This window comes from Alkalihalobacterium chitinilyticum (assembly GCF_029028005.1).
GTDB lineage: Bacteria > Bacillota > Bacilli > Bacillales > Bacillaceae_F > Alkalihalobacterium > Alkalihalobacterium chitinilyticum.
Map to the genome: position 1 here is coordinate 1 of NZ_JAOTPO010000011.1, position 115,343 is coordinate 115,343.

The window sequence follows — 115,343 nt, forward strand, 5'->3', positions numbered from 1 at the left end:
AGATGAGATTTCCCATTACGTTAAGTAAGTAAGACCCCTTAGAGATGATGAGGTTGATAGGTCTCGGGTGGAAGCGTGGCGACACGTGGAGCTGAGAGATACTAATCGGTCGAGGACTTATCCAAATGAATAAAGCGTTGAATTCATCTAGCTATTATCCAGTTTTGAGAGAACCACTCTCAATATAATAAGGATTTTTAGAAGCAAGAAGTTCAAGGAAGTGAAGTCCTGAGGAACGGATCGTATCTTAATACGTGAGTACCAGAAGGGCAAAACTGACGAAGAAATTCGTAGCTTATCAAAATCCATAAAGTCTAGTGGCGATAGCGAAGAGGTCACACCCGTTCCCATGCCGAACACGGAAGTTAAGCTCTTCAGCGCCGATGGTAGTTGGGGGCTTCCCCCTGTGAGAGTAGGACGTCGCTAGGCTTATAATATTTATATTTTAATGGGGCCTTAGCTCAGCTGGGAGAGCGCCTGCCTTGCACGCAGGAGGTCAGCGGTTCGATCCCGCTAGGCTCCACCAGTAACATTAGTTATGCGGAGGAATACCCAAGTCCGGCTGAAGGGATCGGTCTTGAAAACCGACAGGCGGGTTAAACCGCGCGGGGGTTCGAATCCCTCTTCCTCCGCCATATTTTATCATATTTTCATATTGCCGCGGGGTGGAGCAGTCTGGTAGCTCGTCGGGCTCATAACCCGAAGGTCATAGGTTCAAATCCTATCCCCGCAACCAAAAAAAATTATCGCATTTACTTTGAATTACTACTAGGAAGATAATATAAGTAGTGCTTAAAGAGAGCAACTAAAAGTGGTCCCGTGGTGTAGCGGTTAACATGCCTGCCTGTCACGCAGGAGATCGCGGGTTCGATTCCCGTCGGGACCGCCATTATAATTTACTAAAAGTTTTAGAGAAGCTGTAATTTAACAGCTTTTTATAAACCAATTAAGGCTCGGTAGCTCAGTCGGTAGAGCAATGGACTGAAAATCCATGTGTCGGCGGTTCGATTCCGTCCCGAGCCACCATTTATGTTGGAGGGGTAGCGAAGTGGCTAAACGCGGCGGACTGTAAATCCGCTCCCTGAGGGTTCGGCGGTTCGAATCCGTCCCCCTCCACCATTTCCTAGTTATAGGGGCATAGTTTAAAGGTAGAACTACGGTCTCCAAAACCGTCAGTGTGGGTTCGATTCCTACTGCCCCTGCCAGAGAGATATTTTAATATGGCGGTTGTGGCGAAGTGGTTAACGCACCGGATTGTGGTTCCGGCATTCGTGGGTTCGATTCCCATCAGCCGCCCCATTTTAAACTTATAAAGAATTTATTGGGCTATAGCCAAGCGGTAAGGCAACGGACTTTGACTCCGTCATGCGTAGGTTCGAATCCTGCTAGCCCAGCCATTTTGCGGAAGTAGTTCAGTGGTAGAACATCACCTTGCCAAGGTGAGGGTCGCGGGTTCGAGTCCCGTCTTCCGCTCCAATAAATTGTCTGCTTTGCCGGGGTGGTGGAATTGGCAGACACACAGGACTTAAAATCCTGCGGTAGGTGACTACCGTGCCGGTTCAAGTCCGGCCCTCGGCACCATAATGCGCCCTTAGCTCAGCTGGATAGAGTGTTTGACTACGAATCAAAAGGTCGGGAGTTCGAATCTCTCAGGGCGCGCCATTTTAATACGGGAAGTGGCTCAGCTTGGTAGAGCACCTGGTTTGGGACCAGGGGGTCGCAGGTTCAAATCCTGTCTTCCCGACCATGAAGTCTAATCTTCATTAGGGCCTATAGCTCAGCTGGTTAGAGCGCACGCCTGATAAGCGTGAGGTCGGTGGTTCGAGTCCACTTAGGCCCACCATATATTATTCCACAGTAGCTCAGTTGGTAGAGCAATCGGCTGTTAACCGATCGGTCGCAGGTTCGAGTCCTGCCTGTGGAGCCAAGTATTGGCCCGTTGGTCAAGCGGTTAAGACACCGCCCTTTCACGGCGGTAACACGGGTTCGAATCCCGTACGGGTCACCAATTTCAAAAGATTTTTCGAAGCAAGAAGAAATTCGCAGCTTATCAAAATCTTAATGGAGGATTAGCTCAGCTGGGAGAGCACCTGCCTTACAAGCAGGGGGTCGGCGGTTCGAGCCCGTCATCCTCCACCATTATGCCGGTGTAGCTCAATTGGTAGAGCAACTGACTTGTAATCAGTAGGTTGGGGGTTCAAGTCCTCTCGCCGGCACCACTTTAAACATTAAGATATGCTAGGCACTTTATTGCTTAGACCGTTTAATTGGGTAATTTATAAATACCCATTTTTTTATTTGGGAGCCATTAGCTCAGTTGGTAGAGCATCTGACTTTTAATCAGAGGGTCGAAGGTTCGAGTCCTTCATGGCTCACCATTTTTAGTTTTTGCGGGTGTGGCGGAATTGGCAGACGCGCTAGACTTAGGATCTAGTGTCTTTGACGTGGGGGTTCGAGTCCCTTCACCCGCACCATTTAAAATTAAAGGTTTGACCTACATATAAAAAGGAATTATCTCTATTGAGATAGTTCCTTTTTTTGTCTCAAGTACTTTAGTCGATTAAAGGTACCTGGTACCTTTAACCGACTAAAGTACCATTGATTTTGTAATGGCACCTTTAATCTAATGGTCGGGATGGGGGTCCGGTTGGGTGTTTACGTAGTTTTGATTCGGTAAATAGGGTAGGATAATTATTTCCTTGTGTAATATTCGGTGGAGGTTGGCCTGCCGGATGCATGGCATGAATATAATCTAATACAGCTTGAATATCCTTTTTAGTAGCCACTTGACTCTGTTCGTCCAAGATGAGTCCTAGCTGCCCGCTGACTTCAACAGTTGCCCATTTGACTTGACTAATATGTTGGACATTAGATTGACGCAAGCGCATTTCTAATTGATCGATCGTTAGTCGAAGTTTCTTTAAATTTTTTGTGTTGATTACACCGTCTTCAATAACAACAATTGATTTACCAGTAAAAAAACTCTCTATTTTATCGGACTTCACTTGTAGAAATTCAATAAAGATTAACGTAAGAACGAGTAAAAGTGCAATTAAAAAAGTAATCCAAATGTTTCGCTCACTTACAGGCTGAATCATTAAATTCCCAATCGAAATCATGATAACTGTCTGGGAGACTGTTAGCTGAGAAATTGATTTTCTACCGCCGAGGCGTAAGATCATAATACCGACAAAAACAATAATAATTGCTTTCCATACCCAATGAAAATCCAATATGATCCCTCCCAACCTTTCGTAGGGTATTGAGGATAGCTTATGCAATAATTGCAAAATATACACAATGAGAGGTGAGAACAAGGTGTCAGTAAAATTCCGAAGAGCATTCTGTTATCTAATTGGACTGTTTATATTAGCGGTGGGAATTACGTTTACGATTATCTCAAATCTTGGTGCAGGAGCATGGGATGCGTTAAGTGTTGGTTTGTCCGTTCGTTTTGGGTTGACTGTTGGTACTTGGGTCATATTAATTGGAGTCATCCTCATAATAGTGAATGCCCTCATAGCTTGGTCACGTCCTGAAATTCATTCATTACTAACCGTCATTATCCTAGGATACTTTATAGACTTTTGGCTAGTAATTGTTTTTCAAGATATCCGTTTAAACGAGTTGCCCGTTCAAGCGGCAGTATTATTATCCGGGGTTACTTTAATGGGGCTGGGAATATCCACCTATCTACAAGCAGATTTTGCTATCATCCCGATTGATCGTTTAATGTTAAATTTAAAGCAATTGTTGCGACTGCCCTTAATGGGGGCTAAGACCGTTGCAGAAATTATTGCCTTAGTTGCTGCACTACTTGTAGGAGGACCTATAGGAGTAGGAACGATCATCGTTACATTAAGCATCGGTCCACTTATTCAAGTTTTTTATAAAAGGGTAAAGAGAATAGTCAGTGTTTAACAAAAAAGGCTTCGTGACGAAGTCTTTTTTAGATGGATAAATTTTTATAGATTGAAAAAACTAAGATCAAATCGCACAGCTATAGAAAGAAGGAGGAAAAAGTCGATGCGAAAGGTATCGCTATGTATTTTAGCTTTAATTTTATTAATATTGTTCCCGTTACATGGATTAGCAGAAGAAAATAAAGGGGAAGAAACGAAAACCCAAATCCCTGATTACGTATTAGATATTTCCAAAGATAATACGTACCCAAACCCTACACAAGACCTTCCTTATTTACAACCGAGTGAATTGACTCAGGAGCTTTTGGATTCTTCAGAGGTCGAAATTACAAATCCTGAACTCATTCGATTATTAAATGAATCATCAATTAATAACTCTAAGACAGCCTTGTTATTTAAAGCTTCGATCTATTTAGGACAATGGCCGCTTAATTATGAGTCCGGTGAGACGAACGTGAACTGGGAATATAACAGGGTAAATACGAATTATGTGGATAATCGCGGTGGCCGCTCACCACAAAAGCTGACTTATACACAAGAACAACAGAAGAAAATTTCAGGCGGGTTAACAGCTGAAGTTCCAAACAGTGAAGAAGTGAAAAAAATGATGATGATTAAGGCGGCAGAAAAAACCGGCTTACCACTAGCATTTGACACGATCATCGGTTACGGAACCAAAAAAGGACAAGTATATAAAATTGCCCCTAAAAATGTCGGCTATTTATATGCATATGTACCTGCAGCTAACGAAAAAGGGAAGGTAACCTATGGGGAAGTTTACTTAACAATTAAGAACGGGAAAAGAAAGCTTGAAGTTAAAAATGTGACTCAACAAGGAATTGGTGCGTGGATCCCTGTTCAAGATCATTTAGGCTTTAAATTTTACACTGCAAACCAACCACGTTAGTTACAATTAAATCTATAAGCATCAATCAGAGAAAAGGAGTGCTCCTAAGCACTCCTTTCTTCGCTTCTAAGGCTCGCTAATCGGCGAGTTTTCTTGATTAAATATTAGATGTCTTATCTTTGAAGGAAACATTTTTATAGTAAGTATCCTTCACTAGAATGTTAGGTCCTAAGCATTTAACAGCAGGACAATGACAATTTAATTCATCAGCTATGGCAGATGAATTCCACGTTTCGTATGCTTGTTCTAATGAAGTCGTTTGAATGTTTCCTAGTGGTGGAGCGTCACCAAAATCAGTCACAATAATACTGCCATCAAAGATATTCACATTTAATCGAGAGCGGCCATCGGGGTCATTTCGAACCGTTACATTTTTAGTGGCATATAAACGTTTTAAGAGCTCGAGATCCTCTTTATTTGTACTGCACGAATAAAAAGGAAGGGTACCGAATAACATCCATATATCGTCTTTCCGGTAATCGAGCAGTCGATGGACAGCAGACCGTATATCTTCTAAAGTGGCTACTTGCAGACTGCTTGCAAAATCACTTGGGTACATCGGATGAACTTCATGTCGTTGACAACCCATATCGACAATTTGCTGATGGATCGCTTCTAGATGTGGCAGTGTTCGCTTATTAATCATCGTTTCAGCTGAAACCATGACTCCAGCCTTCGTTAATGCCTTGGCATTCTCGACCATCCGTTCAAAATAATTGGCACGCTGTTGATAACTAGGTTTTTTCTCCATGACAGCAAAGCCGATATCCACAAAATCATCCACACTACCATAGTTATGAGAAATATGGAGAACATCTAAGTATGGAACAATTTTTTCGTATCTTGCTAAATCAAGGGTGAGGTTAGAGTTAATTTGCGTTCGTACACCTCGCTCATGTGCATATTTTAAAAGTGGAACGACATAGTCATTAACTGATTTTAATGACAGCATCGGTTCGCCGCCAGTTATACTTAAAGCTCGAAGATGAGGAACTTCCTCTAACCGGCGAATGAAAACGTCTAAAGGCAAGGGGTTAGGATCTTTTGATGTTAGTGTGTAACCGACTGCACAATGTTCACAACGCATGTTACAAAGTGTTGTTGTCGTAAACTCTACGTTCGTTAGAAGCAGTTTACCAAATTCCTCTATATCTAAATAAGCTTCCCAGGGATCATAAGATGGTTTAATTTGTAAATTTTTTTGCTCAATCAAGTTAAGTAACTCCTTTAATTGATGATTCATATCTTTTAATCATAACTGAATATGAGAAATAGCAAAAGAACTATATTGAAAATAGATTGAATTGCCAATACTACTACTGTATGAACAAGTCTTAAGAGTATCACAACTGATTTTCTTGAGTGTGTTTCATATTTTTGTTAAAGTTACGATGACATGAACTAAAGGAGAGAGTAAACATGGGTGGAGCACTAAACGATAAAAATGAACAGTTAAATTATTTAAATCAAAAAATACAAATGATTGGTGATCTACTAGATAATATTGATCCTGAAGATACGACTGTAGAAGACATTGATCGTATTCTAGACATGCTTGATCAATTAGAGGGTAAATGTAAAGTATTCCGCCATTCTTGGGAATCAAAAGGAGCGGAGTAAGTTGTTTTTATATTTTATCCGCCACGGTGAATCAGAGGGAAATAAATTAGGAATTATCCAAGGAACAAAAGACTTTTCTTTATCTGAACTAGGTCAGAGACAAGCAGAGTTAGTAGCTCGTTATTTTGAAAAACAACAGTTGGATTATATCTATAGCAGTGATCTTACTAGGGCCTACGAAACAGCCACTGCAATTGCTCAGCGAAAAGAGCTAACTGCACATAAATGGGAAAAGTTAAGAGAAATAAATTTAGGTCCTTTAGAAGGGAAAACACGCCAAGAAATCTACTCTCAATTTCCAGAAGTGAAAGAGCATTCGATCCTTACTTCTGGAGTTGAGGGAACTGAAACTATTGAGGAAATTACGGCTAGGTGTCAGTATCTGCTCGAACAGATGAAACGTGCGCATGAAGGTAAGCACGTAGCTTTAGTCGCTCATGGCGGTTTAATCAGTATAGCCCTTATGTACATACTTTTAGGCGAACAATGGCATGTGCACCACAGGCCATTCCAAATTGAAAATACGAGCATTACATTGGTAGAATTTAAGAGTGATAGAAAGCCGCTCATTCATTATATTAATAGGACGACACATTTAGAGTTTGAAACTATTCAACAAGATCATTCATTACTGGATAAAGAGGCCTAACATCTAGAAAGGGGAATGATTTGAAAGCCTATTTATTGATCATCATTGCCATCTTATTTTTTTCGGGTAATTTTATTGTTGGGAAGCTAATGGTTGGCAACATTCCTTCGTTTACGTTATCGTTTCTTCGTTGCAGTCTAGCTTTCTTGATTATGGTTTTTATTGCTCGAACAGATTGGAAGATTCGTAGAGAAGTATTAATACGAAATTGGAAGCCGATATATGCGCTGTCACTGACGGGAATTGTTATTTTTATCGGCTTAGTCTATTATTCATTAAACTTTACGACGACCATCAATGCTTCAATTGTAGAAGCTTCTACACCAATATTTGCAGCTATTTTAGGCTTGTTTTTATTAAAAGAACGTCTTTTAGCCGTGCAATATGCAGGGATCATCATTTCTTCTGTTGGTGTTCTATGGATCGTTACCAACGGCTCGATCGAACAATTACTAGGCTTACAATTAAATGTGGGTGACTTACTGATGGTAGTTGCCGTATTAGCTTGGTGCATCTATTCTATTCTCGTCACAAAATATATGGGGGGATTACCGACGAGAGGAACGCTCATGGTTATGCTTGGGATGGCATGTCTCACACTGCTTCCTTTTGTTATTATGGAGTGGATTTTATTAGATATTATGATTGTATGGAATGCTCCAACGATCCTATCGGTTTTATACCTCGGTATTTTTCCTTCAATCATCGCAATTATTTGTTGGAATAAAGGGGTTGAACAAATCGGTGCTTCTAAGGCGGCGGTGTTTTTAAACTTGATCCCGGTATTTACGACCATTCAAGCGGTTTTGATCTTAGATGAGAGAATTTATATAGAGCAACTATTTGGCGGGCTGCTAGTGATTGTCGGTGTTCTTCTAACAACCAAACTAAGGTCAGTAGTAAAAGTAAATGAGCCGTTAAAATTAGGAAATTGAATAATGCGCTTTCATAACCCCTTTCGAAATTTTTTGACAAGGCGTATAATAGTAGATGTGTTAAAATTCGTATCTGTAATTCCGAGGGGAGAGAACAGGATGGAGAAATTTAAAGATAGTATGTACGAGTTAATTGTAGAGACATCTACGAATCTACCATACGATGTACGCCATGCAGTTAAGGCGGCAAAAGCGAAAGAAAATGCAGGAACACGTGCTGCATTATCACTATCAACGATTACTGAAAACATTCAAATGGCAGACGATAAGATCTCACCGATTTGCCAAGATACAGGTATGCCGACTTTTGAGATTAAAGTTCCGGTTGGTGTAAACCAAATTAAAATGAAAAAAGCAATAAAAGAAGCGATCGAGCAAGCAACGAAAGACGGAAAGTTACGTCCTAACTCGGTTGATTCACTAACGGGTGCCAACAGTGGTAACAACATTGGTGAAGGAACACCTGTATTCCACTTTGAGCAGTGGGAAGAGGACTATATTGATGTTCGCTTAATCTTAAAAGGTGGCGGCTGTGAGAATAAAAATATTCAATACAGCTTACCATGTGAACTTGACGGACTTGGCCGTGCCGGTCGTGACCTTGATGGCATTCGTAAGTGTATCATGCACTCCGTATATCAAGCACAAGGACAAGGCTGTAGTGCTGGATTTATCGGTGTAGGAATCGGTGGCGACCGCTCGGCTAGTTACTTATTAGCAAAAGAGCAGCTTTTCCGTACAGTTGATGATGTGAACCCGAATGAAGATCTTCGTAAACTAGAAGACTATGTAATGGAAAATGCGAATACATTAGGTATCGGTACAATGGGCTTTGGTGGAGAAGCAACATTACTAGGCTGTAAAGTAGGTGTTATGCACCGTCTTCCTGCAAGTTTCTTCGTATCTGTGGCTTATAACTGCTGGGCGTTCCGTCGCTTAGGTGTAAAAGTTAATGCAGAAACAGGAGAAATTAACGAGTGGTTATATAAAGATGGTGAAAAAGTCGACTTTGGTGCACTTGCTGAAGAAGAAGCGGCAGCAACAGCTGAAGTGACTTCTGATGTTCGTGAAGTTGTACTTCAAGCTCCAATTACTGAAGAGCAAATTCGTGAGTTAAAAGTCGGTGACGTTGTTATCATTAACGGAATGATGCATACAGGCCGTGACGCGATCCACCACCACTTAATGGACCACGATGCACCAATTGATTTAAATGGTCAGGTTATTTACCACTGTGGACCCGTTATGTTAAAAGACGATCAAGGCGAGTGGCACGTTAAAGCTGCTGGACCAACGACAAGTATTCGTGAGGAGCCTTACCAAGGGGACATCATGAAAAAATTCGGCATTCGTGCTGTAATCGGTAAAGGCGGAATGGGACCGAAAACGTTAAAAGCGTTACAAGAGCATGGTGGTGTCTACCTAAATGCGATTGGCGGAGCTGCTCAATACTACGCTGACTGTATTAAAAAAGTTCAAGGTGTTGACTTAATGGAGTTCGGTATTCCAGAAGCGATGTGGCACCTTGAAGTAGAAGGCTTTGCAGCAATCGTAACGATGGACTCACACGGAAACAGCTTACATGCTGATGTCGATAAGTCTTCTTTAGAAAAGCTCTCTCAATTTGCTGAGCGTGTATTTTAATAAAGAATGGAAGAAAGATGGGTAAACATTTGTTTACCTGTCTTTTTTTCTTGAGACGGTTTGTGCCTAAGCAGAGTATGAAGTAGTTAAACTAGAAGCTGGTCGAAATTCGTCTGATGCTGTCGAGAAATCGATAAAGCATGAGAAGTTGAAAATAAATGAAGTGAAGTTAAAAATAACAGCACGTAAGTTGAAAATAAATCAAGCAGAGTTGAAAATAACAAATTGAAAAGCAGACTCGAAGACGGATAGATGGACCAAACTAGCTCAATAATATGATGAAAAATTTAAAAAGCATGTTATTTACTAAAATGGAAGTACTTTTACCGCTAGTTTTTCCGTAAGTGTTAACTAAAGGAGAAACTATTAACTGGAATAAAACGTAGATGTACTTACAAGGATCATTCCAGAAGCACGGTCGCTTTGTGAAAGGAGCATTAGAATGGCACTTCAAAAGCATCATCAGCAAATGGCAATTTTTCTGTTTTGGGTTGCAATCATATTATATTTTTTAGGATTAATTGCTTTATTCTATAATCTAGGCAGAGGTACGCAAGGTGTTACGACAGAGAGAATACTCATTTATTTTTTAACATTTGGACTGGGTACTGCTTCATTGTTTATTGCGTACTGGCGGATGAAACAAATCAAAGAAGTCCAGTCCAAGCAACCAAAAACCAATGAAATAGAGCTTACTGATGATCTTTTTACAGCGCGGCGCTTGATGTTTGTTTCCTCGGTAGATATTAAACGTGAACATGTATCCGAAGACGAGTTTTTACAAATTGTTTCCATACCGCTTCTAATCAAATACACAACAGCACGTTAACCCTGCATAGTTTTTTATTTGTGTGAAAAGCTAATAAAAAACTTAGGGGAGTCAGGTGTTGAAAATGAAAAAACTACTTACGATTATAGCTATCATTGCGTTCATTTTTACTGGTCTAGGCTCAACGGCCGCGGCCTACGACACTAAAGTATACCACTGGAGCTACAAGCCGGAAAAAGACAATAAACCAGTAACGACAGAACCCCATTACTTAGAGCTGCTCGAAAAGTATGGCGGTTATTTTATCGGGAATACAGATAAAAAAGAATTGTACCTAACATTTGATAACGGGTATGAAAATGGCTACACGGCAAAAGTTCTTGATGTGTTAAAAGAAAAGAAAGTACCTGCGACCTTCTTTGTAACAGGACATTACTTAAAAACAGAACAAGATCTCATTAAGCGGATGGTAAACGAAGGTCATATCGTCGGTAATCATTCGTACCATCACCCAAGCTTGCCAGAAGTAAGTGAAGATAGATTAAAGCGAGAATTAGAAAAGGTAAAAGAAGAATATACAAATATTACGGGTCAAAAAGATATGAATTATTTAAGGCCGCCAAGAGGTACGTTCAGCGAAAAATCGTTGGCATTATCTAATGATTTGGGCTATACGAATGTGTTTTGGTCGATGGCTTATAAAGATTGGGAAGTCGACAAGCAGAAAGGCGCAGATTATGCCTATAATCAAATCATGAAAAGAATTCATCCGGGTGCGATTATGCTTCTTCATTCGGTTTCAAAAGACAATGCTGAGGCATTGGGACGTGTCATTGAGGATTGCCGTAAACAAGGATACGCATTTAAAAGTTTAGACGAGCTTCTCTTAGATCGCATGATGTTAGAGGAGACAAGAAATCAATAGAACGAGGCAACATTAGGAATCTAACCAAGTGATAAAAAAGCGAGAGCCAATATACTTTTGAGACACTTATCCGTTTGAAGGCTTAGAAGGTAATCCTTCTAAACAAGAGGTCTGTCGGTCAAAAAGTAACACCAAAAGGGCTGACACACAACATGTCAGCCTCTTATCTGTACATACAATCTCTAGTTGGCAAAGCTTTCTTGACCAATCGCTTCTGCAATCGTTTCTAATGTACTTACATCGGTAACGTCAAAGGCAATCGCCTGCATGCTACGAACAATCATAACTCCAATTTTTTGACCCATTGAATTGGTAATTGGAAACTTTAACTCAGCATTACTTTCCCACTGGAGATCATCTTCGTCTGATGCAGCAACTAAGTTGCTTGAACCCTCTTCAAAAATTAAGATACCGACCCAATCTATGTATGGGACTTCACTTACTAAACTCTCACAAGTTTTTTCAAAAACAGATTGAAGGCTCATTTTTTTGTATACATGGGCCATTATTTGCAGGGAAGCTACATCTGTTGCAATCGACATGAAATATCTCTCCTTCGTAGAACATTTTACTTCTCCTATTGTAGCAAATTATATACGTTTACGAACTAGTAAGTTTAGGCAGTGGGGGGAGGGGTTGGCATAGAATTCAATAACTGTTCTTACCACTCTTTTATGGTAATATTCAAAAACATAGTAGAAATATTTAATAAAGACGACGTCAACATCATGACGTCGTCTTTTTACTCATTAAGTTCGAACCCGTAAGCGTGATTTGATTTGAGTCGCTAAGATTTCTAGGAGAATGGCTACTATTAAGATAAAGTAGGTGATCGCTCCAATTTCCCGGATATCATAATAGAAGGCACTTGCCATAAACATATCAAAACCGATACCGCCAGCACCTGCTGCAGCACCCATAGCGACAGCCACCCCAAAATTAATTTCAAACCGCAAGAATGTCCATGAAATTAAATAGGTCATAGACGCTGGAATGACCGCTTGGAAAATGATTTGCCACCAGTTTGCCCCGCTTCCTTTTAGGGCTTCAATGACTCCTTGGTCGAGTTCCTCAAACGATTCAGAATAGGCTTTAACAAGGTAACTTACCGAGTGGAACGTCATCCCAATAACTGCAGCAACACTGCCTAATCCTGCTGCAATCGCAAAAATCAATACCCATAGGACAGTAGGAACTGCTCGAATAACAGCCACGAATCCTTTTATACTATTCGAAATGTACTTATTCGATAAGTTTTGAGCAGCTAATAAAGCTAAAAATAATGCAATAATAGCTCCGAATATTGTAGTTAGTACAGCGAGACTAAGTGTAATAAGTACGGCCTTCACTGCATCTAAAAACGTAAAATGGTTTAGCTGCGGTTCTGTAAACATGGTTTTAAAGTTAACGAGGGTCGAAATAATGGCTTCAAAAACATTAAGATTTTTATAATCAAACGTAAAGAAGCTATAAATTGATAAAAATAATAAAGCATAAAGTGTTCCTTGAATAACTAAGGAAGTTTTATTAATTGGTTTGACTTTAATGGGTTTGTCTAAATATTCTTGAATAATTTTACTGTTTTTATTATGGTCTGGATTTAATTTTTCAAGGCCCATTACAAGATTACCCTCCTTACATAGTTAGAAATATACTCAATCGTAAGGATGGTAAAGACGATTACGATTACAACTAAACTTGCCGCGTTATAATTCATACTTTTGTAGTAAAGGTCAAAAGCAAAACCAATTCCAGTCCCTGTCAAAATCCCGATTAACGTAGCACTACGAATATTGGTTTCAACAACGAATAGCACCCAGCTAATCATTTGCGCAATACTTGAAGGAACAACCGATTGGAAAACAATCGTAAAATAAGTAGCACCTGTTGCCTGAAGAGCTTCTACAGAACTATTACTGGCTTCATCAATAACTTCAATAAATGCACGTGTAAGAAACCCAAATGACACAAAGAATAGTGCGAAAAAACCTGTTAATGAACTTTGCCCGAAAGAAAATAGTAAGATCATCGACCAAGCGGCAATATCGATGTTACGAAATAATGTAGCGAAACCTCTTGCGACCGTACTAAAGAAATTGTTTACTTTGGTTGTATTGGAACCGGCAATCGCAAACATTAACGCACACATCGCAGCAAAAGTTGTAGCTGCAATGGATACGAGTACGGTTTCTAAGAGCTTATCTAATATATTCGGAAGACGATCTAGAGAACTAGCATTGGGAAGAAAGTTAGTAAAGGCCCATTCAATCGCTTTAGGAATAGAAGCTAATCCTTTTGCCATACTAAATTCCGTTAAGATGATAGCTCCATAGGTGACTGCTATTATGATAAAAAGAATAAGGGAAGACTTTATTCTTTTCTTCGCGAAGTATTTATCCTGCATTTCTTCCTCCCATATCCATAATGAGGTCACCAGCCTCCGAACCGTAGATCTCATGTATTTGTTCTGTTGTTATATCTTTTGGTGAACCATTGTATACAATGCTTCCTTTACTTACACCGATGATACGATCAGAATAACTAAGAGCAACATCCACCTGATGTAAATTAACAATTACAGTAATGCCCATTGTTGTAGAAACATCTTTTAAGTAGTCCATAATTACTTTCGAAGCATTTGGATCAAGAGAAGCGATCGGTTCATCACATAATAACATTTTAGGATCTTGAATAAGTGCTCTAGCGATACCAACACGTTGCTTCTGGCCGCCGCTTAGTTGATCACATCTTTTGTATACCTGTTCTTCTAACCCGAGCAGTCCAAGCATTTGAATTGCTTGTCTTTTTTCCTCCTCATTATATAATCCTAAAATTCCAGCAAAAGTAGACTTATAACCAAGACGGCCGTGCAAAACATTCTCAATGACACTTAGTCGGTTGACTAGATTGTAGTGTTGGAAAATCATCCCTATCTGAGTTCTTAATCTACGCAGTTCTCTTTTGTTGAAATTCATAATGTCAACGTTATCAAAGATGATTTCTCCGCTACTTGCATCAATCATTCGATTAATACAACGAAGGAGAGTTGATTTTCCAGCCCCCGATGGTCCGATGACAGAAACAAACTCTCCTTCTTTGACAGAGAAGTTAACATCTGATAACGCTAGAGTGTCGTTTCCATATTGCTTAGAGACGCCTTTTAATTCTAGTAACGTTGTCATCTTGTTAACTCCTTTTTATGTGATTAAATATTTTTAAGTCAATTATTTAGATAATTCACGAATTGGATCGAACCAAGCATCTTCTACTTTTACAAAACGCTCATCAGCGCTCTTTGAGAATAATCCTTTTAGTTCAGAATCTTTTGGTACGAATACTTTCTCGTTGTTTGCCATGTCATCAGATGTGAAAGCAGATACGAGTTGCTCAATTAATTCTGCACTCACATTGTCTTGGTTAACTACAAATGGCGCATTTAATACTGGAGTTACGGAAATTAATACAAATTCCTCACCAGGCATTGTGTTGAATGGTTCAGTAGCATCATCAAGTACACGATATACAGAACCTGCTCGGTTTTCTTCACCACTCACTAGTTCAATATAGTTATTGACACAAGAGTCACAAATAGAAACAATGTCAGCTCTGTCAGCTAAAAGGTTTACAAGTGTACCTTGGTGAGACCCGCCATAAAGTACTTCGCTAAAAAAGTTGTTAGTTCCACCTTCAAGTAAATCATCTGGAGTCAAATCTTTATGTTCTTCCATTTGACTAAAGTGAGAAACGATCCCTGCTGAAGGAACACGGAAACCTGAAGTAGAGCTATTAGAAACGAATGAAAATCTTTTTCCAACAATGTTATCAATTGTGAAGTCTGATCCACTCATATACTCTTCTTCGTTACCTTTTTTCACAGATAACCAAGAATAATAAACCGCATCGTCTAATGTCCCAGAAGCACCACTTGGTACAACTAAAGGTTGAATGTTATTGTTTTTAATATTTGCCTCAATATATCCTTGAGCTCCCATAAATGCTAAGTCAGCATTACCGTTAACAAGTGTTTCAATGGCAATAAGGTAGTCAGTTGTTGTTTGGTGTTTTACTTCTTTACCTGTTGCTTTTTCAATTTCAGCAGCAATTTCATCACGAGCATCTTTTAAATCTGCACCAGACTCATTTGGATACCAAACAATCGTAAGTGTGTCTTTATCTTCAACAGCAGCTTTTGTTTCAGTTTTCGGTTCTTCAGTCGTTGATCCAGAAGATGATTCTGTATTACTCGAAGAATTACAAGCTGCCATAATCGCTATTAAAGTAATAGTAAACAGTAATAAAAATGCTTTTTTCATATAAATACTCCTCTCATTGATAAAACAATGTTTTTAATTTTAAATAGAGAAATCTTGCATAAGTGACTAAAGTACTATTAACTATCGATCTTCAAATAAAGGTAAAAGCAGAAGTTAATCTCTCGTATGTAAAAACCTCCTATGGATATAAAATGACCAACGAGTATTATGTTAGACAATCATTTTTAATGTAGTTTTAAAGAATTTTGATGATTTCGTAAAAGATAGTAAAGAACGCTTAATATAATTTACACGATATAGATCATTCATAATGGATAGTTTGCTCAGAAGGATGAGTCACGGAAATAGATTAAAAGGCGGTAGGAAGCTAGAGTAAGGTCGAACGGCTGGTATTTAATAATAGAGGATTTGCTTAGAGTTACCATTTTCTATTATTGAGTTTTGTAAATTTAGGTTTCAGATGTTAACACGATCAGTTCGAAAATTCACATTATTTACATTGATTTTAAATAGATTTACATTCTCTTAACCACCTAAACTTGTTGATAAGTTAGATTTTTAGTATCACGGTTATGAAGGGGTTGGATATGAAACGAACTCGTGAAGAAACTCTACGTCATTTAGAAATAGCCGATTACTTAATTCGTAAGATTTGTGAAGGTCATTATACCGTTAATCAAAAAATACCTTCTGAAAATGATCTTTGCAGCCAATTCAATGTCAATCGTAATACGGTAAGGCAAGCGGTCGGGAGGCTGACAAATTTAGGATGGATTACTCCTGTTCATGGAAAAGGTTGTTTTGTCAATCAAATACCGGATCCGATTGTTTATGTTCTTTCATCTAAAACGAGATTTTCCGAGAATATGAAGAAACAAGGATTGGAGCATAGCAGCCAACTAATTCACTGGGATAAAGGACGGCCGGATAAAGAGGAACAGAGAAATTTAGGATTAAATGAAACAGATCTTGTGTATCGACTTGAAATTTTAAGAAGTATCGATCAAAAGCCAATATCAATTACAACAACGGTTATGCCAGAACAAGATGTACCTTTATTTGAGAGGCATTTAAATCAGTTTCAAAGTTTATACCAAATTTTAATTGAACACTACCAGTTACAACCGATTCGATCAAAATCATTCTTTCAAGCCAGTCTGCCATCATTAAAAGATGCAGAAATATTAGAACTTCCAGAAAATGTTCCTATTCTTACGATAGAGAGTGTAATGAACCACCCGTCTGGTCTTCCATTAGAATATAGTATTGCTCGGGTGAGAGGGGACATGCATAAGTGTTTAGTGGAATTTTAGATCATCTAATAAATTCTCTTAAAAGTAAAGGAGGTCAAGTATTTCTATGAAAAAATCAAGATTAACCAAAATTCTTGTTGAAGGGGATGAGCAGTTCTTACAACAACTTGTCTCTGAAGTAAAAGAGGTCGCATCTATTCAAATGGAACGAAAGCCAAGTACCGGTTTAGTAATGGTTAAAACGCGAGACTCTGTTTCTATGCAGCCGTTTTTTATGGGCGAAATCCTTGTTACGGAATGCACGGTCTCCATTAATGGAAAGTTTGGAATGGGAGTCATTCAAGGTGAACAGCCCAAACGGTCCTATCAAATCGCTGTGATCGACGCGACCTTTAATGCTAAATTGCCAATTGTTTCAAAGTTACTTCCTAAACTCGAGAACGAAGAACAAAAAATTCGAAACAAACATGTAAAGGAAGCGGTAATAAACGCTGAGTCTCGTGTACATTTCGATACGATGGAGGATTACAATGACAGAAGCTAACTTAGATACATTTGATATGGTCTTTGGAACACAAGCTGTTTATCGGAATTTGCTTGATTGTATGGCGCGTCCAGGTAAAATCCTAAACATTTGTTCATCAACTCAGATGCTTAAAAAACAACATGATTTTCCAACCGTTTTAGAAGGAATTGCACTTACCTTAGTGGACCAAGAAGTTACATTTACTATAATTTCGCATTCCTCAAAAGAGATCATTCCTTATTTAAAATGGAAAACGTTTGGAAATGAGGCCTCGATAGCACAAGCAGATTTTATTTTTATTCAAGAGAAGCTGGAGGAAATAGAAATTATTGAATTGATGAATCAAGTAAAACGAGGAACTTTAGAAGATCCGCATTTAAGTGCAACAATCATTTTACTCGTTCAAAGCATCTCATCTGATCCTGAGGCACCGGGAATCAAAATGACTTTACAAGGACCAGGAATTGCTGAAAAAAAAGTGGTATGTTTAGATGGTTTATCCCAATATTGGATGAATGAACGAAGCAATGTTAATAAGGAATTTCCGCTCGGTATCGATATCATTCTAGCAACAGAGACTGGTGATATCATGGCGATCCCGAGAACAACTTCAATAGAAAGTGAGGAAGATGCATGGGGTATGTAGCGGTTACTGGCGGACAACAAGCAATAGAAAAGGCGGATCAACTTATTCAGTGGTATAGGTTGAAAGGGTGCTCTGAAGTACTAGCTGTTGAACAAATCGAGAGTCAAATGAGGCTGTTAATTGATCGAGTCATGGGAGAAGGCGGTCTTTATTCTCCGGAATATGCAGCCTTAGCTTTAAAACAGTCAGAAGGAGATCCGGCAGAAGCTGCATTTTTACTTCGCGCCTATCGATCAACCTTACCAAGAAATCATTATTCTGTAACGGTTGAACCTAGCCAAATGCGAGTAACTAGAAGAATATCATCTTCCTTTAAAGATATTCCAGATGGACAGATATTAGGAGCGACCTATGATTACACGCATCGTTTATTAAATTTCAATTTACGTGAGGAAGACAATGAAACCATAGAAGATTTTTTAAAAGAATATGAGATTGAATTAGATTTGACGGATCACAAGCTAACTTTACCAAAGGTGGCAGAACTTCTTAGAGAACAAGGACTCTTAGCCAATCCATCACCTAGTAAATCTGAATTAGTTGATATTACAAGAGACAAACTGTTATTCCCTGCCCCTCGTTCTGCTAGACTTCAAGTCCTTACAAGAGGAGAAACAGGTGCAATGACGTCGCTTGCTTATAGTAGTATGCGAGGGTACGGAGCAGTCCATCCAACGGTTGGAGAATTAAGGGTTGGGTACGCAGATGTTCATATTCCGTACCCATTTGCTTCAGATGAAGAAGATTCGATTTATATCGGAGAAATCAAGTTAACTGAGGTCGAAACGATTAATTCATTTACCCAAAATGACGAGGGGGATGTGAAGTTCATGCTTGGCTATGGATTAACATTTGGCCAAAACGAGGTCAAAGCGATATCGATGGCTATTTTAGAAAGAAGCTTAGAAACCGAAGGAAATGCCCCTACTCAAGATGAAGAATTCGTCTTATTACATATCGACAGTGTAGAGGCTCATGGCTTTGTCTCACATCTAAAATTACCACATTACATTACTTTCCAATCGATGTTAGACCGAATTCGTAAAACACAAGACGAAGGTAAGAATGAAAAGCAAACTGGACCGAGAACGGCTAGTACTTTTTCTTACCTCTAATAAATTTTCATAGAAAGGGTTGGTGTGTGTGCAACAGCTCGAACAAACATACAATTATGCCTTCTTAGACGAAGGATCAAAACGAGAAATTAGGCGGGCAACATTAAAAGCTGTTGCAATCCCTGGATATCAAGTTCCTTTTGCATCGAGAGAAATGCCGATTGGAAGAGGGTGGGGGACAGGTGGATTGCAATTAACGTTATCACTCATAGGTGAGACTGACTGCTTAAAGGTAATTGACCAAGGCTACGATGATAGTGTAAACGCGGTTAGTATTAAAAAATTAGTTCGAAATTGTTCAGGAATTGAAACGACGGATGATTCAGAAAAAGCAACTGTGATTCAAACTCGTCATCGAATTCCAGAAATCCCCTTAAGGGACGAGCAAATTTTAGTCCTTCAAGTCCCGTTACCGGAGCCGCTAAGAAGGGTGGAAGCAAAAGAAAAGAATACGAAACGTCTTCACGCAGAGATGGATTATAGCAGTATGTGGTTAAGGCTTTACGAAGATATCATTCATTGGGGAAAAATTACAATTGGTGCTGATTATCCGAGTATGGTGAATGGAAGATACATTTTTAATCCGAGTCCTATTCCACGTTACGATTTGTTGAAACTCAACCAAGCCGACGGTCTGTATCTCTTTGGTGCGGGCAGGGAGAAGAAAATTTATGCAATTCCTCCACATACAGATGTCGTACCATTGCAATTTGAAGATTACCCATTTGAAGTGGAAAGCTTTGAAGGACTGTCTTGTCGTCTGTGTGGAAGCGATGATACCTTCCTTGATGAAATCTACGAGGATGAGACAGCATCGAAATTTTATCAATGCTCGGATACTGGTTGTTGTCAAAAAAGACAGCTAGAAAGGAGAAATGGAGCATGAACGATACACTGTCAGATCAAGAACAAGCTCAACCTATTTTAAATGTAAAAGGACTAAGTAAACGATACGGAAAAGGCTGCTCTCATTGTGAAACACCTGAAATGCTAATGATCGATAATAACCGTTGTCCTCATTGCGGCAGTGTTTGGGCATGCATTGATGTAGATCTTGAATTATATAAAGGAGAAATTATAGGCATCGTTGGGGAAAGCGGATCAGGTAAAAGTTCATTTGTAAAAAGCTTGTATTTTGATGATGAAATTACGTCGGGCTCAGCAACAATATCAGAATATAAAAATGGAGAAACAAACATTTTTAATGAGTCTGCTCAACAAAAACGATACATTCGTAACTACTTACTCGGGATGGTTTATCAAAATCCACTTTTAGGATTAAAAATGTCGTTCTCAAGCGGTGGAAATATTGCGGAAAAGTTAATTGCTTCAGGATCTTTACACGTAGGAAATATTCGAAGCAGGGCGGGGGAACTTCTTCAACATGTTGAAATTCCTTTATCAAGGATGGATGAATTACCAAAGAATTTTAGTGGAGGGATGCAGCAACGAGTTCAGATTTCTAAAGCGTTAGCTAATAACCCGCCGCTATTGCTCCTTGATGAAGTCACAACAGGGTTAGATTTATCTGTACAAGCGAGAGTACTAGATTTAATCCGAAAAATTCAGCGCGAACTTAATGTGGCGATGATTGTAGTCTCTCATGACCTAGGGGTAATTCGGATGTTAGCTGATCGAACGGTCGTCATGAGATACGGGAGAGTTGTTGAACGCGGGTTAACTGACCAAATCTTAGAGGACCCACAACACCCTTATACCCAGCAACTCGTTCACTCTTTACTGTAAGAAATTGAAAAGAAGAGGTGGGAAAAGGACAATGCAAATAACAAGGATACATGGAAATATTGTAATGCCGGATCGAGTTATTATGAATGGAACCGTTTTAATTGAGGGGGAAACGATTGTTGGGATTGAGGAATTTTCACCTAGCAGTGCTGGTTCAGAAGATATTGATGCCACTGGAAAATGGATCATTCCAGGGTTTGTCGACTCGCATAGTGATGCGATTGAAATTGAGTTAGAACCGAGGCCGAGCAGTACATTCCCAATTGAAGTTTCCTTTTATGAGTTAGAAAAAAAGCTGGTTGGGGAAGGTATAACGACGATTTACCACTCGCTTTCCTTAATGGAGGAAAACGCTAAAAAATGGACGAGAAGAAATGATAATGTCTTATCGGTAATAAAGGATATTAAACGATTGGCGAGGGGGCAACATCTGATTCGTCACAAAACTCACCTCCGCTATGAAATTACGAATTTAACAGCAATGCCAGAAGTAAAAACATTAATCAAATTAAAAGATATTGATCAGCTTTCGTTTATGGACCATACCCCAGGTCAAGGACAGTTCCGTGATATCGAAGTGCATAAAAAGCTACTAATGGAACACCGTCACTATTCAGAAGACCAGGCAGATTCTTTTATTGAAGAAAGTAAATCTTTAAAGAAACTAGCAGATGATGACATTCATCAATTAGCTGAGCTCGCGCATGAATACGGTGTTCCAATTGCATCACACGATGATGATTCCGTAGAAAAATTAGAGGTCGTAAAAGACTGGAATGCAACGATTAGTGAATTTCCAATCGAACTTGAGGTAGCCCAAAAAGCCAAAGAAATGGATCTGTTTGTTGTAATGGGAGCACCAAATGCATTGCTTGGTAAGTCTCACAGCAACAATCTTTCAGCTATGGAAGCTGTTCAGCACGGCCTTGTCGATATTTTTTGTTCAGATTACTATCCATCTTCGTTATTGTATACGGTATTTAAGTTATACCATAGTGGAATGCCAATCTATGAAGCTGTGAACATGGTTACTTACAATCCAGCTAAAGCGCTAAAGATCGATCAAGATGTAGGCTCTATTGAAGTTGGTAAGAAAGCTGATTTATTAATTATTAATGAACTTAACAAACGACCGATCCTTGAAGCGGTATTAGTGAACGGAAGAAAGGTTTGTGAAATGAATTATCAAACCAATGCACAAGTTAGTGAAGTCTATTAATGCTTAAGAGGGGTGAAAAATAGATGAATGAACTTCTTGTTGTTAACAACCTGGAAAAGACTTTTATGATGCACCACTTTAATGAAAAGAAAATCGTTGGATGCAAAGGCATCAGCTTTTCTCTAGATAAAGGTGAATTTATCGGAATTACAGGCAAAAGTGGAGCTGGGAAATCAACTGTATTAAAAAGTATTTACCGTACGTATATCCCGACTGGAGGAGAAATGATTTATCACTCAGACCTGTTTGGTCCGATTGATTTAGTTCAAGCAACCGAAAGGGAAATGCTGACAATTCGTAAAGCAGAAATCGGTTATGTTTCCCAATTTCTCAATGTCATGCCTCGAGTCACTGCGATTGAGGTTGTAGCCGAAGCCTTAGTTGAAATGGGGGAAGAGACGAAGAAAGCCACAGAGAAAGCAAAGGAAATTTTACAGCACTTTAAGCTTCCAGAAACACTTTGGACATCGTTTCCTAGAACTTTTAGCGGTGGAGAAAAACTTCGTTTAAACTTGGCGCAAGCGATGATTAAAAAACCGAAGCTATTACTCCTAGATGAACCTACTGCCTCATTAGATAATGCATCGAAAGAAGCGGTAAAAGAAATGATCATAGAATTAAAAGCGAATGGTACAAGTATGATAGGGATCTTCCATGATATTGACTTTATGGAGACCGTCGTGGATCGCCAATACCATTTACAAGACGGGATTTTGAATGAAAAAGTAAATCTTTCTTCCTAAGGAGATAATAATGAAAATTCGTGAGTTAAAAGAAGAAGAAATTGATGTTTTTTTAGAGCTTCTAAAAGAACTAGATCAGTATGCAATTCTTTCATTAAGGGAAGCTAAGCAATTACTTGCCAATATAAACTCTTATCCCTTCTATAAAATTCTCGTCGTAGATTATAACGATCAAATGGCTGGAACCTTCACTTTAATAGTTTGTGATAATTTCGGTCACGGTGGAAGAAAATTTGCTATTGTTGAAAATGTCGTCGTTCATCCTGACTTTATGAGGAGGGGGATCGGTAAATATATGATGGAGCAAGCAGTTGAAATAGCAACGGAAAACAACTGCTACAAACTGATGCTGTCGAGTAATGAAAAAAGAAACGATGCCCATGCTTTTTACGACTCGTTAGGTTTTAAGCGGCATGGAATTAGTTTTATGATGGAGCTGATAACCAATGATTGATTTACATTGTCATACGAAGGTTTCCGATAATTCTTTATCAATAGAAGAAGTTATTTTACTAGCTAAAGAGAAAGGCGTGACTCATTTAGCCATTACTGACCATGATACAACTGCAGGGCTTCAAGAAGCGATAGAACTCGGTGAACGGTACGGTATAGAGATTATTCCTGGAATTGAAATATCAGCTTACGATTTTAAAAGACAGACACGAGCTCATATATTAGGTTTCTACGTGACACCTGGCCATCAAGCTATTTATGATCTTTGTCAGCCCATGATCAACAGGCGACATCAAGCTTCAATAAACATGGTTGCGAAGATTATTGAAGCAGGCTACGAGATTACATGGGAAGAAGTCGAACAATTTACCGCGGGAGGAAAAGGCGTTTATAAGCAGCATATTATGCATGCACTTCTTGAGAAAGGTTACACCGATCATATCTATGGAGAGTTGTATAAGAAGCTGTTTTCAAGAGGTGGAGCTGCGCAAACTCAGGGTATTGCATTTGAGTCGATTGAGTACATTGACGTCTTCGATGCGATCAAGGCAATTCGTGAAGCTGGAGGAGTCCCAGTGTTAGCCCACCCTGGACAATTTAATAATTTTGCAGCTGTTCCAGAATGGGTCCAAATTGGGTTAGAAGGAATTGAAGTCAAGCATCCCTTGCACGCGGAAGAGGAGGAACGAAAGGCAAGTGAATTAGCAGACCAGTTTAATCTAGTTCAAACCGGTGGCACTGACTTTCATGGCTTTTATGGAGAGAAGGAAACAGACCTTGGTTCTAAATGTATGGGATTAAACACCATAGAAAGACTAAAGCAAAGACAACAGAGTATATTTGAAACAAGTGTCTAGTTAAATACCAATGCGAAGTTCTCAAATCCTTTTGAGAGCTTTTTTCTTTTGAATAAACTGAAAGGACAATAAGAGGTTTATTAGAGTTTTTAGAGTTTAGGAAGTTTGCATCGTCCATGCTATAATAAGTACACGATTTTAATGAATGACGGAGTGAACCAAATGACAGATAAAAAAACGGAAGCTGTAACAATTGAAAAAGGCCAACAATTTCCACTGACGATTAAAAGACTTGGTATTAACGGTGAAGGAGTAGGTTTTTACAAAAGAAAGATCGTCTTTGTCCCAGGAGCGTTGCCAGGTGAAGTTGTAGTAGCTGAAGTAACAAAAGTAAATCCAAAGTTTGCAGAAGCAAAAATTAAAAAAATGAGAAAACCATCAGCGGATCGAGTCAATGCGCCATGTCCTGTATACGATAAGTGTGGAGGCTGTCAGCTCCAGCATTTAAGCTATGAGGGGCAGTTGCGGGAAAAGAAAGATATCGTTAGACAAGCTTTCGAGCGGCATACGAAGATCCATCCAGATAAATTACCATTACAAGATACGATCGGAATGGAAGATCCGTGGAATTACCGTAATAAAAGTCAATTGCAAGTTGGAAAGCATAAAGAAAAAGTTTTAGCTGGGCTTTACGGTATGAATTCGCATCAATTGATTGATATATCCGACTGTATGATCCAGCATCCGATGACGAATACCGTCACACAACAAGTAAAGAAGATATTAGAGGATTTAAACATCTCAATCTATAACGAGAAAAAGCATAAAGGGATCATTCGTACAATTGTAACGCGTGTCGCTTTTGCCACAGGTCAAATTCAACTCGTATTAATTACGACCCAGCAAGAGATTCCGAAAAAAGATTTACTTATTGAGGAGATCAAGAAGAGATTACCTGAAGTCACATCCATCCTTCAAAATGTAAATGGCAAGAGAACGTCACTTATTTTTGGGGACGAGACGATCCACTTAGCTGGAGAAGAAGTCATCCAAGAAACATTAGGAGATGTATCCTTCGAGTTATCGGCCCGTGCTTTCTTCCAATTGAACCCTGTCCAAACAGTGAAGCTTTATGATGAAGTAAAAAAAGCTGCACAGCTTACGGGGCAAGAAAAAGTCATCGATGCCTACTGCGGGGTAGGGACAATCGGAATGTGGGTTGCAAAAGAAGCAGGCGAAGTCAGAGGAATGGACGTCATTGCGGAAGCGATCGATGATGCGAACGCAAATGCCAAAAAACATGGAATCAGTAACGCTCATTATGTTGTTGGACCAGCTGAAAAGCTTCTTCCTAAATGGGTCAAAGAAGGCTGGAAACCAGATGTCGTCATCGTCGACCCGCCAAGAACAGGGTGTGACGATGCGTTGTTACGCACGATTATCGAGGTAAAACCAAAGAAAATGGTGTACGTCTCCTGTAATCCGTCTACACTGGCGAAAGACGTTAATCAGCTTACGAGAGCTGGGTTTAAGTTGAAGTATTTGCAGCCAGTGGACATGTTCCCTCATACATCGCACGTGGAGACCGTCGCGTTGATAGAGTTGAAATAGACAATAAGTTGTAATAATAAGCGGTTTTAATTGTTTCTTACTAATAATTGTTGTTTCAAGGGCAGGAAAATGATACCGAAGAAGTTGAGAGAGGACAGGCAGCATTCATGTCCTCTCTCTTGTTATTAATACATAGAGAACGAAATCTTCAAATTATACGGTTATCAATCTTCAATACATCGAGCTACTGGTTCTTTACACTTTTTACAGACTCCTTTAAGGAGAATGCCGTCTGAGTCATCATGTATACTATAGTTGATAATGGTTGTGACTCCACAGTTAATGCAAAATACATTACTTAGAATTTTCTGTTTGAAATCATCAGGGATACCTTTCCATTTGCGTATAGCGTTAATATCTATCGTCGACATTTTATGGCTCCTTCCTTTGTAGTATCAATAAAATCTACCATCTTGATAAAGAAATAAGTAGGGGGAATTTTAGATGCAACATCAACATGGTCTAAGTATAACCGATTTTCAGAGTACACAACACAATACAACCTTTGTTATCTTCTCAGTGTACGATGATGTTTTGGGCAAATATTTTCAAGGTGAAGTAAAGTTTTTAGGGGGCAGACCATTTGGAGATATCATTCACCAAGAAAGATCCCCCTTATCACCCGAGTGCAGACAGTTCGTTGAAGAGACGTTGTTAGAAAAATATAACAACATGGAGTTTCAATAATAAATAAAGTGGAATTAATAGAATAATTATCGCTATTAAAGTAAAAACAAGTTTCAGTTTTCCGTTTTTAGGGTATAAGTCAGGTAATATTACCTCGCTTATATCCTTTTTTTAATGATTTTTTAATAGTTTTGGTTTTTATTTAATAATTATTATAAATAAGTATTGATTTTTAATTGAAATCTGTTATCATTTAATTATAGCAAATGAGCTATAACATTTTACGAGTGATAATCTTTACCTGGAGTTGGGTTAATTATTGTATTAACTCATCTAGATAAAAAGAAGTATGTACCTCTGGAAGCTTTACTAATTCCTTACTTTTCATCTGGTCTATCCTGCTAGGTACGAGAATACACATATTTAAGTGAAGGGACCAAGCTCTTTGTAGGAAACCATGGAAAGTAGACTTCCACCAACTATGTCATTATTTCTTTAAATTTGAATAACATAAGTTGCTTTCGACTAGAGGTCTAATGCTTTACTACTTTTTTTACACGGAAAGGGGAAAAAAATATGGATACTAAAAACAATGCTAACACTGGCGGATGCCCATTTCACGGAGGTGCTACTAGCAGTAAATCTAGTGGTACATCAAATAGAGACTGGTGGCCAAATCAGTTAAACTTAAATATTTTACATCAGCATGATAGAAAAACGAATCCTATGGGAGAAGACTATGATTATGCCGAGGAATTTCAAAAGTTAGATTACGATGCTCTCAAGCAGGATCTCCATAACCTAATGACAGACAGTCAAGACTGGTGGCCTGCTGACTACGGTCATTATGGACCATTATTTATCCGGATGTCATGGCATGCAGCGGGTACATACCGTACAGGTGATGGTCGTGGTGGTGCCAATACAGGAAATCAACGCTTTGCTCCACTTAACAGCTGGCCTGACAACGGTAACCTTGATAAAGCCCGCAGACTATTATGGCCGATTAAGCAAAAGTACGGAAACAAGATCTCTTGGGCTGACTTGCTCGTTCTAGCAGGTAATGTTGCGATTGAGTCAATGGGTGGTAAAACGTTTGGTTTTGGAGCAGGACGTGCAGACATTTGGCATCCAGAAGAAGATATTTACTGGGGTGCTGAAACGGAATGGTTAGGAGATAAACGTTATTCTGGTGACCGCGATCTTGAAAATCCGTTAGCGGCTGTTCAGATGGGTCTAATTTATGTAAATCCAGAAGGGCCTAACGGAAAACCCGACCCGGTTGCAAGTGGTAAAGATATCCGCGAAACATTCGCTCGTATGGGAATGAATGATGAAGAAACGGTTGCCCTAATTGCTGGCGGTCATACTTTTGGTAAGTCGCACGGTGCGGGAGATGCTGCTCACGTTGGTCCAGAGCCAGAAGCTGCGCCTCTTGAAGCACAAGGCCTAGGTTGGTTAAGTTCACATGGCAGCGGTCAAGGCCGTGACACAATCACAAGCGGTATTGAAGGCGCTTGGACGGCTAATCCAACACAGTGGGATAATGGTTACTTTGAACTATTATTTAAATATGACTGGTGGCTGACAAAGAGTCCTGCAGGTGCTTATCAGTGGCTTGCGGTAGACCCTGATGAGGAAGATCTTGCACCAGATGCAGAAGATCCATCCGTTCGTGTTCCGACGATGATGACAACTGCCGATATGGCATTGCGCTACGATCCGGAATATGAAAAGATCTCTCGTCGTTTCTATGAGAACCCAGAAGAGTTTGCAGACGTATTTGCTCGCGCATGGTTCAAACTATTACACCGTGATATGGGTCCTAAAGCAAGATATTTAGGTCCAGAAGTTCCAGAAGAAGATCTGATCTGGCAAGACCCTGTACCAACAGTTGATTATGAGTTAACAGATGTAGAAGTAGCAGAATTAAAAGCAAAAATCTTAGATTCTGGACTTACAGTTAGTGAGCTAGTAACAACGGCTTGGGCTTCAGCTAGTACGTTCCGTGGCTCAGATAACCGCGGTGGCGCTAACGGTGCTCGTATTCGTCTTGCTCCTCAAAAGGAGTGGGAAGTTAACCAGCCGGAACAACTTGCGAAAGTGCTTGCTGTGCTAGAAGACATTCAAAGTCAATTAGATAAAAAAGTCAGCATCGCTGATTTGATTGTATTAGGCGGAAGTGCAGCCATTGAAAGAGCGGCACAGGATGCAGGCTTTGATGTTACAGTTCCTTTTGCTCCTGGACGTGGTGATGCAACACAAGAGCAAACAGATGTAGAAGGATTTGAAGTGCTAGAGCCTATCGCTGATGGTTTCCGCAACTATCAAAAGAAACAGTATAGTGTAAGTGCAGCTGAGCTTCTAGTAGACAAAGCACAACTGCTTAACCTTACTGCACCAGAAATGACGGCACTCGTTGGCGGTATGCGTGTATTAGGTACAAACTACGGAGACACACAACATGGTGTTTTCACTGATCGTGTTGGAACACTTTCTAACGAATTCTTTGTTAACCTGCTTGATATGGGAGTAGCGTGGAACCCGACAGAAGGGGATGTATTTGAAGGACGTGACCGTAAGACAGGTAAAGTAGTTCGTACAGCAACAAGTGTTGATCTCGTATTTGGTTCAAATTCTGTTCTACGTGCGATTGCAGAAGTTTATGCTCAAGACGATAACAAAGGAAAGTTTGTCAATGACTTTATCGCTGCATGGGTTAAAGTCATGAATGCAGACCGTTTCGATCTTAAGCTTGATAAAAAAGCTCAAACAACAGGTAAATAAATTAAAGATAACCGCCGTCAGTTATTGATGGCGGTTTTTACTTCTGCAATTTTGAAACTTATAAACAAAATAACAATGAAATTAGAGTAGTAGAATTATTCTTAGAAGAGAAATCAGCTTAATGGATCAAAATTTCTCTTTATTTTTAAGCTGTTCTAGAAGATTACCGGAAATACTCTTATTTCACTGACAGTCATTTAAATACTTTAGAAATAAAAAAGCCCTAGCCATTACAGATAAGCTTCTAAAAATGCAGAATTTAATAGAGCTAACAGGACAATGGCATAATAATTGTACTTCTATTCCGTTCAATATTAGGTCACAAACTAAAGCGGTTTCGAAAATATTTTTTAAAAGTATTGCATTTAAATTTAGGGGCATTTATAATGAATTTACGAAAGCGGTTTCCTGAAATGAATGACAGTCATAGAGGTCTCATTTCAGGGTTATATTACAAAATTAATTCAAATTGTTAGCGTTTTCCAATTAATAATTGAATAAAAATTGATGTGTAGTATTAGAATGGATACACTTTTACGAAAGTGCTTTCATGTGACGTATATTATTTAATTATTGTATTTTTTTACTAGTTTACGAAAGGGGTTTCGATATGGCTATTATACAATTTCCGAAAGATATGAAGTGGGGTGTCGCTACAGCATCATATCAAATTGAGGGTGCTGTAAATGAAGGAGGAAGAGGGGTGTCCATTTGGGATACGTTCTCTAAAACGCCTGGGAAAGTCGTTAATGGTGACAATGGCGATGTGGCTTGCGACAGCTACCACAGATACAATGAAGACCTTGAAATTATGGAAGATTTAGGTGTTGATTTCTACCGTTTTTCAGTGGCTTGGCCAAGGATTTTTCCGAACGGTACTGGTGAATTGAACCAAGAAGGATTAGATTATTATCATCAATTAGTAGATAGTTTGTTAGAGAAGGGGATTGAACCCATGTGTACTCTCTATCACTGGGATCTTCCTCAAGCACTTCAAGATAAGGGTGGCTGGGCCAACCGCGAGACGATTGATGCTTACATTAACTATGCTGAAGTAATGTTTAATGAATTCAAAGGGAAAATTAAGCATTGGATTACTTTTAATGAGCCATGGTGTGTTTCGTTTTTATCTAACTTCGCAGGTATCCACGCTCCTGGAAATCAAGATCTTCAATTAGCCGTGGATGTGGCACATCACTTACATGTTGCTCATGGGAAGGCCGTCATTCGCTTCCGTGAACTTGGGGTAGAAGGGCAAATTGGTTACGCACCGAATGTGGAGTGGAACGAACCTTACAGTAATAAGCAAGAAGATATTGATGCTTGTAAACGTGCTAATGCTTACTTCATGGACTGGTTCTTTGATCCAGTATTTAAGGGATCATACCCACAGTTCATGGTAGATTGGTTTGAAAAGAAGGGTGTTACGTTAAACATCGAAGAAGGTGACATGGAAATCATCCACCAGCCAATTGATTTCCTTGGTATTAATTACTACTCAGGCAGTGTGGGCCGTTATAAGGAAAATGAAGGATTATTCGACCATGAGAAGGTTGACACTGGTTACCTGAAAACGGATATTGGATGGAATGTCTACCCCGAAGGTTTCTACAAGGTATTAACGCATATCGGAGAGACTTATGGTGATGTGCCGATCTATATTACAGAAAATGGATCTTGTTACAATGACGAACCAGAGCATGGACAAGTGAAAGATAATAAGCGTGTCGACTATTTAAAACAGCACTTAGTATCTTTACACAGAAGTATGGAGACAGGTGTAAATATTAAAGGATATTTAACTTGGTCGTTACTAGATAACTTCGAGTGGGCTGAAGGATACACTATGCGTTTTGGAATAGTTCACGTCAATTATCGAACTTTGGAACGTACGAAGAAAGACAGTTTCTATTGGTACAAGCAAACGATCTCAAATAATTTCTTCGAGGTATAATAAATTTTTTAACTGTCATAAAGGCAATTCAAGAGGCGCTCCCTACTTTGATAGTATTTCGATTACTAATTGAGACAGGGTGTTGCCTCAGAATTCCCGCGAAAACTAAAGCGCTTTAGTAAGTTCATGTTGGCTTTATGGTGTGAAATGGCATCTATGGTAAGCGCTTACTACGGAGGAAATAGAAGGAACCGAGATTATAATGCGAGTTACTACAAGACGGTAGCTAAGATCGAACCTTTTTATTAGAAAGCTTGCTCTATAGAAAAGAGATCTTTTGAGGAGGTGATGGAGCAGCGGATTACGATAGGGTTACTTGTTTCAGTAGTAAAAAACAAAATTTGAATTCATTCAAGGGGGAAAAGAAAAATGTCTAAATTTTTGAAACTAGCAGCATCGACAGTATTAGCTGTTTCATTCCTAGCGGCGTGTGGCGGAAACGACGATGCTCCAGAAGAGAACGTAGTTGACGACGCGGCGACAGAAACAATCGGTGATGGTGATGTCGAATTAGTATTCTGGGAGTTCGGTAACACTGGGTACGATAAATTAATTGAAGAATACGTTGCAGAGAATCCGCATGTATCTATCAACCTTCAAAACAGTGACATGAATGACTTACACGACAACTTATTTACTTCTATTTCTGCTGGATCTGGTGCGCCAGATATCACGATGATTGAGGAAGCACAAATTGAGAGATACCGTAATGCAGAGCATGCATTTACAAATCTATTTGACCATGGTGCAGAAGCTGTAAGAGATAATTATCTTGATTGGGTATTCCAAAACGGTGAAAATGCTGATGGCGACTTCCTATTTGGATTACCGACGGATATTGGACCAACAGTAATGTTCTATCGTACAGATGTATTTGAAGAAGCTGGTTTCGAATCTTCTCCAGAAGCAGTTTCTGAATTAGTTGCAACTTGGGATGATTTCGAGAAAGTCGCTGAGGAAATTAAAGACAAAACTGGCAAACTTATGACAGACGCTGGTGAGCTGATTTACAACGCACGTCGTGATCAAGCAACGCAGCAATATTTTAACACAGATGACGAGTTAATTATGACTGAGCACAACCAAATTAAAGATGGTTTTGAGTACGTTGCTAATTTACTTGATAAAGGTTTAGTTGGAGATATTCCTCTTTGGACTCCAGAATGGTTTTCTGGTATGGGTGAAGGAACTTACGCAACAATGTTAGCTCCAGCTTGGATGCAAGGTGTAATCAAAGACAACAGTCCAGAACCTGGAGTTTGGTCACTCACGACAATGCCTGAAGGAGCTGGAAACTGGGGTGGGTCGTACCTAGCTGTACCAGCTGAAAGTGAGAATGCGGAAGAAGCTTACAAGTTCATTGAGTGGTTAACATCACCTGATCAACAATTAAAAGCATTTTTAGATTACGGATTATTCCCATCAGCTCCTGCTGTGTATGATATGCCAGAATTCTTGGAGTATGAAGATGCATACTTCGGTGGAATTGCTACGGCTCAAATATTCTCAGAAGCTGCGCAACAAGTAGTACCAGTATACAAAGGACGTTTATACTATCCAGTAGATGATGAAATGAAAGAAGCACTTGATAACGTAGCTGCTGGTGCAGACGTAAGCCAAGAGTGGGACTCTGCCCTTCAAAGAATTGAAAGAATTATCGGACGCTAATAGCTTCATGAAAGAATAGTGGGTGTCCCATAAGTACTTTCTCAAACGATGGCAATGGCTTTCGTTGATCCTTTCCCACTATGAGAATACTACTCATAGTGGGGTTTTAAAAAGTATCAGCTTCTCTCATTGCTTACAAGTTGTCGTAAAAGGATCTCGAGACAACCACAATATTATAAAGTTCTTCTATAAAGCTGTTCTAACTAGTAACCTTGTTGGTTTCGAGGATGGCTTTACTGTAGAGATATTCTGGAAACTGATAAGAAGTATTGTATTCCGATCCAAGGACATTCTCGAAAACCAACAAGAAAGAAAAGTGTCATTGCCAATGGTTAGCTGCCCACTGAGGCGAGTAAAGTGCCTCAACGTCTATGGGCGGTCAAGCTAGACTGTTTTAAAAGTTAAAGAATTTATCTTTACATTCATAGTAAAAACATAAAAATATTTCTGTTAGGGGGTAACAACATTGGAGACGACTAAAAAGGCCAAATGGCTAACTGAGAAACGACGAACTGGTTTATCGGCATATTTATTTATCTCTCCATTCTTTATTTTGTTTGCCATTTTTGGATTGTTCCCAATGATATTCAGCTTTTATTTATCGTTCTTTCGCTGGGATGGTTTGAACCCGATGACATTCAACGGGTTCGATAACTTCAAATTTATTCTTAATGACCCAGTATTCTATTCGGCGATAAAAAATACGTTTATTATCGGTTTGCTAGGAACATTGCCACAAATCATAGTAGCGATCATCATCGCTTTTGCTTTAAATTCAACACTTATACGTTTTCGTAATACATTTCGAACGTTTATTTTCTTACCATATATCACATCAATTGTAGCTGTGGCCATTATCTTCGGGGTTGTATTTAATAATCAGCCATTTGGATTTGCCAACTATGTTCTGAGCTTTTTTGATATGGGTCCAATCCGTTGGAATGCAGAATACTGGCCGGTAAAAATAGCTATTGCCACAATGGTATTTTGGCGTTGGGTAGGATACAACACCATTATTTTCTTAGCTGGGATGCAAAGTATTCCTAGAGAACTTTACGAGGCAGCGAAGATGGATGGAGCAACTCTCTTTCAGCAGATACGTCTCATTACACTCCCGATGCTGAAGCCTATTACGATGTTTGTTGTATTCACAGCAACGATCGGAAGTTTGCAGTTATTCACAGAGCCATTAATTTTCTTAGGACGAGGTTTGCGTGAAGAAGGGATTACTATGGTAGCTTACCTATGGAGAGATGCATTTGTTTACAATTCATTTGGAACCGCATCTGCAGCAGCAATTGTCCTGTTTTTCATCATCATTACACTTACGGCAATTAACCTATTCATTACGAATCGAATTGGCCGTTCGAAAAAAGTTAGTTAGGGGGGACTATTATGGCAGTCAAAAAAGAAGTTGGAGAAGGGAAATTCTCAATTAAAAAAGCATCTATCTACTTATTTTTAACCGTTGGATCTTTAGTTTCCCTGTTTCCATTTTATTATATGTTCGTGATGGCGACTCGCTTAAATAGAGAGATTAACGCAGTTCCACCACCGTTTACACCTGGGAAACATTTGGTGGAGAATTTTCAAAAGGTAACGAACAATATCGATTTCTTCGGAGCAATGTGGAACTCCTTTTACGTTGCCACAACGATTACGATTGGAACACTATTCTTATGTTCACTCGCAGGTTATGCGTTCGCTAAGTTAGAGTTTAAAGGGAAAAATGTATTGTTCGTAATGATTTTAGTGACGATGATGGTGCCGCCGCAGTTAGGATTAATTCCACAGTACTACATCATCACGACTCTTGGATGGTTGAATGACTTTAAAGCACTTATCATTCCTGGACTTATTAATGCATTCGGTATCTTTTGGATGAGGCAGTACATTAAAGACGGTGTGCCTTATGAAATTATTGAGGCAGCGAAAATTGACGGATGCTCTAACTTCCGAATTTATTGGAATGTTGTAGTACCAATGATACTTCCTGCTTTTGCAACGCTGGGGATCATCGTGTTCATGCACGTGTGGAACGACTTCTTATGGCCACTTGTTGTGTTACGTGATCCGTCAGTGCACACGCTGCAAGTTGCATTACGTGCGTTGAATGACGCTCGTCAAATGGACTATGGTATGATTATGTCTGGAACGTTCTGGGCGACAGTACCTTTAATTATTGTATTCTTATTATTTAATCGATTATTTATTCAAAGCTTGTCAGAAGGTGCTGTGAAGAGTTAATAGGTTTATTGAGACAGTTGGGCAAGTTAGAATGCTAAAGCTATATTCAAAAGTATAAACTCTTGGTGTTTCTGTCACCTAAGGTACAGGAACACCAAATAAATTCTCTACACCATACATCGAGAAAAAACGGGGTGACGAAGTTGGGCAGAATCATTTATTTAATCGCAGATACGGTCTATCGCTTCATAGCGTTAAACATTTTATGGTTGTTGTTCTTTGTAATGGGACTAGGTGTGTTTGGATTTATGCCAGCGACGGTAGCCTTGTTTCGAGTGGTAAGAGAATGGATAAAAGGAGATCCGCATTTCCCTCTTTTCAGCAACTACTTAAAATTTTATAAAGGGGAATTTGTCAGGTCGAATCTTCTAGGTGCATTCTTTGCAATAGTGTTTTATATTATTTATGTGAACTTCTCATTTGTTACGTACTTCTACCAAGAGTCGATTCACTTCTATATCTATCTCGTTATATTCGGAATCGGAACCATCGCAGTGATGACTTTTTTAAACACTTTCTCCGTAATGGCCCATTTCCAATATAAAAAGACGAGCCAATACTTAAAAGCAGCTGCAGGACTTGTGTTTGCTCGTCCGATGACGGCATTGTTGCAGCTAGTTTGGCTGTTGGCTTACTTGTTGGTAGCTATTAATTTCCCAAAAATTTTCATTGCCATTGGTATTAGTGTCTTTGCCTATGTGCTGATGAGTATTAACTATTCGGTGTTCAAAAAATATAATGCAGTCTAAACGTAGATGTTGAGGAAGCTATGCAATAGCTAAGAGAAAGGGGGAACTAAGTATGGCCACGATTTATGATATCGCCAAAAAGACAGGCTATTCCATCAGTACTGTTTCCAAGGTTTTAAATAACTACTCCGATGTAGGAGAAAAAGCTAAGAAAATAATAAACGAAGCTGTAGAAGAATTAGGTTATTTTCCTAGCTCTAGTGCCAGGACGCTTTCAACCAAGAAATCTTGGACAATTGGGGTCGTTTTCGTAGAGGATTCAGGAATTGGAATGGAACACCCTTTCTTTAATGCTGTTATTGAGAGCTTTAAAAAATCTGCAGAGAAGGAAGGTTATGACCTTCTTTTCGCATCCAACAATATAGGAAATGAACCGAAATCCTATTTAGACCACTTCCGTTATCGAGGTGTTGATGGGGTTGTAGTCGTTTGTTCCAATATGAATTCACCAGAAGTGGAAAGGTTAATGGAATCGGATATTCCATCTGTTGTGATCGACCTCGACATGAGAGGTGCTAGTGCGGTATACAGTGATAACATCCATGGCAGTGAGTTAGCGGTCGATTACTTGTATTCCTTAGGCCACCAAAAAATAGCACATATATCCGGAAGTAAGAAATTGTATGTAGGAGAACAACGGTTGAAGGGCTTTCAGAGTGCCATGAGGAAGAATGGCCTTCTGATTCCAAAGGAATACATCGTGGATGGTGGAGTTTTCACTTACGATGGTGGAAAAGAAGCGATGGAAAAGCTCTTGAAGCTAGAGGATAAACCTACAGCCGTTTATGTGGCTGGAGACTTGATGGCCATTGGTGCCATTACGGCTATACAAGAAGCGGGGTTAAAGGTACCAGATGACATTTCCATCATCGGCTTTGACGATATTCAAATTGGAAGATACATGACCCCTGGGTTAACGACGATCAAACAGGATACAACCCTTATTGGGAAAACAGCTGCAAGCCTCCTTTTCGAACAAATTAATTTGAAGGAAAAGCAGTTTATGTCTATAAAAATACCAGTTAGATTGATTGAAAGAACATCTTGTAGACCAATAGAGTAGTTTATTGGTCTACAGATATATTTTTTTATTGATTACGAAAGCGCTTTAGTTGCTTATGATAAGTTGATGGAACACTTGGTATTTTCGTCTTCAGAAAACAATAGTGGGAAGGTGATACGATGTATAAATTAACGGAAAATCAAACGTTTGAAATTAGTAATTATCAACAACAAGCCCCTTTTTCTAGTTTTTTACCAGGCATTGCGGGGGTTAACGGGATCCCAATGTGGGTGTTTTATGTGAACCGTGGCCAAGGGATTGCTAGCTTTGGGATTCAAGATAAAAATCATGCCATGATGGAGTTTCTGCCAGCAGATAAATCCTATCAAAACGTGCAAGTACAAGGCTTCCGAACGTTTATTAAGGTGATAGAAGAGGACAAAGTTACCTTCTTAGAGCCCTTCTCCCCACAAAGTGGTGCGAGCGAATTGATTGAAGAAAAAATGACCATCTCTGAAAATGGCCTAGAATTAGAATATGTTCATCATGAAGTGAGTCTAATGGTCAAGGTAGAATACTTTATTTTACCTGAAGCAGCCGTTGCCGGACTCGTTCGACAGGTGACGTTTAAGAACCTTTCAAAAAATGAGCGAACAATTGAATTTCTCGATGGTTTACCCTCCCTTTTTCCGAGTGGTGTGCCGAACGCAGCTTATAAAGAATTAGGGAATACGATCAAAAGCTGGTTTGATGTAGAGAATTTAGAGCAAAATATCCCTTTTTATCGATTACGAGGAAGCATTGAGGATTCATCTGAGGTGAAGGAAATTCATCAAGGGAATTTTTATGTCAGCTTTTCCCGTGGCCCAAACGGTGAAAAAATCGTTCAACCGATCATTGACCGGGACATTATTTTTGGGACAGATACGTCTTTGCATGTACCACGTCAATTTTTAACAACATCGATTGAAAGTCTAAAAACCCAACCACAACAAACGACAAATAAAGTTTCTTGTGGTTTCTCTGGGGAACGGGTGACGTTGAAGCCTGAAGAAGTGTTTGAGTTTCATACGGTTATTGGCCATGGAAAAAGTCTTCAAACCGTACAATTATACGTAACGAAGGAACTTACCCTCAGCACGCTCATGGAGATGAAGGACAAGGCGAAGTCGATTACGAAACCGATTACGGAAAAAATAAAAACGCGTTCTGGACAGCCTTTGTTTGATGCTTACACTCAGCAAAGCTTCTTAGATAATGGCCTTCGTGGCGGTTTTCCTATGACATTTGAAAATGAGACTGCAAAGAAAGTGTATTACTTGTTTTCAAGGAAGCATGGGGACTTAGAACGGGATTATAATTTCTTCTCCATCAGTCCAACGTATTACTCTCAAGGGAATGGAAACTACCGCGATATTAACCAAAACCGCCGTTGCGATGTTTTCTTTGAACCGAAGGTCGAGGACTACAACGTGAATTTATTTATGAACTTAATTCAGCTCGATGGTTACAATCCTCTAGCTGTAAAAGGAGTGCGCTTCCGTTTAACAGGGGAACTGGATCTTTCTAAAGCCAGTCATGTTGGTCATCAAGAAAAGCTCAAGGCCTTCTTTGCTTCAAGCTATACGCCTGGGGAACTGAAGCACTTTGTGGAAGAGGAAGGAATTGAGCTTGTCGACAGCTTCGAAGCCTTTTTAACAAATGTACTGCTTGCGTCTGAGGAAGAGCAGAAAGCTGAATTCGGCGAGGGATACTGGATGGATCACTGGACATACAATTTAGATTTAATTGACAGTTATTTAGCGATTTATCCTGATAGGAAGAATGACTTTTATTTTAAACCTACCTACCGCTTCTTTGAAAGTCCAGTGCGTGTGAAGAGCCGAAAAGAAAAATACGTGGTGAACAATGGAAAGCTAAGGCAGTATCATGCCGTGGAAAAAATAGAAGAAAAGGCTGCGAAAGCGGCGGCAAATGACGGTGTTCTTTGGATCAGAGATAACTTTGGCAACGGCGACATCTACCAAACGAACTTATACTCTAAGTTATTTATCCTTGGGTTAGTGAAAGCGGCAACCCTAGCTCCATTTGGGTTAGGTGTTGAGATGGAAGGGGATAAACCTGGCTGGAACGATTCATTAAATGGTTTGCCTGGAATGTTTGGATCAAGCACCTCGGAATTGTTTGAGTTAAAACGTTTACTCCAGATACTACTTGAGGTTGAAAGTGGCGGAGAACTTGTACTGCCTATGGAAGTAGACGCATTTTTGAAAAACATCGTGGCTGAGATGCAGGACCTTGAAAGGGGAGACTTAGATCCAACCGAGCATTCCGACCATGACAAAGAAACGGATAGCAGGCCTGAAGCGGACCAGTTGGAGCTTAGCTATTGGGGTCGAGTAACGAAACACAGGGAAAATTACCGTGACGCTATTTACGCAGGTATAGCCGGGGAGGAAGTCGTTTATTCCCTTGATAAGGCGAAACAGATTATAAACATTTTGAAAGTCAGAGTGGACAAAGCGGTTGAAAGAGTCGAAACCTATGGCACTCCGCTGATCCCAACTTATTTTTACTTTGAGCCAGAGGGAACGGTCGATGATGAGTTAAATACAGCAGATCTACAATGGGTTCCAAGACCTGTAACTCCGTTTTTAGAGGGAGTAGTCAAGCAGTTGAAGGTTACTGAGGACCAAGGTCTTGCAAAGGAACTTTACGAAAAAGTGAAGGCCTCTGATATTTATGATAAGAAACTTCACATGTATAAAACGTCCATGAGTATTGCAGAAGAACCGTTGGAGCTAGGTCGTGCGAAGTCATTCACGCCAGGTTGGCTGGAAAATGAGTCGATTTTCCTCCACATGGAATATAAATATTTGTTAGCTACGCTCAAGGCTGGGTTAACGGATGAATTCTTCGAAGATATGAAAAAAGCGATGATCCCATTTCTCGATCCAAAAGTATACGGCAGAAGTACTTTGGAGAACTCATCGTTCATCGCTAGCAGTGCTAATCCTAATGCTGAATTACATGGGCGAGGGTTTGTCTCCCGCTTAAGTGGTTCCACTATTGAGTTTATGAACATGTGGTTTGTCATGATGGCAGGGGAAAAACCATTTCTTTTCAATGAAGGGATTGGACAGGACGGGATGCTCGTTTGTCAACTTAATCCGACACTTCCGAGCTGGATGTTTGATGAAAACGGCGAGGTCTCATTTAAGTTCCTTGGAAAGACCGAGGTTACTTATGTCAATAAGAAGAAGAGAAATACTTACGGAACCGATGGCGTTGTGCCGGTTTCGGTAGAGTTGAGTTTTAAAGATGACGCCAGCACTTCGCAGCGAGTGGGAGCCGATGAGCTAGTGGGTGATCTTGCCGTAGCGATCCGAAATGGAGAAGTTACAAAGATGGTAGTAGAGCTAGGGTAATAAGTCAATACTACTATTCAGATCCATCAATTCTAGTTCAGGTATTGTAAAAAAAGAGTTGATATCTGATCGTATATCTGGAGGCTGTTGAGGAAGTATTCTCAACAGCCTGTTGTTTTGAGTGGAAGGTGGTAATGTCTCTTGCTCTGCAGATTTTCTTTCTAGCAAAATTGTTCTAACTTCAGCGCTTTCCATTTGGAAAAGCAAGTTCAGGGGAGCTTGGGAGATCAGACTGTAAAGTGATCGCGCTTAAATCAACAAAGGAGAGAGAACTCTTCTTGAATAAAATGACTGAATAATCATTCATTTCGTGTTACTATGATAAAAAGAAGTAAAGGCGAGGGGGAAGAGGCTGTGTTATTTAAAAAAAGCTTTGCCCAAGAGACAGTGAATGGAGTGCAGATGGGCAATGGTACAGTAGCTTTTAAGAGTGTAAAGCTAAATGTTCATTGCTTTTTCGTTGATGGTGTCTTAATTGATACAGGTGCTAAATCATTAGAAAAATTATTTGTCCCGTTTTTTAAACAAATGGATATTGAAAAAGTCGTAATGACACACTTCCATGAAGATCATACAGGGTGTGCAGCGTATTTACAAAAGGAGCATCAATTGCCTCTTTTTATGAAAAATACAATGATTGAATACTGCAAGAAAAAGGCCGATTATCCGCTCTATCGCCAATTGTTCTGGGGGAAACGCAGACCTTTCCATGCCAGCCCGATTGGTGATACCTTTCAATCTGCAAATGCAACATGGAGTGTAATTGAAACTCCGGGACATGCGATTGACCACCTTGCTTTTTTAAATCAGGAAACAGGACAGCTTTTTACTGGGGACCTTTATTGTCAGGAGAAGACAAAGGTTGTACTGCGGGAAGAGAGCATTCCTGTCATTATTGCATCGCTTGCAAGAGTTTTAACCTATGACTTTGATGATGTGTTCTGCAATCACGCAGGCCACTTAAGTAATGGACGAACGGCTTTAAGAAACAAACTAGATTATTTGTTGGACATCCAAGGAAATATATTAAAGCTGTATGACGAAGGGAAGACTCCAGAGGCAATTAATAATGAGTTGTTTCCTAGAAAATACCCAATAACGTTTTTTTCTGCAGGGGAATGGGATTCGATCCATATTATCCGCTCCATCATTAAACAGGAAACACTAGTATCATAAACTTTAGAATAGAAAAACGTACATTAAGTGAATAATTAAATAGAACCTTCCACCCCTAAACTAATTTTTGCTTTATATTATATTTTCAGCTGGGAAAAACTATAAAAAAGTTAGCTTTTCTGGTTGGAGGGCGAGACATGAAAGTATTATCCATGATACAGCCCTGGGCAAGCCTTTTTGTTCTTCGGGAAGCTCAGTATGAAACGAGGAGTTGGAAGACAAATTACCGTGGGCCTTTAGCGATACATACAAGTAAAAAAATCGATAAGGCTGTATGTAACCATCGTGCCGTACAGTCATTATTAGCCAAGCACGGGTATACCGTTCAGGATTTACCAACCGGGCAAATAATTGCTGTCTGCCAGCTTAAAGAGTGCCTTAAGGTAATGGAAAACCACCAAACATGGGCAGTGTTAGAAGATGGACGACAAGTATCTGGGAATGACTACTTCTTAGGAGGTTATCCTGAAGGGGGCTATGTTTGGGTCGTTGAGGAGATGTGTATGTTAGATCACTTTATTCCTGCTAAAGGAAAACTGGGGTTATGGGAGCATGAGGTCTATTTGAATGGTTAAAGATTGGCAAGGCGTCATTCGTAACGAATGACGTTTTTTCACGTATGCACCAACAAGTTATAAGCGTCTATAGAACTATAAAATAGATTAAGAATGAATGAACTCAAAGTGGAGCAGTGTGACTTTTTTCACATCTAACTTAGGTCTATTTAAGTATAATTTCTTTAATAAACTTACGGCACACTTTTATAAAATGATCCAATCAGTAATAGGTTCTCCTAGCAATGTGAGCGATCTTATAGTGGGCAGAGAAGGAGAAGAAATATGAGGAACTTTTTTGGATTAGGTATCCACCTAATGAATAAACTTTCGTACATAAAGAAATTTTCATTAATTTTACTATTATTTCTAGTGCCGCTACTTGTCGTATTATTCTTTTTGATAGATGATGCCAATGATAGAGTTAGCTTTGCTGAGAAGGAAAGAGAAGGAATTGAATATATTAGTGAATTGAGTCAATTTGTTCAACTTGTTCAGCAACACAGAGGTCTTTCTGTAACGTACTTGCAAGGCGGAACCCATGTTAAAGAAGATATAGTACAAAGACAAGAGAGTATCACAGCGATTATTCAAAACATTGATCAAATTAATGAACGCTTAGGTAAGGGGTTACTTGTCGAACAACAATGGGATGACATTATACAAGGCTGGAATCAAGTCAGTTCAAATGTATACTCTTATAGCGCTGAAGAAGCGATTAGTGTACATAGTAAATATATTAGAGAGCTAGTTGATTTTCAGATGTATATCGCAACGACTTCTAACTTAATTTTAGATACAGATATGGCTAATTCTTTTCTAGTTAGTTCATTATTAGAAGATCTCCCTAATATGGCAGAATATATGGGAATGTCCCGTGCGGTAGGGACAGCGATTGTAAATAACAAGGAAATGTCAGATCAAGAACGGCTAGACTTATTATTTAACATAAAGACAATGGAAAATTATCTAAACTCGACAAGTAGAAAGTTAGAATTTGCATTTACAGCAAGTCCAGAAGTTGAAACACAACTTGCAGCTGAATATAGAGAGGCACAATTGGCGGCAGAAAAGTCTATTCATCTGATTGAAGAACAGATCTTAAATGCATCGTCGATACGGGTTGATACAAGTACGTTCTTTTCTACAATCACTGAATCACTGGATAACGTATACGTATTGATGAACAAAGGAATGGTTGTCATCGACAATCGCTTAGACCAGCAAATTAGTGAATTGAAATTGAGGGTAGCGACGGTTATAGCGATTTCGATTTTTGTAACTTTATTAATCATCTATTTCTTTGTGTCCTTTTATTTTGGTGTTAGGAACACAATTACGCACATTAAAGAGAAAATGGAACAGTTTGCGAATGGAGACCTTACAGCTATAACGAACTTGGAAACCAAAGACGAATCAAGGCAAATTGGAGAGGCTTTTAATAAAATGGCTAGCGAGTTTCAGGAGATTATCCTTAGTAATAAAGAGATATCGGAACAAATAGCGGCCTCATCTGAAGAACTTACAGCAAGTATAGATCAAACGACAGAAGCAGTAAAACAAGTAGCAACCGTCATAGAAGAGGTCGCAAATGGAGCAGAAACACAAGTAAGTAGCGCAACTGAAAGTGCATTAGCATCTGAGGAAATGGCTGAAGGAATACAAAAGATTGCTGAGGCATCTGGAACAGTATCCGATCTCTCAACGAAAACAACAGAAAAAGCGAAGGCTGGAAGTATAGCTGTTAATGAATCAGTAAATCAATTTAATATCATCAAAGATTTCGTTGGGAATGTGTCGCAAGTGATTAATGATCTGAGTAACCATTCGAAAGAAATTGGCAATATAACGAATTTAATCAATGGCGTAGCAGAGCAAACCAATCTACTAGCACTTAATGCAGCAATTGAAGCAGCAAGAGCTGGGGAACATGGAAAAGGATTTGCTGTAGTTGCTAATGAGGTACGTAAATTAGCCGAAGAAACGAAAAATTCTACTTCTCAAATCTCTAAAATCATTCTTCAAGTTCAAGACTTAACCTCTCACGCTGTAGAAGTAATGGAAGAAGGGACCTCGCAAGTCGAGGCGGGGACACGAGTGATTGAAAGCTTAGGGTTAGATTTTAGTGAAATTATGTCATCTATTGATGAAGTCAGTAACCAAATTCATGACGTATCCGCTGTTTCGCAACAACTATCAGCGAATTCAGAGGAAGTTGCAGCAACTATGAGCGAATTATCAAAAATTGCCCAAGAGAGCTCTATGAATACACAAAATGTGGCTGCCTCAACGGAAGAGCAGCTAGCGACAATGGAAGAAATCAATGCTTCAGCAACTGAACTAAGCCAAGTGGCGCAACAACTAAATGATATGATTAATCGATTTAGATTATAAAATATGGACTGTTTAGGGCTCGCGGGTTTCCGTAAGTAGTTCGATTTTCGTGGAGAAACTAGTAAAAAGTATAAAGAAATAGCATATCAATCATTGATATGCTATTTTTTCGTTTGAGTCCTTCAAAGAGTTGGATGAAGGACATTACAGGATAGAAATATGCTATTAACCAGTCAGAAGACTGCATTTAATGGTTAACTGGTCTTAATTAATACCGAAAATAAACTAAAAGAGGTGGCATCAAGTTGCCGCCTCTTTAGGTTTGGAAAAATAAGCTTCGACTGAAGGATAGGCCAATTGGTGTGACCGTTTCAGTCGAAACCTTTACTAGTAATTTATCCTTAATTCCTACGATCTTCAAACCAACCAATAATATGCTGTAAACGCTCTAAGCGGTGCTTCGGTTTACCAGAGCGTGAAAGGTTATGGTCTTCATCTGGGAAGCGGACTAGCATCGTTTCCACACCTAGACGTTTAAGCGCCACATACCATTGTTCTGCTTGCTCCATTGGACAACGTAAGTCTTGTTCACTGTGCAGGATGAGTGTCGGTGTTTTGACGTTACGAGCGTAATGTAGAGGTGACAGCTTGATTAGTTTGTCTACATCCTCCCATAAGTCGGCATGCCCATGCTGCCATTCAGTAAAAAAGAAGCCAATATCACTTGTGCCATAAAAGCTGTGCCAGTTACTAATACAACGCTGGGTAACGGCTGCTTTAAAGCGGTCTGTACGCGTAACGATAACGTTTGTCATATATCCGCCGTAGCTTCCACCAGTCACGAATAAATGGTCGTGGTCGATGTAGTTAAAGTTTTCTAAAGCATAATCTACACCCGCCATAATATCTTCATAATCCATTCCACCGTAATCACCAATAACAGCATTTACAAAATCATGCCCATATCCATGACTTCCTCTTGGGTTAGTGTATAGGACGATATAACCTTTTGAGGCCATTAATTGCATTTCGTGGTGCAACCCATTACCATAAGCTGTTGCTGGACCACCGTGAATTTGAAGGATCATCGGATACGTTTTTCCTTCCTCAAATCCATAAGGCTTCATTACCCATCCTTCAATATCCCAACCATCCGTGCTCTTGTAGTGGAAGTTTTCAGGAGTGCTTAAATGTACCTCGTTATAAAGCTCTTGGTTCCAATCGGTTAGCTGATTAATGTTATTCACATCATTTAGATCCTGTGTTACTAAATCTCCTGTCGAATGAGGTGTAGCTAGAACCAGTACTGCTTGATCATCACTAACAATATCGTAAGAAGAAACAGAAGCGACAGCTGGAGATAGGGCCACAGACACTTCCCCTTTTAGATTTACTTTAAATAGTTGGCAATCTCCTCCAACAGTAGCACCAAAGAAAATATGGTTGCTAGTAGAGTTCCAAATTAATCGAAGCTCCGCTGTGTCATACTTCGCATCCACACCTACCAGGTTGCCAACGGTATAATCAAAGTTTTCTGTTAAATTTGTTAAAGTACCTGTTTCTAAAGAAAGTAAGAGGACATTCGCGTTACCTTGACTTCTTTCACCACGAGTATGACCAGCAACGGCTAACCATTTGCCATCTGGTGAGAAGGAAGGTGCCATAATATATCCATTTCCTTGATAAAACAGGGTCTCTTCTTTAGCAGCCATATCATATTTCCAAATCGCAGGAAGGTAACCCCACTCTTTATCTTCTGCTTTCGTTCCAATATAGAATAAACTTTTCCCGTCTGGGGAGAAACGAGGCTGTGAAAAGTCATGATCACCTTCAGTAACTTTAGTAAAAGATTTTGTCTCTATGTCAAATAAATAAACATGCTTGCGGTCATCGTTATAAATACCAACTCCATCACCTTTATAACGAAGTCTAGTAATTACTTTAACATCACTTTTTTCTTCAGTTTTTTCTTCCTTATCAGAGGTAAGCTTCAATTCACCGGAAATCGTTAGGGCAAGCTGGCTTCCATCAGGAGACCAAGTGAAGTCTCCAACTCCTTGCTTCACATCGGTTACTTGAACAGCCTCACCACCATCAATATGTAAGAGCCAAACTTGATTTTTTCCTGAACGGTTGGAGCGGAAGGCAAGCTGGCTTCCATCTGGAGACCACGCAGGAGCCGTATCTTTTATTAATTTATCTGTTGAATAATGAGAGGTAAACTGTCTCCCGTTTCCATTTAGGTCAGTTACATAGATAAAAGAATAATAGCCATCTTTCTCTTTATCGACGTGAGTTAAAACATAGGCTGCTTTGTCTTTGTTTGGGGACAGTTGAGGGTCTCCTACAAACTTAAACTTACATAAGTCATCTGCTGTTATTGGACGTTTTGTCATTATAAATTCCTCCATATCTTTCAATCTATTCTTCTATCATAACATTTCGGCATTCGAAATAAAATAAAATTATTTTTGTATAATCAAAATACTTTTATATTGTTAGAAAAAGACATAGACGATTTTACTGAATTAAGGCTGATATCATTCTATCAATCAAAATGCCCTTCTAGCTTTGTCTTAAACCAATCTTTCTTTTCCTCATATTGTTTTCTGCGGTGGCCGTTCGCTCCAGATGGATGGGGGAAATCGTATAAAATGGTTTGGTTGTGAATTTTACCTTCTGCCACCAACAAACGAAGGACTTCCGAAACAGCTTTCCCTGCTGGGATGATCACAGCATCTTTTACTTCAGTTAACTCAGGTCTTCAAACATTTTGTAGGTATACTAAATTTAGTTTAAACTAGAAATAATCAGAAAAAGAAAGAGGGAGAAAAAGGATGAAGTTTTTTATTTCAGCAGATATTGAAGGGGTCACAGGAGTTGCTACGGGCGTCCAGCTAAAAAAGGAAAGTGAATATCAGCGTTTCAGAAAGCTTATGACTCAAGATGTTAACGCTGCAATTGAAGGGGCTTTTAATGGCGGTGCTACAGAAGTTGTTGTTGCTGACGGTCATGGAAATATGTCCAATATTTTTATAGAGGACCTTGATGAGCGTGCAAGTCTTATTTCTGGTAATAACCGTGTGATGTGCCAGCTAGAAGGTCTAGACGATACATATGATGGAATTTTGTTTGTTGGCCACCATGGGCGTGAGGGTGGATCTGAACGTACAGTCATCAATCATTCTTTAGCCGGTATTTGTGTAAACGAATTCCGTATAAATGGCAAAGTTGTTGGTGAAACGGAGCTGAATGCAGCGGTAGCAGGTGATTTTAATGTACCGGCCCTTTTAATCACTGGGGATGATGCTTATGTGGAAGAAGTGAAGGAGACATTACCTCACGTTGAAGCAGCTGTTGTCAAACGAGGAATTGATCGCTTGGCAGCTGAACTGCTTCCGCCTAAAAAAGCCCAGCAATTAATTAAAGAAAAAGCACAATTAGCGGTTGAAAAAGCTAAAAGTGTCGAGCCTTATAGAGTGGAGGGACCTATCACTTTTGAAATTGACTTTAAAGGGACAAACCAAGCTTTGATGACGACAACCATTCCTTCAGTGGAACTTATCGGCCCAAAGACGATCCGCTTTACTGCCCCGGATATGGTGACCGCTTATAAGCACATGTGGGGATGCGTCATTATCGGAATGGCAGCAACTCAAGGTGTTTTAGGACAAGCGAACGCCTAGACTAAGATAGGGTTTGAGAAAAGTAACAGCACACAGATAAAGTTAAAGCAAAAGGCCAAATTAGTAAGGCCTTTTGCTTTTTCAAGCTAAAATCGAATTTTTTATATAATGAAGTGTCCGTAAAAAGCCTAAAAACAGGCATTTTATTAGCCTGACTTCTTTTATGCGTCTAACAACAGATAGAAACATGAAAGCGTTTTAAAAAGAGACAAAGTTTGTTCACTGTTTCACAAACTTTTACGTGCTAATATAAAGGTATGAAAGACATAAGGAGTTGATCAAATTGATTTTATGCCAATGGAAAGACTTTACTACCGACACTGAAACTTACTCACTAGAGATGTTTGAAGATCTTGTTGGCGATGAGTTTGAGGCGATGATGTTTGAAGAGGGTAAGGAAATACCGACTTATATTTGGACCGTAAATTACGTTTGTATCATTAATGAAAACTCCAAGCTCTACAATGATATTTCGATTACAAAAATTCAACGAAATCCAGTTTGTGAGTAATGATTTAATGTAACGATAAAACAAGCATGTCTAGGGCGGTTGGTGAGCTAACACCCAAACTAACTCCATAGGTAACATTTTTTTTTGGAACTACTTGCTCAATGTTTCACAAACTTTGTATTCACTTTTTAAGGGGGACTTCACGTGGGAGTTTTAGAAAAGGAAGTAAAGAAACAAAATGAAGTGACGAGTATGATTGAGAAATTGGTTGAAAACGGTCAGTCTGCATTAGCAGAGTTTATGAGTTTTGACCAAGAAATGATAAACAGCATTGTAAAAGAGATGGCTTTAGCCGGTTTAGACCAACATATGCCCCTAGCAAAAATGGCAGTTGAAGAAACGCAGCGCGGGGTGTATGAGGATAAAATCATTAAAAATATGTTCGCAACTGAGTATGTCTACCATAACATAAAGTACGACAAAACGGTTGGTGTTATTGAAGAAAACGAGCACGAGGGGATTTTGCAAATCGCAGAGCCTGTCGGTGTAGTGGCAGGTGTAACCCCTGTAACGAATCCAACATCTACTACTATGTTCAAAGCACTAATTGCTATAAAAACAAGAAACCCGATTGTATTTGCATTCCATCCGTCGGCACAAAAATCAAGTAGTGAAGCAGCACGAGTACTGAGGGATGCAGCGATAAAAGCAGGAGCACCCGAGCATTGTATTCAGTGGATTAAAACACCATCCATTGCAGCCTCCCAACAATTAATGAACCATCCTGGAATAGCACTTGTATTAGCTACAGGTGGGGCAGGCATGGTGAAGTCGGCTTATAGTACTGGTAAACCAGCTCTTGGGGTCGGTCCAGGAAATGTTCCATGTTATATTGAAAAAACAGCAAGTGTAAAACGAGCCGTTAACGACTTAATCCTTTCTAAAACTTTTGATAATGGCATGATTTGTGCTTCTGAACAAGCGGCGATTGTCGATAAGGAAATTTATGAAGCGGTGAAAGATGAAATGGTGAGGAATGGCTGCTATTTTTTAAATGAAAAAGAACGAAAGAAAGTAGAAAAGCTGGTAATCAACGAAAAGAGCTGCGCAGTTAACCCAGACATTGTTGGGAAATCACCTTACTTTATTGCCAGCCTCGCTGGTGTTGATGTACCTGAAGATACGAAAATATTAATTGCAGAAATTAAAGGGGTCGGCCCAGAATATCCACTATCTCGAGAAAAATTAAGTCCAGTTCTAGCCTTTTATAAAGTGAATTCAACAGAGGAAGGTTTAACTCGGGCAGAAGAAATGTTAGCTTTTGGGGGACTTGGTCACTCGGCGGTCATCCATTCTGAAGATGATGCAGTTATTAGAGCGTTTGGTAACCGAATGAAAGCTGGGCGTTTAATTGTTAATTCGCCTTCTAGTCAAGGAGCGATTGGGGACATATACAATGCTTTCTTACCTTCATTAACTTTAGGGTGCGGATCCTATGGGCGCAATTCCGTTTCTTCCAATGTTAGTGCGGTTCATTTGTTAAATATCAAAAGATTAGCGAGAAGGAATACAAACATGCAATGGTTTAAAGTGCCACCTAAAGTATACTTTGAAAAACATTCAACTCAGTACTTAGCGAAGATGCCGAAAATCTCAAAGGCGTTCATTGTAACCGACCCAGGCATGGTCAATCTCGGTTATGTGGACAAGGTGTTGTATTACTTAAGAAAACGCAGTGATTATGTACATTGTGAAATCTTCTCAGATGTTGAACCAGATCCGTCTATTGAAACTGTCATGAAAGGTGCAGAAATGATGCACAACTTTCAACCAGACGTAATTATTGCGCTCGGTGGCGGTTCTGCGATGGACGCAGCCAAAGGAATGTGGTTGTTTTATGAGCATCCAGAAACGGACTTTAAAGGCTTAAAACAAAAGTTCCTCGATATTCGTAAACGAATTTTTAAATATCCAAACCTAGGTGGAAAGGCGCAGTTTGTTGCCATTCCAACGACTTCAGGAACGGGTTCAGAGGTTACCTCTTTCTCGGTCATTACCGATAAAGAGAACAATGTAAAATATCCGTTAGCTGACTATGAGTTAACGCCTGATGTAGCGATCATCGATCCTCAATTTGTAATGACAGTACCAAAGCATGTTACGGCAGATACAGGAATGGATGTATTAACTCATGCGATTGAAGCGTATGTTTCCATCATGGCTAATGACTATACAGATGGTTTGGCTATGAAAGCCATTCAGCTCGTATTCGACTATCTTCCACTGGCGTATCGTAATGGAAGCAACGAGCTTGCTCGAGAAAAAATGCATAATGCGTCAACGATCGCAGGGATGGCATTTGCGAATGCTTTCTTAGGAATTAACCATAGTTTAGCTCATAAACTAGGTGCTGAATTCCAAATTCCGCATGGTCGTGCTAATACAATCTTAATGCCGCATGTTATTCGTTTTAATGCAACAAAACCGAAGAAGTTTACTGCTTTTCCTAAGTATCAGCATTTCATTGCAAACGAGCGTTATGCTGAAATTGCAAGAATGCTCGGGTTGCCTGCTAAAACGATAGAAGAGGGAGTTGAAAGCTTAGTTCAAGCGGTAATTGATTTGGCAAAAGAACTAGACATCCCAATGAGTATTGAAGCTTGCGGTGTTACGAAAGAAGACTTTGAGGCGAAAGTAGAAAAGTTAGCAGAGCGTGCATTTGAAGATCAATGTACGACTGCAAATCCAAAGCTGCCTCTAGTCAATGAGTTAGCAGAGATATACCGAAATGCTTTTAAAGGTGTATAGCATAATCAATAATTCAGGTTGATGATTTAAAGAACCGGTTAAGGGGTGAACTCCTTGACCGGTTTTTATTATCGGAAAATGACAGGCTTCCTGGCATAGACAGAGTATAATAAATTGGTAAAAGCAGACAATAACAAGGCTATGTGTTCAATGTTAAATAATGTTGTTGATTTGATTGCAAAATTAAAGGCGATCGAACTTTGGTTAAGGTAATCCCTTAGTGATCTCTAAATATCTGGTTTGGTCGGCTTATTGTAAAAAACGGCAATGGATGGTGTTGTAGGTTTTTTAACGGACTCAGAAGCCCTTATTTCTCAAAAATCATTGTATTTTTGACTTTCGCGGACTGAGAGGCCCTTATTTTAATAAATACAGGTGAAAACGCCCCCCTTTTCATCGAATAGAGGCTTCTGAGTCCGCCAAACTATCCAAACCGACGTTTTGTTCACAGATAAAGGCCTCTGAGTCCGGTAACGGTTACCGCTCGTCAAATCCCTTTCTAATGGATTACAGTTTTTAAATAAATTCGGGATGAATGTCCTGTTTTCACTAGAGTAATGTACATTGCTTTATTTTAACGGAAAGAAAAGTTAGGATAGAAAAAAAGACGAAAGAAGAGAAGGAGAGTATGATGACTGAAAGAAAAGCAATGCAAGAAGCCGGCTGGAATTTAGAAAATAGTTATGCAAGTCTACCGAAACCTTTTTTTTCAACCATCGATGTAAATCCTGTTCGTTCACCTGAATTAGTTATTCTCAATGACTCGTTAGCTACCTCTTTAGGGTTAAAAGCGGAGGAGCTAAAAGGAGATGATGCTGCAGCGGTGTTTGCTGGTAATGCGGTTCCTGAAGGCTCGATACCTCTTGCGCAGGCGTATGCGGGGCATCAGTTTGGGCATTTCACGATGCTTGGTGATGGAAGGGCTCTTTTAATTGGTGAACAGTTGAATCCGAGTGGTGAGCGGTTTGATATTCAGCTTAAGGGCTCGGGGAGAACACCTTACTCCCGAGGTGGTGACGGGCGAGCGGCACTTGGACCGATGCTCCGTGAATATATCATGAGCGAAGCAATGCATGCACTTGGTATCCCGACGACCCGCAGTTTAGCGGTGGTAACAACAGGTGAACACGTCATTCGTGAAACCGATTTACCTGGTGCCATTTTGACTCGTGTGGCTGCCAGTCACCTGCGAGTGGGTACCTTTCAATATGCCTCTAAATGGGGTTCGGTTGATGATGTACGAACGCTAGCTGATTATACGATCGAGAGGCATTACCCTGAGGTTAAAACGGAGTCGAATCGCTACCTTTCGCTTCTTCGCGAAGTGATTAAACGGCAGGCGAGTTTAATTACGAAATGGCAAATGGTTGGATTTATTCACGGGGTGATGAATACCGACAATATGACGATTTGCGGGGAAACGATTGACTATGGACCATGTGCTTTCATGGATACCTATGATCCGGACACTGTATTTAGCTCAATTGACAGACAAGGTCGTTATGCTTATGGAAACCAGCCTTATATTGGGGGTTGGAATTTAGCAAGATTTGCTGAAACCCTTTTACCGCTATTACATGATGACCAAGAGGAGGCTGTGAAACTGGCTCAAACCGAAATTTCAGGTTTTACCGAAATGTATACAGCCAACTGGATGGCTGGAATGAGAGCAAAGTTAGGGTTATTTCATGAGAAAGAAGAGGATGAAACTCTGATTGAAGGCCTTCTCAGTATCATGAATGAGTATCGTGCTGATTTTACTAATACGTTCCGCGCATTAACGTTCGATCAGCTGGAGGATACAGGTTTATCTGACAAAAAGGAATTTGAGCAATGGTATGAACTGTGGCAAGCGCGACTTGCGAAACAGGAAGAATCCAAAGAGGCTTCACACGAGTTGATGAAAAATAACAATCCTGCAATCATTCCTCGTAACCATCGCGTAGAGGAAGCGTTAGAAGCAGCCGTGGAACGTGGAGATTACAGTGTGATGGAGAAACTTCTTCATGCGCTAGCCAATCCATACGCTCACTCATGTGAACAAGCCGAGTATAGCACGCTGCCTGATCCATCAAGTCATCCTTATCGTACATTTTGCGGTACGTAATCAAAGTTGTGCAGTAAATAGAAGCTTAAAATAATGAAGCCAGAAATCTCCCATTTAGTGATTAGGGGTCAGAGTTCTGGCTTGTTTGATTTACTTTAAGTAATATGGATGTGAGTATATAAAAAAGCAGTACACATATAATTTTTACCAGAATCGATCGTTAAAATTATGATCACACTTAGAGGAGATAAAAGATGAAGAAAAAAACTGCGCTCATAGTCGGAGCTACGGGCTTAATTGGAAGTGAATTATTACAAATTTTACTTAACCAATCCGAATATAAAAAAGTCATTGCTATTGTACGCAAGCCACTTGGGTTCAACCATTCCAAATTAGAAGAAAAGGTTATTGATTTTGACCGATTAGACGAGTCGATTATTAATTTTGAAGTCGATGATGTGTTTAGTTGCCTCGGCACGACGATTAAAAAAGCAAAGTCGCAAGAAGTGATGCGTAAGGTTGATGTCACCTACCCGTTAACCATTGCAAGGTTAACGAAGAAAATGGGGGCCAAGCAGTTTCTGTTTGTGAGTTCACTTTCTGCAAACGCTCAAGCCTCGAACTTTTACTTAAGAATAAAAGGAGAGCTGGAAGAAGAAGTGAGCAAAATCGACTTTGACTCTGTTACGATTTTCCGTCCATCTCTTTTGATGGGAAAGCGCGACGAATTTAGATTAGGAGAAAGAACAGCTGAAGTGTTCTATAAAGCACTTTCTGTTTGCTTTATCGGCCCATTGAAAAAGTTTAAAGCAATACAAGGAACAACGGTTGCTAACGCCATGTTTAAAGCAGCACAATTGAATCACAAAGGGGTAACGATCTACCCTTCAGATGAAATTCAAGAATTAGGGAGTTCTTGAAGAGTGGAAGCAAGCAAAATTCCCTACGGTCATTTTTATCTTCTACGCTGTAAAAGTATCCCCGAAATCATCTCCAAGTAAAGTGAAAGATCACATCTAATTAGGAATATAAAGCTATAGCTATATTCCTTTTTTTGATTTATAGCTCCTTAAACCTATTACTTGAACGGGCATGCTTGTTCCTAAAAACCCTCAATGGAATAAAGCTTTCGAAGAAGTGCCTGTAAAAGGCCCATAGAGTTCACTGAAATAACTAATATTTTGCTTATTATGTTTAATCTTTTAATATAATTTTTTAAATATTCGGATAGGTTTAAGAATGGGTATCATAGTGAATAGGACTACAACTTAGTTTTTTAGGAGTTGTGGTGAATATGTATCGATTAAGTGATGAATTGCTAGTAAATACATACAAGAAGGCGAAAGATTTAAATTTAGAAAAAGAATTTATAAAAATGTTAGAAAAAGAGATGGATAATCGAAAAATACAAAAGAGATATTAGATTTTATTGATATGGGTAGATTTGAGGTATAAAGAAAGCAATTCTAAATGTAAAGAGATCATAGCGGTGGCACTATGGTCCCTTTTTTGTGTTGAAACAGAAATCACAAAGGACGTTCTTTACAGCAATGAGCTTTTTAACGAGCTTCTTTCCTCTTGGATCGGTATATCGAATAGTCCGGCATCAATATAATGTATTATTCATTATAGCTTCATATTATGTTCCCCTCGTTTCTCAAGGTTTTTAGCGGTTTCACTTGACTCAACATCTTTTTGATCTTTAAATGTTCCTAGTAAAAAATCATAGGCTGGATTCGTAACACCGTACCAGTAGTTTTCGTTTTTATAATGATGCCATAGATGTACTTTCTTCATCCACTTTCCCCATGGAGATACAGGTTGAATGGGGCGGTGAGCGACATAATGTTTCCACTCATAAAATAATAAGAAAAGCATGACACCTGCACTAAAAGCATTGGTAATGGCGAAGCTCCACGTAAAAAGGTAGACAATAACAGCAGTAATAGCAATGGCAGGTAAGCTGTACCATAGAGGTAAAAATAATAAATGCAAGTCATTTGGTGTTGAATGATGATCATAGTGAATTCGCTTCATAAATTTAAGCAGAAAACGGTTTTTAGGTGGCTTCATATGAAAAATAAATCGATGTGTAAGATATTCGTTTAGCGTATAACCAACCATCCCTAGCAAAAAAGCCAGCAAGGTTATAATCGAAAAAGTGTAAATCATCCAACCAAAACTAATGAAGAAGAGAAAGCTCATGACTAACACATCGGGAAATATGAAAAACTCTTTTACGTATTTTCCTTTCATTTAAAAGCCCTCCTAATCGTTTCGATTTTTCCATAGTGTTAAGCTTCTTTTCATTACCTGTCTAGCCATTTTTTCGGCTTCAACGGCGTCCCCCTTTAAAGCTACCGTCAGCAGCTCGTTGTAATATTGCAATGATAAGTTTCTATGGGCATCTATAGAAAAGTATCTTGTTGCCATCCTTAAGTAGAAGGAATCAAAGCTATTTAGAATTAGCAGGTACATCGGGTTTGGTGATAGACGGGCAAATTCTTTTTGTAACTTCCAATCAAAAGCTGCATAGCTATCGGCATCGTCTTTCAAATCTTCTAAATAAGCTAGTACAGCAACGACTTTGGCTTGATTATTTGCAACAGCATCTTGTATGTACGTTGGCGTCAAAGAACATCTTAATTCCAGTAAGTACAGGATAAACTCATCTGTTACCGATTGTTGATTTTGGACAATTTTATCCAGCATCGTTAAATTCCCTTGATTCCAGTAGTCGTTTACGATTGAAGGCTGCCCTTTTCGCGCTGTAACCCAGCCATCTCGTTCTAAACGTTGTAACGCTTCTCGAACGGTAGGGCGTCCTACACTAAACGTTTTAGCAAGCTCTCTTTCGGGAGGGAGTGTAGTTCCTGCCTGTAAATTCCCTGATAATATGTCATCAATTAATTTTCTCTCTACTTTGTCTGATGTACGTTCACTTATTTTCATGTTGGACCTTCCTCCAATAGTATGAATATGTATATCTGCTTTTAGGTATTACATGTTATTGAATTTGGTATTACCAAAATTATAAACTTGAACTGAATTTTCTGTCAATTACGAAGTTATATTACATTTATTACCATATTTAAGATTTGTATAATAGGGTAATTATCATTAATTAAGTTACGTTAAAATCAACTGAATAAGAAAATTTATCGAAGAAGATATCTTGTTTTATTTTCATGCCGTTAATTTACTTAAAATTGAGTGACCTAATATTTTTTTCTTTTCTATTAGTAATTTAGTACTATATAATTAGTCCTATTATGGAGTAAAATAAATCCAAAGGAAGTCATCGGAATTCAACATTAGGACAAGAAATTTCAGGGGTAAATAAATTGAAATTTAAGGTAACTTTAATGAAAAAAATAGATTAAAAGATAGGAAGAGAAGCAATGAGATATTCGGTTGAAAAAAGTGAACATATTTTCGAAACTGGACAGTTACATGAAAAAACGAACCAAATAGATAACATATCATCTAGTTTCGAGCAAAAAGCTAGTAAAAGTGATACTACTTTCGAGAAAGTCGCATGCCGTGATAAACTCCTTCAAGCAATTGCCAATGCTACTCACACTCTAATAACGAACCGGGATCAGAATAAAGCTGTTTTGAGAGCACTTCAGTTTTTAGGGGAAGCTGTTTATGTTGATCGTGTGTATATCTTCGAACACCATAATCACCCTGAAACCGGAAGACCTGCAACCAGCCAACGGTATGAATGGACACAAGGTGATGTAGAGCCGCAAATTGCTAATCCAGACCTTCAAAATGTAGAGTATACGGACATGCAACTTCTCTGGTGGTATGAGAGGTTAATACAGCGAGAAACAGTGAATGGACTTATTCGGCAGATGCCAGAACCAGGTCGAAAAGTGCTAGAAGAACAAGGAATTATCTCCTTACTCGTACTACCAATCTATATTGGAGACGAATTGTGGGGATTTATCGGATTTGACGATTGTCATAATGAGCGCGAGTGGTCAGCAGATGATGAACTTATATTAACAGCAGTGGCAGCTAGCTTCGGAGGAATGGTTAAACGAATGGATACGGAAAAGAAGCTACAGCAGACGCTTAATGAACTTTCGACATTTAATGAAAAGCTAGAAGAAAAAATCAAGCAGGCTGTGTTCGAAAACCAACAAAAAGAAATGATGATACAACAGCAATCTAAACAAGTTGCGATGGGGGACATTATTAATTCCATCGCTCATCAATGGCGGCAACCACTTAACGGGATTAGTTTAATGGCGTCAAACATTGCTTTAGATGCTGAGCTAGGAAGTAGCCCTGAAGAAATTATTGAGCAAGCCAATCAAATTATTGAAGTTGTGGGGAGTATGTCACAGACGATAACGGATTTTATGGGCTTCTTTAATGATAATCAAAAATTAACGACATTTTCTATTCAAGAAGTTATGAAATGTATTTTTGATTTAATGCAGTCTCAAATCTATAGCCGAAATATAGTATTGTACGTTGAGGCATTAGAGGATATCCAAGTCACAACCCATCGAAATGATTTACAACAAGTTTTGATTAACATTATGTCCAATGCCATTCATGCTTTTGATGATAGGGTTGATAATCGACACCGTAAAATTCAGGTTTCAGCTACATTAAAGGAAGAAATGGTGTTACAAGTGCGTATTCAAGATAATGCAGGGGGAATACCACAAGACTACTTAGATGAAATTTTTAAACCATACTTTACAACTAAACAAAAAGGAAAGGGTACAGGGTTGGGTTTGTCAATTTCAAAGAAAATAGTAGAAGAGCGTTTACAAGGAAAAATCCATGCATCCAATCATGGAGATGGAGCACAGTTTGTTATTGAAATTCCTCTTTTAATTGAAGGAGACCATGACAATGATTAAAGAGCTAAAAAGCCTAAGTTGGGAACTAAATGTCATGTATGTTGAGGATGATGAGCTTATTCGTCAACAAATGATTACATTGTTAAGTAAATTTTTTAACCAAGTTTGGATTGCTGAAAACGGTGAGAAAGGGTTACTTCTATACGAGCAGCATGGTGAAGAGATTGACATTATTTTTTCTGATATATCAATGCCACGGATGAATGGTCTTGACATGGTTACTCAAATTAAAACGGTTAGTCCACAGCAAAAAATTATTATTATTTCTGCACATAGTGACCAAGAGAATTTATTACAGTCGATAGAACTAGGTATCGATCAGTTTCTAGTTAAACCCGTATCAGCGCAACAATTTGTTAGTAAAATAACGAAGGTTGTAACTGATATAAAAGAGGGAAGAGAGTCAAATATCGCTAAAAGTGTATCTCTTGATGACTTAACAGGCTTACCGAATCGGACTCAGCTGTATCGAGATCTAGAAGAAGGTAAAGAAGGGACCTTAATCTTACTTGCCATAAATAATTATCATCAGTTAAGTGATACGTATGGTTATGAAAATACGGATTATTTTATCGCAAAAATAGCTAGCAGAATGAGAGAGTTGAAAACTTCACCCAATTTGATTTCCATTTATCGCTATAACATGGATCAGTTAATGATTGTGTGTCATCGAGTAGTAGACCCAGTAAAACTAAAAATCCAACTTAGTGAGATGTTGCACCAGTTAGAGCAAGAGAATGTATATATTAAAGGATTTAACTTTCCTCTTAGTGCACAGCTGACAGTAGGAGTCGCTTTTAAACTAGCATTAGGAACATGGGTTGAGACTGTTCAACAGGCAGAGGTAATATTGAACAATGCTAAAACTGAAGGGGAAAAGCTAGTTGTTTATGATCAATCTCTTAAAGTAGTCGACAAAGTGAAAGAAAATATTGTTTGGTCAGAAAAGATTAGCAGAGCGATTGAAGAAAGTCGTATTATCTTGTTTTACCAACCGATATTTGATAATCATAGACAAATCACTACCAAGTATGAATGTCTTGTTCGCCTCCAAGAGGAAGATGGAACTGTCCACTCTCCGTATCATTTTCTAGAGATATCTAAAAAAACAACAATGTATCGACAAATCACGTTGGTAGTTATTCAACAAGCCTTAAAGAAAATGGAGGAAACCGGTTTTGAGATTTCCATAAACCTATCCATCGACAACCTTTTAGATGAAGAAATTCGAACAGTATTGCTTAAAGAACTTTCAATAAACAAGGATCTAGCCAATAAATTAATAGTAGAAATCTTAGAATCAGATGGTATAGAAAACTATGAGGAAATCAATTTGTTTTTAAAAGAGATCAAAACTTTCGGGGCTCGAATTGCAATTGATGATTTTGGCACAGGCTATTCAAACTTTGCCCATCTCATAAAGTTAGATGTAGATTTTGTGAAGATTGATGGATCATTAATTAAGAACATTCATACCGATGTTAATGCCCTAGCGATTGTTCAGTCTATTGTTGGTTTTTCAAAGAAACTTTCAATAAAAACGGTAGCTGAATTTGTTGATAATGAAGCAGTCTTTCAAACACTCAATCGTATAGGTGTAGATTACTCACAAGGCTTTTATTTAGGTGAACCAACGGCACAGCTTAAGGTATAAACAGGAATAGTGGGGTACTTAGTTTTCAGCATTATACACTCTATCGTCCTCGATAGAGTGTTGTTTCAAGGGTTAAGAAGTTGGTTGTGGTCAATGACTACAAGTTACAATTTAGAAGTAAATGGAGGAAGATGCTATGTATGTAAACTCACTAGAAGTTCAGGTTCTTGAGAGTGCGTTGGAGAACCTAACCGTAAATGATGGTGAATATGTACTCATCTTAGTAGCAGATTCAGAATTAGAACGAGTGGATGAAATGCTGATGTATTTTCGTGAAAACAGTATAGAATGTTTTGGGGGATTATTTCCTGCTGTTATTTATAACAATGAGAGCTATGACAGGGGCGCTGTTGTAAGTGTAGTTTCCCTCGTTCATCCGCCAGCAATTATTAAAGGGATTAATGAGCCTGAAGTAGGTATAACAGAGTTGTTTAGTAATGTAAGTACAAAAGAAGCACAGACAGCCCTTTTATTTGTAGATGGCTTAACACCACATGTTGCTGAGTTTCTGAAATCACTATTTAACAAGGTGGGTCGTTCACTATCCTATATCGGTGGTGGTGCAGGTTCACTATCTTTACAGCAAAAGCCTTGTCTATTTACAAATGAGGGGATTTACCAAGATGCGGCACTTATCGCTCTGCGTAAAGAAAAAACACAACTTGGGGTAGCGCATGGTTGGCAAGCCATTCAAGGTCCTTATGTTGCTACAAGAACAGAGAGGAATAGAATTATTGAACTTAATTGGGAAGCTGCTTTTCCTGTGTATCAACAAGTCATAGAGCAGGAAACAGAAAGGGAGATAACACGAGAAAACTTTTTTGAAATTGCGAAGGCTTATCCTTTTGGACTCATGAAGGACGCGACAGAAGACGTTGTACGTGATCCGATCAAAGTTAATGACGAAGGGGATCTTGTTTGTGTCGGTGAAATACCAGAAAATACTGTTCTTGAGATTTTAAAGGGCGATCCAAAGAGTTTGATAGAAGCTGCAAAACAAGCAAGTATTCAAGCGATCTCCTCCATTGAAAACGTGAAGCATTCACCATTAGTCATTGATTGTATTTCAAGGGTGTTGTTCCTAGGTGAAGATTTCAAGCAAGAGCTAGGCACTATTCATGAAACATTATGTTCGAAACGATCTAATCAGCTACCAGTTATTGGTGCTTTAACTATGGGAGAAATCTCATCATATGGTGATGGGTATCTTGAATTTTTTAATAAGACGACGGTTGTAGGTGTTTTCCATGAATAAATCAAACCATCTATCAACCATTCTCCAGGATATCTCACTTTTATATGAGCTTTCTTTAAACATTGGTAATTCACTAGAATTTAAAAAAGAGTGCAGTTCATTTTTAAAGGTACTTATGTCACGTAAAAATTTAAGTTATGCTTCAATTTGGTTAGGTGAAGATAATAATGGTCCTCACAAGTTAGCTTATGCCTACCCAGAATATTTTATTGGTCAATCTGTGACAGATGATTTAGCTCATTTGAACCAGCAGGTGATTACTGTAAGTGTACAAGAGGCCAAAGAGAATGGATGGCTGCATGAATATGATATACATGAAGGAACTATTGTCCTTTTTCCTTTAAACGATTTAGGTTTTTTAAAGCTTCATTCTTATTCAAGTACTGTTTTTACAACAAAAGAGCTTAAGCAACTAGAAAAAGTGATGTTGAAGTTTTCCATTGCACTTAAGGGTTGTTTATCATTTGAAAAACAAAAAATTGAGGCGATGGAGCGGCGTTTAGCTGAAGAGCGGTACCGATTAGTGGTAAATAGTGTGCGGGAGATAATATTCCAGATAGACCTTGAAGGAGTCTGGACTTTTTTAAATGCTTCATGGAAAAAGATTACTGGGTTTCCGGTTGCGCAAACAATCGGACAAAACTTTCTCTCATATATATATGAAGACGATGTTCTTAAAGCTCAACAACTTTTTGCTCCACTTAAAGAGGGTACAGAAACTGAATGTAAAACGGAGGTTCGTTATTGTCACGCCGATGGCGGGTATCGCTGGGTTGAGGCATATGTTACTCTAGCACATAATTCCGTAGGAGAATGGATTGGGTTCACCGGTACTATTCATGATATTACAGATCGAAAGGTGTACGAGCAACAATTAACTACGGCAAAAGAGGAAGCTGAAAAGGCGAATAGATTAAAAAGCCAATTTCTCGCCAATATGAGCCATGAAATTCGTACCCCGTTGAATGGAATTATTGGGTTTACCGAATTTTTGCAATCGACTGACCTGAATGAGGAACAACTTGAATATGTAAATATCGTAAAAGATTCTTCTAATTCCTTATTAATACTTATCAATGACATCTTAGATTTTTCAAAAATAGAAGCTGGTAAGTTCGAACTGCTGAAAACGCGCTTTCATCTTCCAACCTTCATATTAAATGTCACTCAAACATTCACTGCTGAAGCAGCTAAGAAAGGAATCGAACTGATCCTTGAAATGGATAAAAGTGTGCCAGAATATATTCAATCTGATGAAAAGCGTCTACGACAAGTACTGAATAACTTGGTCGGAAATGCGTTAAAGTTTACCGAGGAGGGCAGTGTCGTTATCCATGTGGTTCGTTCAACTGAGATCAATGGGAAAGCTGAACTGCTCTTTGTCGTTGAAGATACAGGCATTGGTATTGAGGCTGAAATGCAAGAGGAAATTTTCAAACCTTTTATTCAAGTGGATGGATCAAGTACCCGAAAATACGGTGGAACAGGGCTTGGACTAACCATCTCTCGTAAATTGGTTGAGGAAATGGGTGGCGAAATCTCATTTACTAGTAATATAGGAAAAGGCTCTTCATTTTGGTTTTATATTGACGTAGCGGTTGATTCATCAATGAACCAGGATGAATTGCCATCTAACACTTTTATTTATAAGCCGCTTCGTTCGACAGGTGTAAAAAAAGAATTGCTAAAAGATGTGGTTGCAGTGGAGCAAGACCAACATAAGAAGCGAGCGGGTTTTAAAGAAGAAGCGAATTTACGTCAAGACCAAAAAAGAATACTGGTTGCTGAAGACAATGAAGTTAATTTAAACCTTGTAAAGAAAATCCTTGAGAAATATGGTTACGCAGTAACTGTCGTCCGAAATGGGGAAGACGCCGTACAGATGATGCAGTCTGAAACATTTGACCTAGTGTTAATGGATGTACAAATGCCAGTACTTGATGGATTACGGGCGACCACACAAATCAGAACATGGGAAAAAGAAAATCAATCGTATACACCTATCATTGCCCTAACAGCTCATGCCTTACAAGGTGATCGGGAGCGTTGTTTTTCTGCTGGAATGGACAGTTACGTGTCAAAACCGCTCAATGTTAAGAAGTTACTTGAAGAAATAGAACGAATCACAGTAACTTGCTGAAAGGAATAGAGAGTTAGGAGCACACTGGAAGTATGAGTGGAATGAAAACTTATAGAATTATAGAAATAAAAGCGTATGGATTAATTTTTCCATACGCTTTCTTTAGCTTTGAAGCCTTTTTCATAAAAAGGCACATATAAATATGACCCAGTTAAATTAAAGTAAGAATATTCTTTACTATATTCTCACAACATTTTAAACTATGAAAAGGCATGTAAAAATTGCCAACATAATAAAATGAAAGGGGGAGTTGGCGATGATCAAATTCGTCGATGGTATTCAAAAAATTAAAAGTTGTGAGGTTCGACATACAAAAACATAGTGTAGGAGGAAGTTATGAAAACTTCAGCTCAAGTGAAAATAGTAGAATATCATGAAAGTCTTGCTAAGGGAGTTGCCAAGATGTGGAATGAGAGCCGCGATGACTGGGGCGGCGACTCAACTGTTATGTCAGAGCAAGATGTCATAGAAAAGGAAGCAAACTCTGCTAATCTTCATTTATTTTTAGCAATGGTTGAGGATGAAGTCGTTGGTTATTGTGGCCTATCCGAATATAAAGAAGATGAGGGTTCTCTTTATATTCCCTTACTTAATGTCCACCCAGCCTATCAAGGGTTAAAAATCGGAAAGCAACTCGTATTAAGAGCAATAGAGAAAACGGTGGAATTGAACTGGCCGAGATTAGACCTGTTTACGTGGGCTGGAAATACAAAGGCTGTTCCTCTTTATAAAAAGTGCGGCTTCTTTTGGGAAGAAAGAGATGATGTGACACACTTAATGAACTTTATACCAATGGTCCTTCAATTGGATTGGCTTCGTCCTTTCTTTGAAAAACACAATTGGTATACTACGAGTCAACGCATCATTGAGGTAAAGCCAGATGGTATAAAAGAAAACGGCCATACTTACTATGAGTATAAATGGGAAGCCGGAACAGAATTTGTTCGAATTCAAGTAGAACGAACAGGACGAGGAGTTCGCCTCGTTGAAACGCAAGATATATTAATAGAAATGAAGCTACCGGCTTTTAAATTGCTTGAAAAAGAAGAGCACCTTGTGACGTACCGTATCGTTAATAAAACCGATCAACCATTAACAGGCTCTATTTCAGGAAAATCATCTACCGTTGTCAATCATAGCTTCGATAAAACGTTGGATATCAAAGACGAATGGGTTGGGGAAGTACCCTTGAAGCTAATCATGCCACAAAGTGAACCGAGTCCTTGGAAAACGCATCCTGTCGTCGAAGCCAACCTCGAGATGAATGGAACTGTATTTCCGCTAAAAATGGGAGTGTTTACAAAAAGAGCAGGAAAGCTGCATCTGCGTTCGGTGCAGAAAAATTGGATCCCTCAGCAAAAAGGAACCGTTTATCTAGACCTTGAAAGTCAACTAGAGGAAGAAACAACATGGACGATCAAACTTCCTGAAAATGAGGTAGTGAAATGGGAATTTTCAGAGATAGAGACTAGACTTCAAGGAAAAGAACGAGTTTCTATTCCATTATCGTGCGAGCTTCTAAAAAATGAATTTCTAACAAAAGATGTCGAAGTTCGTGTTAAACGTTCGAGCGGTCAATCGTTCACTTTTACAACCACATTGTCTCTTGCCTTTCCTGGGTCCGGGGCAAAGTTTGGCGGTGAGAGTGAAGGATATTGGTATATTTACAACGGTCCTTTCTTTGTGAAGGTAGAAAAGAGAAATCAGATTGCGAAAATCGGCTCTATTCGTTCGAAGCAAGCGCCGCTTACCCTGCTTACACCGAAAATCGGGAAACCTTATAGTGAAGAATTCTCAAAAAAGGAAGCAACTTCGGTAGAATTTAATAATTACAATGAAGCGTCAGAATTAAAAACGACGCTGCATTCGGAGGCTTTTCCTCAGCTTACACTTACTACTTTTATAAAATTATACGGAGATGGATTAGTAGAATTAAGCCATGAACTCCATAACGAAGGAGAGGAAAGCAAGGAATCAATATCGCTTCTGCAACCTTTTATTCCAAAGTTCGAGAATATGGCGGTTCCTCAAAAAGAGGGTGTAATGATTGGTAATGAAGCGACGATCCCATTTACCCCGTACATATCAGATAAGGATATTTCAGAACCTTGGTTATTCACCTCGGCTACAAACGGGGAAACGAAAGCCATTGCCTGGCCTAAGGAAGCGATTGGGAGAAAAGATGACTGGCGCTTTGCAGTTGAATATAAGCTTGGTACGATTGGGGCAAATGAGAAAGCTAACTTCGGTCCCGTCCAAGTTGGAATTAATACGGTATCGACATGGTCGGATTGGCGCGAGTTGGTTGTCGGGGAAGAGACTCATAGTTTAAAGGAATTGCCTCTATATACGTTAGCTGCAGAAGGCGGAAGCATGATTTCTTCTGTCTGTGAAAAAATCAATTATTCTTTCCATTCGATGCTGACTCCTTATGTACATGGCAGTTTAATGTTACAACATAATGGAAAGTTATATATGAAGGAAACAAAACCTGAGGATGCTGTTCATCATATTACACTGCAACTAGAGCACCAGCAGCCAGGTCTACAGTCCATCACTGGAGACTTTCGTTCGTCTAGTCACCGTTCCCAAGTGAAAGCTTTGCAATTGGTGAAAGGAAAACGAGAAGTGACAACTGTCGAGAGTAACGGGGTCTGGACGGTTCAAAATGGTGTAATTGAGTTTAAAGCATCTCCGACTTATTTTCCGGGTGTCTACTCCTTAACTTATAAAGGAGAGGAAACATTACACCACCAATACCCAGAAGCCGGGCCGAAAGCGTGGTGGAATCCATGGGGCGGCGGCTTACGGTACACGTTTCAAGATGTTAGCGCCTATTCGATGCTGAAGGAGAAGACTGCGGTAGAATTTGTAACCAAAGTTGACAAGTACGGGCATCAGTGGACAGGGCTTTGTCTTTCTACTGCATTTTCAGAGCATGAAACGATGAAAGGAGTCGTCCTTCGTCAATTTGCGTTAACGTTACCAGAAGTTCCGGTTGTCGCTTTATTTGCAGAAATTGAGCAAAGGTCGGGAAGAACATTTACAAATGAAGTGTTGGACTTAGAAGCTTTCATTAAACCAGCAGAAAAACTGACGTCTTGTTATGCCAACCTGCCGACTGAAGGAACTATCCATACGTATTATGCTGGGGTAGAGGAGTTTATTTTAAAAGATACACCTTTTGTTACGATGGGGTCTGATGAGCGGGAAGATGATCTAATCGTGATCCATCCAAGGGAGAAAAAAATGGCAGAACTATACATGAATCAAGAAGTGATGTTAGTAGCTTCTGAAACCGATTGGTCTGCTTCATCAGGGGAGATGGTCAGAATTCAACCGACGATCCTGTTATTTGGTGATGGTAAACAAACACACTATACACAATTACAAAGACTTTCGTTTAACTAGGAGTTATGTTGATGAAAATGATTGACGCACATATTCACTTTTCAAATATAGGCAGCTTTAAAGAAACAGCTAAAAATATTTCGTTCGTTGATTACTCAAGTAACGGTCTGCAGCAGGAAATGAAAAACGGAAATATTCAATTAGCGATTGGTATGGGAGTGACGGAAACTCCGCAAATGGGGTTTCCTGATCACCATGCCGTTTCACCAATGGGGCTCGACTTAGAGAAAGAAATCCCGCCAAAAGTAGCGGTATGTCCTGGCATTAATCCATACCACTTAAATCAATCTGGCTTAGATGCTTTAGAAAACGAGTTAAAGAAAACTGAAGTTGTAGGCATTAAAATATACTTGGGCTATTACCCGTACTATGCGTATGACGCCGTTTATCAGCCAGTGTATGACTTGGCAGCGGCTTACCATGTTCCGGTCGTTTTCCATACGGGGGACACCTATTCTGAACGAGGGCTGTTAAAGTACTCTCATCCACTGACACTCGATGAAGTCGCGGTCATGCGACGTGACGTCAATTTTATGATGGCCCATTTAGGCGACCCTTGGGTTTTAACCGGTGCGGAAGTCGTTTATAAAAACCGCAATATGTTTGCAGACCTGTCAGGCTGGGTCGTCGGAACAAAAGAAGAGCTGGACGCCAAATCAAAAGGAAACTTCCTTGATCACATCCGGCATGCCATCACGTTTTGTGATCATTATGAAAAGTTACTGTTCGGCTCAGACTGGCCGTTAGCTCCAATCAAAGACTACGCAAATTTTATTGGCGACTTAATTCCATCGAAGCATGTTGAAGACGTGTTTTATGAAAATGCCATTCGGTTATTTCCTAAAATAGAAAAGATGATGTAGATGGTCGCTGATTGGACCACTGTTTCTAACATTTCATGTGTAGAATACTGCTTTTTAGAAAATATAATATCTGAGTTTGTTTAAACTTAAATCAAAATAAGCTCTAGTAAATAAGTAGAGGTGCATACATCATGTGATATGCCCTCTATTTTATTTGTTTTTAAATAATCGCCCTTACTAATTGAATCCCTTACAAAAAATTGTAAAAAACAAGCAGGATTTTTAGGAGTCTATATCTAATTTAAGATGAGTGAATATTCATTCATTTTCATAGAAGGAGGAGTACTATGCTTTTTTTAAATCCTAAAAACGTTAGCCGACAGGTGGAAGACGAGAAGACTAAAACTTTAATGGAAAAGACAGTAAAATTCTTTGAGGAAAAGGGACTTGATAATATAAAGGAAGAGGACCAAGCTTCTAAATGGTACGAAGATTTTATTGAATTTTTAAAACAAGAAGAAGTTTTTGCTGCGCTATTAACCCCGGCAGGTTATGGTGATGAAGATGCTAGATTTGATTTGTCCCGCATATGTGATTTTAGCGAGTTAACGGCATTTTATTCTTTAGCTTATCAATATTGTTATCAAGTGAGTATACTGGGTCTTGGCCCAATTTGGATGTCTGACAATGAGGAGCTAAAGCAAAGAACCGGGAAGCTCTTGAAAGATGGGGGTATTTTTGCCTTTGGCATGTCAGAAAAAAAACACGGTGCTGATTTGTATTCGAATCAAATGAAGCTGTACACCCAAGAGGATGGTTCCTATATAGGAAATGGTTCTAAATATTATATTGGAAATGCAAATAAAGCAGCGTTAGTTTCTGTATTTGGACGTATAGCTGAAACAGATGAATTTGTATTTTTTGCCGTTGAGCCAACTAATGATAATTATCATTTACAAAAGAAAATTAATACTTCAGGAGTTCGCCCTGCCTTTGTTGGTGCATTTTCGATTGAGGATTATCGAATTACAGATGCTGAGATATTATCAAAAGGCCGTGCAGCATGGGATTCCTCATTATCGACAGTGAACATTGGGAAGTTTCAGTTAGGGTTTGCTTCAGCAGGAATTTGCCAGCATGCTTTTTATGAGGCGCTAAACCATGCGGATAATCGCGTATTGTATGGACAAAAGGTTACTGATTTTAACCATGTCCAAGATTTATTTACCGAGTCCTTTGTACGCATCATTGCCATGAAACTTTATGCATTAAGGGCTGTTGACTACTTTAGGTCTTCTTCTGAAGAAGATCGCAGGTACCTCTTATTTAATCCAATACAAAAAATGAAAGTGACGAAGCAAGGAATGGAAGTCATTGATATGCTATTAGATATCGTTGCTGCCAAAGGATTTGAACAAGACACCTATATGGAATTAGCTATTCGAGACATAGGGATGATTCCACGTTTAGAAGGAACAAGTCACGTAAATATGGCTTTAGTTATTAAATTTATGGAAAACTACTTTTTTAATCATGAAGAATTTGCGGAAATCCCTACACGCCGTGAGGCAAAAGATGACTCTAATTTATTTAAACAAACGACTGGATCGTTAGGAAGTGTAAAATTCCCAGACTATCTCCGTAGCTATGAGGGGGTAAATCACCCTAATGTAATAACGTTCAAAGAGCAGGTTGAGTTATTACGAGAGATGTTATATAAAGCACCGCTGACTAAAGAACAGCAAGAAAATAAAAATTATATGCTTCATTTAGGTGAACTATTTACAATGGTTGTTTACGCTCAACTTGTCCTAGAAAATGCTAAATTGTATCAAGTCAACGGTGATGTTATTAATCATATGTTTAAATTTATGGTAAGTGATTTTGCTCAATATGCTCTTGCACACTTGTCCAAGTTTGAGAATACTTCAGAACAAACCGAGTTTTTAGAAAGAATGTTAAAACGACCACAAATCAATTTAGACCAAGAAAAGAATATTTGGAAAGAACAAGTCCTGCCATTAAAAGAAGCGATGACAGAATTAGTAAAGTGATTTTTAATCCAGTAGTTGTTGAATATAAAGGTGGAACAGTATTGTTCAAACCTGTAATTGAAAGTAGAATATTGCTATGGAAAAATGAGCTCTCGGATGTCCGAAGCTCATTTTTTTCATAGTTATAGAACTCAACTACTTAAGGATTTGTTGACCACAGTCCTGCCGATTTGACAAAAACTCTAGGGTGCAATTTTAATCCTGCAACAAGCATGTCAGCTAAATCTTCTGGGTGCATGACATTTTCAGGGTTTCCGGTAATAAGGTTTGATTCCACAGCTAAGTCTGTAACAACTGTGCTTGGGGTTAGCGCTGTGACACGGATATTATGTTTTCTTACTTCCAGCATCAGTGATTCTGTCAGTCCCATGACGGCAAATTTAGAAGCACTGTACGCGCTTGTAACAGGGGCTCCTTTTTGTCCGGCTGTGGATGCAATGTTTACAATGTCTCCTGATTTTCTTTCAATCATTTGCGGCAATACCGCTCGAGTGACATGATAGACGCCCATTAAATTAACTCGGATGATGTTTTCCCACTCTTCTGGTGTTAAATCTAAAAAGCCTCCAAACTTTGCGACACCGGCATTATTAATGAGAATGTCGATAGAACCTAAATCAGATTGAATATGTTCAACGGCATGTTCAACGGCTTCTAAATTAGCGACATCAGCTGTTGCAGCAGAGATTGTTACACCATAGGGTTCAAGCTCGGATGTAAGTTTTTCTAGGTTTGACATATTAAGTCCGAGTAAGCCAACATTCACTCCTTCTTTTGCTAAAGCGATGGCGATAGCCCGTCCAATTCCTCTGCCGGCCCCAGTAATTAATGCATTTTTTCCACTTAATGAATTCAATGACAACACTCCTAAATCGAAATAGTGACTATAAACAAATTCATCGATACGCTAGTCAGTATATGTTTTGCATTGAAAATTTTTCTATTCGAGTAGTTAGCTGGAGGAAAGGGGGTAGTATAGGATGAAATGGAGCATACTTATCCTTGTAGAGTATGAAATATTTGTTCTGAATAAATCACTCTTTCCTATAAAATTATTTTAATAACGAGAGGTCGAAATGAATGAAGTTTAACAAAAGAACGATACTTGTCCTTTGTTTCATTTTATTTTGCACGAGTTTTTTAATAAAACATCCTGTCCAATCAACTGGTACAGGCCCTACTAAATCTGTACACGTACATAATGTGATTTTTATGATACCAGATGGTTTTTCTGCTAGTTATGCTAGTAATTATCGCATCTTTAAAGGGAGTGAGGATACACGCCTAGACCCTTTGTTAGTAGGAATGATGAAAACGAGATCAGCTAATAACTTGGTTACTGATTCGGCTGCTGCTGCAACGGCAATGGCGACAGGATATAAAACCAATAATGATATGATTAGTATTTCACCGGAAGGAAAGCCGTTAGAAACGATTCTGGAAGCTGCAAAAAAAGCGGGAAAAGCGACAGGACTCGTTGCTACATCTACCGTCACACATGCGACCCCAGCCGCCTTTGCTGCACATGTTACGTCCCGTGAAAGTAAAGCAGAAGTAGCCTTGCAAATGGTAGAAAAAGTCGATGTCCTCCTTGGCGGCGGGAAGCGGTACTTTTTGCCTCGATCAGCTGGAGGGTTGCAAAAAGAACGACACTTAATAGAAGAACTGCAGCTTAAAGGATATTCTTTTATTAAAAATCGGGATGAGCTCTTAAAACTTGACGCAGTTACAAATCAATTCTTTGGCTTATTTGCAGAAGGGCCGATGTCGCCAGAACTTGATCGTGATGTTACAGAACAACCGAGCTTGGCTGAAATGACAACAGCTGCTATCACTGCGTTAAGTCAACATGATGGTGGTTTTTTCTTAATGGTAGAAGGAAGCCAAATTGATTGGGCTGGACACGCTAACGATGCAGCTTGGGCAATGAAGGATATAGAGGCGTTTGAACAAGCAGTTGGAGTCGCGTTGGATTTTGCAGAGAAAGACGAAAGTACATTAGTAGTTGTTGTTGGTGATCATGATACAGGTGGAATGAGCGCAGGAGGGTATGATGAATATGCAGCCAAAGCAGATATTCTTCGCGACGTAAAAGCATCTGGAAAATATATGGCTAAACAATTAAATTCTAAAAGAAGTAATGCAAAAGAAGTTTTGAAGACATACGCAAACATTGAACTAACGAAAGAAGAAGCGAAGCGAATTAAAAAAGCTGATGACGAGAATTTGGTGTATGTCATTAACAATATTATTAGTGAGCGTGCCTGCATCGGCTGGACGACAAAGGTTCATACGGGAGTTGATGTTCCGTTATATGCTTACGGTCCAGCTTCAGAATGGTTTCGTGGTTCCCTCGATAATACGGATGTGCCCAAATGGATGGCTAAGGCGATGGACATACCATTTCTGTCTAGACTTGGTCATTAACCAGATGCTCTTTTCAGTATACAACAGGTGGTAAAGCACCGTGATTGTTAGAGGTTACTAACAATCACGGTGCTTTTCTTATAAAACATAGGATTTTCTGTCATATGGCAAATAGGTAAAATGTTAAAGTCCTACTAGGTTTAAAAAAAGCATAAATTTCATAAATTTACCTATGCATAAAAGAATATTGTTTGTCATCAAAGCTATTTAATAATAGTTTATTAAAGGTAAGTTGGTGCAAGTTTTGGTTTTTGGTTAATTTTGAAGATTGGTAATAATAGTTTTCTCCATTATAGTGAACACACAAGAATTTTTAGAGGCACTAAATGAATTATGTGGAATCAAAATCTTTGGCCAAAGTTTTGATATAAACTAATTAATGGAGGTATTGAATGAAAAAACTTTTAATATTATTACTTGTCTTGGGTATCGTTTTCAGTACTGGGTTAGTTTCTGTAGCAGCAAACCATTCAACGAGTGAAAGTAGCGAGGAGTACTTAGTAATGTTTGACGGACCAGCCGAAAAAGGCATACTTCATGCTTTTGGTGTAAATAATGAAAAGATTTTTCACGAATTCAATCTTAAACCGGTATTTCATCTAGAATTAACTTCAAATCAAGCTCGAGGGTTGCAAAATCACCCACAAATTAAATATGTTGAAAAAAATGCAGAGGCACAAGCATTCGGTCAAACAGTTCCTTGGGGAGTACCGCACGTCCAATCAACTGAAGTCCATAATATGGGGCAGACAGGAACCGGTGTTAAAGTGGCGATTTTAGATACAGGTATTGATAATACTCATGAAGATCTAGCTGCGAATGTTAAAGGAGGACACTCTGTATTTACCGATACGGCCAACAAAGATCCATTTTATGATGGAAGTGGTCATGGTACACACGTTGCTGGAACCGTTGGCGCAATTAACAATGATCTAGGAGTTATTGGAGTTGCTTATCAGTCGGATTTATACGCTGTTAAAGTTTTAAATAATGATGGCAGTGGTTCTTATGCTGGTATTGCAGAAGGAATTGAATGGTCTATACTTAACGGAATGGACATTATTAATATGAGCTTAGGGGGATCTCAATCTTCATCTATCCTAAAAGAATTTTGTGATCTCGCAAATGATGAGGGTTTACTAGTGGTTGCAGCAGCAGGAAACAGCGGGAATCGTGGAGGAAACAACGATAGTGTCGGTTATCCAGCAAAATATGATTCTGTTATTGCTGTAGCAGCCATTGACCAAAATAATAACCGTGCTTCTTTTTCAAGTACTGGGCCTGCAGTAGAGCTTTCAGCTCCAGGAGTAAGTGTATTAAGTACAGTTCCTGGTAATAGTTATGCTTCTTACAATGGTACTTCAATGGCATCACCACATGTTGCAGGTGTGGCTGCACTTATATGGGGAGAGCATTCTCATTTAACAAATCAGGAAGTGCGTCAACTACTGAAGGATACAGCTGTAGATTTAGGACGTAGTAATCAATACGGCAACGGATTAGTTCAAGCTAAAGCTGCAATCGATTTTGTACGTTAACTAAATATTAATAAAGTGAAAATGGAAATTAGGCGTCCCTATAATTTTAGGACGCCTATTTCCATTTTTATGGGTTCAGGTTCATATCATCCTACAGGTTTAGTGTTCTGAAGGCAATTCCGTAGGCTTAGTAAGTTCTTCACCAGATGCAACTTCTACAACTGTTTCATTCAATGCACTTGAAGGGAAATTGCCGAAGTTTCCTTGTAACATTAAACCAAGTACTAAGCATGAAAATCCAATCAAAATTCTCTTTTTCATATTGATCCCACCTCTTTTTATGAATATATTAGATTATAACTCATTTATTAAATTTTCAATTAATAGAATATTATGATTATAATTATAAATATAGTATTATATCAAAGTTTTAATTCCTTTTATCTCAGGTGATATAACTCTAGGCATATTTTGTTTAAAACATTACAAGAATTCATTTGATAGGGGGAAAAGATATGGATACGCTAGGAATAATAATAAAAGAATTACGCTTACAACGAGGAATGTCCCAGAAAAATTTGGCGAAGGGCATATGCACGCAAGCTCAAATTAGTAAAATTGAGAAGGGATATGTTCTCCCGCTGACATCGACTTTACATAGCTTAGCGGAAAGGCTTGGTACAAATGTAAATTACATTTTAGATTTAACCATCTATAAAAAGTTAGATTATGTTATTGAGGTTCAGTCCCAAATGAGACAGCTGGTAAGGAAAAAGAAGTATGGTGAACTCTACGAACAAGTTCAGCTTGAAAAAGCAAGTCCGTTATTCCAAGAGGTGGATAAATACCGTCAGTTTGTGATTTGGCATGAAGGGATTTGCGAATATCACTTTAATCATAACGCAAAGAAAGCTTTAACAGTTTTACAAGAGGCGTTAAGGATTACAAATGTTAGTGAACAAGTATACTCAGAACGAGAGATAGAAATAGTCAACAGTATGGGCATCATTCATTTTGAAACAGGGCATTATGATGAAGCTATTACCAACTATGTCATAGCATTAAAACAGTTTCATAATGATAACAAACCTACAGATATAAGAGTCCGCATATTGTATAACTTAGCTAAGGCACTTACGAGAAAAGAGCAGTATGAGGATTCTATTGAACAGTGTAAAAAAGCAATACAACTGTGTATGAAAAATCATCTGATGTATCTCTTAGGAGAACTTCATTACCATATCGCTTATAATTTTATGTTACTCACGAAATGTGAAAATGCATTAAAATACTATGAAAGTGCTATATCCATATTTAAATTACAAGGAAATCTAAGATATATAGAGTATATCCAGCTAAAGATGGAAGAAGTCACAAAGCCATAGTATTTTCGTTCAGAGATATTTTGTTTAGTGCGCTGGAATTAAACAAAGTGGCAAAAGTTTAAGAGCAAAGGCAGATATAAGAGTTCTCCTACATAATGAATATATCTGTATTTTCTCTTTTTCAAGTATTAGCCTTTCAATTGTTTCTAGTACATCCGTTGCAAAGTATATTAGGGGACTCACAGGCCCTTATTCCTGTCGAAAGTTTAGTTTTTCAAGCTTTAGAGGACTCAGAAGCCCTTATTTGCTACTATTTTTGATGTTTCCCAGTGATTATGATTAAATAAGGGCCTGTGAGTCTGGGAAATATCCAAATATGAAGGTTTTCGTTAAAATAAGGGCCTCTCGAGTCCACAAAAAACTCAGCACTAATAATCCAATTGATTGGCTCCAATCCTTACGTCACAAAAGAAGGAGTGTGTGACTTTCTACCCATGGTACCAGGTACTATCCCTAAAATTGCAGCGCTGTCTGCTTCTGATCCATCAAATGTGTCCAAAAACCAGATCAGCGCTTGTCACCATACAATCCCTTGCCGCCACTAAGAAAGACCCTTCCGCCTCCTCTGTCTGCCACAAATTGCTCACGTTTCTGCCACGGAATTATCAACTCTTTGTAACAGAATTGTTTCATTTGTGATATATTTCACAAACAAATCAGGTATACACTATACATATAGTTTTATATTGATATAGAGACGTAGTTAGAGGAGGGGAAAAATGGAGTCGGTTGAATTTAGTCGCTATTTAACAATGTTAACGCTGTCGGTGCACGTCGTCTTTGCAACAGTTGGTGTTGGTATCCCTGTCATGATTATGCTTGCTCATTGGATCGGTCTCAGAAGACAAGATGAACATTATCTATTAATGGCTAAACGTTGGGCCCGTGGGTATGTCATCAGTGTAGCGGTTGGTGTTGTAACGGGAACCGCGATTGCGTTGCAGCTTGCGCTTTTATGGCCGCGGTTTATGGAGTTTGCCGGTCAGCTTGTTGCACTGCCGCTATTTATGGAGACATTCGCCTTTTTCTTTGAGGCCATTTTCCTCGGAATTTATTTATATACATGGGATCGATTTAAAAATCCAAAGCATCACTTTTATTTACTTGCTCCAGTCGTTTTAGGAGCGACAATGTCGGCATTATTTATTACGTCAGTTAATGGGTTTATGAATACACCACAAGGGTTTACATTAATGAACGGTGAGTTAGTAAATATTTCACCACTGCTTGCAATGTTTAACCCAGCAATGCCTACGAAAGTTGCACACGTTTTAACGTCTGCTTATATGACTTCAGCATTTGTACTTGCTTCAATTGCTGCTTTCCACCTGCTTCGTGGCAATCGTCATGAATATCATCGTAAAGGCCTCGCTCTAACGATGAAGGTTGGATTTATTTTTTGTGTGGCAACAGCGCTTGTTGGAGATTTATCAGGAAAGTTTCTAGCAGAATATCAACCTGAAAAACTAGCAGCTGCAGAGTGGCACTTTGAAACAGAAGCGGAAGCACCGCTTGTCTTGTTTGGTGTGTTAACCGAAGAGAATGAAGTGAAGTACGGTATTAAAATTCCTTATGCACTTAGTATTCTTGTTCATAATCATCCATCTGGAGTTGTAACCGGATTGAATGACATTCCAGAAGAGTATCATCCGCCATATATTGTTCATTACATGTTTGACATCATGGTAACGATCGGTGTAGGGTTAACCGTTCTTTCGATGACTTATTGGATTGCATTATCACGAAATTGGACATTAATAAGAACACGTGCGTTTCGTTTCTTACTCGTTGCAACTGGACCATTAGCGATGCTCGCGATTCAAGCTGGCTGGTGGTTTACAGAGGTCGGTCGTCAACCATGGATTATGAGAGGATTTATGACGACTGCAGAAGGTGCAACGGATTCACCTCACGTTTGGATTATGTTTATTGCATTTGCCGTTCTTTACTTTATTTTGATGGTTGGAACAGCGGTTGTATTAGTTCGTATGTTTAAAAAGAATCCAGTGGAGCGTGAGTTAGAGAAAATTGCGAACGAACAAAGGAGTGTTGCAAGATGACGATTGAGATTATAGGGATATCAGTCTTATGGTTGTTCCTATTTGGCTATGTCATTGTAGCCTCCATCGATTTTGGAGCTGGATTCTTCAATGCTTCGACGATCGTAACGGGGAAACATCATATCGTAAACAATGTCATTCAGCGATATTTATCACCAGTTTGGGAGATTACAAATGTATTCCTTGTGTTCTTTTTTGTTGGAATGATTGGATTTTTTCCTAAGACTGCTTATTATTTTGGGACGGTTTTATTAATACCGATTAGTATTTCGATTATTTTGCTGGCGTTACGAGGGAGTTATTACGCATTTGGAACGTACGGTTCGAAGGGGCATAAGGGATATACACTCATGTACGGAGTTACGGGTGTTCTTATCCCGGCTTCATTGTCCACGGCTCTAATTGTCTCTCAAGGCGGCTTTATTCGCGAGGCATCTTGGGGCGGGATTGAGTTAGATTATGTAGCCCTGCTCACGAGTCCATTTGCATGGTCGATCGTGGTGCTTAGTCTAGTTAGTGTATTATTTATATCAGCAAGCTTTTTAGCTTACTATTCTTCAGTAGCAGAGGATCAAAAGGCACTTCGTTTGTTCCGTAAATATACTTGGATTTGGAGCTTTCCGACGATTATCACAGCTTTAGGAATTATCATTGAAATGAGATGGCACAATCCTGCACATTTTGAAGGCTTGCTTTCCCTTTGGTGGGTATTTGCCGTATCATTTGTATGCTTTGTCGTTAGTTTATGGTTCTTAAAAACAAGACAATACGGTTGGTCATTTATTTTCGTTGTTCTTCAATTTGCTTGTGCTTTCTATGGTTACGGTGTGTCACGCTATCCGTATTTACTGTATCCGCACTTAACGATTTATGACAGTTTTACGAATGAAACAATGGCTTATGCATTGATTGTCGTATTTATTTTGGGGTTAATGCTGCTCATTCCGTCGCTGTATCTAGTATTTAAGCTGTTTGTGATGAATAAGCCTTACATTAAAAAAGGTAATGTATAAGGGGGAAACAATGATGCAAAACTTTTTACTGTTTTACGCTCCGTTCCTAGTTGTCGTGCTTGCGATGATTTTTTCCTTATTCGTAGCCGCTAAAAGTACAAAGTATGAGGACTAGACAATGAAAACACTTCAAAAGCTTGCTAAGGAACAAAAGGGGCGGTACTATTCACTATTTGCGATAGCCATTGCATTCGGTTTTGTCATGATTACGCAAGCGTATTTGATTGTATCAATTGTTGATGACCTTTTCTTAAATCAAGTTACGTTTGATCAAGTTACAGCTTTCTTATTACTCTTGTTAGCCGTCTTTCTTTTCAGGTCTTTACTTTCGTATTGGAGTGGGAAGATCGGCTTGAAAATGGCGGCTCAGGTAAAGGCTGATTATCGTAAACGACTGTTACAAGCGTATTCTCGTCATTCATTAATGTCATCTTACAAAGGACAATCTGGACAAAAGGTAAGTGTCATGATGGATGCCGTCGATGAGCTTGATAACTTTTTTAGTAAGTATGTTCCGCAACGAATTATCACGACGGTTGTTCCAGTGATGATCTTAGTCGTTGTTTTTACGCAGCACGTATATTCAGGATTAATTCTTTTATTTACGGCTCCGTTTATTCCGATATTTATGATTATTATTGGAAAGATGACACAAGAAAAATCAGAGGAAAAGCTGGATAGTTTAACGGCTTTCTCAGGGCGGTTTTTGGATACACTTCAAGGTCTTATGAGCTTAAAATTATATGGACGTTCAAAGCATTACAAAGAAGTAATTCGTCAAAGTAGTCTGGAGTTTCGAGATGCAACGATGAAAATATTAAAAGTAGCTTTTACCTCGTCGTTAATGCTCGAGTTTATTTCGATGCTCAGTATTGGACTTGTTGCTCTCGAGTTAGGTTTTCGCCTAGTTGTATTTAATGAAATTAGTTTCTTTACAGCTTTTTTCATCCTTTTACTAGTTCCTGAATTTTATAATCTATTGAAGGAGCTGGGGAGTGCTTTTCACGCAGGTCGCAGCAGTACGGGCGCATCCGATAAAATTGAGCGGGAACTGTCACAAGCAGAACAAACTCAAACGTGGGGGAGCCGTTCATTGTCAAAAGGACCTGTATCACTAGAATTACGGAACGTTAGTTTTCAATATGAAACAAATGGTTTTACATTAAGCGATATAAATGCCAACCTTCCAAAGAATGGTCAGACTGCGATTGTTGGAAAAAGTGGATCCGGTAAAACAACACTGCTTCATATTGTTGCAGGATTAATCCAGCCTCAAGAAGGAAAAGTACTCACAGACGGACATGAGCGCCTAGAGTATAAAGAAGAAGATTGGTTCAGTAAAATAAGTTATATCACACAACATCCTTATCTGTTTGCCGGAACAATTGCCGAGAATATTGCTCTTGGTACGAAAGCCACTAAAGCTGATATTGAGGAAGCTGCTGTGAAAGCGGGTATTTCTGATTTAATAGAAACGTTACCTGAGCGTTATGATACTCCAATTGGAGAAGGTGGAAGAGGGCTTTCTGGCGGTGAAAAACAACGAATTGCATTAGCTCGTGCTTTTCTAAAAAAGCCATCGATTGTGCTTTTTGATGAGCCAACAACGGGGCTTGATTTATTCACTGAGCAAATCTTACAAAAGTCTATTAAGGAATTAGCCCAAACGTCAACAGTCATTACGGTTGCCCACCGATTACAGACAATTAAAGAAGCCAATCACATTCTGTTTTTAGAAAATGGAGAATTGAAGTCTCAAGGAACTCATGAACAGTTGAAAGCTTCTGTTTCATCGTACAAGAGACTGTTCTCTAAAAACGGGGAGGAGGAGTAGGGATGAATGAGTTATTAAATACGATTCGAATTATCATGTTAAAAAAGAAAGATGTGATTTTGTCTATCGTATTTGCCTATATTGCAGGTATAACGGCTGTCGGTTTGTTTGCTGCAAATGGTTATCTAATCTCAAAAGCTGCTCTCCAACCCCCGTTATATGTCCTATTAATTATGGTTGCTGTTGTAAAAATAGGCAGTATCTTGCGTGCAACGAGTCGGTATGGAGAGAGGTATTATTCTCATCGAGCGACATTTACCATGTTAAGTGATTTACGTGTTCATTTCTTTGACAGACTAGAAAAGCTAGCACCAAGTTTGTTAACCAAATACCGCAGTGGTGATCTGCTTGCCCGTATTGTCGGTGATGTGGAGAGCTTGCAAAACTTCTTCCTGCGCGTTCTGTACCCGCCGATTATTATGGTGACGGTTTTTCTAAGTACAATTTTATTTGTCTCCTTTTATTCGCTTGCAATTGTTATTTTACTAACGATTGGTCTTATCTTAACAGGGGTACTGATTCCAGCATGGTTTGCGTACAAGCAGAAAAAAGTTAGTAATCGAATGCGGGAGGAACGAGGCCATTTATCTACAGAAGTAACCGAATGGTTTCACGGCTTTCGTGAGTTTAAAATTCATCAAACGTTAGAAGATAAAGAACAACAGCTAGTTGCTGCATCCAATGCTTATATTCAAGAGGATCAACAAGCCGGACAACACTCTTTGTATAATCAATCGATCAATACAGCCGTTTCATTAATGATCGTTTGGGCTGTATTAGCAGTTGGAGCGTACTCAGTCGCTAATGGAAGCTTAGATGGACTTTTTCTAGCTATGCTCGTGATGGTTAGTTTAACTGTATTTGATCATTCGACCCCGATGGCTGCTTTCCCGGTTTATTATGAAGAAAGCGAGAGGGCAGCAACACGACTGGGCGCAGTTGTAAAAGAAGATGATCAATCAATGACTTCGACTGTCGAGATGCGTTCTTTTCCAAGCGGGGCACCATCAATTGAACTAAAAGGTGTGCACCTTACGTTTCCTGGAGAAAAACGTAAAACATTGAGTGATGTTAACTTATATTTGCCAGCTGGTTCAAAAACAGCGGTCGTTGGGCCAAGTGGATCTGGTAAATCGACCCTGCTCAGTTTGATGTTAAAATTACAAACGGCGAACGAAGGTAAACTTTTAATAAGTGGTACGAATGTAAACGAATTTGAGCCAGAGAGCGTTTGGAAAAACTCGAACGTTATCTTGCAAGAAAATCACTTTTTTCATGGAACAGTTAAAGAAAATCTTCTTTTAGCATCGAATGATTTGACAGATGAAGACCTAAAACAGTTACTCGTCGCTGTTCAGCTTCCTCACCTTGAATTATCTGATACGGTCTTTGAGAAAGGGCAAAACTTATCAGGTGGAGAAAGACAACGGCTTGCGATGGCCCGGGCTGTTGCAAAAGGTGCATCTTTCTGGCTCCTAGATGAACCGACTTCATCACTAGATTCCTGGACAGAACAACGCCTGTATGAATTGTTGTATAAAAAAGCAAAGGAAGATACGGTAGTCGTTGTTAGTCACAGACTTGAAGGGCTCGAACAGATGGACCAAATTATCGTCATGGATCAAGGAAAAATCGTGGAGATGGGCACGTTCACAGAACTAATGAAGGCAAAAGGGTATTTCTATCAGTTGAAACAAATTGAGAAAAATATATTAAAATAAAAAATGTGAAGACGATCAACCTGCTCCAAAAACGAGATGAAGTTTCAAAAAGGTCGCTGCAGTCATTAGAAAAAGGATTAGCAGGTGTACTGTCCACCGAGGGCTCTTTTAAATAGAGTCCTTTTTTTATTTGTCGTAATAGGCTTGGTCAATGTTATAATCTTAATAATAATAATTTGGTATACAAAAATATACTACATAAGTAGATTTAAAAAACTATTATTCTAGAAAGAAGGTAGGATTATTGTGGAAGGAATTGAACAATTATTGTTAAATGTCCTTTTTATCATTGTATTTTTACTATTTATACCTATTCTAGTAGAAATGAATGCACAAAGATTATCGAAAATCCAAAAGAATTGGATTGTTATCCTATCAGCTTCTTTGGCAATTATTAGCTGTATATCGTTTCCAATTACTATAATGGATGGATATTTTTTTGATTTGCGCCTTGTAGTACTAACAGTTGCGGGACTTTACGGAGGGGTTTCTGCTAGTATTTTATTAGCTGGGGTTACAATTATGTATCGGTTTATAGTAGGCGGAGCTGGGGCTTCTGCTACGTTAATCGTCGTTATCATCCTGCTATTTTGTATTATATTATTAACCGATTATTTCCGAAAAACATCCCGTAAGAATAAAATAATGTTAGGAAGTTCTCTTTCCCTATTTGCAGCTTTGTTGGCTATTATAAATTCAACGCTCATATTTGGTGCGCCTTTCTCTTATGCCTTTCTTTTTATTTTCTTGACCTTAACATTCTGTACGGCTTTTTTCACTATTTATCTTTACGAGGTTTTTCAAGAAACTCTTTTAATTAAAAAACGGATTATTAAGGCGGAAAAAATGGATATCGTCAGTCATCTTGCTTCTTCAGTTTCACACGAAGTTCGAAATCCGTTAACGGTGATTAAAGGCTTTTTGCAAATGATGGAACAAAACGACATTCCAGAAGAGCAAAGAAAGAAGTTTATAAAGATATCCATTGAAGAAGTGGATCGGGCTAATGATATCATTCGTAATTATTTAACATTTGCGAAACCGTCACCTGAAAATAAAACAAAATTGAATGTGAAAGTTGAATTAGAAAGGACAATTCAAATCATTACACCACTAGCTAATATGAACGGTGTTGAAATAGTAACAAAACTTGAAAGTTATTTTACTGAAGGTGAGACTCAAGCTTTTCAACAATGCTTATTAAACTTAACTAAAAATTGTATAGAAGCAATGCCAGACGGCGGGAAACTTTATATAGAAACGAAGGAAGAAAACGGTGATCTCGTAATAGTAATTTCTGATAATGGGAAAGGCATGACTAAAGAACAGGTGTCAAGGTTAGGAGAACCCTACTTTACAACAAAGGGTAGGGAAGGAACGGGACTTGGGATGATGGCTGCTATTAACATAATTGAGACAATGGCCGGGAAATTAAGTGTAACCAGTAAAGTAAATGAAGGAACAAATTTTCATATTCGATTGCCAATCGTAGAGGAGTGTTCTTAATCTAGAAAAACACTTGATACATACAAATGAAAAAGAGCGTACAAGTCCAAATATAATTTTTTAACAGAGTATTGTTAGCGAATTTCTTAATGTAGTTATTTTACAAAAATTCTAAAAAGAATTACTTTACAGCTTCGATGAGAAAGTAAGTAACCACTGCTTATTGATATACAAGGATTTTAGTAAAAGTTAACAGAAAAATCATAGTTTTAGATATAGTAGATATTTTACTAATATAGTTGTTTGTTAGATGTAAACGCTTTACACTTGTTGTTGCAACCTTTACTCACTAATTTTTCTAAAGGAGGTAACACATGAGTCGTTTACAATTAGAAAATGAAAATGAAGCGAAAATGGGACCTATGATGAAGTTTTTAAATGTTGTTGAACGTGTTGGGAATAAGCTCCCGCATCCGTTTATGCTGTTTGTTTATTTGGCAGCAGCAACAATGGTATTTTCGGCAATATTAAGCTTCTTCAATGTTAGCGTATTTCACCCGGGAACAGAGGAAGAAGTACATATTAAAAGCTTAATTTCAGGCGAAGGTCTTCAGTATATTACGGGATCTATGGTTTCCAATTTCTCTGGATTTGCCCCGTTAGGTCTTGTACTTGCGATGATGTTAGGGATAGGGATTGCCCAAAAAGTCGGACTTTTTGAAGCATTTATGAAAAAGACCATCTTAAATACTCCAAAAAGTCTTGTTACTTATGCTGTTATTACAGCAGGTGTCCTAGGAAACTTAGCGTCAGATGCAGCTTATATTATTATTCCACCATTAGCGGCTATGGTCTTTTATGCGATTGGACGTCATCCTTTTGCAGGTTTAGCAGCAGGTTTTGCTGGGGTAGGTGCTGGGTTTACCGCAAACTTTATTGTTGCAGGTACTGATGCACTTCTCTCAGGTATATCGACTGAGGTAGCCAAAACAGTAGACCCGACAGTTATAGTTACACCTGTTGACAACTACTTCTTTATGAGTGCGTCAGTAGTGATGCTAGTCATTGTTGGGGCATTAGTTACAGAAAAGATTATTGAGCCTAGGCTCGGGACTTACACAGGAAAAGCAATCGATACAACGTTTGAAGTAACAAAAGAAGAAACAAAAGCTCTGCGCCGTACAGGAATTGCAGCAGTAATTTATCTTGCGTTATTAGCGCTAGTCGTTTTACCGGCTAACTCTCCACTTCGAGCAGAGGATGGCGGCCTTGTACCATCACCGTTTATTTCTGGGATTGTTCCTATTATTCTATTTTTCTTTATCACACTAGCTATTGTTTATGGTGCTTCAGTAGGGAAGATCAAGAATACGAGTGATGTTCCGACGTTAATGGGTGAGGCAATGAAAGACATGTCTGGCTATATCGTACTTGTCTTTGCAGTAGCTCAATTCATTGCTTACTTTAATTGGTCAAACATAGGCATCTGGATGGCCGTTTCATTTGCTGACTTGTTGCAAAGTGTCAATATGACTGGTTTACCTGTTATCATAGGGTTTATTCTACTAACTGCAATTTTAAATTTATTTATCATTAGTGGATCCGCACAGTGGGCATTGATGGCGCCAGTCTTTATTCCAATGTTCATGTTAATGGGATATGATCCTGCATTTGTTCAGTTAGGATTTAGAATTGCTGATTCTTCAACGAATATTATATCACCGTTAAACCCATACATTCCGATGTTGTTAATGTTTATGAAGGACTATGATAAAAAGGCTGGGTTTGGTACTTTATTCTCTCTTATGCTGCCATTCTCAATTTTCTTCTTAGGGGCGTGGATCGTCTTACTCATCATTTGGGTGTTAGCCGGATTGCCTATAGGTCCTGGAATTACGATGTAACATATTTACAAAAAAAAATTTGGTTGAGGTTGACCTTGAGTCAGCCTCTTTTTCTGATTCTATTTTATTTAAAGTTGTTTTTTTCTGTTAAAAATAAATAAGAGATTAGTAAAAGATCAGGGTTTTTCCTGAATTACTTTTTCTTAAAAACGAGATAAAATGTTTATAGATAGAAAATAGAACTTAGTGGAGATGTAGTGAGATGCATATATTAGAGGAACTTAATTTAAAAACGTCTAGTGATTTTGCAGCAATAGCATTAGTAGTTCCAATCAGTCATCACATTTGCTGGGGAGAAGCAGTTGGCAGTATCAACGAAAGATACAAAGGGATGCGGAAAAAGTACGGCAGTGGTTTAATCGGTGCAGTTGCTCGTCATGGACGAATAATTGTTATTGACGACAGCCTTCCAAATTCAGAGCAAAAGCGATTAGATTCTCCGATCATGCTTGCAGAAAAACTCTTTGCAGCGATTGCAGCACCAATCTTCTTAGACAATCAGATAAAAGGTGTTTTACTTGTAGGAAGCCGAAGCAACCGCATTTATTCACAAGAAGAAATTGAAATGATTGGCGAGAAAACAAAAGAAATTGAATTACTTTTAGGCGTTGAAAGTAACTAACCCATACCAAGAATATAGTGTTCTATGCCCCTTACTGCCACTAATCATATATAAGAGTACTTAACGATGCTGCTTTTTAAGTAATGCTTAAAAGGTGACATCGTTTTTTTGTGTTTAAGTAAGAGATTACACCGAAATAAAAAATATTTTAAAGGTTGGTATATCAAGATAATATAAAGTATTGATATAATAAAGGTGGAATGCTAAATAATAAAAAATTTCCATTTCAATGTAAGATCATCTGATATACTATTAATAAAGTTAGTACTATTAAATTAGTAGAAATAAACCAGATAGGATACTGTAGAAAGTGAGGTATGAGTATGATTAAGCTCCTTATCGTTGATGATCATATCGTTGTACGTTCAGGTCTGACTATGCTTTTAAACGGCAAAAATGATATAGAAGTAGTAGGGGAAGCAGCTGAGGGAGATGAAGCGATCCGAAAGGCACAGGAATTGAAGCCTGATGTCATCTTGATGGATTTAAGTATGCCACAAGGGAAAGGTGGCTTAGCTGCAACAACTGAAATTAAACAGGTGTTGCCCGATACTGCAGTCTTAGTATTGACGATGCACGATGATGATGAATATTTATTTAATGCGATCCATGCAGGAGCTTCAGGGTATATCTTGAAAAGCTCACCTCATGAAGACTTGCTAGCAGCCATCCAATCGGTATATACAGGAAATGCTTACTTAAATCCGACAGCTACAAAGCGATTAATGAGTGAGTATATGGAAAAGCTAAACGATGGTGGAAATTCTAAAACCTTTGAATCCCTTTCTCAACGTGAACGAGAAGTACTTGAGTGGATTGCTAAAGGTTATTCTAATAAAGAAATTGCTGAAAATCTCATTATTAGCGTAAAGACTGTTGAAACACATAAAAGTAATATTATGGAAAAGCTTCACTTTAAAACGAGACCGGAATTAGTGAAATACGCATTGCAGAAAGGATTGCTTAACTTTGACTAACGATAAAGTCTTTGAAAGAGAGTCTAAAGGTTATGAACAAAACGAATTAGGTCTTCTAATGCAAATTGATCAACATATTGAAGACGGTTCATTTAGGGATGATCTAAAGCAATCACTGAAAGAAATGACAGATATTCGTTTTGCATTAGATGAATCAACGATTGTAGCTATTACCAATCATAAAGGTCAAATTAAATATGTTAACGATAAGTTTTGTGAGATTTCTAAGTACAATCGAGATGAACTTATTGGCCAAGACCATAGAATTATAAACTCAGGTTATCATGACAAAGCATTCATGACTAATTTATGGAAGACGATATCTTCGGGCAAAGTTTGGAAGGGTGAGATTAAAAATAGGGCGAAAGATGGTTCCTATTATTGGGTGAACACAACGATTGTTCCGTTTTTATCAAGTGAAGGTGCACCTTATCAATACTTGGCGATACGTAATGAAGTAACACAGTTAAAGAAGGCAGAAGAAGAGTTAAAATTAATGATGAACCGAGTATTAGAAATCCAAGAAGAAGAACGTAAACGGTTCTCACGTGAGCTGCATGATGGAATTGGACAAAGCTTATTTTCTTTAATCATCCATATGGACCGAATGATGAGTGAGGATAATTATTCCTCGATGCAAACACTACGTAATGAAGTGTCAGGAATTATGGAAGAGATTAGAAGTTTAGCTTGGGATTTACGACCGTCCTTGCTCGATGACCTTGGTGTGGTCCCGGCGATTAATCGACACATTGATAAATTCTCTCAGTACTACGGTATTGATGTTGAGTTTACCTGCGATTTACGTCATCGTCTCGATATGCAAAAAGAAACAACCATCTATCGAATTATTCAAGAGTCATTAACGAATATTGCTAAGTATGCCAACGTTTCTGAAGCTTATTTAACGTTAACTGAAACTGAGGATCACGTTCAGGCGACAATTAAGGATGAAGGAAAAGGGTTTGTTCGAAATAATGGAAAGGGCGTCGGTCTCTTTAGTATGGAAGAACGTGCGAGAAGCGTAAACGGCACTTTTGATATTTTGTCGGCGCCAGGCAAAGGGACGACGGTAACCTTAGTTGTACCAAAAGCATAATCATTCACATATGGTTGGATTAGAAAAAGCCAAGCGGTCGCTTGGTTTTTTTTTGAAAGCGGGATGAATTTATAAGGTGGGAGATGGATAACTCGACTTTTCTCATGCTCGATATAATAAGTCGAGCCATAATCGGCTCCATAATGAATGCTGTGTTTGCGTTTACTTTCTGCTTGAGATGGTTATTTTGTGATCATTTTGCTAATTCCCTTTTTTGCGGACTGAGAGGCCCTTATTTTAATGAAAACCTTCATATTTGGATATTTCGCGGACTCACAGGCCTTTATTTAATCATAATCACTAATAAATATCACAAATAGTAGCAAATAAGGGCTTCTGAGTCCTCTAAATCAAGAAAAACTAGACTTTCTACAGGAATAAGGGCCTGTGAGTCCCCTAATTTAATTTCTATAGTTGCACTCGATTCAATTTAAGGTCTAAGTTGAAACTTATGTTTATATTATTCCTAATTATGGATAGTAATCTATTTAAAAAGTGAATTAGACTAAAATTTTTACTTATACTGGTTAATATTTAAAATAAATGACTATTTAGATCAGGGGATTCCCTATATGTGGGAATGGCCATAGCTGAGCTTAGATGAAGAGATGAACTAGTGAGACTGCCTTAATTAAAGGTAGTCTTTTTTAGATGTTGTTTTGTGTGTTTCCGTTGCATTTCTGAGAGGTTGTTGTTAATTATAGGGGTTTTCGATACTAAAAAATTCAGGAATTCTCCCGATAACAATTTGACGAAACAGTTGGTATGATTTAGGAAAGACATCAACGAAGGGAGTTACTTTAAAATGCTTAGTCTAATCGGAACATTCTTGATTTGCTACATATTGCTGATGATGCATCATAGTAAACTCTCAAACAATTAATCAATAACCATTGCAACAAGCTTTATTTATAGGAACAAAAGTTTTTTTAACTTATTAAATAAAAAATTAAAATTGGTGGAGGTAAATGAATGATGAAAACTTCAACATTATTAGTAGCTTATGATGGGTCTGAAACGAGTAAAAAAGCGCTCTTGAAAGCAAAGGAGATCGCAGAACAAAACAACCAAACAACTCTTTTAGTTGCTACGGTCTGGGATTTACCGAATGCTAGTTATGAAGCGCACAACTATCAATATATGACAGAAATTTATCAAAAAGAAGCTGAGGAGAAAATTCAAGAGGTAGAAGAACTCATTCAAGATTTACCAAATGAAAAACAAACCTTCATTTTAAAAGGCTCTGCGGCTAGTACGATTATTGAATTCGCTGAAAAGAAAGAAGTAGATTTGATTGTGCTAGGAAATAGAGGGTTAGGCGGGATTAAGAGATTTTTCCTTGGAAGTGTAAGTTTCCATGTCGTACAAAAAGCTCCATGCGATGTTTTTGTTGTCAAATAAATAGTTGATTTAGAAACTCGGTTAAAGTTTAATTTTAATTCAAAAGGTTATAGTTATAGATATATAACTATTCTATAGGAGGAACGAGTAAATGACACTTTCTTATACAAATATAGACACGGAAAATATCGAGTCCGTTGCTTATGATAAAACAACAAAGAAATTCCACGTGCGTTTTAAAACCGGTGACCTTTACATTTACTACGCGGTAACAGAACAATCTTATGTAAGCTTTATGTCTGCCAATGACAAAGAAGCCTATTATTTAAATGAGATAAAGGATCAGTACGAAGAACGAAGAGTTTCATAAGCTGATATCAAACAAAACGAAAAAAGAGGGATCATTTACACCTATAAATGGTGGAAGGATCCCTTTTTGCTGTCGATCTTAGAGTTTATGTTATCAATTGACTGTAAGGCTAGAGAACTTTTTGACTATGCAATTGAGCGTTTAGTTGTATAGCTGCAGTTCGATTGTATTCATAGAAAAAAGCAGTGTGAGCCCATGTCTGGTCTATACACTGCTTTTTAATGTAAGTATTAGTTCATTTGTGATCCAATGAGAAGAGATGCATTTATTTTAGTAATTTAAAAATTAATTACTTAAGCTTAAAAAGCTTTCATTCATTTCTTCGGTAAATTCAGTATCTATTAAAGTTAGACCGCTTGAGTGTGTATAGGTTTGTAGGGGTTTACTATTTTTAAATGTTGAAATTCCTTTACAAGTAAAGTGAATGACACCGTACGCTTTGTCTTTCTGTCTTTTTATAAAGTGCGAGAACTCACGAATTTCTTCAAGAAGGTTCTCTACTTCAGCCATATCATTTAAGTAGGATATATGTATTTCTGCAATAATTTCAATGCTATAATTCTTTTCTTTAATAATCATCGTTGCAGTCCATGCGTCATTGCCATTTGGACCTGCCCAAAAGCCAAATATATCTTCACAAATCGGGACAATCTTCCACATATTTATCATTCCTTCATCAAGGTTAAAAGTAAGTCTGCTTTTATAAACAAACGATGTTTTGAACAGAGTCTTAATGAAATAGTACGAGTATCTAGTAGGGTTTATTATTTAGTTACTTGAGAGTTTACTTAAATGCATGGTTAATACTACGTAACAGATTAATAAAATTCCAATAAGACTTAGCATAATGCGCAACTCCCTTCCTTTTTCTAAATAATAAACATTTATAATTAACGTTCATTTTGCACAGTGGTTTTTAATTAGTTTCTAGTTGTTATAAAGATAATAACAAGAAAACCAATATATTGTTATCGGGAGTTTTCCTGAACTTTTTTATAGCGAAATCCCCTAATAATGCTTAAGGATTTATTTGAAATAGGATCAGGTAAAAGGACTAGGATTTACGCTTTGTAACAAAAATAAGTGCCACCATCGAAACTAATTCGAAAGTAAGCACTTATAAGTAAATTTATTTTTTTGAGAGATAAAATTCGAAGGTGTCTAGCTCCAGCGCCCAGACCCTCGACGTTGCTTCGAACTATCATATGTGTCCAAAGTGCGGATCGCTAGTCCTCCAGCACTTGTCGGTCTGATCAGGGAGCTTCCGCTTTTCTTGTAAAACTTAAAAAGTAATTCATTTTTTCATCTAATGCTTGGCTTAACTTTATAGTATCTGGATTACTGATACCATTGTTTTGAACTGCAGCATATAAGAGGTTACGGAGTAATTCGATTTCATTGATTTTACTTTCGATCATCATAATCATCCTCCCTAAATAGCAGGTTGTTCTACCTAACCACTAATAGTTTAAAATATTTTTATATTCAAAACAATAGGAACGATCCTGATTTTTTTATAGGGAATTTCCCTAATCGATCTTACTAGTGGAAGTATCGGCTTCAGTTTTGGGAGAGAAAATAAAAAATAACAATAGAAATAGCGTAACAATTCGCAATGATTTGGTACGTTTATTTTTTGTTGATATACCAACATCTTATTAGTTATATACTAATATCATAGGTTTCAGCATACCTATTGGCGCTGTCTATAAGTCTTGCTCATGTTGATGATATTATATCCGATATTAAATGGCATTTAATTGAAAGGCGAATACAAAAAGAGTTGGAAATCACAAGACTTCTTTAAGACACAGCTTACGTCTTCTATTTTTAAATAATAATGCTACAACTCAATATTTAACAGAACGTAGTAATTCTCTTTTTGATTGGATTGGTGAACTATCAGAAGATTTTATGTTTTATCATAATGATAAATGTATATTAGCTGTGTGTTCTCACGAAGAATATTTTAGTGGAAGAAACGATTTGGGATATTTTTTATACGAAAGGTAGCTAGAGTTGAGGAACTGTTGCAATGGCAGTTCTTTCTGTTATTGAAGTAACGAAGCAGGATTGTTAAAGAAAATTATCCAAAATAACCCAATAAAGGTTTGGATATGTTAAAGTAAAAGTAATATTTTAGGAGGGGATACAAATGAACTTATTTGATGTTTTTTGGCAATTGTTTAACATAGCTTTTGTTGTAGCAATTATTAGTCTTATAATATTTGTCATTGGCAAGATATTGAAGAATGGAAAAGAACAAAAGGAACGGTTAAAACGAATAGAAGAAAAAATTGATAAAAGCTAAGAAGAAAATAGAGTCTTAGTTAATTCTACTTCACCTACTGTTGTTGAAGTAACGGAGAGCGTTAGTAAAGTTACGGGCTGTATAAGATGCAGTTCGTTTTTTTATGCCTACTAATTGGAAGATAATGTTAAACTATAAAGATTAATTGATTTTGATAAGTCACTAAAACGGAAAAAAGGAGTTTCAAAGTAGGGCCTACAGCTCTACTTCCTTTTGTTCTTGCTTTAAAACTCAGTTAAACATAAAAGTAACATCGATCACAATGAACCATGTCTAAAATAACCCGCGTGGGAGTAGAAAAAATAAAAAATATCTTTAAAATATTTGAATATGAGTGAACGTTTTTGTGTGGATAGGTGTTTTATATGTAGAAGAAAGGAGCTAAAGATGAAAAAAAGAGAGGTATTTGAAAACTTTAAAGATGATGTATTTAAAACATGTTTTTATATGGTTAATAATTATCAAGATGCAGAAGATTTGACTCAAGATGTCTTTATAAAAGCTTTCGATAAAGATATTGATAGTATTGAAAATATGAAGGCTTGGTTAATAAAAATTAGCATTAATACTTCAAAAAACTATCTGAAAAGAAAGAATAGATTTAACTTGTTTGAAAATTTAACTCATCTAGTTTCTAACCTAAATGTAGAGAAGGAAATAAGTAATAGTGAAACTAAGGATGAATTAGTTAGTTTAATTAACACATTATCTCCTAAGCTAAGGGAAGCAATTATATTACGTTATGTACATCAAATGAAGGTAGAGGAGATAGCAAAAACATTAGGAATACCAGTTGGTACGGTTAAGTCTAGAATTCATAAAGGAATTTCTAACATGAAACATAAGACAAATTCAAAATATGCTCAACAATTAATGGAGGGAAATTTAGATGAATATTGAAGATAGAATTAGAAAACATAAGATAAAACATAAACCTGATTACAATAAGATATGGTACGAGATACAAGAAAATGAAAGTACTAGGAATGCGAGGAAGTACAGATTTAAATTTCCAAAGAAAATGGTTGTGGCACCATTATTAGTGTTTATCGTTGCTTTGGGGATTGGCTCGCATTCAATATTGGCTCAAAAGTTGCAGGAACTTCCTTACATAGGTTCGGTTTTTAATTATTTAGGTGATGAAGGGATAAAAAAAGCATTAGATCAAGGGGATTTAGTTCTAGTGGAAGATACTGATTTAAAATATGTGGATTTAGTTGATCAACCAGAGATTTTAAGTGCAGTAATGGATGGAAGTAAAGTATATGTGTCTTTTATTATTGCAAAAAATGATTTTAATGAGCTAAATAGTGAAGAACTAAATTTAAAGTTTAACAATGAATATATAGAATTATTCGAATTTAGTTATGATTTATCTTACGCAGATAGCCAAAATTTTATTGTTTATATGACAGGAAAACTACCATTAAATCATAATAGTGATAATGAGAATTTTATTGCAGTTAGTTATCAGGAAGAGGATTATATAGTAAAACCTCATACAATTAAAAAGGTTGATAATGAAGTTTACAAAATTGCTTTAAAAGAAGAAATTGATTCTGTAGGCAGTATTTATTTTCATTATGTTAACCTATCGCCTTTAGCAGTAGAATTAAGATTTAGAGTTACTAGCAATCAGGAATTAAATGAAGATATATTAAGTTTTGAAGTTTATGATGCACATGGAAATTACCTAGATCCTTTGTTTGATTCAATGAACCCAACAGTAGGTCAAATAATGTCTACTGAAGATTTATATCAGTACAGTTACACTTTGCGTTATACACCAAGTGAATACACTGATTTCATTAAAGTAGTACCTTTTTTTAATAAATCATCTTTAAATGAATTGTTATTGGATTTAGATTATAAAAATTTATTGCAGTAAACTTTGTTTATAATTGTTGCACATAAAAAAGCAAGAGTACTCTTGCTTTTTTATGTGCAATTTTTTAGTGGTAAGTAGGTTAGTATGAAAAGGTAATTTGAGAAATTATTCGAACAAAAAATCTCCTTAATCGTTGCTCAAAAGTGGATAGATTGGAACAAAGAAAAAATAGAGAAAAAAACAAAAAGCCATTGTATGGTATCGACATACGAAATATTAGTATGTTATTAGTATGATACTTATACTGTTTTTTGTATTTGGTTATTGAAGTAACGGGTGCTTGAATTGAACAAGAAAAAAATGCACTGAATAAAAATCGGTGCATTTTTGTGTGTTAATTTTTATGGGATTGTTATGCTAAATGCAGTGCTAATTCGTTTATGATTCGCTTTTTTCATCCAAAACTGAACTCGTTTTAGTGTAAGGAGGGATTTTCCGGTTCACCTCATATGTAACCCTACATCAGTCTTAATGTTGTATTTGCTATTTCAAAAGATCCTTTAATAGCTGGTCTTCGTTTATAAATTGCAAAGCTTTTGTCCGATAGCGTGGATCGTGCAAGTATGTATAGCGATTTGGTTTTATGCTTGGTGCCAACTGGATGGCTTTAGCAAATTCCTCTTTTTTTAAGTGAAGTGTCTTTACATAATTAAAAAAACCAGTTCGTTCAAAGACTTTTTTCATTCGCTCCGCTCGGTGGTTTTGAACGTTAGCCATGATATAAGTAGCCACCCCGACTTGAATGCCGTGCATCTCAGGTTGTATTGCTATTTTGTCCAAGGCATGAGAAATGAGATGTTCTGAACCGCTGATAGGTGAACTGTTTCCACTAATTGCAGTAGCGATTCCTCCCATTGTGGCTGAACTAATTAATTCCTTTAAAAGGATCGGATTTTGAATGTCCGTCATTGGTGTACGTATAAAACTATTGACGGCCTTTTTACTTAACATCGATGCAAATGCATTGACATCACTTTTTCCGTGTTGTTGTTCAAATTCCCAATCATAAAGAGCAGTGATATTACTCATTAGGTCTCCAATACCAGCTAAAATAAACCGTCTCGGCGCATGCTTGATAATACTTAAGTCAGCTAAAATGCCGTAGGGAACTTTTGCAGGGACGGTTGTCTTTTTTCCATCAACATGGATGGAGCAGTTGCTGCTGGCAAAACCATCATTAGATGCTGAGGTTGGAATGCTGATAAAAGGACTTCTTCTAGCATATGCAATGTATTTTCCATAGTCGATAATTGATCCGCCGCCAATGGCAATGACCGCATCATAGCGCTGCATTTCAAAAGCTTTTTTAATTAAGTCCTGTATATCGAGGTTTGCATTTAGCACAAGAGTGTCAACTTGTAAAGAAGGACAGGCTTTCAAAACTTCCTCTTTAAATTGATCATTCGTAAAATCATCAAAGATAATTACGACGCTTGAAAATTGATGCTTTTGTAAAATTTCACCTAAGCGATGAAGAACATCGTTATTAATTTCTAAGATAGCAGGGATAGGTACACTTGTTACAGGAGTGATCATGAACTGAGCACTCCCTTTGAAATTAAATAATCTTCCACTTCTTTAAAGGTTTCAACAGGAACGAACGGAATCTTTTTTTCATGTAATAACTCTTGCAGACCGTTCTTAGCGAATGTTAGATCAGCAAATTGTGCAGGGTGGCTGTCTGGTTCGCTGTCACCAATAAAATAAACGGTATCGTAATCTTTTTTTAATTCCTTTATAACTTTGGATTTATCAATTCCATATCTTTTTGAAAAATGCGGGTGCGTTTCGTCTATGTTTAGATGGATATTCTTTTCTTGAAAAACACCTTCGTTTGAGAAGACTTTCACATTTTTAATTCCGTGTTTTTCAAGGACGTGATGTATATAATAATCTGTTCCAGCACTCAATACAAAGAAATCTCCATTTTGTTGTTGTACATTCCTTACAAATGTTGGAACATAGTCATCGATAGGGAGAGACAAGATGTCTTTAATGATTTGTTCTTCGCTTTGATGGATAGAAGAAAATACCGTCTTTAAGAAATCGATATCAAGCAGTTCTTGTGCTTTCCACTTCTTAAAAAGGTCGCGCCCCTCTGGGAAGTACTTCTCAATCACTAACCAATAAAAGTCTTGATTTGAAATCGTTCCATCAAAATCAGAAACGAATGCCCATTTTTTCATACGTTCAACTCCTAATTGAAATGTTCGTTTATATGTATTTATCACTTTATCTTTTGAATGTTTGGTAAGGATTATTAGGAAAATTTATAGCCAGACTTCTAGTGCAAGGGTTGAATTCAAAGGATATCAATGAATATGAGACATTGATCGTCACGGTTATAAACCGGATGCTTTTTATCTTCTAAACATTGTACGACCATTTCTTTTAATGTGTCTAAAGGCATCGCAGGATCTTTTGTAAATAAAGAAAGTAACTTATTTAATCCGATGGCATCCGTTACACCATCTGTATACAGTAACAACCGGCCACCTTCCGTATAGGGAAGTGTAACTTTCTCAAATGTTAAGCCCTCTAATAGCCCAATAGGAGGTGTAGTCGATTCGAGTTCAACTTCTTTACCGCTGCGATCTAGCCAGACCGCTGAAGGATGCCCAGAATTGATGTACTCTATTTGTTTCGAAAATGTATCGATTAGCAGATAGATACCCGTACAATAATGTCTTGCGTTATCGTCATTTTCAAAGAGCGTGTGAAGATGTTGGTCCAATTCTTTCATCACGAGATCCACCGACACTCCGTTTGCAATTAGCCTTTCGAACAATGAACGAAGGTACATTGTTATTAAAGCCGAGGAAATCCCGTGTCCCATCACATCTAAAATGATGATCCCGTATTTATGCTCGTCGATTTGGTAATAACCGTACATATCACCAGACAATTCACTAGATGCTTTATAATAAGAAGCAATTTGCAAAATGTCATTCTTGATCGGAACGGGTAACGCTTGTTCCTGAATGCTTTTGGCTAATTGGAGTTCTTTGTTAATTCGCTCTTGGTATTCTTGATTTTGTTCATTAAGCTTAAGCAGTTCCTCTTGCTTATTTTCAAGTGTATGTAGAACTCGTTCTAAATCGCTTAGAGCTTTATTCTTATCTCCGAGTGCTTCTTCTGCAAGCTTCTTAGCCTCAAGAAGTTCACTTTCATAGTTGTTACGTTTTTGCATGGGCATAAATACACATTCGTTTATAAACGTTCCTAAGCTGTGTCGCCGCCTTGCATTGAGAAGTACAGGCATATCTTTTCCGCAGCTCGATCGCAGTGAAATGTACATTTCTTCTACCTTTTCATCTAATTTGATTAAAGGGAAGAAATAGAGTTGATAAAACGCTCGTGCTGCAACACTTAGTATCGAATTGATATGCTGATCTTGTAATTCATCACGTGTAAAGTTAAGAAAGTCGAGTAAAGTTTGATTAATCGCTATAATAATTCCATCATCAGTGATTGAGACGTAGCCACACGGGGCGAAATTAAGTTGCTCATCCATAGTTATAACCGTCTACTTCCTTGTTGTTTTTGGTCAGGTAACCGATTTTGCAAATAATCCTTCATTAATTGTATTGTTTCCTCAGGATGGCTGACGTGCGGACAATGTCCAGTTGCCTGCATCAATTTAAGCGTGCTGTCAGCAAGTTTGTTGTGTACATATTCACCGACTTCGATAGGAGCAATGACATCATTAGCGCATTGGAGAATGAGGGAAGGAACCGTTACCTTTTCCATATCTTTACGATTATCTGCAAAGAACGTGGCAAGAGCAAATTGTTTTGCAATTAAAGGATCTGTTGAACAAAAGCTTTCCTCAAGCTCAAGTGTTAACTCTGGACGGTCCGGGTTACTCATAACTGTCGGCGCAAAAAATTTAGCCCAACCGATATAATTTCTCTCCATCATGTCAATTAACCCGAGAAGGTCTTCTCGTTCAAATCCTCCTGCGTATTCTGGGGGATCATTTAAATAACAAGGAGAAGGACCAATTAAAATAATATGTTTAAAAAGGTCCGGTCTTTGGATCGAAGCAAGTATCCCGATTGTACTCCCAACTGAATGACCAACAAAAATGGTTTCTTTTAAGTCGAGTGAGGAACATATCTTAATCAAATCCTCCGCGTAGGCTGAAAGATTGTTATATTTATTTGGATCGTAAGCTTGAATGTCTGACTGACCTGTACCAATATAATCAAATAAAATCACTCGGTAGTCAGCTTCAAAGGCAGGATATACATACCGCCACATATTTTGATCGCAACCAAAACCTGGAGCGAAAAGAATCGTTCGCTTTCCGTTCCCTCTAACAGTAACGTTTGATTGAGATAGGATGTTCTGAGTCATGTAAAAGCCCCTTATAAGTATAGATAGTAATACCTAAATCTAATTATAATTTGTTTTTTATAAAAGCGAATAGGGAAGATGGGTGTAAATCGATGTTTTTTACTTATTTCTTCTTCCTATAGGTTACCATATTTAGGGTCCTTACTTTTATTAGTTTTCTAAGGTTTGAATATAAGTTTGTAAGTTACTTCGTTTGACGGATTCCCACTTTTGTTTTAATATATAGAATTTGAGACAATAATAATCACTAATACTAGTTATAAGATATTCAATAGAATAATTATTGAGATTGGAAAGAGGGTAACAAATGAATAAAACATCCATTTATGGATTAACATTAGAAAAATTAACGGCATGGTTAATGGAGCACGGCCATAAAAAGTTTCGCGCGCAGCAGGTGTGGGATTGGTTATACCGTAAGCGGGTCACTGATTTTTCGGAAATGACAAATGTAAATAAAGAGTGTTTGCAACTGTTAGAAGACCATTATGTCATCCACACGTTAAGAGAGCATGTAAAGCAAGAATCAGCTGATGGTACGGTTAAGTTCTTATTTAAGTTACAGGACGGAAATTTAATTGAAACGGTCTTAATGCGCCATAAATACGGACTTTCTGTTTGTGTAACAACACAAGTAGGTTGTAACATTGGCTGTAGTTTTTGTGCGAGCGGACTTTTAACGAAAAGTCGTGACTTATCAAGTGGAGAAATTGTTGAACAGATAATGAATGTTCAGCACCATCTCGATCAAGCTGGTGAAGATGAAAGAGTCAGTCACATTGTCGTGATGGGAATTGGTGAGCCATTTGATAATTTCGAAAATCTGATCGACTTTTTAGAAATCATGAAAGATCAAAAAGGTCTAGCGATCGGAGCAAGACATATTACGGTTTCTACGAGTGGGCTTTCAGATAAGATTTATGAATTTGCTGATTTAAAAATGCAAGTGAATTTAGCGATTTCATTACATGCACCAAACAATGAACTGCGAACTCGTATTATGAAAATTAATCGTGCGATTCCGATTGAAAAGTTAATGAAAGCTATTGATTACTATATTGAAAAAACGAACCGTCGAATTACGTTAGAATATATTTTATTAAGAGATGTAAATGATCAACGGGAAACGGCTCAAGAGCTTGCTGATTTAATTGGTGATCGACGTCGTTTAACGTATGTAAACTTAATTCCCTATAATCCAGTAGATGAACATAGCCAATACCAAAGAAGTGAAAAGGAATCTGTTTTGGCTTTCTATGATACGTTGAAAAAGAATGGAATTAACTGTGTCATCCGTCAGGAACACGGAACCGATATTGATGCAGCATGCGGACAATTAAGAAGTAAACAAATTAAACAAAAGCAATAAGGTACGACGAAGAGTAAAAGGAGTGTCATGAATAGATACGCTCATTACAAAAGCCAGTGGGAATGGATTGATTAATCATTCCTGCTGGCTTTTTATTTTTGTACTTTAACATGAAGTTGTATGATCATCACAAAACGTAGTTATTCGAGAATTGAGGAATTGTTTTAACTCTTGCACTGTCGCTTCATAAAACTGGCGACCATCAGGCATCTTGTATTGGTGATAACTGAATAGAGTGTCAATTAGATGTTCTTTTTCATTGGAGTAGGATGTGATAAAGGACATAGTTCTAGCCTCCTTGCATGTAAACGCTTACACTTATATTGTAAGTCCGCTTACTTGAATTGTCAAACTATTTTAACTTTTGACCATTTGTAAAGTTTTAATAAAGAAGTGGATCAGCGCAGTATGTGGATTCCAAATGTTTAGTTGATTTTTTTATCATATGCTAAAGTACAGCTGCTAAAAAACTGACCGGTTTAATCCTTAATTGATAGATTACCTGCCAAGCTATTTTCCATTACACCGAAAATACTACAATTTTTGCAAAAATCGTATGGTATAACTAGAGTTATTAAAGTTACTGAGTAATAGTTGGAACCGAAGTTAACTAAAAGTATTAGCAGTACGAAAAGCTATATTTTACAAAATGATAAATAATTGAATACCACGATTTAACACTTTGTATAGTGTATTAGCCTACGAATGCAAGTAAAATTAACTCAAACTTCAAAATATTCAGCAAAATATTGCTTTCATGTAGAGGAAAGGAGGTACATACAAAGGTAGTAGAAAAGTCGTTACTGTTCCAAAAAGATATGTAAACGCTTACAAGTGTTTATTTGTGATGGCTGCGACTTTGAATATAAAGCTAAGAGGAAGTGACTGAAATCAGTTGATTGGTTTAACTGAGCTTTGCGGGAGGAGTGAATATCCCCGAAGTGAAGTTTCACTTTATCTATAAATGTATTGATATATCAAGGAGGAATGGAAATGTCAGATAACGTAAAAATTGGACTAATTCAAGCTTCTAACGATGTACATGGAGATGAGCCAGTTGAGGTTCATAAAGAGAAGGCGATTGAGAAACATATAAAGTTAGTTAGAGAGGCTAAAGATAAAGGGGCTCAAATTATCTGTTTACAGGAAATCTTTTACGGGCCGTATTTCTGCTCGGAGCAAAATCCGAAATGGTATGATGCTGCCGAAGAAATTCCAAATGGTCCTACAACGAAACGGTTTCAAGATTTAGCTAAAGAATTAGGTGTCGTCATTGTACTGCCAATCTATGAGCGTGAAGGAATTGCGACTTACTATAACACAGCTGCTGTTATTGACGCAGACGGATCTTACTTAGGGAAGTACCGTAAACAACATATTCCTCAAGTCGCTGTTGGTGATGAGGGGTGCGGATTTTGGGAGAAATATTACTTTAAGCCAGGTAATCTAGGTTATCCGGTCTTTGATACCGCTTTTGCAAAAGTAGGTGTCTACATTTGTTATGACCGTCATTTCCCTGAGGGTGCTAGACTACTAGGACTAAATGGTGCGGAAATTATCTTTAATCCGTCAGCAACAGTTGCAGGTTTGTCAGAATATCTTTGGAAGCTGGAGCAGCCAGCTCATGCTGTAGCTAACGGTTTTTACGTTGGAGCGATTAATCGTGTAGGTACAGAAGCTCCTTGGAACATGGGCGAGTTTTATGGTCAATCGTATTTAGTTGATCCAAGAGGCAGCTTCGTGTCTATCGGAAGTCGTGATCAAGACGAAGTCATTATTGGAGAAATGAATAAGAAGATGATCCGTGAAGTGAGAGATACGTGGCAGTTTTACCGCGACCGCCGTCCGGAAACATATGAAGATATGACTTCGTTACTACCATAATAAAAAAAGGGGGATGACTTAAAGTGTCTTCACCGTCTTGATCAAGAGATTCGCGTCTGTGCAGTTCTATGGTTTAGGCGCAGGTTGCTGACACTTCCCGATATAGTCATCCTCTATTTTCAAAATCAAAGAGTAGTAGAAGAAGCTGAGAGCAAAGCTAGAGAATTAAGCAAATAGAACGTTGAAAAGCCCCTAATGAAAAGTTTTACTTTATTTGATAAAGGAGGCATTTGTATTGAACCCGAAAAGCGCTACAAATATATCATTAGTTGATTTAAAGAAAAACTTTGAAGAAGTCCACCCCGGCCTGTCCAATCAAGAGGCCATTGAAGAAGCCAACCGCTGTTTGTATTGTTACGATGCACCCTGTATTACCGCTTGCCCGACTGGAATTGACATCCCAACCTTTATTAAAAAAATCGCATCTGGAAATTTATTAGGATCAGCCAAAACAATCATGACGTCAAACCCGATAGGTGCAAGCTGTGCGCGAGTCTGTCCGACGGAGGAATTGTGTGAAGGAGCCTGTGTTCTCAATCATTCTACTAAACCCATCATGATTGGAAATTTACAGCGTTTTGCAACAGATTGGGCGATTAAAAATGAGCAAGTTCTGTTCAAAGCCGGTCAGAAGAACGGAAAGAAAGTGGCCATTGTTGGCGGAGGACCTGCTGGTTTGTCAGCTGCTCGTGAACTTGCTTTATTAGGGTATCAAGTAACAATCTTTGAAGCAGAAAAAGAAGCAGGTGGTTTAAATACGTACGGTATCGTTTCATTCCGCTTACCACAGGCTATTTCTTTCTGGGAAGTCAATCAAGTGAAGAGCTTAGACGTAGAAATACGTACGAATACTCGAGTCGGTACTGATGTTTCAGTCAAAGAGCTTACGGAAAACTACGATGCTGTCATTCTAGCAATCGGAATGTCGAGTGTTCCACAGCTAGGGATAGACGGAGAAGGTTTGGATGGAGTCTATGATGCGATTGATTTCGTTAAAGAAACGAAGGAAAAAGTTTCTGATCATCTTTTAGGAAAACGTGCGGTCGTCATTGGAGCAGGGAATACTGCGATTGACGGTGCGACATGTTCGGTTCGCCTTGGAGCTGAAAACGTAAAAATTCTTTATCGTAGAACGGAAGCTGAGATGACAGCTTATGATTTCGAGTACGAGTTTGCCAAACAAGATGGTGTAGAATTCCGCTGGTTAACTGCACCGAAGCGGATCATTGGCGATGAAAAAGGCAAGGTGACAGCGATTGAATGTATCAAAATGGAGTTAGGCGAGCCAGATGAAGGCGGACGCAGACGACCTGTACCTGTTGAAGGGTCAGAATTTACGTTGAAAGTAGACGCTGTTATTAAAGCCATCGGTCAATCGAGGTATATTCAATTGATTGAACAGTTCGGCTTAGATCATGATGGCGGGGTTGTTAAAATCAATGAGGGAACGTTCCAAACATCTAACGAAAAAGTGTATGCGTGTGGAGATGTCATTTTTGGTAAAGGACAAGGAGAAGCGATGGTGGTTTCTGCTGCTCAACAAGGAAAAGAAACAGCGTACGCGATCCATAAGCAATTATTTAAACAAGTAACAGAAACAGCATAAAAAACGAGGAGGTTGATTTCACTATGGCTGATTTACGAATAGATCTTGCAGGAATTAAGTCGCCGAATCCATTTTGGCTTGCTTCAGCTCCTCCGACCAATTCAGGCTACCAAGTTCAACGAGCATTTGAAGCGGGATGGGGCGGAGCGGTTTGGAAAACGTTAGGTGATCCGATTTTAAACGTTTCCTCGCGCTTTGCTGCTGTCAGTTTTAATGGTCAAAAAGTTGCGGGATTCAATAATATCGAACTCATTACAGACCGCCCGCTTGAAGTCAATTTAAAAGAAATCTATGAAACGAAAAAAAGATTTCCTAATCACGCGATCATTGCGTCTTTAATGGTTGAACCGAAGCAAGAAAAGTGGCATGAGATCGTTAAACGCGTGGAAGATGTAGGTGTCGATGGGCTCGAGCTTAACTTTGGCTGTCCGCACGGAATGGCTGAGCGTGGAATGGGGGCGGCTTCGGGTCAAGTTCCTGAACTAGTCGAAAAGCAGACCTACTGGGTAAAGGAAGTTGCGAAAACACCTGTTATTGTAAAGCTGACACCGAATATTACGGATATTACAGTTACAGCTGAGTCGGCCGTACAAGGCGGTGCGGATGCGATTAGTATGATTAATACGATTAACAGCCTGGCTGGTGTTGATATTGATACGTGGAATACGATCCCGCATGTAGCAGGAAAAGGTGCTCATGGTGGATATTGTGGACCGGCAGTCAAACCGATTGCACTCAACATGGTTGCTGAATGTGCTCGGAACCCTCGTATTAATGTTCCGATTTCCGGGATCGGCGGGATCTCGAATTGGAGAGATACAGTTGAATTTTTACTGATGGGCGCAACAGGTGTGCAAATTTGTACAGCTGCGATGCACCACGGGTTCCGGATCGTAGAAGATATGATTGAAGGTCTTTCCAATTATTTAGATGAAAGAGGGATCGCTTCTCTAGACGGAATCATCGGAAAGTCCGTAGAGCGGTATTCAGATTGGGGTAATCTTGATCTTAATTATAAAGTGGTCGCTAAAATTAATAATGACGTTTGTATTAACTGTAATAAATGTCATATTGCCTGTGAAGATACATCGCATCAATGTATTGATATGCTGAAGGACGGTCATGGCAATGACTATTTACAAGTCCGTGAAGAAGATTGTGTCGGCTGTAACTTATGTTCGATCGTTTGTCCTGTTGACGGCGCAATCGATATGGTGGAGCTACAAAGTGAACACCCGCCGATGACGTGGAACGAACGCCAAGCTGCAATCGGTTCAGTTCAAAGTTGTGAAGTAGATATCATTAAGTAAGGATAATTAGGGGGAAAACGAATGAAGAAAATTATTAAAAACGGAACCATAGTAACAGCTACCGATACGTATCAAGCAGACTTACTGATTGATAATGGAAAAATTACTGCGATTGGTCACGACTTCCCAGTAGGAGGCGCAGAAGTAATTGACGCTCACGGTGCTTATGTTTTCCCAGGTGGTATCGACCCTCATACCCACTTGGAAATGCCGTTCGGGGGAACGGTATCGAAGGATGATTTTGAAACAGGAACAATTGCGGCTGCTTTTGGGGGTACAACAACCGTTATTGACTTTTGTTTAACTAACAAAGGTGAGCCGATGAAAAATGCAATTCAAACATGGCACGCAAAATCAAAGGATAAAGCAGTTATTGACTATAGCTTCCACTTAATGATTGGGGAGATCAATGATGATGTCCTAGAAGAACTCCCAGTCGTTATGGATGAAGAAGGCATTACTTCATTTAAAGTGTTTATGGCGTATAAAAATGTTTTCCAAGCCGATGATGGTACGTTATTCCGTACCTTACTTGCAGCAAAAGAGCTTGGCGGACTAGTCATGGTTCATGCTGAAAATGGTGATGTCATTGAATATCTAGTAAACGAAGCGCTAGAACAAGGGAATACAGACCCGATCTATCATGCGTTAACTCGCCCGCCAGAAGTGGAAGGAGAGGCAACTGGGAGAGCAGCTCAATTAACAGGGTTAGCAAACTCTCAATTATATGTTGTTCACGTTTCATGTGCTGAAGCAGTTGAGAAGATCGCGCAAGCTAGAAGAAAAGGCTATGACGTATGGGGTGAAACGTGTCCTCAATACCTAGTTCTTGACCAAACCCATTTGGAGAAACCGGATTTTGAGGGAGCGAAATACGTATGGTCGCCGCCGCTCCGAGAAAAGTGGCATCAAGATGTTTTATGGAATGCTTTAAAGAACGGAGACCTTCAAACTTTAGGGTCTGATCAATGTTCGTTTGACTTCAACGGACAAAAAGATTTAGGTAAAGGAGATTTCTCTAAAATTCCTAATGGCGGTCCAATTATCGAAGACCGCGTAAGTATCCTGTTTTCTGAAGGTGTAAAAAAAGGCCGCATTAACATAAACCAATTTGTTGATATCGTAGCGACTAGAAATGCGAAGCTGTTTGGGTTGTATCCGCAAAAAGGAACGATTGCCGTTGGAGCAGATGCGGATATTGTCATCTTTGATCCGAATGCCGAGCGAACGATCTCAGCTGAGACACATCATATGGCTGTGGATTATAACCCGTTTGAAGGAATGAAAATAACAGGTGAACCTGTATCTGTTTTATCTCGCGGTGAGTTTGTTATTCGTGAGAAACAGTTTGTAGGTAAAGCAGGAACGGGTCAGTATTTAAAAAGAGCAAGATATAATTCTTCAACTGCAAGTGTAACAGATAAGGTGAGTAATTAATGAACCCCTTGTGAACCAATATCCAAATAACAATTGCTTGGCCAAGATCTATTTGGCCTTGCAATTGCTCTCATAAACAAGGTAAGAGCCCAACGTCGATCTGTCATTATTTAACTGAATATTTTGAAAATATTTGAAGAGGTAGGGTGATATGATGAAAGAAAAGCAAAGTCATCTCAAGTCTCCAGATTTGTTGCCGATTCCACATAGTGGAAAGAAAATTGGATCCGTTGGGTTTGCGTTCATTTGGGTTGGTATGGCTGTTGTTCTAGCGGCTTTTGCTATTGGTGGTTCTGGTGTGCAAAGTCTCTCGCTCGGCTGGGTTGTTTTAGCAACGATTATTGGAAGTATAGCGATTGGTCTATGCATGACCTTAACGGGTGACATTGGGGTGGAACATGGGTTATCGTTCCCCGTTTATATGAGGGCTCCATTTGGTACGATTGGGACTCATATACCTTCTTTAATCCGTGGATTTGTAGCAGCTTGTTGGTTTGGTATTAATACGTATTTTGGTTCAACCGCGATGAACGGAATCCTCTTCGTTTTATTTGGATTTGATAATTGGTTCGTCTGTTTCTTAATTTTTGCAACACTTCAAGTCATTAATACAGCTTTAGGAATTAAAGCTGTTGAGCGTTTTGCTGATTTAGCCGCACCAATTATTATTATCATTTCAGGTTGGATGTATTTAACGTTATCGGATCAAGCGTTAGCAGAAGGTCGTAATGTGTGGGCTTGGGTAGAGAGTCCAGTAACTGGAGGCGCAGCTATTACTGCATTTATGATTGTTATTATGAGTAACATGGGGTTCTGGGGAACTCTTGCTGCCGATATGCCGTCGATTTCTCGTTTTATTAAAGGACCGAAACTTGAAAGAAATTGGTTTAAACGAAATAAATCACAAATTGCAGGCAGCTTGATTGCGTTACCAATCGTTCAGACGTTCATGGTTGTCATTGGCGGCGTGTCTTATATTGCTGTTGCTAACTATGACCCGGTGGTTGCTCTTCAGCAGGCTGCCAGTGGATTAGTTCTGGGTGTTCTCTTACTCATGATTGTATTTGCTCAATGGTCGACAAATATATCAGCCAACTTAATTCCGGCTGCGACTATTTTTTCTAATGTCGGTGGACCTAAAATTCCGTTCTGGGCTGGTGTAGTAGCAGCAGGTGTGATTGGTTCCCTTGTTCAACCGTGGAGCTTGTTTGGCATTATCATTCCAGCTTTACTGATTGTCGGTGGCATCCTGTCAGCAATTGTGGGGATTTTAATAGCTGATTATTATCTCCTTCGTAAACGTCGTGTGAATGTTCCTGATTTGTATAAGGATGATGGTCAATATCGTTATGCAGGAGGATTTAATGCGGCGGGGTATATTGCTTGGATCCTAGGTGGAGTTGCGTCTTACTTCTTAGCCAACTATTCGTTTATTGTTGGATTTGCCGTTGGGCTGGTAACCTACTATTTCCTCGCGAAGTACTGGTGGTTTGTGAAGTATAAACAGGCAGAAATTGAGAACCCAAGTGATGATGAATATTTAGGTATCACAGTAGGGCGTGATTGGGAAATTAGTGAAGGAAACGAAGAAGTGAAAAAAGCAGCAACATAAGAGTTTGAAAGAGTAGAAAAAAAGAAAGGAGACTATCATGGCCGAATATCAACAATTTATTGCCGAAAGAGAGAAGATTGATTTTTTACTAGAACAAGGTTATATGATTAAAGGTGTAACGGAAAATTTAAGCGGGGCATTTGTTGAATTTGAATTAAAAAAGCCGGACCCATCCGGTCACAAAAGTCCTACTGAAAGACTGCACATCTTAACGGCTGATGCGAGGAAATATTTTAGTTCAATTATTATTCAACAAAATAAAGTGGCGGGATAAAAGAAACGGAAATTTAATAGAAAATCTAATTAGAGACAGGGGGATGCCCCTGTCTTTTGATGTAGAGGAGAGTACGGATAGAAAATCTGACACACTTTATGTTACTTTTATCTGAAAATAAAGGTAATTCTGACATGTGGATAGAAGTAGTTGATAACCTTGTTTTCTTTCGTTTATAGGTAGATGGTGAAAAGGAAGTGATGCAATGAAATCATATATTACCATTAAAGAAATCTTACAAAGAAAGCACTTTGATAAAACAGAAGTAGTTGCTGGAGTGGATGGTTTAAATCGAAATGTTAAATGGGTTCATGTCGTCGAAGTGATTAATATTCGAAAGTTACTAAATGGTCACGAGCTTATTCTTACGACAGGATTAGGTTGGAAAGACAATACAGCATTATTTATTTCGTTTCTCAAGCAACTAATTGAAAGTAACGCTTCCGGTCTATGTATTGAATTAGGAACACATACCTCAAATATTCCTCAAGAAGTTATTGAAATCGCTAATGAACATCAATTTCCAATTATCCTTTTTCACCAAGAAGTAGCATTCGTACAAATTACTCAAGATATTCATTCATTGCTTATTAATCAACAATACCAAATGATTTCTGATCTAGAAAGTTACTCTCAAACGTTAAATAAGAAATTACTAGAAATCAATCAATATGAAGAAATCCTTACGTTTTGCCAGACATTTTTAGATGTCCAGGTTGTTGCGTTTTTTGATGAGGATCGGATTTTTATTCCCCAATTATCAGCAAGCGAAAGGCGTATCGTACTAGAAAAAATAGAGGCAGTACAACATGACTCCTTTTTTTCAATCGGTCGTCAACCTGTACAGATCTTAGGTCATCAATTTGCTGAGTTGGTCATTGTTACCGATCAGAGAGAGATTAATGAATTTGATTTACTTATTCTCGATCGAACGACGACTGCACTTGCCCAATATTTGTTACGAGATTTGTATGTTGAAGAAAAGCGAAGGATGGAAGAAGCGGAATGGATGACGGATTGGTTAGATGGTCATCACAGTAATGAGGGGATTAAGGAGCATTTAGCTTATATAGAGCCAGGCTTGAAGTTAAATGGGGGAATCGTATGCACTTGTAAACTTCATTTAACGAGTCAATCGTCTAATTTAGATGGAACGTACTTTAAACTTTTATTTCGCACGATCTTCGAGCAACAAGGTTTTTATGTTTTTTCTATTGAGATTAGACATCATATTGTTTTTATATTAGGAAATAAGCGGACTCCGAAAACATGGAAGTCTAGAATGGCCGATGGTTTTAAGCGGTTGAATACAGCCGATTATTCGAAGAAAATAAAAGCAACTTCGATTTCCTTTGGTGTCGGAAAGTTTGTCAAGCAGCTAAGTGATATACATATCAGTTATCAAACAGCAAAAGAGACATTACGACTACAAGATAAATTATCACATGAAGGGAAGAGTTATTTCTACGATGACTTGCATATGTACCGTATACTATCACTCATTAACCGGCATAGTGACCTTCAAGAAATCGTAATGGAGTATTTGCAGCCCGTCATGGAATACGATAGAAAATATAATGGGAAGTTAATAGAAACATTGAAAGCCTATCTAGCATGTAACGGATCCAAACAAGAAACAGCAAAAAAGCTTTTTGTAGTCAGACAAACCATGTATCATCGAATCGAAAAGTTAGAAAGCCTCCTAGGACCTGACTTTATGAATTCAGAAAAGAGGCTGGCGATCGAATTTATGTTACTAGCCTACGATTATTTAAACATGACCGAAACCACCAACCCAACCGCCCATGAAATATAAAAGAAAAGATCCGAAGATTCGGTGTCAGGTACCTTTAGCGCGACAGTGCATTAAAGGTACCTGACACCGTTTTTGTTTATTTTTTTGCACTGTTCATTTTGTGGAATTATCTTCTCCAGATATTTGACATTGTGTCTAATGAAGGCCCTTACAAAATGAGAGATAATAAATTACAAGGAGATAGATATTTGAAAAATCAGAAAATACTAGGAGGCAATGAATATGACAGTAATAAAAAATCAAACAAATGTATTAAAAAACTACATTAACGGCCAATGGGTAGAATCAAATGGTACAAACACATTAGAAGTACCAAATCCAGCTACTGGAGAAGTGTTAGCAACCGTTCCTGTTTCTTCAAAAGAGGATGTCGATCAAGCGGTGCAAGCAGCAAGTGAAGCTTTCCGCACATGGAAAAACACACCGGTGCCAAAACGGGCCCGTATTTTATTTAAATTTCACACGCTCCTTTCCGACCATCATGATGAATTAGCAAAACTAATCGTTCAAGAAAATGGAAAAGCGTTTAAAGAAGCGCATGGTGAAGTCCAACGTGGAATTGAGTGTGTAGAGTTTGCAGCCGGTGCCCCAACATTAATGATGGGTGAAACATTATCAGGCATTGCAGAGGACATCGACTCGGAAATGTTTCGTTACCCATTAGGTGTTATCGGTGGAATTACTCCGTTTAACTTCCCAATGATGGTTCCGTTATGGATGTTCCCATTAGCTGTTGCTTGTGGAAATACATTTGTTCTTAAACCGTCTGAACGAACGCCAATGTTAGCGAATAGACTAGCAGAATTGTTTACACAAGCCGGTGCTCCAGCGGGTGTGCTAAATGTTGTTCACGGGGCACATGATGTTGTAAATGGCCTGCTTGATCATGAAGATGTTAAAGCGATTTCCTTTGTAGGCTCCCAGCCAGTTGCAAAGTATGTCTATGAGCGTGCAGCAGCAAATGGTAAACGAGTTCAAGCACTGTCTGGTGCGAAAAACCACCATATTGTTATGCCTGATGCCGATGTAGCAAAGGCAGTTACACATATTGTTGCATCTGCTTACGGCAGTGCCGGACAACGTTGTATGGCTTGTAGTGCTGTCGTTGTAGTCGGCGATGGAGAAGCCTTTGTCAGAGAACTAAAAACAAGAGCAGATGAATTAATCATCGGTAATGGGTTAGATGACGAAGTTCTTTTAACACCAGTCATCAGGGACTCGCACCGTTCAAAAGTATTAGATTACATTGAAAAAGGGGTAGAAGAAGGAGCCTCTTTAATCCGTGACGGTCGTAAGGAAATGGATGAAATGCAAGATGGTAACTTCTTAGGGCCAACAATTTTTGACCATGTGACACCAGAAATGATCATTGCAAAAGAGGAAATCTTTGCACCTGTAATCAGCATGCTGCGTGCAGAAGATTTAGATGAAGGTTTAGAATACATTCGTAAATCTCGCTACGGAAATGGGGCTACCATTTATACGAAGGACGCAAAAGCTGTGCGTAAATTCCGTGAAGAAGCAGATGCAGGAATGCTTGGTATCAACGTAGGTGTACCGGCAACCATGGCCTTTTTCCCATTCTCAGGATGGAAAGACTCATTCTACGGAGACCTCCATGTGAATGGAAAAGACGGTGTTAATTTCTTCACGCGCAAGAAGATGATTACATCAAGATATGATTTTTAAATAAAACGTTCTGAGAATTAGGAATAGAAGGCGGTCTTCGCCGTCAGTCATTATTGAGGTGGAAGCCAACGAATTTCTTATTTTTAAAAATATAGGGGGGAATTCAAGTTACCCCCTGTGAACCCTGCAGTCGGACAGCCAAACAATGTTTTTAGAGGAGAAAGGAGGAAGGGCAATGCTCAGTACAAATGAAAATAGTAAAGCGCTAGAAAAAGATGAGAAATACATCTGGCATTCGATGAAACCATATAACCCGGATGGAACAATGGTGATAACGAAAGCAAAAGGATCTTGGGTGACAGACCAGGATGGGAATAGATTTTTAGATGCGATGTCTGGATTATGGTGTGTCAATGTAGGGTACGGCCGTACCGAATTAGCTGAGGCAGCTTATGAGCAATTAAAAGAATTAGCTTATTTTCCACTGACACAAAGTCATTTACCTGCGATTAAATTAGGGGAAAAATTAAATGAATGGCTCGGAGATGAGTACGTCATCTTTTTCTCAAATAGCGGTTCTGAAGCGAATGAAACGGCATTTAAAATCGCAAGACAGTATCATCAACAAAAAGGGGATATGAGCCGTTATAAATTTATTTCAAGGTATCGTGCGTACCATGGGAATTCAATGGGAGCACTGGCTGCAACCGGTCAGGCTGAAAGAAAGTATAAATACGAACCGTTAGCGCCAGGGTTTATCCACGTTCCCCCTCCGGATCTATACCGTTCAAATGATGCGCCTGATTGCCCACCGGAAGAATTGGAGGCAGTTCAAGCGATCGATCGTACGATGACGTGGGAATTGAGTGAGACGATTGCTGGAGTGATCATGGAGCCAATCATTACAGGAGGCGGTGTACTCGTCCCGCCTGATGGGTATATGTCAGCTGTAAAGGAAGTGTGTGAAAAGCATGGCGCATTGCTGATAGTCGACGAGGTGATTTGCGGTTTCGGTCGTACAGGTGAACCGTTTGGGTATATGAATTACGGTGTCAAGCCAGATATTATAACGATGGCGAAGGGGATTACAAGTGCCTACTTGCCATTATCGGCAACAGCGGTGAAACGTGAAATCTACGAAGCATTCAAAGGTTCGGATCAGTATGACTACTTCAGGCATGTAAACACATTCGGTGGTAGCCCGGCTGCATGCGCACTAGCCCTTAAAAACCTAGAAATTATGGAAAAAGAAAACTTGTTTGCCCGCTCGAAGCAATTAGGGGAACGGTTGAAAAACGACCTCCAAAACCTTCTCCAAAACCATCCTTATGTTGGAGATGTTCGAGGAAAGGGTCTTCTCATCGGGATCGAACTCGTTGCCGATAAAGCGACAAAGACTCCAATTGATGTAAGTATTGTTAATAAAGTAATTGCCTCTTGTAAACAAAAGGGCGTTATTATCGGTAAAAATGGTGCCACAGTTGCGGGTTATAATAATGTACTAACAATCGCGCCACCGTTAAATACAGAAGAAGAGGATCTAGCCTACTTAGTTCAAACATTAAAAGAAGCACTGAATGAATTACGAGATTAACCTTCAGAAAAAAGTAATGCATAAATGGAAAATGGTATTAAGAAAAGTGTAAAAGCTGTTATGACTGAGTATATAAAGGTTGAGTTAGAAAAAAGGATTATGGAGGTTAAAAAAATATGGTAGCAGGTACCTTTAGTCCACTAAAGGTACCTGCTACCATTTAAAAAAGGAGGTTCATTGTTGTGCGGATTGGTGTGCCGAAAGAGATTAAAAATAATGAAAACCGTGTTGCTTTAACTCCCGGAGGGGTGTTAAATCTAGTAAAAGAAGGTCATGAAGTATTTATAGAAACGTGTGCGGGCCTTGGGTCGGGCTTCTACGATGAACTGTATACTGAAGCTGGCGCTGTGATCGTGACGGCTGAAGAGGCATGGGCCTGTGATATGGTTATGAAAGTTAAGGAGCCGTTACGTGAAGAATACCGTTATTTTTATGAGGGGCTTGTTTTATTTACGTATCTGCATCTAGCCGCAGAACGCGAATTAACAAAAGCTCTTCTTGAAAAAAATGTCGTAGCGATTTCATATGAAACTGTCCAATCGGCTGACGGAACTTTACCGCTTTTAACACCGATGAGCGAAGTCGCAGGAAGAATGGCAACGCAAATCGGTGCGCAATTTCTTGAAAAAACAAAGGGTGGCAAGGGCATTTTACTCGGTGGCATTCCTGGAGTGAAACGAGGTAAAGTAACGATTATAGGCGGGGGAGTTGTTGGAACAAATGCTGCTAAAATTGCAATCGGCTTAGGCGCAGAAGTTTCCATTATCGATGTAAATCCAAGTCGTTTGCGTGAGTTAGATGATATCTTCGGTACGTCGATTCAAACGTTAATGTCGAACCCGCAAACGATTAGTGATGCCTGTTCTGAGGCCGATTTGGTCATTGGTGCGGTCTTAATCCCCGGCGCTAAAGCCCCGAAGCTCGTTTCTGAGGAAACCGTTCGGTTGATGGAGGAGGGCACGGTGATCGTTGATGTTGCGATTGATCAAGGTGGTATCTTTGAAACGGTTGACCGAGTAACAACTCATGCGAATCCGACCTATACGAAACATGGTGTTGTTCATTATGCAGTCGGAAACATGCCAGGAGCGGTTCCGAGAACGTCAACGATTGGCCTTACTAATGTAACCGTTCCTTATGCAATCGAAATAGCTAATAAAGGGTATAAAAAAGCATGTATAGAAAATCCGGCCTTACTCAAAGGGTTGAATATTATGAATGGTTCGGTCGTTTATGAAGGAGTAGCAAAAGCGCACAACCTCCCTCATAAGTGCATTTATGAAGTGCTTGAAACACAAGAAGTGTAGTACATGGAAAACCCGGCCGTTAACAAGACAGTTTTATAGATTATAATTAAGGTTGCTAATCTTTTTAATCGTTAATCTTTTTGCGGACTCACAGGGCCTTATTTCCTTAAAATTTATCATTTTATCATTGTTGGCGGACTAAGAGGACCTTATTTGTCGTATTTTTGGTATGAAAGACTGTTTTTATAAGCAATAAGGGCTTCTGAGTCCCCTTAACTTTAGAAAGCATTGATATTGCCACAAATAACGGCCGCTGAGTCCGCTTACACTCCCAGTGAAGACGATTAGGCCAGCCCTTAAAGTCATTAGCACTTTTTTAAAATTGAGCAAATTACTTGTTCACATGGCTAGATCGACTGACATGTATTCCTTATAAATGGAATTGAGAAGTTAAGCAGGATATAAGGAATACTCATAATGAAATAAAAAGAGAGGAAGTTATGATAATGATTTACCTCTCTTTTGTGCGCTATTTAATTATTTCTCTTCGATCCTCTAAGTAGTGAGTGACATTAGTAACAGGATTTAGCTAAGCTTTTATTATATGACGTTCACATTACTACTTATTTTTTTTAGATTTTCAGTCAAATGCTCTACATCCTGCACAGGGTACATAATAAAAGTTTTCTTTTTCTTTTTAGGTAAAACAAAAGTAATCGTCCCTGAATTCTGTGCAGGCCATGTAAAATTATGCATCTTCGTTTGGATCCTCACTTCTTGAATATCCTCTTTTGCCCAGAAAAAATTTTTCTTATCTATTTTCAGAAAATCGAGATTATCGATGAGTGTTGGAGTTAATTCATCTTCCCTATCATGACGTTTTAAGATTTTTTTGTTATAAACCGGTTCAAGAAAAAAGCCAGCCGGATTTCGAGGCAACATAATATCGGCCATAATGGCATCTGGAATTGTCCCTGCGATTACAGCTCCACAAATACCGTTTTCGGTAATAAAAAGTTTATAGTACTTTCTTGATCGGAAACCGTATACATAAGTAAATTCGTTAATGCTTTGTTCGTTTTCTGTCATGACAAAGTAAATCCTCCACTAGTTCTATATTCGGACATTGTATTATGCGTCATTATCCTGAAACGTTTCAATGCTATTTTACAATAGGTTAAGGAGAAATTCATAGTTCATACATGACTTGTCCAAGAAAAATTAGAGAAAAGAAGGTGGGGGGACTACTAATCTATCCATTTATTATATTTTTGAGTATAAAACCTGTCAGTTAAGAGAATATTAGTAATAGTATTTGAGAAAAAAGGTGGCTGCTGTTTTGAAGAGAATGATAGGCTTTTTCATCGGTATATTTGTAGGTTTTTTATATACAGATTGGCTGTTTCACACGCAGCATGTACATGCTTTCGAAATGACAGCTACTACAACTGTAGAACGTTTTAGCGCTTTGGCTTTTGGAGGGGCAGGGACAATTCTGTTTTTTATTATTTGTAAAAAAGTATTTTCCCTTTCATTTTTTCATGGGGTTCTGGCTGCTTCAGGATTTTTTGCAAGTTTTGATATCGTTGTATTTCATTGGTTTTTTAGGTTGCATCGCTTAACTTATGGTCCTGAAGCAGATATTATTGAACCCATTCTCGTTGTGATAGGAATTATATTATTAGTCTATGCCGTAAGAAAAGAGAGAAATCTAACCTTTCAACCCAAGTAGCAAAATACCTACAGTAAGTAGCGGCTTTGGAGGTCTTTACGGTCATTTTTACTAATGCCGAGGTTTTCATATAGATACGTATCAAATGAACCATAATGATCAGTTATTTCTTTTAAGAACG

The 115,343-nt window shown here is 38.5% G+C and carries 97 protein-coding genes, 20 tRNA genes and 2 rRNA genes (1 of these 119 running past the window's edge); 96 read left to right on the forward strand and 23 right to left on the reverse strand.

Annotation, left to right across the window (positions count from 1 at the left end):
• The 22 genes from N7Z68_RS15245 to N7Z68_RS15350 form a co-directional block, all read left to right on the forward strand.
• A 23S ribosomal RNA gene (locus N7Z68_RS15245) occupies positions 1-125 on the forward strand; the annotation flags it as partial.
• A 188-nt stretch (positions 126-313) separates the two neighbouring features.
• A 5S ribosomal RNA gene (gene rrf / locus N7Z68_RS15250) occupies positions 314-429 on the forward strand.
• A 21-nt stretch (positions 430-450) separates the two neighbouring features.
• Positions 451-526 (forward strand) — tRNA-Ala (locus N7Z68_RS15255).
• A 16-nt stretch (positions 527-542) separates the two neighbouring features.
• A tRNA-Ser gene (locus tag N7Z68_RS15260) sits at positions 543-635 on the forward strand.
• Between the two features lie 24 nt (positions 636-659).
• Positions 660-736 (forward strand) — tRNA-Met (locus N7Z68_RS15265).
• A 77-nt stretch (positions 737-813) separates the two neighbouring features.
• Positions 814-889, forward strand: a tRNA-Asp gene (locus N7Z68_RS15270).
• A 61-nt stretch (positions 890-950) separates the two neighbouring features.
• Positions 951-1,026, forward strand: a tRNA-Phe gene (locus N7Z68_RS15275).
• Positions 1,027-1,034: 8 nt separating this feature from the next.
• Positions 1,035-1,119: transfer RNA gene (locus tag N7Z68_RS15280), tRNA-Tyr, on the forward strand.
• Positions 1,120-1,131: 12 nt separating this feature from the next.
• Positions 1,132-1,205, forward strand: a tRNA-Trp gene (locus N7Z68_RS15285).
• 18 nt (positions 1,206-1,223) lie between these two features.
• A tRNA-His gene (locus tag N7Z68_RS15290) sits at positions 1,224-1,299 on the forward strand.
• Positions 1,300-1,322: 23 nt separating this feature from the next.
• Positions 1,323-1,397: transfer RNA gene (locus N7Z68_RS15295), tRNA-Gln, on the forward strand.
• Positions 1,398-1,401: 4 nt separating this feature from the next.
• Positions 1,402-1,476: transfer RNA gene (locus N7Z68_RS15300), tRNA-Gly, on the forward strand.
• A gap of 16 nt (positions 1,477-1,492) precedes the next feature.
• A tRNA-Leu gene (locus N7Z68_RS15305) sits at positions 1,493-1,581 on the forward strand.
• A gap of 4 nt (positions 1,582-1,585) precedes the next feature.
• A tRNA-Arg gene (locus tag N7Z68_RS15310) sits at positions 1,586-1,662 on the forward strand.
• A gap of 8 nt (positions 1,663-1,670) precedes the next feature.
• Positions 1,671-1,747, forward strand: a tRNA-Pro gene (locus N7Z68_RS15315).
• Between the two features lie 19 nt (positions 1,748-1,766).
• Positions 1,767-1,843: transfer RNA gene (locus N7Z68_RS15320), tRNA-Ile, on the forward strand.
• An 8-nt stretch (positions 1,844-1,851) separates the two neighbouring features.
• Positions 1,852-1,927, forward strand: a tRNA-Asn gene (locus N7Z68_RS15325).
• Positions 1,928-1,933: 6 nt separating this feature from the next.
• A tRNA-Glu gene (locus tag N7Z68_RS15330) sits at positions 1,934-2,008 on the forward strand.
• 55 nt (positions 2,009-2,063) lie between these two features.
• Positions 2,064-2,139, forward strand: a tRNA-Val gene (locus tag N7Z68_RS15335).
• Positions 2,140-2,143: 4 nt separating this feature from the next.
• Positions 2,144-2,219: transfer RNA gene (locus N7Z68_RS15340), tRNA-Thr, on the forward strand.
• Between the two features lie 83 nt (positions 2,220-2,302).
• Positions 2,303-2,378, forward strand: a tRNA-Lys gene (locus N7Z68_RS15345).
• 12 nt (positions 2,379-2,390) lie between these two features.
• Positions 2,391-2,474 (forward strand) — tRNA-Leu (locus tag N7Z68_RS15350).
• 144 nt (positions 2,475-2,618) lie between these two features.
• On the opposite strand, the gene N7Z68_RS15355 is transcribed toward N7Z68_RS15350, so the two are convergent.
• The gene (locus tag N7Z68_RS15355) at positions 2,619-3,233 is read right to left on the reverse strand and encodes a DUF421 domain-containing protein (protein WP_275119350.1); all 615 of its coding nucleotides are present in this window, start codon (positions 3,231-3,233) and stop codon (positions 2,619-2,621) included.
• An 85-nt stretch (positions 3,234-3,318) separates the two neighbouring features.
• On the opposite strand from N7Z68_RS15355, the gene N7Z68_RS15360 reads away from it, so the two are divergent.
• Both N7Z68_RS15360 and N7Z68_RS15365 read left to right on the forward strand, forming a co-directional pair.
• Positions 3,319-3,921 carry a YczE/YyaS/YitT family protein gene (locus tag N7Z68_RS15360; RefSeq protein ID WP_275119351.1) on the forward strand — a complete coding sequence of 201 codons (603 nt, stop codon included), beginning with the start codon at positions 3,319-3,321 and terminating at the stop codon, positions 3,919-3,921.
• 105 nt (positions 3,922-4,026) lie between these two features.
• Entirely contained in the window at positions 4,027-4,830 is an 804-nt protein-coding gene (locus tag N7Z68_RS15365; RefSeq protein ID WP_275119352.1) for a YfkD famly protein, read from the forward strand.
• A gap of 97 nt (positions 4,831-4,927) precedes the next feature.
• Here the strand turns inward: N7Z68_RS15365 and yfkAB are convergent, their stop codons facing one another.
• Positions 4,928-6,073: a radical SAM/CxCxxxxC motif protein YfkAB gene (gene yfkAB, locus N7Z68_RS15370; protein ID WP_275119353.1), complete on the reverse strand. Its 1,146-nt coding sequence runs from the start codon at positions 6,071-6,073 to the stop codon at positions 4,928-4,930.
• A 176-nt stretch (positions 6,074-6,249) separates the two neighbouring features.
• Between yfkAB and N7Z68_RS15375 the strand changes: the two genes are divergently transcribed.
• From N7Z68_RS15375 to pdaA, 6 genes are all read left to right on the forward strand, one after another.
• The gene (locus tag N7Z68_RS15375; RefSeq protein WP_275119354.1) at positions 6,250-6,450 is read left to right on the forward strand and encodes an SE1561 family protein; all 201 of its coding nucleotides are present in this window, start codon (positions 6,250-6,252) and stop codon (positions 6,448-6,450) included.
• A 1-nt stretch (position 6,451) separates the two neighbouring features.
• Positions 6,452-7,099: a histidine phosphatase family protein gene (locus N7Z68_RS15380; RefSeq protein ID WP_275119355.1), complete on the forward strand. Its 648-nt coding sequence runs from the start codon at positions 6,452-6,454 to the stop codon at positions 7,097-7,099.
• 20 nt (positions 7,100-7,119) lie between these two features.
• Complete coding sequence (locus tag N7Z68_RS15385; RefSeq protein ID WP_275119356.1) at positions 7,120-8,034, forward strand: DMT family transporter; 915 nt, start codon at positions 7,120-7,122, stop codon at positions 8,032-8,034.
• A 99-nt stretch (positions 8,035-8,133) separates the two neighbouring features.
• Positions 8,134-9,678 (forward strand): fumarate hydratase, encoded by a 1,545-nt coding sequence (locus N7Z68_RS15390; RefSeq protein WP_275119357.1) that lies wholly within the window; start codon positions 8,134-8,136, stop codon positions 9,676-9,678.
• Between the two features lie 442 nt (positions 9,679-10,120).
• A complete protein-coding gene (locus N7Z68_RS15395; protein WP_275119358.1) occupies positions 10,121-10,507 on the forward strand; it encodes a hypothetical protein in 387 nt (128 codons plus the stop codon).
• 64 nt (positions 10,508-10,571) lie between these two features.
• Entirely contained in the window at positions 10,572-11,372 is an 801-nt protein-coding gene (gene pdaA / locus N7Z68_RS15400; protein ID WP_275119359.1) for a delta-lactam-biosynthetic de-N-acetylase, read from the forward strand.
• 182 nt (positions 11,373-11,554) lie between these two features.
• Here pdaA and N7Z68_RS15405 read toward each other — a convergent pair whose 3' ends face one another.
• From N7Z68_RS15405 to N7Z68_RS15425, 5 genes are all read right to left on the reverse strand, one after another.
• Positions 11,555-11,914, reverse strand: coding sequence for a GAF domain-containing protein (locus tag N7Z68_RS15405; RefSeq protein WP_275119360.1), 360 nt, complete (start codon positions 11,912-11,914; stop codon positions 11,555-11,557).
• Between the two features lie 207 nt (positions 11,915-12,121).
• On the reverse strand, positions 12,122-12,991 hold the full coding sequence (locus N7Z68_RS15410; RefSeq protein ID WP_275119361.1) for a PhnE/PtxC family ABC transporter permease: 870 nt from the start codon (positions 12,989-12,991) through the stop codon (positions 12,122-12,124).
• The gene (locus N7Z68_RS15415; protein WP_275119362.1) at positions 12,991-13,776 is read right to left on the reverse strand and encodes a PhnE/PtxC family ABC transporter permease; all 786 of its coding nucleotides are present in this window, start codon (positions 13,774-13,776) and stop codon (positions 12,991-12,993) included. The genes N7Z68_RS15410 and N7Z68_RS15415 overlap by 1 nt, the downstream gene beginning before the upstream one ends.
• Positions 13,766-14,554 (reverse strand): phosphonate ABC transporter ATP-binding protein, encoded by a 789-nt coding sequence (gene phnC, locus N7Z68_RS15420; RefSeq protein WP_275119363.1) that lies wholly within the window; start codon positions 14,552-14,554, stop codon positions 13,766-13,768. The genes N7Z68_RS15415 and phnC overlap by 11 nt, the downstream gene beginning before the upstream one ends.
• Positions 14,555-14,596: 42 nt before the next feature.
• A complete protein-coding gene (locus tag N7Z68_RS15425) occupies positions 14,597-15,685 on the reverse strand; it encodes a PhnD/SsuA/transferrin family substrate-binding protein (protein WP_275119364.1) in 1,089 nt (362 codons plus the stop codon).
• Positions 15,686-16,233: 548 nt separating this feature from the next.
• On the opposite strand from N7Z68_RS15425, the gene N7Z68_RS15430 reads away from it, so the two are divergent.
• The 11 genes from N7Z68_RS15430 (at position 16,234) to rlmD (ending at position 25,755) form a co-directional block, all read left to right on the forward strand.
• Positions 16,234-16,959: a GntR family transcriptional regulator gene (locus N7Z68_RS15430; RefSeq protein ID WP_275119365.1), complete on the forward strand. Its 726-nt coding sequence runs from the start codon at positions 16,234-16,236 to the stop codon at positions 16,957-16,959.
• A gap of 46 nt (positions 16,960-17,005) precedes the next feature.
• Complete coding sequence (gene phnG / locus N7Z68_RS15435; protein WP_275119366.1) at positions 17,006-17,443, forward strand: phosphonate C-P lyase system protein PhnG; 438 nt, start codon at positions 17,006-17,008, stop codon at positions 17,441-17,443.
• The gene (phnH, locus tag N7Z68_RS15440) at positions 17,430-18,071 is read left to right on the forward strand and encodes a phosphonate C-P lyase system protein PhnH (RefSeq protein ID WP_275119367.1); all 642 of its coding nucleotides are present in this window, start codon (positions 17,430-17,432) and stop codon (positions 18,069-18,071) included. The genes phnG and phnH overlap by 14 nt, the downstream gene beginning before the upstream one ends.
• The gene (locus N7Z68_RS15445) at positions 18,059-19,186 is read left to right on the forward strand and encodes a carbon-phosphorus lyase complex subunit PhnI (RefSeq protein ID WP_275119368.1); all 1,128 of its coding nucleotides are present in this window, start codon (positions 18,059-18,061) and stop codon (positions 19,184-19,186) included. Before phnH ends, N7Z68_RS15445 begins: the two co-directional genes overlap by 13 nt.
• Positions 19,187-19,214: 28 nt before the next feature.
• Positions 19,215-20,072 (forward strand): alpha-D-ribose 1-methylphosphonate 5-phosphate C-P-lyase PhnJ, encoded by an 858-nt coding sequence (locus N7Z68_RS15450; protein WP_275119369.1) that lies wholly within the window; start codon positions 19,215-19,217, stop codon positions 20,070-20,072.
• The gene (locus tag N7Z68_RS15455; protein ID WP_275119370.1) at positions 20,069-20,932 is read left to right on the forward strand and encodes an ATP-binding cassette domain-containing protein; all 864 of its coding nucleotides are present in this window, start codon (positions 20,069-20,071) and stop codon (positions 20,930-20,932) included. Before N7Z68_RS15450 ends, N7Z68_RS15455 begins: the two co-directional genes overlap by 4 nt.
• A 31-nt stretch (positions 20,933-20,963) precedes the next feature.
• Positions 20,964-22,151 (forward strand): alpha-D-ribose 1-methylphosphonate 5-triphosphate diphosphatase, encoded by a 1,188-nt coding sequence (locus N7Z68_RS15460; protein ID WP_275119371.1) that lies wholly within the window; start codon positions 20,964-20,966, stop codon positions 22,149-22,151.
• 23 nt (positions 22,152-22,174) lie between these two features.
• A complete protein-coding gene (gene phnL / locus N7Z68_RS15465; protein ID WP_275119372.1) occupies positions 22,175-22,894 on the forward strand; it encodes a phosphonate C-P lyase system protein PhnL in 720 nt (239 codons plus the stop codon).
• 10 nt (positions 22,895-22,904) lie between these two features.
• Positions 22,905-23,348: a GNAT family N-acetyltransferase gene (locus N7Z68_RS15470; RefSeq protein WP_275119373.1), complete on the forward strand. Its 444-nt coding sequence runs from the start codon at positions 22,905-22,907 to the stop codon at positions 23,346-23,348.
• Positions 23,341-24,204, forward strand: a complete 864-nt coding sequence (locus N7Z68_RS15475; RefSeq protein WP_275119374.1) for a PHP domain-containing protein — start codon at positions 23,341-23,343, stop codon at positions 24,202-24,204. The genes N7Z68_RS15470 and N7Z68_RS15475 overlap by 8 nt, the downstream gene beginning before the upstream one ends.
• A gap of 162 nt (positions 24,205-24,366) precedes the next feature.
• A complete protein-coding gene (gene rlmD / locus N7Z68_RS15480; protein ID WP_275119375.1) occupies positions 24,367-25,755 on the forward strand; it encodes a 23S rRNA (uracil(1939)-C(5))-methyltransferase RlmD in 1,389 nt (462 codons plus the stop codon).
• A 164-nt stretch (positions 25,756-25,919) separates the two neighbouring features.
• On the opposite strand, the gene N7Z68_RS15485 is transcribed toward rlmD, so the two are convergent.
• Positions 25,920-26,126 carry a hypothetical protein gene (locus N7Z68_RS15485; RefSeq protein ID WP_275119376.1) on the reverse strand — a complete coding sequence of 69 codons (207 nt, stop codon included), beginning with the start codon at positions 26,124-26,126 and terminating at the stop codon, positions 25,920-25,922.
• A gap of 73 nt (positions 26,127-26,199) precedes the next feature.
• Here N7Z68_RS15485 and N7Z68_RS15490 point away from each other — a divergent pair, with 73 nt between their 5' ends.
• The 12 genes from N7Z68_RS15490 (at position 26,200) to N7Z68_RS15545 (ending at position 44,342) form a co-directional block, all read left to right on the forward strand.
• Entirely contained in the window at positions 26,200-26,442 is a 243-nt protein-coding gene (locus N7Z68_RS15490) for a hypothetical protein (protein WP_275119377.1), read from the forward strand.
• 516 nt (positions 26,443-26,958) lie between these two features.
• Positions 26,959-29,169, forward strand: coding sequence for a catalase/peroxidase HPI (katG, locus tag N7Z68_RS15495; RefSeq protein ID WP_275119378.1), 2,211 nt, complete (start codon positions 26,959-26,961; stop codon positions 29,167-29,169).
• 610 nt (positions 29,170-29,779) lie between these two features.
• Complete coding sequence (locus N7Z68_RS15500; RefSeq protein WP_275119379.1) at positions 29,780-31,123, forward strand: GH1 family beta-glucosidase; 1,344 nt, start codon at positions 29,780-29,782, stop codon at positions 31,121-31,123.
• A 369-nt stretch (positions 31,124-31,492) separates the two neighbouring features.
• Complete coding sequence (locus N7Z68_RS15505; protein ID WP_275119380.1) at positions 31,493-32,791, forward strand: ABC transporter substrate-binding protein; 1,299 nt, start codon at positions 31,493-31,495, stop codon at positions 32,789-32,791.
• 466 nt (positions 32,792-33,257) lie between these two features.
• On the forward strand, positions 33,258-34,175 hold the full coding sequence (locus tag N7Z68_RS15510) for a carbohydrate ABC transporter permease (RefSeq protein ID WP_275119381.1): 918 nt from the start codon (positions 33,258-33,260) through the stop codon (positions 34,173-34,175).
• Between the two features lie 11 nt (positions 34,176-34,186).
• Entirely contained in the window at positions 34,187-35,038 is an 852-nt protein-coding gene (locus N7Z68_RS15515; protein ID WP_216830812.1) for a carbohydrate ABC transporter permease, read from the forward strand.
• 143 nt (positions 35,039-35,181) lie between these two features.
• Positions 35,182-35,787, forward strand: a complete 606-nt coding sequence (locus N7Z68_RS15520) for a YesL family protein (RefSeq protein WP_373323157.1) — start codon at positions 35,182-35,184, stop codon at positions 35,785-35,787.
• A 52-nt stretch (positions 35,788-35,839) separates the two neighbouring features.
• Entirely contained in the window at positions 35,840-36,850 is a 1,011-nt protein-coding gene (locus N7Z68_RS15525) for a LacI family DNA-binding transcriptional regulator (protein WP_275119383.1), read from the forward strand.
• Between the two features lie 119 nt (positions 36,851-36,969).
• A complete protein-coding gene (locus N7Z68_RS15530) occupies positions 36,970-40,218 on the forward strand; it encodes a hypothetical protein (protein ID WP_275119384.1) in 3,249 nt (1,082 codons plus the stop codon).
• Positions 40,219-40,572: 354 nt separating this feature from the next.
• A complete protein-coding gene (locus tag N7Z68_RS15535; protein WP_373323158.1) occupies positions 40,573-41,394 on the forward strand; it encodes an MBL fold metallo-hydrolase in 822 nt (273 codons plus the stop codon).
• A 137-nt stretch (positions 41,395-41,531) separates the two neighbouring features.
• Entirely contained in the window at positions 41,532-41,969 is a 438-nt protein-coding gene (locus N7Z68_RS15540) for an ASCH domain-containing protein (RefSeq protein WP_275119385.1), read from the forward strand.
• A 264-nt stretch (positions 41,970-42,233) separates the two neighbouring features.
• Positions 42,234-44,342, forward strand: a complete 2,109-nt coding sequence (locus tag N7Z68_RS15545; RefSeq protein ID WP_275119386.1) for a methyl-accepting chemotaxis protein — start codon at positions 42,234-42,236, stop codon at positions 44,340-44,342.
• Positions 44,343-44,683: 341 nt separating this feature from the next.
• Here the strand turns inward: N7Z68_RS15545 and N7Z68_RS15550 are convergent, their stop codons facing one another.
• Together N7Z68_RS15550 and N7Z68_RS15555 are read right to left on the reverse strand one after the other, a co-directional pair.
• Entirely contained in the window at positions 44,684-46,678 is a 1,995-nt protein-coding gene (locus tag N7Z68_RS15550) for a S9 family peptidase (RefSeq protein ID WP_275119387.1), read from the reverse strand.
• A 152-nt stretch (positions 46,679-46,830) separates the two neighbouring features.
• Positions 46,831-47,016 carry a hypothetical protein gene (locus tag N7Z68_RS15555; RefSeq protein ID WP_275119388.1) on the reverse strand — a complete coding sequence of 62 codons (186 nt, stop codon included), beginning with the start codon at positions 47,014-47,016 and terminating at the stop codon, positions 46,831-46,833.
• Positions 47,017-47,119: 103 nt separating this feature from the next.
• Between N7Z68_RS15555 and N7Z68_RS15560 the strand changes: the two genes are divergently transcribed.
• From N7Z68_RS15560 to sda, 6 genes are all read left to right on the forward strand, one after another.
• A complete protein-coding gene (locus N7Z68_RS15560; protein WP_275119389.1) occupies positions 47,120-47,968 on the forward strand; it encodes a M55 family metallopeptidase in 849 nt (282 codons plus the stop codon).
• A gap of 283 nt (positions 47,969-48,251) precedes the next feature.
• Entirely contained in the window at positions 48,252-48,479 is a 228-nt protein-coding gene (locus N7Z68_RS15565) for a hypothetical protein (protein ID WP_275119390.1), read from the forward strand.
• A gap of 144 nt (positions 48,480-48,623) precedes the next feature.
• Complete coding sequence (gene adhE / locus N7Z68_RS15570) at positions 48,624-51,227, forward strand: bifunctional acetaldehyde-CoA/alcohol dehydrogenase (RefSeq protein ID WP_275119391.1); 2,604 nt, start codon at positions 48,624-48,626, stop codon at positions 51,225-51,227.
• A 631-nt stretch (positions 51,228-51,858) separates the two neighbouring features.
• Positions 51,859-53,334 (forward strand): protein adenylyltransferase SelO, encoded by a 1,476-nt coding sequence (locus tag N7Z68_RS15575; RefSeq protein ID WP_275119392.1) that lies wholly within the window; start codon positions 51,859-51,861, stop codon positions 53,332-53,334.
• A 194-nt stretch (positions 53,335-53,528) separates the two neighbouring features.
• Positions 53,529-54,194, forward strand: coding sequence for an oxidoreductase (locus tag N7Z68_RS15580; RefSeq protein ID WP_275119393.1), 666 nt, complete (start codon positions 53,529-53,531; stop codon positions 54,192-54,194).
• Between the two features lie 374 nt (positions 54,195-54,568).
• On the forward strand, positions 54,569-54,697 hold the full coding sequence (sda, locus tag N7Z68_RS15585) for a sporulation histidine kinase inhibitor Sda (protein ID WP_275119394.1): 129 nt from the start codon (positions 54,569-54,571) through the stop codon (positions 54,695-54,697).
• 203 nt (positions 54,698-54,900) lie between these two features.
• Here the strand turns inward: sda and N7Z68_RS15590 are convergent, their stop codons facing one another.
• Both N7Z68_RS15590 and N7Z68_RS15595 read right to left on the reverse strand, forming a co-directional pair.
• A complete protein-coding gene (locus N7Z68_RS15590) occupies positions 54,901-55,530 on the reverse strand; it encodes a sterol desaturase family protein (RefSeq protein WP_275119395.1) in 630 nt (209 codons plus the stop codon).
• Positions 55,531-55,542: 12 nt separating this feature from the next.
• Positions 55,543-56,226: a GntR family transcriptional regulator gene (locus N7Z68_RS15595; RefSeq protein ID WP_275119396.1), complete on the reverse strand. Its 684-nt coding sequence runs from the start codon at positions 56,224-56,226 to the stop codon at positions 55,543-55,545.
• 449 nt (positions 56,227-56,675) lie between these two features.
• Here N7Z68_RS15595 and N7Z68_RS15600 point away from each other — a divergent pair, with 449 nt between their 5' ends.
• The 7 genes from N7Z68_RS15600 to N7Z68_RS15630 all read left to right on the forward strand — a co-directional run bounded on the left by N7Z68_RS15600 (position 56,676) and on the right by N7Z68_RS15630 (position 69,477).
• The gene (locus N7Z68_RS15600) at positions 56,676-58,160 is read left to right on the forward strand and encodes a sensor histidine kinase (RefSeq protein WP_275119397.1); all 1,485 of its coding nucleotides are present in this window, start codon (positions 56,676-56,678) and stop codon (positions 58,158-58,160) included.
• Positions 58,153-59,814, forward strand: coding sequence for an EAL domain-containing protein (locus tag N7Z68_RS15605; protein ID WP_275119398.1), 1,662 nt, complete (start codon positions 58,153-58,155; stop codon positions 59,812-59,814). The genes N7Z68_RS15600 and N7Z68_RS15605 overlap by 8 nt, the downstream gene beginning before the upstream one ends.
• 136 nt (positions 59,815-59,950) lie before the next feature.
• Positions 59,951-61,069 (forward strand): FIST signal transduction protein, encoded by a 1,119-nt coding sequence (locus tag N7Z68_RS15610; protein ID WP_275119399.1) that lies wholly within the window; start codon positions 59,951-59,953, stop codon positions 61,067-61,069.
• Entirely contained in the window at positions 61,062-63,209 is a 2,148-nt protein-coding gene (locus tag N7Z68_RS15615; protein WP_275119400.1) for an ATP-binding protein, read from the forward strand. Before N7Z68_RS15610 ends, N7Z68_RS15615 begins: the two co-directional genes overlap by 8 nt.
• Before the next feature lie 336 nt (positions 63,210-63,545).
• On the forward strand, positions 63,546-66,620 hold the full coding sequence (locus N7Z68_RS15620) for a GNAT family N-acetyltransferase (RefSeq protein WP_275119401.1): 3,075 nt from the start codon (positions 63,546-63,548) through the stop codon (positions 66,618-66,620).
• An 11-nt stretch (positions 66,621-66,631) separates the two neighbouring features.
• Positions 66,632-67,483, forward strand: a complete 852-nt coding sequence (locus N7Z68_RS15625) for an amidohydrolase family protein (RefSeq protein WP_275119402.1) — start codon at positions 66,632-66,634, stop codon at positions 67,481-67,483.
• A gap of 287 nt (positions 67,484-67,770) precedes the next feature.
• Positions 67,771-69,477 (forward strand): acyl-CoA dehydrogenase family protein, encoded by a 1,707-nt coding sequence (locus N7Z68_RS15630; protein WP_275119403.1) that lies wholly within the window; start codon positions 67,771-67,773, stop codon positions 69,475-69,477.
• Between the two features lie 139 nt (positions 69,478-69,616).
• Here the strand turns inward: N7Z68_RS15630 and N7Z68_RS15635 are convergent, their stop codons facing one another.
• The gene (locus tag N7Z68_RS15635; RefSeq protein WP_275119404.1) at positions 69,617-70,333 is read right to left on the reverse strand and encodes a 3-ketoacyl-ACP reductase; all 717 of its coding nucleotides are present in this window, start codon (positions 70,331-70,333) and stop codon (positions 69,617-69,619) included.
• Positions 70,334-70,557: 224 nt separating this feature from the next.
• On the opposite strand from N7Z68_RS15635, the gene N7Z68_RS15640 reads away from it, so the two are divergent.
• Together N7Z68_RS15640 and N7Z68_RS15645 are read left to right on the forward strand one after the other, a co-directional pair.
• Complete coding sequence (locus N7Z68_RS15640; RefSeq protein ID WP_275119405.1) at positions 70,558-71,904, forward strand: alkaline phosphatase; 1,347 nt, start codon at positions 70,558-70,560, stop codon at positions 71,902-71,904.
• 392 nt (positions 71,905-72,296) lie between these two features.
• Positions 72,297-73,442: a S8 family peptidase gene (locus N7Z68_RS15645; RefSeq protein WP_275119406.1), complete on the forward strand. Its 1,146-nt coding sequence runs from the start codon at positions 72,297-72,299 to the stop codon at positions 73,440-73,442.
• Positions 73,443-73,541: 99 nt separating this feature from the next.
• On the opposite strand, the gene N7Z68_RS15650 is transcribed toward N7Z68_RS15645, so the two are convergent.
• Positions 73,542-73,703, reverse strand: a complete 162-nt coding sequence (locus N7Z68_RS15650) for a hypothetical protein (RefSeq protein WP_275119407.1) — start codon at positions 73,701-73,703, stop codon at positions 73,542-73,544.
• Between the two features lie 194 nt (positions 73,704-73,897).
• On the opposite strand from N7Z68_RS15650, the gene N7Z68_RS15655 reads away from it, so the two are divergent.
• The 13 genes from N7Z68_RS15655 (at position 73,898) to N7Z68_RS15710 (ending at position 89,154) form a co-directional block, all read left to right on the forward strand.
• Entirely contained in the window at positions 73,898-74,767 is an 870-nt protein-coding gene (locus N7Z68_RS15655; protein ID WP_275119408.1) for a helix-turn-helix domain-containing protein, read from the forward strand.
• A 719-nt stretch (positions 74,768-75,486) separates the two neighbouring features.
• Positions 75,487-76,827, forward strand: coding sequence for a cytochrome ubiquinol oxidase subunit I (locus N7Z68_RS15660; protein ID WP_275119409.1), 1,341 nt, complete (start codon positions 75,487-75,489; stop codon positions 76,825-76,827).
• Positions 76,824-77,840: a cytochrome d ubiquinol oxidase subunit II gene (locus N7Z68_RS15665; protein WP_275119410.1), complete on the forward strand. Its 1,017-nt coding sequence runs from the start codon at positions 76,824-76,826 to the stop codon at positions 77,838-77,840. Before N7Z68_RS15660 ends, N7Z68_RS15665 begins: the two co-directional genes overlap by 4 nt.
• Positions 77,841-77,853: 13 nt before the next feature.
• Positions 77,854-77,955, forward strand: coding sequence for a cytochrome bd oxidase small subunit CydS family protein (gene cydS, locus N7Z68_RS24380; protein ID WP_441296790.1), 102 nt, complete (start codon positions 77,854-77,856; stop codon positions 77,953-77,955).
• Between the two features lie 3 nt (positions 77,956-77,958).
• The gene (cydD, locus tag N7Z68_RS15670) at positions 77,959-79,674 is read left to right on the forward strand and encodes a thiol reductant ABC exporter subunit CydD (protein ID WP_275119411.1); all 1,716 of its coding nucleotides are present in this window, start codon (positions 77,959-77,961) and stop codon (positions 79,672-79,674) included.
• 2 nt (positions 79,675-79,676) lie between these two features.
• Positions 79,677-81,395 carry a thiol reductant ABC exporter subunit CydC gene (cydC, locus tag N7Z68_RS15675; protein ID WP_275119412.1) on the forward strand — a complete coding sequence of 573 codons (1,719 nt, stop codon included), beginning with the start codon at positions 79,677-79,679 and terminating at the stop codon, positions 81,393-81,395.
• Positions 81,396-81,641: 246 nt separating this feature from the next.
• Positions 81,642-82,901: an ATP-binding protein gene (locus N7Z68_RS15680; RefSeq protein ID WP_275119413.1), complete on the forward strand. Its 1,260-nt coding sequence runs from the start codon at positions 81,642-81,644 to the stop codon at positions 82,899-82,901.
• Positions 82,902-83,215: 314 nt separating this feature from the next.
• Entirely contained in the window at positions 83,216-84,745 is a 1,530-nt protein-coding gene (locus N7Z68_RS15685; RefSeq protein ID WP_275119414.1) for an AbgT family transporter, read from the forward strand.
• Between the two features lie 202 nt (positions 84,746-84,947).
• On the forward strand, positions 84,948-85,367 hold the full coding sequence (locus tag N7Z68_RS15690) for a GAF domain-containing protein (protein WP_275119415.1): 420 nt from the start codon (positions 84,948-84,950) through the stop codon (positions 85,365-85,367).
• Positions 85,368-85,690: 323 nt separating this feature from the next.
• On the forward strand, positions 85,691-86,344 hold the full coding sequence (locus N7Z68_RS15695) for a response regulator transcription factor (protein WP_275119416.1): 654 nt from the start codon (positions 85,691-85,693) through the stop codon (positions 86,342-86,344).
• A gap of 58 nt (positions 86,345-86,402) precedes the next feature.
• On the forward strand, positions 86,403-87,443 hold the full coding sequence (locus N7Z68_RS15700) for a PAS domain-containing protein (protein ID WP_275119489.1): 1,041 nt from the start codon (positions 86,403-86,405) through the stop codon (positions 87,441-87,443).
• Positions 87,444-88,415: 972 nt separating this feature from the next.
• Positions 88,416-88,844: a universal stress protein gene (locus tag N7Z68_RS15705; protein WP_275119417.1), complete on the forward strand. Its 429-nt coding sequence runs from the start codon at positions 88,416-88,418 to the stop codon at positions 88,842-88,844.
• Between the two features lie 91 nt (positions 88,845-88,935).
• The gene (locus N7Z68_RS15710) at positions 88,936-89,154 is read left to right on the forward strand and encodes a KTSC domain-containing protein (protein WP_275119418.1); all 219 of its coding nucleotides are present in this window, start codon (positions 88,936-88,938) and stop codon (positions 89,152-89,154) included.
• A gap of 285 nt (positions 89,155-89,439) precedes the next feature.
• Here the strand turns inward: N7Z68_RS15710 and N7Z68_RS15715 are convergent, their stop codons facing one another.
• Together N7Z68_RS15715 and N7Z68_RS15720 are read right to left on the reverse strand one after the other, a co-directional pair.
• Entirely contained in the window at positions 89,440-89,814 is a 375-nt protein-coding gene (locus N7Z68_RS15715; protein WP_275119419.1) for a hypothetical protein, read from the reverse strand.
• A gap of 593 nt (positions 89,815-90,407) precedes the next feature.
• Positions 90,408-90,575: an aspartyl-phosphate phosphatase Spo0E family protein gene (locus tag N7Z68_RS15720; RefSeq protein WP_275119420.1), complete on the reverse strand. Its 168-nt coding sequence runs from the start codon at positions 90,573-90,575 to the stop codon at positions 90,408-90,410.
• A gap of 734 nt (positions 90,576-91,309) precedes the next feature.
• Between N7Z68_RS15720 and N7Z68_RS15725 the strand changes: the two genes are divergently transcribed.
• The 3 genes from N7Z68_RS15725 (at position 91,310) to N7Z68_RS15735 (ending at position 93,353) form a co-directional block, all read left to right on the forward strand.
• A complete protein-coding gene (locus tag N7Z68_RS15725) occupies positions 91,310-91,465 on the forward strand; it encodes a DUF4083 domain-containing protein (protein ID WP_275119421.1) in 156 nt (51 codons plus the stop codon).
• 387 nt (positions 91,466-91,852) lie between these two features.
• On the forward strand, positions 91,853-92,365 hold the full coding sequence (locus N7Z68_RS15730) for an RNA polymerase sigma factor (RefSeq protein ID WP_275119422.1): 513 nt from the start codon (positions 91,853-91,855) through the stop codon (positions 92,363-92,365).
• Positions 92,355-93,353, forward strand: a complete 999-nt coding sequence (locus tag N7Z68_RS15735) for a hypothetical protein (RefSeq protein WP_275119423.1) — start codon at positions 92,355-92,357, stop codon at positions 93,351-93,353. Before N7Z68_RS15730 ends, N7Z68_RS15735 begins: the two co-directional genes overlap by 11 nt.
• A gap of 483 nt (positions 93,354-93,836) precedes the next feature.
• Here the strand turns inward: N7Z68_RS15735 and N7Z68_RS15740 are convergent, their stop codons facing one another.
• The 4 genes from N7Z68_RS15740 to N7Z68_RS15755 form a co-directional block, all read right to left on the reverse strand.
• Positions 93,837-94,889 (reverse strand): iron-containing alcohol dehydrogenase family protein, encoded by a 1,053-nt coding sequence (locus N7Z68_RS15740; RefSeq protein WP_275119424.1) that lies wholly within the window; start codon positions 94,887-94,889, stop codon positions 93,837-93,839.
• Complete coding sequence (locus tag N7Z68_RS15745) at positions 94,886-95,539, reverse strand: MtnX-like HAD-IB family phosphatase (RefSeq protein ID WP_275119425.1); 654 nt, start codon at positions 95,537-95,539, stop codon at positions 94,886-94,888. Before N7Z68_RS15745 ends, N7Z68_RS15740 begins: the two co-directional genes overlap by 4 nt.
• Positions 95,540-95,655: 116 nt before the next feature.
• Complete coding sequence (locus N7Z68_RS15750) at positions 95,656-96,867, reverse strand: SpoIIE family protein phosphatase (RefSeq protein ID WP_275119426.1); 1,212 nt, start codon at positions 96,865-96,867, stop codon at positions 95,656-95,658.
• Between the two features lie 2 nt (positions 96,868-96,869).
• Positions 96,870-97,712 (reverse strand): alpha/beta fold hydrolase, encoded by an 843-nt coding sequence (locus N7Z68_RS15755; RefSeq protein ID WP_275119427.1) that lies wholly within the window; start codon positions 97,710-97,712, stop codon positions 96,870-96,872.
• Between the two features lie 307 nt (positions 97,713-98,019).
• Between N7Z68_RS15755 and rlmN the strand changes: the two genes are divergently transcribed.
• A complete protein-coding gene (rlmN, locus tag N7Z68_RS15760) occupies positions 98,020-99,081 on the forward strand; it encodes a dual-specificity RNA methyltransferase RlmN (protein WP_275119428.1) in 1,062 nt (353 codons plus the stop codon).
• A gap of 105 nt (positions 99,082-99,186) precedes the next feature.
• Here rlmN and N7Z68_RS15765 read toward each other — a convergent pair whose 3' ends face one another.
• Positions 99,187-99,366 (reverse strand): hypothetical protein, encoded by a 180-nt coding sequence (locus N7Z68_RS15765; protein WP_275119429.1) that lies wholly within the window; start codon positions 99,364-99,366, stop codon positions 99,187-99,189.
• Positions 99,367-100,074: 708 nt separating this feature from the next.
• Between N7Z68_RS15765 and N7Z68_RS15770 the strand changes: the two genes are divergently transcribed.
• The 10 genes from N7Z68_RS15770 (at position 100,075) to ald (ending at position 113,550) form a co-directional block, all read left to right on the forward strand.
• Positions 100,075-100,965: a nitrilase-related carbon-nitrogen hydrolase gene (locus N7Z68_RS15770; RefSeq protein ID WP_275119430.1), complete on the forward strand. Its 891-nt coding sequence runs from the start codon at positions 100,075-100,077 to the stop codon at positions 100,963-100,965.
• Positions 100,966-101,200: 235 nt separating this feature from the next.
• Entirely contained in the window at positions 101,201-102,571 is a 1,371-nt protein-coding gene (locus N7Z68_RS15775; RefSeq protein ID WP_373323162.1) for an NAD(P)-dependent oxidoreductase, read from the forward strand.
• Between the two features lie 23 nt (positions 102,572-102,594).
• Positions 102,595-103,881 (forward strand): NAD-dependent dihydropyrimidine dehydrogenase subunit PreA, encoded by a 1,287-nt coding sequence (gene preA / locus N7Z68_RS15780; protein ID WP_275119431.1) that lies wholly within the window; start codon positions 102,595-102,597, stop codon positions 103,879-103,881.
• A gap of 21 nt (positions 103,882-103,902) precedes the next feature.
• A complete protein-coding gene (gene hydA / locus N7Z68_RS15785; RefSeq protein WP_275119432.1) occupies positions 103,903-105,318 on the forward strand; it encodes a dihydropyrimidinase in 1,416 nt (471 codons plus the stop codon).
• A 154-nt stretch (positions 105,319-105,472) separates the two neighbouring features.
• On the forward strand, positions 105,473-106,930 hold the full coding sequence (locus N7Z68_RS15790) for an NCS1 family transporter (protein ID WP_275119491.1): 1,458 nt from the start codon (positions 105,473-105,475) through the stop codon (positions 106,928-106,930).
• Positions 106,931-106,967: 37 nt separating this feature from the next.
• Positions 106,968-107,204 (forward strand): hypothetical protein, encoded by a 237-nt coding sequence (locus tag N7Z68_RS15795; RefSeq protein ID WP_275119433.1) that lies wholly within the window; start codon positions 106,968-106,970, stop codon positions 107,202-107,204.
• Between the two features lie 205 nt (positions 107,205-107,409).
• The gene (locus N7Z68_RS15800) at positions 107,410-109,020 is read left to right on the forward strand and encodes a PucR family transcriptional regulator (protein ID WP_275119434.1); all 1,611 of its coding nucleotides are present in this window, start codon (positions 107,410-107,412) and stop codon (positions 109,018-109,020) included.
• A gap of 222 nt (positions 109,021-109,242) precedes the next feature.
• Entirely contained in the window at positions 109,243-110,709 is a 1,467-nt protein-coding gene (locus tag N7Z68_RS15805) for a CoA-acylating methylmalonate-semialdehyde dehydrogenase (protein WP_275119435.1), read from the forward strand.
• A gap of 175 nt (positions 110,710-110,884) precedes the next feature.
• Entirely contained in the window at positions 110,885-112,243 is a 1,359-nt protein-coding gene (locus N7Z68_RS15810; RefSeq protein WP_275119436.1) for an aspartate aminotransferase family protein, read from the forward strand.
• A 182-nt stretch (positions 112,244-112,425) separates the two neighbouring features.
• Positions 112,426-113,550, forward strand: a complete 1,125-nt coding sequence (gene ald / locus N7Z68_RS15815; protein WP_275119437.1) for an alanine dehydrogenase — start codon at positions 112,426-112,428, stop codon at positions 113,548-113,550.
• Between the two features lie 540 nt (positions 113,551-114,090).
• On the opposite strand, the gene N7Z68_RS15820 is transcribed toward ald, so the two are convergent.
• Positions 114,091-114,579 carry a hypothetical protein gene (locus N7Z68_RS15820; protein ID WP_275119438.1) on the reverse strand — a complete coding sequence of 163 codons (489 nt, stop codon included), beginning with the start codon at positions 114,577-114,579 and terminating at the stop codon, positions 114,091-114,093.
• Positions 114,580-114,829: 250 nt separating this feature from the next.
• Here N7Z68_RS15820 and N7Z68_RS15825 point away from each other — a divergent pair, with 250 nt between their 5' ends.
• Entirely contained in the window at positions 114,830-115,222 is a 393-nt protein-coding gene (locus N7Z68_RS15825) for a hypothetical protein (RefSeq protein WP_275119439.1), read from the forward strand.
• Between the two features lie 8 nt (positions 115,223-115,230).
• On the opposite strand, the gene N7Z68_RS15830 is transcribed toward N7Z68_RS15825, so the two are convergent.
• Positions 115,231-115,343, reverse strand: partial view of a tyrosine-protein phosphatase gene (locus N7Z68_RS15830; protein WP_275119440.1) — the final stretch only. 706 nt of this gene lie beyond the right edge of the window; the window shows 113 of its 819 coding nt (coding positions 707-819); the start codon falls outside the window, past its right edge; the stop codon is at positions 115,231-115,233.

What these genes read in the sequence shown, in the direction of transcription:
- N7Z68_RS15365 (WP_275119352.1), top strand. Translation starts at nt 4,027, where the DNA reads ATGCGAAAGGTATCGCTATGTATTTTAGCTTTAATTTTATTAATATTG.
- N7Z68_RS15710 (WP_275119418.1), top strand. Translation starts at nt 88,936, where the DNA reads ATGACACTTTCTTATACAAATATAGACACGGAAAATATCGAGTCCGTT.
- katG (WP_275119378.1), top strand. Translation starts at nt 26,959, where the DNA reads ATGGATACTAAAAACAATGCTAACACTGGCGGATGCCCATTTCACGGA.
- N7Z68_RS15560 (WP_275119389.1), top strand. Translation starts at nt 47,120, where the DNA reads ATGAAGTTTTTTATTTCAGCAGATATTGAAGGGGTCACAGGAGTTGCT.
- N7Z68_RS15655 (WP_275119408.1), top strand. Translation starts at nt 73,898, where the DNA reads ATGGATACGCTAGGAATAATAATAAAAGAATTACGCTTACAACGAGGA.
- N7Z68_RS15715 (WP_275119419.1), bottom strand. Translation starts at nt 89,814, where the DNA reads ATGTGGAAGATTGTCCCGATTTGTGAAGATATATTTGGCTTTTGGGCA.
- pdaA (WP_275119359.1), top strand. Translation starts at nt 10,572, where the DNA reads ATGAAAAAACTACTTACGATTATAGCTATCATTGCGTTCATTTTTACT.
- N7Z68_RS15500 (WP_275119379.1), top strand. Translation starts at nt 29,780, where the DNA reads ATGGCTATTATACAATTTCCGAAAGATATGAAGTGGGGTGTCGCTACA.
- phnC (WP_275119363.1), bottom strand. Translation starts at nt 14,554, where the DNA reads ATGACAACGTTACTAGAATTAAAAGGCGTCTCTAAGCAATATGGAAAC.
- N7Z68_RS15415 (WP_275119362.1), bottom strand. Translation starts at nt 13,776, where the DNA reads ATGCAGGATAAATACTTCGCGAAGAAAAGAATAAAGTCTTCCCTTATT.
- N7Z68_RS15725 (WP_275119421.1), top strand. Translation starts at nt 91,310, where the DNA reads ATGAACTTATTTGATGTTTTTTGGCAATTGTTTAACATAGCTTTTGTT.
- N7Z68_RS15800 (WP_275119434.1), top strand. Translation starts at nt 107,410, where the DNA reads ATGAAATCATATATTACCATTAAAGAAATCTTACAAAGAAAGCACTTT.
- N7Z68_RS15650 (WP_275119407.1), bottom strand. Translation starts at nt 73,703, where the DNA reads ATGAAAAAGAGAATTTTGATTGGATTTTCATGCTTAGTACTTGGTTTA.
- N7Z68_RS15470 (WP_275119373.1), top strand. Translation starts at nt 22,905, where the DNA reads ATGAAAATTCGTGAGTTAAAAGAAGAAGAAATTGATGTTTTTTTAGAG.
- N7Z68_RS15475 (WP_275119374.1), top strand. Translation starts at nt 23,341, where the DNA reads ATGATTGATTTACATTGTCATACGAAGGTTTCCGATAATTCTTTATCA.
- N7Z68_RS15525 (WP_275119383.1), top strand. Translation starts at nt 35,840, where the DNA reads ATGGCCACGATTTATGATATCGCCAAAAAGACAGGCTATTCCATCAGT.
- N7Z68_RS15550 (WP_275119387.1), bottom strand. Translation starts at nt 46,678, where the DNA reads ATGACAAAACGTCCAATAACAGCAGATGACTTATGTAAGTTTAAGTTT.
- N7Z68_RS15595 (WP_275119396.1), bottom strand. Translation starts at nt 56,226, where the DNA reads ATGAAAATAAGTGAACGTACATCAGACAAAGTAGAGAGAAAATTAATT.
- cydS (WP_441296790.1), top strand. Translation starts at nt 77,854, where the DNA reads ATGCAAAACTTTTTACTGTTTTACGCTCCGTTCCTAGTTGTCGTGCTT.
- N7Z68_RS15665 (WP_275119410.1), top strand. Translation starts at nt 76,824, where the DNA reads ATGACGATTGAGATTATAGGGATATCAGTCTTATGGTTGTTCCTATTT.
- N7Z68_RS15580 (WP_275119393.1), top strand. Translation starts at nt 53,529, where the DNA reads ATGAAGAAAAAAACTGCGCTCATAGTCGGAGCTACGGGCTTAATTGGA.
- N7Z68_RS15700 (WP_275119489.1), top strand. Translation starts at nt 86,403, where the DNA reads ATGCAAATTGATCAACATATTGAAGACGGTTCATTTAGGGATGATCTA.
- N7Z68_RS15490 (WP_275119377.1), top strand. Translation starts at nt 26,200, where the DNA reads ATGCAACATCAACATGGTCTAAGTATAACCGATTTTCAGAGTACACAA.
- N7Z68_RS15820 (WP_275119438.1), bottom strand. Translation starts at nt 114,579, where the DNA reads ATGACAGAAAACGAACAAAGCATTAACGAATTTACTTATGTATACGGT.
- N7Z68_RS15430 (WP_275119365.1), top strand. Translation starts at nt 16,234, where the DNA reads ATGAAACGAACTCGTGAAGAAACTCTACGTCATTTAGAAATAGCCGAT.
- N7Z68_RS15640 (WP_275119405.1), top strand. Translation starts at nt 70,558, where the DNA reads ATGAAGTTTAACAAAAGAACGATACTTGTCCTTTGTTTCATTTTATTT.
- phnG (WP_275119366.1), top strand. Translation starts at nt 17,006, where the DNA reads ATGAAAAAATCAAGATTAACCAAAATTCTTGTTGAAGGGGATGAGCAG.
- N7Z68_RS15410 (WP_275119361.1), bottom strand. Translation starts at nt 12,991, where the DNA reads ATGGGCCTTGAAAAATTAAATCCAGACCATAATAAAAACAGTAAAATT.
- N7Z68_RS15695 (WP_275119416.1), top strand. Translation starts at nt 85,691, where the DNA reads ATGATTAAGCTCCTTATCGTTGATGATCATATCGTTGTACGTTCAGGT.
- N7Z68_RS15625 (WP_275119402.1), top strand. Translation starts at nt 66,632, where the DNA reads ATGAAAATGATTGACGCACATATTCACTTTTCAAATATAGGCAGCTTT.
- N7Z68_RS15485 (WP_275119376.1), bottom strand. Translation starts at nt 26,126, where the DNA reads ATGTCGACGATAGATATTAACGCTATACGCAAATGGAAAGGTATCCCT.
- N7Z68_RS15750 (WP_275119426.1), bottom strand. Translation starts at nt 96,867, where the DNA reads ATGGATGAGCAACTTAATTTCGCCCCGTGTGGCTACGTCTCAATCACT.
- N7Z68_RS15590 (WP_275119395.1), bottom strand. Translation starts at nt 55,530, where the DNA reads ATGAAAGGAAAATACGTAAAAGAGTTTTTCATATTTCCCGATGTGTTA.
- N7Z68_RS15705 (WP_275119417.1), top strand. Translation starts at nt 88,416, where the DNA reads ATGATGAAAACTTCAACATTATTAGTAGCTTATGATGGGTCTGAAACG.
- N7Z68_RS15795 (WP_275119433.1), top strand. Translation starts at nt 106,968, where the DNA reads ATGGCCGAATATCAACAATTTATTGCCGAAAGAGAGAAGATTGATTTT.
- rlmN (WP_275119428.1), top strand. Translation starts at nt 98,020, where the DNA reads ATGAATAAAACATCCATTTATGGATTAACATTAGAAAAATTAACGGCA.
- N7Z68_RS15730 (WP_275119422.1), top strand. Translation starts at nt 91,853, where the DNA reads ATGAAAAAAAGAGAGGTATTTGAAAACTTTAAAGATGATGTATTTAAA.
- N7Z68_RS15455 (WP_275119370.1), top strand. Translation starts at nt 20,069, where the DNA reads ATGAACGATACACTGTCAGATCAAGAACAAGCTCAACCTATTTTAAAT.
- sda (WP_275119394.1), top strand. Translation starts at nt 54,569, where the DNA reads ATGTATCGATTAAGTGATGAATTGCTAGTAAATACATACAAGAAGGCG.
- N7Z68_RS15445 (WP_275119368.1), top strand. Translation starts at nt 18,059, where the DNA reads ATGGGGTATGTAGCGGTTACTGGCGGACAACAAGCAATAGAAAAGGCG.
- N7Z68_RS15615 (WP_275119400.1), top strand. Translation starts at nt 61,062, where the DNA reads ATGAATAAATCAAACCATCTATCAACCATTCTCCAGGATATCTCACTT.
- N7Z68_RS15390 (WP_275119357.1), top strand. Translation starts at nt 8,134, where the DNA reads ATGGAGAAATTTAAAGATAGTATGTACGAGTTAATTGTAGAGACATCT.
- N7Z68_RS15575 (WP_275119392.1), top strand. Translation starts at nt 51,859, where the DNA reads ATGACTGAAAGAAAAGCAATGCAAGAAGCCGGCTGGAATTTAGAAAAT.
- phnL (WP_275119372.1), top strand. Translation starts at nt 22,175, where the DNA reads ATGAATGAACTTCTTGTTGTTAACAACCTGGAAAAGACTTTTATGATG.
- N7Z68_RS15790 (WP_275119491.1), top strand. Translation starts at nt 105,473, where the DNA reads ATGAAAGAAAAGCAAAGTCATCTCAAGTCTCCAGATTTGTTGCCGATT.
- N7Z68_RS15395 (WP_275119358.1), top strand. Translation starts at nt 10,121, where the DNA reads ATGGCACTTCAAAAGCATCATCAGCAAATGGCAATTTTTCTGTTTTGG.
- preA (WP_275119431.1), top strand. Translation starts at nt 102,595, where the DNA reads ATGGCTGATTTACGAATAGATCTTGCAGGAATTAAGTCGCCGAATCCA.
- N7Z68_RS15620 (WP_275119401.1), top strand. Translation starts at nt 63,546, where the DNA reads ATGAAAACTTCAGCTCAAGTGAAAATAGTAGAATATCATGAAAGTCTT.
- N7Z68_RS15720 (WP_275119420.1), bottom strand. Translation starts at nt 90,575, where the DNA reads ATGATGATCGAAAGTAAAATCAATGAAATCGAATTACTCCGTAACCTC.
- N7Z68_RS15755 (WP_275119427.1), bottom strand. Translation starts at nt 97,712, where the DNA reads ATGACTCAGAACATCCTATCTCAATCAAACGTTACTGTTAGAGGGAAC.
- N7Z68_RS15690 (WP_275119415.1), top strand. Translation starts at nt 84,948, where the DNA reads ATGCATATATTAGAGGAACTTAATTTAAAAACGTCTAGTGATTTTGCA.
- N7Z68_RS15610 (WP_275119399.1), top strand. Translation starts at nt 59,951, where the DNA reads ATGTATGTAAACTCACTAGAAGTTCAGGTTCTTGAGAGTGCGTTGGAG.
- cydC (WP_275119412.1), top strand. Translation starts at nt 79,677, where the DNA reads ATGAATGAGTTATTAAATACGATTCGAATTATCATGTTAAAAAAGAAA.
- N7Z68_RS15660 (WP_275119409.1), top strand. Translation starts at nt 75,487, where the DNA reads ATGGAGTCGGTTGAATTTAGTCGCTATTTAACAATGTTAACGCTGTCG.
- N7Z68_RS15505 (WP_275119380.1), top strand. Translation starts at nt 31,493, where the DNA reads ATGTCTAAATTTTTGAAACTAGCAGCATCGACAGTATTAGCTGTTTCA.
- N7Z68_RS15740 (WP_275119424.1), bottom strand. Translation starts at nt 94,889, where the DNA reads ATGATCACTCCTGTAACAAGTGTACCTATCCCTGCTATCTTAGAAATT.
- N7Z68_RS15745 (WP_275119425.1), bottom strand. Translation starts at nt 95,539, where the DNA reads ATGAAAAAATGGGCATTCGTTTCTGATTTTGATGGAACGATTTCAAAT.
- N7Z68_RS15765 (WP_275119429.1), bottom strand. Translation starts at nt 99,366, where the DNA reads ATGTCCTTTATCACATCCTACTCCAATGAAAAAGAACATCTAATTGAC.
- N7Z68_RS15810 (WP_275119436.1), top strand. Translation starts at nt 110,885, where the DNA reads ATGCTCAGTACAAATGAAAATAGTAAAGCGCTAGAAAAAGATGAGAAA.
- N7Z68_RS15540 (WP_275119385.1), top strand. Translation starts at nt 41,532, where the DNA reads ATGAAAGTATTATCCATGATACAGCCCTGGGCAAGCCTTTTTGTTCTT.
- N7Z68_RS15460 (WP_275119371.1), top strand. Translation starts at nt 20,964, where the DNA reads ATGCAAATAACAAGGATACATGGAAATATTGTAATGCCGGATCGAGTT.
- N7Z68_RS15425 (WP_275119364.1), bottom strand. Translation starts at nt 15,685, where the DNA reads ATGAAAAAAGCATTTTTATTACTGTTTACTATTACTTTAATAGCGATT.
- N7Z68_RS15530 (WP_275119384.1), top strand. Translation starts at nt 36,970, where the DNA reads ATGTATAAATTAACGGAAAATCAAACGTTTGAAATTAGTAATTATCAA.
- rlmD (WP_275119375.1), top strand. Translation starts at nt 24,367, where the DNA reads ATGACAGATAAAAAAACGGAAGCTGTAACAATTGAAAAAGGCCAACAA.
- N7Z68_RS15545 (WP_275119386.1), top strand. Translation starts at nt 42,234, where the DNA reads ATGAGGAACTTTTTTGGATTAGGTATCCACCTAATGAATAAACTTTCG.
- yfkAB (WP_275119353.1), bottom strand. Translation starts at nt 6,073, where the DNA reads ATGAATCATCAATTAAAGGAGTTACTTAACTTGATTGAGCAAAAAAAT.
- N7Z68_RS15630 (WP_275119403.1), top strand. Translation starts at nt 67,771, where the DNA reads ATGCTTTTTTTAAATCCTAAAAACGTTAGCCGACAGGTGGAAGACGAG.
- cydD (WP_275119411.1), top strand. Translation starts at nt 77,959, where the DNA reads ATGAAAACACTTCAAAAGCTTGCTAAGGAACAAAAGGGGCGGTACTAT.
- N7Z68_RS15375 (WP_275119354.1), top strand. Translation starts at nt 6,250, where the DNA reads ATGGGTGGAGCACTAAACGATAAAAATGAACAGTTAAATTATTTAAAT.
- N7Z68_RS15805 (WP_275119435.1), top strand. Translation starts at nt 109,243, where the DNA reads ATGACAGTAATAAAAAATCAAACAAATGTATTAAAAAACTACATTAAC.
- N7Z68_RS15605 (WP_275119398.1), top strand. Translation starts at nt 58,153, where the DNA reads ATGATTAAAGAGCTAAAAAGCCTAAGTTGGGAACTAAATGTCATGTAT.
- N7Z68_RS15645 (WP_275119406.1), top strand. Translation starts at nt 72,297, where the DNA reads ATGAAAAAACTTTTAATATTATTACTTGTCTTGGGTATCGTTTTCAGT.
- hydA (WP_275119432.1), top strand. Translation starts at nt 103,903, where the DNA reads ATGAAGAAAATTATTAAAAACGGAACCATAGTAACAGCTACCGATACG.
- N7Z68_RS15600 (WP_275119397.1), top strand. Translation starts at nt 56,676, where the DNA reads ATGAGATATTCGGTTGAAAAAAGTGAACATATTTTCGAAACTGGACAG.
- N7Z68_RS15735 (WP_275119423.1), top strand. Translation starts at nt 92,355, where the DNA reads ATGAATATTGAAGATAGAATTAGAAAACATAAGATAAAACATAAACCT.
- N7Z68_RS15685 (WP_275119414.1), top strand. Translation starts at nt 83,216, where the DNA reads ATGAGTCGTTTACAATTAGAAAATGAAAATGAAGCGAAAATGGGACCT.
- N7Z68_RS15770 (WP_275119430.1), top strand. Translation starts at nt 100,075, where the DNA reads ATGTCAGATAACGTAAAAATTGGACTAATTCAAGCTTCTAACGATGTA.
- N7Z68_RS15405 (WP_275119360.1), bottom strand. Translation starts at nt 11,914, where the DNA reads ATGTCGATTGCAACAGATGTAGCTTCCCTGCAAATAATGGCCCATGTA.
- phnH (WP_275119367.1), top strand. Translation starts at nt 17,430, where the DNA reads ATGACAGAAGCTAACTTAGATACATTTGATATGGTCTTTGGAACACAA.
- N7Z68_RS15515 (WP_216830812.1), top strand. Translation starts at nt 34,187, where the DNA reads ATGGCAGTCAAAAAAGAAGTTGGAGAAGGGAAATTCTCAATTAAAAAA.